At 67.4% G+C, this 110,743-nt stretch carries 109 protein-coding genes and 3 pseudogenes (2 of these 112 only partly in view); 52 read left to right on the top strand and 60 right to left on the bottom strand.

Annotation, left to right across the window (positions count from 1 at the left end):
- A protein-coding gene (locus tag ACTRWB_RS31905; protein WP_446904202.1) for a DUF4410 domain-containing protein crosses the window boundary here: on the top strand, positions 1–556 show its 3' portion. Its footprint begins 212 nt before the window's first position; the window shows 556 of its 768 coding nt (coding positions 213–768); its start codon lies beyond the left edge, outside the window; its stop codon occupies positions 554–556.
- Between the two features lie 156 nt (positions 557–712).
- Entirely contained in the window at positions 713–1,435 is a 723-nt protein-coding gene (locus ACTRWB_RS31900) for a dihydrodipicolinate reductase (RefSeq protein WP_446904201.1), read from the top strand.
- Positions 1,436–1,538: 103 nt separating this feature from the next.
- Here the strand turns inward: ACTRWB_RS31900 and ACTRWB_RS31895 are convergent, their stop codons facing one another.
- Positions 1,539–2,348 (bottom strand): SDR family oxidoreductase, encoded by an 810-nt coding sequence (locus ACTRWB_RS31895; protein ID WP_446904200.1) that lies wholly within the window; start codon positions 2,346–2,348, stop codon positions 1,539–1,541.
- A complete protein-coding gene (locus tag ACTRWB_RS31890) occupies positions 2,345–3,178 on the bottom strand; it encodes a molybdenum cofactor biosynthesis F family protein (RefSeq protein ID WP_446904255.1) in 834 nt (277 codons plus the stop codon). Before ACTRWB_RS31890 ends, ACTRWB_RS31895 begins: the two co-directional genes overlap by 4 nt.
- 170 nt (positions 3,179–3,348) lie before the next feature.
- Here ACTRWB_RS31890 and ACTRWB_RS31885 point away from each other — a divergent pair, with 170 nt between their 5' ends.
- The 3 genes from ACTRWB_RS31885 to ACTRWB_RS31875 all read left to right on the top strand — a co-directional run bounded on the left by ACTRWB_RS31885 (position 3,349) and on the right by ACTRWB_RS31875 (position 6,058).
- Positions 3,349–4,143 (top strand): AraC family transcriptional regulator, encoded by a 795-nt coding sequence (locus ACTRWB_RS31885; protein ID WP_446904199.1) that lies wholly within the window; start codon positions 3,349–3,351, stop codon positions 4,141–4,143.
- Between the two features lie 191 nt (positions 4,144–4,334).
- Positions 4,335–5,294 carry a DMT family transporter gene (locus tag ACTRWB_RS31880; protein ID WP_446904198.1) on the top strand — a complete coding sequence of 320 codons (960 nt, stop codon included), beginning with the start codon at positions 4,335–4,337 and terminating at the stop codon, positions 5,292–5,294.
- 203 nt (positions 5,295–5,497) lie between these two features.
- Positions 5,498–6,058, top strand: coding sequence for a permease (locus ACTRWB_RS31875; protein ID WP_446904197.1), 561 nt, complete (start codon positions 5,498–5,500; stop codon positions 6,056–6,058).
- A 97-nt stretch (positions 6,059–6,155) separates the two neighbouring features.
- Here ACTRWB_RS31875 and ACTRWB_RS31870 read toward each other — a convergent pair whose 3' ends face one another.
- Positions 6,156–6,290: an entericidin A/B family lipoprotein gene (locus ACTRWB_RS31870; RefSeq protein ID WP_009688930.1), complete on the bottom strand. Its 135-nt coding sequence runs from the start codon at positions 6,288–6,290 to the stop codon at positions 6,156–6,158.
- Between the two features lie 234 nt (positions 6,291–6,524).
- On the opposite strand from ACTRWB_RS31870, the gene ACTRWB_RS31865 reads away from it, so the two are divergent.
- Entirely contained in the window at positions 6,525–7,820 is a 1,296-nt protein-coding gene (locus ACTRWB_RS31865) for an aspartate carbamoyltransferase (protein ID WP_412024160.1), read from the top strand.
- A gap of 132 nt (positions 7,821–7,952) precedes the next feature.
- Here the strand turns inward: ACTRWB_RS31865 and ACTRWB_RS31860 are convergent.
- Positions 7,953–8,108 (bottom strand): annotated as a pseudogene (locus ACTRWB_RS31860) (VapC toxin family PIN domain ribonuclease); the annotation flags it as partial.
- A gap of 344 nt (positions 8,109–8,452) precedes the next feature.
- Between ACTRWB_RS31860 and ACTRWB_RS31855 the strand changes: the two are divergent.
- Genes ACTRWB_RS31855 through ACTRWB_RS31845 form a run of 3 tightly spaced genes read left to right on the top strand, consistent with a single transcriptional unit; the run spans position 8,453 to position 12,135 of the window.
- Positions 8,453–10,696: a TonB-dependent receptor gene (locus ACTRWB_RS31855; protein WP_446904196.1), complete on the top strand. Its 2,244-nt coding sequence runs from the start codon at positions 8,453–8,455 to the stop codon at positions 10,694–10,696.
- A 3-nt stretch (positions 10,697–10,699) separates the two neighbouring features.
- On the top strand, positions 10,700–11,455 hold the full coding sequence (locus ACTRWB_RS31850; protein ID WP_446904195.1) for a tetratricopeptide repeat protein: 756 nt from the start codon (positions 10,700–10,702) through the stop codon (positions 11,453–11,455).
- A complete protein-coding gene (locus tag ACTRWB_RS31845; protein ID WP_446904194.1) occupies positions 11,452–12,135 on the top strand; it encodes a Fe2+-dependent dioxygenase in 684 nt (227 codons plus the stop codon). Before ACTRWB_RS31850 ends, ACTRWB_RS31845 begins: the two co-directional genes overlap by 4 nt.
- An 81-nt stretch (positions 12,136–12,216) precedes the next feature.
- On the opposite strand, the gene ACTRWB_RS31840 is transcribed toward ACTRWB_RS31845, so the two are convergent.
- Positions 12,217–12,639 carry an amino acid-binding protein gene (locus ACTRWB_RS31840; protein ID WP_446904193.1) on the bottom strand — a complete coding sequence of 141 codons (423 nt, stop codon included), beginning with the start codon at positions 12,637–12,639 and terminating at the stop codon, positions 12,217–12,219.
- A gap of 206 nt (positions 12,640–12,845) precedes the next feature.
- Here ACTRWB_RS31840 and ACTRWB_RS31835 point away from each other — a divergent pair, with 206 nt between their 5' ends.
- From ACTRWB_RS31835 to ACTRWB_RS31815, 5 genes are all read left to right on the top strand, one after another.
- Complete coding sequence (locus tag ACTRWB_RS31835) at positions 12,846–13,085, top strand: type II toxin-antitoxin system Phd/YefM family antitoxin (RefSeq protein ID WP_048245635.1); 240 nt, start codon at positions 12,846–12,848, stop codon at positions 13,083–13,085.
- Positions 13,082–13,477, top strand: a complete 396-nt coding sequence (locus tag ACTRWB_RS31830; RefSeq protein WP_412024156.1) for a type II toxin-antitoxin system VapC family toxin — start codon at positions 13,082–13,084, stop codon at positions 13,475–13,477. The genes ACTRWB_RS31835 and ACTRWB_RS31830 overlap by 4 nt, the downstream gene beginning before the upstream one ends.
- A gap of 204 nt (positions 13,478–13,681) precedes the next feature.
- On the top strand, positions 13,682–14,320 hold the full coding sequence (locus tag ACTRWB_RS31825) for a M15 family metallopeptidase (protein WP_446904192.1): 639 nt from the start codon (positions 13,682–13,684) through the stop codon (positions 14,318–14,320).
- Positions 14,321–14,422: 102 nt separating this feature from the next.
- The gene (locus tag ACTRWB_RS31820; RefSeq protein WP_193100125.1) at positions 14,423–15,007 is read left to right on the top strand and encodes a nucleotidyltransferase family protein; all 585 of its coding nucleotides are present in this window, start codon (positions 14,423–14,425) and stop codon (positions 15,005–15,007) included.
- A 161-nt stretch (positions 15,008–15,168) separates the two neighbouring features.
- Positions 15,169–15,312 carry a hypothetical protein gene (locus ACTRWB_RS31815; RefSeq protein ID WP_165948077.1) on the top strand — a complete coding sequence of 48 codons (144 nt, stop codon included), beginning with the start codon at positions 15,169–15,171 and terminating at the stop codon, positions 15,310–15,312.
- 95 nt (positions 15,313–15,407) lie between these two features.
- Here the strand turns inward: ACTRWB_RS31815 and ACTRWB_RS31810 are convergent, their stop codons facing one another.
- The 8 genes from ACTRWB_RS31810 to panE form a co-directional block, all read right to left on the bottom strand.
- Positions 15,408–16,166 (bottom strand): SDR family oxidoreductase, encoded by a 759-nt coding sequence (locus ACTRWB_RS31810; protein ID WP_446904191.1) that lies wholly within the window; start codon positions 16,164–16,166, stop codon positions 15,408–15,410.
- Positions 16,163–17,710, bottom strand: a complete 1,548-nt coding sequence (locus tag ACTRWB_RS31805) for an FGGY-family carbohydrate kinase (RefSeq protein WP_446904190.1) — start codon at positions 17,708–17,710, stop codon at positions 16,163–16,165. The genes ACTRWB_RS31810 and ACTRWB_RS31805 overlap by 4 nt, the downstream gene beginning before the upstream one ends.
- Positions 17,711–17,739: 29 nt before the next feature.
- Complete coding sequence (locus ACTRWB_RS31800; RefSeq protein ID WP_446904189.1) at positions 17,740–18,828, bottom strand: alcohol dehydrogenase catalytic domain-containing protein; 1,089 nt, start codon at positions 18,826–18,828, stop codon at positions 17,740–17,742.
- 46 nt (positions 18,829–18,874) lie between these two features.
- Positions 18,875–19,813 carry an ABC transporter permease gene (locus tag ACTRWB_RS31795; protein ID WP_446904188.1) on the bottom strand — a complete coding sequence of 313 codons (939 nt, stop codon included), beginning with the start codon at positions 19,811–19,813 and terminating at the stop codon, positions 18,875–18,877.
- Positions 19,800–21,464 carry a sugar ABC transporter ATP-binding protein gene (locus ACTRWB_RS31790; RefSeq protein WP_446904187.1) on the bottom strand — a complete coding sequence of 555 codons (1,665 nt, stop codon included), beginning with the start codon at positions 21,462–21,464 and terminating at the stop codon, positions 19,800–19,802. Before ACTRWB_RS31790 ends, ACTRWB_RS31795 begins: the two co-directional genes overlap by 14 nt.
- Complete coding sequence (locus ACTRWB_RS31785) at positions 21,383–22,324, bottom strand: substrate-binding domain-containing protein (protein WP_446904186.1); 942 nt, start codon at positions 22,322–22,324, stop codon at positions 21,383–21,385. The genes ACTRWB_RS31790 and ACTRWB_RS31785 overlap by 82 nt, the downstream gene beginning before the upstream one ends.
- A gap of 118 nt (positions 22,325–22,442) precedes the next feature.
- A complete protein-coding gene (locus ACTRWB_RS31780; protein ID WP_446904185.1) occupies positions 22,443–23,402 on the bottom strand; it encodes an AraC family transcriptional regulator in 960 nt (319 codons plus the stop codon).
- 241 nt (positions 23,403–23,643) lie between these two features.
- Positions 23,644–24,591 carry a 2-dehydropantoate 2-reductase gene (panE, locus tag ACTRWB_RS31775; RefSeq protein ID WP_446904184.1) on the bottom strand — a complete coding sequence of 316 codons (948 nt, stop codon included), beginning with the start codon at positions 24,589–24,591 and terminating at the stop codon, positions 23,644–23,646.
- Positions 24,592–24,843: 252 nt separating this feature from the next.
- Between panE and ACTRWB_RS31770 the strand changes: the two genes are divergently transcribed.
- Positions 24,844–26,397, top strand: a complete 1,554-nt coding sequence (locus ACTRWB_RS31770; RefSeq protein WP_129515376.1) for a methyl-accepting chemotaxis protein — start codon at positions 24,844–24,846, stop codon at positions 26,395–26,397.
- Positions 26,398–26,422: 25 nt separating this feature from the next.
- Here the strand turns inward: ACTRWB_RS31770 and ACTRWB_RS31765 are convergent, their stop codons facing one another.
- Positions 26,423–27,100: a response regulator transcription factor gene (locus tag ACTRWB_RS31765; RefSeq protein WP_343493961.1), complete on the bottom strand. Its 678-nt coding sequence runs from the start codon at positions 27,098–27,100 to the stop codon at positions 26,423–26,425.
- A 386-nt stretch (positions 27,101–27,486) separates the two neighbouring features.
- Here ACTRWB_RS31765 and ACTRWB_RS31760 point away from each other — a divergent pair, with 386 nt between their 5' ends.
- On the top strand, positions 27,487–27,978 hold the full coding sequence (locus ACTRWB_RS31760; protein WP_446904183.1) for a hypothetical protein: 492 nt from the start codon (positions 27,487–27,489) through the stop codon (positions 27,976–27,978).
- 27 nt (positions 27,979–28,005) lie between these two features.
- Here ACTRWB_RS31760 and ACTRWB_RS31755 read toward each other — a convergent pair whose 3' ends face one another.
- The 7 genes from ACTRWB_RS31755 to ACTRWB_RS31725 all read right to left on the bottom strand — a co-directional run bounded on the left by ACTRWB_RS31755 (position 28,006) and on the right by ACTRWB_RS31725 (position 34,095).
- The gene (locus ACTRWB_RS31755) at positions 28,006–28,512 is read right to left on the bottom strand and encodes a hypothetical protein (protein WP_446904182.1); all 507 of its coding nucleotides are present in this window, start codon (positions 28,510–28,512) and stop codon (positions 28,006–28,008) included.
- Positions 28,513–28,643: 131 nt separating this feature from the next.
- The gene (locus ACTRWB_RS31750; protein WP_412024141.1) at positions 28,644–30,065 is read right to left on the bottom strand and encodes a sigma-54 dependent transcriptional regulator; all 1,422 of its coding nucleotides are present in this window, start codon (positions 30,063–30,065) and stop codon (positions 28,644–28,646) included.
- A 57-nt stretch (positions 30,066–30,122) separates the two neighbouring features.
- Complete coding sequence (locus ACTRWB_RS31745) at positions 30,123–30,707, bottom strand: hypothetical protein (RefSeq protein WP_446904181.1); 585 nt, start codon at positions 30,705–30,707, stop codon at positions 30,123–30,125.
- Positions 30,708–30,862: 155 nt separating this feature from the next.
- Entirely contained in the window at positions 30,863–32,671 is a 1,809-nt protein-coding gene (locus ACTRWB_RS31740; RefSeq protein ID WP_446904180.1) for a chemotaxis protein CheA, read from the bottom strand.
- 44 nt (positions 32,672–32,715) lie between these two features.
- A complete protein-coding gene (locus ACTRWB_RS31735) occupies positions 32,716–32,997 on the bottom strand; it encodes a hypothetical protein (RefSeq protein WP_048245616.1) in 282 nt (93 codons plus the stop codon).
- 72 nt (positions 32,998–33,069) lie between these two features.
- Positions 33,070–33,660: a hypothetical protein gene (locus tag ACTRWB_RS31730; protein WP_412024138.1), complete on the bottom strand. Its 591-nt coding sequence runs from the start codon at positions 33,658–33,660 to the stop codon at positions 33,070–33,072.
- A gap of 111 nt (positions 33,661–33,771) precedes the next feature.
- On the bottom strand, positions 33,772–34,095 hold the full coding sequence (locus tag ACTRWB_RS31725) for a hypothetical protein (RefSeq protein ID WP_193100112.1): 324 nt from the start codon (positions 34,093–34,095) through the stop codon (positions 33,772–33,774).
- Between the two features lie 1,729 nt (positions 34,096–35,824).
- Here ACTRWB_RS31725 and ACTRWB_RS31720 point away from each other — a divergent pair.
- The 5 genes from ACTRWB_RS31720 to ACTRWB_RS31700 are packed head-to-tail and all read left to right on the top strand — an operon-like array spanning position 35,825 to position 42,351.
- The gene (locus tag ACTRWB_RS31720; protein ID WP_446904179.1) at positions 35,825–36,226 is read left to right on the top strand and encodes a hypothetical protein; all 402 of its coding nucleotides are present in this window, start codon (positions 35,825–35,827) and stop codon (positions 36,224–36,226) included.
- Entirely contained in the window at positions 36,219–37,226 is a 1,008-nt protein-coding gene (locus tag ACTRWB_RS31715; RefSeq protein ID WP_446904178.1) for a UDP-glucuronic acid decarboxylase family protein, read from the top strand. The genes ACTRWB_RS31720 and ACTRWB_RS31715 overlap by 8 nt, the downstream gene beginning before the upstream one ends.
- Entirely contained in the window at positions 37,223–38,212 is a 990-nt protein-coding gene (galE, locus tag ACTRWB_RS31710) for a UDP-glucose 4-epimerase GalE (protein WP_446904177.1), read from the top strand. The genes ACTRWB_RS31715 and galE overlap by 4 nt, the downstream gene beginning before the upstream one ends.
- Before the next feature lie 39 nt (positions 38,213–38,251).
- A complete protein-coding gene (locus ACTRWB_RS31705; protein WP_446904176.1) occupies positions 38,252–39,655 on the top strand; it encodes a UDP-glucose dehydrogenase family protein in 1,404 nt (467 codons plus the stop codon).
- Between the two features lie 26 nt (positions 39,656–39,681).
- Positions 39,682–42,351 carry a glycosyltransferase gene (locus tag ACTRWB_RS31700; RefSeq protein WP_446904175.1) on the top strand — a complete coding sequence of 890 codons (2,670 nt, stop codon included), beginning with the start codon at positions 39,682–39,684 and terminating at the stop codon, positions 42,349–42,351.
- 82 nt (positions 42,352–42,433) lie between these two features.
- Here ACTRWB_RS31700 and ACTRWB_RS31695 read toward each other — a convergent pair whose 3' ends face one another.
- Together ACTRWB_RS31695 and ACTRWB_RS31690 are read right to left on the bottom strand one after the other, a co-directional pair.
- Positions 42,434–43,444 (bottom strand): fimbrial protein, encoded by a 1,011-nt coding sequence (locus ACTRWB_RS31695; RefSeq protein WP_446904174.1) that lies wholly within the window; start codon positions 43,442–43,444, stop codon positions 42,434–42,436.
- Between the two features lie 237 nt (positions 43,445–43,681).
- A complete protein-coding gene (locus ACTRWB_RS31690; RefSeq protein ID WP_446904173.1) occupies positions 43,682–44,605 on the bottom strand; it encodes an AraC family transcriptional regulator N-terminal domain-containing protein in 924 nt (307 codons plus the stop codon).
- Between the two features lie 181 nt (positions 44,606–44,786).
- Here ACTRWB_RS31690 and ACTRWB_RS31685 point away from each other — a divergent pair, with 181 nt between their 5' ends.
- The 7 genes from ACTRWB_RS31685 (at position 44,787) to ACTRWB_RS31655 (ending at position 51,424) form a co-directional block, all read left to right on the top strand.
- Complete coding sequence (locus tag ACTRWB_RS31685) at positions 44,787–45,248, top strand: (2Fe-2S)-binding protein (protein ID WP_048245609.1); 462 nt, start codon at positions 44,787–44,789, stop codon at positions 45,246–45,248.
- 2 nt (positions 45,249–45,250) lie between these two features.
- Positions 45,251–47,461: a xanthine dehydrogenase family protein molybdopterin-binding subunit gene (locus ACTRWB_RS31680; RefSeq protein WP_419689025.1), complete on the top strand. Its 2,211-nt coding sequence runs from the start codon at positions 45,251–45,253 to the stop codon at positions 47,459–47,461.
- A 309-nt stretch (positions 47,462–47,770) separates the two neighbouring features.
- Positions 47,771–48,169: a winged helix-turn-helix domain-containing protein gene (locus tag ACTRWB_RS31675; protein WP_446904172.1), complete on the top strand. Its 399-nt coding sequence runs from the start codon at positions 47,771–47,773 to the stop codon at positions 48,167–48,169.
- Positions 48,170–48,554: 385 nt separating this feature from the next.
- Entirely contained in the window at positions 48,555–49,709 is a 1,155-nt protein-coding gene (sctQ, locus tag ACTRWB_RS31670) for a type III secretion system cytoplasmic ring protein SctQ (protein ID WP_446904171.1), read from the top strand.
- Between the two features lie 3 nt (positions 49,710–49,712).
- Positions 49,713–50,387: a type III secretion system export apparatus subunit SctR gene (sctR, locus tag ACTRWB_RS31665; protein WP_129515392.1), complete on the top strand. Its 675-nt coding sequence runs from the start codon at positions 49,713–49,715 to the stop codon at positions 50,385–50,387.
- Positions 50,384–51,175 carry a lytic transglycosylase domain-containing protein gene (locus ACTRWB_RS31660; RefSeq protein WP_193100104.1) on the top strand — a complete coding sequence of 264 codons (792 nt, stop codon included), beginning with the start codon at positions 50,384–50,386 and terminating at the stop codon, positions 51,173–51,175. Before sctR ends, ACTRWB_RS31660 begins: the two co-directional genes overlap by 4 nt.
- A 111-nt stretch (positions 51,176–51,286) precedes the next feature.
- Positions 51,287–51,424, top strand: a complete 138-nt coding sequence (locus tag ACTRWB_RS31655) for a hypothetical protein (RefSeq protein WP_446904170.1) — start codon at positions 51,287–51,289, stop codon at positions 51,422–51,424.
- Positions 51,425–51,482: 58 nt separating this feature from the next.
- On the opposite strand, the gene asnB is transcribed toward ACTRWB_RS31655, so the two are convergent.
- The 15 genes from asnB to ACTRWB_RS31580 form a co-directional block, all read right to left on the bottom strand.
- The gene (gene asnB, locus ACTRWB_RS31650) at positions 51,483–53,450 is read right to left on the bottom strand and encodes an asparagine synthase (glutamine-hydrolyzing) (protein ID WP_446904169.1); all 1,968 of its coding nucleotides are present in this window, start codon (positions 53,448–53,450) and stop codon (positions 51,483–51,485) included.
- 235 nt (positions 53,451–53,685) lie between these two features.
- Complete coding sequence (locus ACTRWB_RS31645) at positions 53,686–54,717, bottom strand: EscU/YscU/HrcU family type III secretion system export apparatus switch protein (RefSeq protein WP_446904168.1); 1,032 nt, start codon at positions 54,715–54,717, stop codon at positions 53,686–53,688.
- An 18-nt stretch (positions 54,718–54,735) separates the two neighbouring features.
- Complete coding sequence (gene sctT / locus ACTRWB_RS31640; protein ID WP_193100101.1) at positions 54,736–55,545, bottom strand: type III secretion system export apparatus subunit SctT; 810 nt, start codon at positions 55,543–55,545, stop codon at positions 54,736–54,738.
- A complete protein-coding gene (locus ACTRWB_RS31635; RefSeq protein ID WP_446904167.1) occupies positions 55,539–56,234 on the bottom strand; it encodes a hypothetical protein in 696 nt (231 codons plus the stop codon). The genes sctT and ACTRWB_RS31635 overlap by 7 nt, the downstream gene beginning before the upstream one ends.
- Positions 56,227–57,606 carry a type III secretion system ATPase SctN gene (gene sctN / locus ACTRWB_RS31630; protein WP_446904166.1) on the bottom strand — a complete coding sequence of 460 codons (1,380 nt, stop codon included), beginning with the start codon at positions 57,604–57,606 and terminating at the stop codon, positions 56,227–56,229. Before sctN ends, ACTRWB_RS31635 begins: the two co-directional genes overlap by 8 nt.
- Positions 57,603–58,232 (bottom strand): type III secretion system stator protein SctL, encoded by a 630-nt coding sequence (gene sctL, locus ACTRWB_RS31625; RefSeq protein ID WP_048245598.1) that lies wholly within the window; start codon positions 58,230–58,232, stop codon positions 57,603–57,605. The genes sctN and sctL overlap by 4 nt, the downstream gene beginning before the upstream one ends.
- The gene (locus tag ACTRWB_RS31620) at positions 58,214–58,963 is read right to left on the bottom strand and encodes a SctK family type III secretion system sorting platform protein (protein WP_446904165.1); all 750 of its coding nucleotides are present in this window, start codon (positions 58,961–58,963) and stop codon (positions 58,214–58,216) included. Before ACTRWB_RS31620 ends, sctL begins: the two co-directional genes overlap by 19 nt.
- Positions 58,960–59,847: a type III secretion system inner membrane ring lipoprotein SctJ gene (sctJ, locus tag ACTRWB_RS31615; protein ID WP_129515399.1), complete on the bottom strand. Its 888-nt coding sequence runs from the start codon at positions 59,845–59,847 to the stop codon at positions 58,960–58,962. The genes ACTRWB_RS31620 and sctJ overlap by 4 nt, the downstream gene beginning before the upstream one ends.
- A 52-nt stretch (positions 59,848–59,899) precedes the next feature.
- Positions 59,900–60,376 carry a hypothetical protein gene (locus ACTRWB_RS31610; protein WP_193100097.1) on the bottom strand — a complete coding sequence of 159 codons (477 nt, stop codon included), beginning with the start codon at positions 60,374–60,376 and terminating at the stop codon, positions 59,900–59,902.
- A gap of 148 nt (positions 60,377–60,524) precedes the next feature.
- Entirely contained in the window at positions 60,525–60,740 is a 216-nt protein-coding gene (locus ACTRWB_RS31605; protein WP_048245594.1) for a hypothetical protein, read from the bottom strand.
- Between the two features lie 141 nt (positions 60,741–60,881).
- Positions 60,882–62,228, bottom strand: coding sequence for a type III secretion system inner membrane ring subunit SctD (sctD, locus tag ACTRWB_RS31600; protein WP_446904164.1), 1,347 nt, complete (start codon positions 62,226–62,228; stop codon positions 60,882–60,884).
- Complete coding sequence (gene sctC / locus ACTRWB_RS31595; RefSeq protein ID WP_446904163.1) at positions 62,209–64,248, bottom strand: type III secretion system outer membrane ring subunit SctC; 2,040 nt, start codon at positions 64,246–64,248, stop codon at positions 62,209–62,211. The genes sctD and sctC overlap by 20 nt, the downstream gene beginning before the upstream one ends.
- A complete protein-coding gene (gene sctS / locus ACTRWB_RS31590) occupies positions 64,248–64,526 on the bottom strand; it encodes a type III secretion system export apparatus subunit SctS (RefSeq protein ID WP_152856901.1) in 279 nt (92 codons plus the stop codon). The genes sctC and sctS overlap by 1 nt, the downstream gene beginning before the upstream one ends.
- Positions 64,523–66,730 (bottom strand): type III secretion system export apparatus subunit SctV, encoded by a 2,208-nt coding sequence (sctV, locus tag ACTRWB_RS31585; protein ID WP_446904162.1) that lies wholly within the window; start codon positions 66,728–66,730, stop codon positions 64,523–64,525. Before sctV ends, sctS begins: the two co-directional genes overlap by 4 nt.
- 241 nt (positions 66,731–66,971) lie before the next feature.
- Complete coding sequence (locus ACTRWB_RS31580; RefSeq protein ID WP_419689010.1) at positions 66,972–67,805, bottom strand: helix-turn-helix transcriptional regulator; 834 nt, start codon at positions 67,803–67,805, stop codon at positions 66,972–66,974.
- 282 nt (positions 67,806–68,087) lie between these two features.
- Here ACTRWB_RS31580 and ACTRWB_RS31575 point away from each other — a divergent pair, with 282 nt between their 5' ends.
- Entirely contained in the window at positions 68,088–68,993 is a 906-nt protein-coding gene (locus ACTRWB_RS31575) for a helix-turn-helix transcriptional regulator (RefSeq protein ID WP_129515407.1), read from the top strand.
- A 119-nt stretch (positions 68,994–69,112) separates the two neighbouring features.
- On the opposite strand, the gene ACTRWB_RS31570 is transcribed toward ACTRWB_RS31575, so the two are convergent.
- Both ACTRWB_RS31570 and ACTRWB_RS31565 read right to left on the bottom strand, forming a co-directional pair.
- The gene (locus ACTRWB_RS31570) at positions 69,113–70,759 is read right to left on the bottom strand and encodes an NRAMP family divalent metal transporter (protein WP_129515408.1); all 1,647 of its coding nucleotides are present in this window, start codon (positions 70,757–70,759) and stop codon (positions 69,113–69,115) included.
- A 116-nt stretch (positions 70,760–70,875) separates the two neighbouring features.
- Positions 70,876–71,013 (bottom strand): hypothetical protein, encoded by a 138-nt coding sequence (locus tag ACTRWB_RS31565; RefSeq protein WP_164992047.1) that lies wholly within the window; start codon positions 71,011–71,013, stop codon positions 70,876–70,878.
- Between the two features lie 1,070 nt (positions 71,014–72,083).
- On the opposite strand from ACTRWB_RS31565, the gene ACTRWB_RS31560 reads away from it, so the two are divergent.
- Both ACTRWB_RS31560 and ACTRWB_RS31555 read left to right on the top strand, forming a co-directional pair.
- The gene (locus ACTRWB_RS31560; protein WP_446904161.1) at positions 72,084–72,353 is read left to right on the top strand and encodes a hypothetical protein; all 270 of its coding nucleotides are present in this window, start codon (positions 72,084–72,086) and stop codon (positions 72,351–72,353) included.
- Positions 72,354–72,461: 108 nt separating this feature from the next.
- Entirely contained in the window at positions 72,462–73,949 is a 1,488-nt protein-coding gene (locus ACTRWB_RS31555) for a carbohydrate porin (RefSeq protein ID WP_446904160.1), read from the top strand.
- A 90-nt stretch (positions 73,950–74,039) separates the two neighbouring features.
- Here ACTRWB_RS31555 and treA read toward each other — a convergent pair whose 3' ends face one another.
- Positions 74,040–75,755 carry an alpha,alpha-trehalase TreA gene (gene treA / locus ACTRWB_RS31550; RefSeq protein WP_446904159.1) on the bottom strand — a complete coding sequence of 572 codons (1,716 nt, stop codon included), beginning with the start codon at positions 75,753–75,755 and terminating at the stop codon, positions 74,040–74,042.
- Between the two features lie 321 nt (positions 75,756–76,076).
- On the opposite strand from treA, the gene ACTRWB_RS31545 reads away from it, so the two are divergent.
- Both ACTRWB_RS31545 and ACTRWB_RS31540 read left to right on the top strand, forming a co-directional pair.
- Positions 76,077–77,465 carry an MFS transporter gene (locus ACTRWB_RS31545; RefSeq protein ID WP_048245585.1) on the top strand — a complete coding sequence of 463 codons (1,389 nt, stop codon included), beginning with the start codon at positions 76,077–76,079 and terminating at the stop codon, positions 77,463–77,465.
- 396 nt (positions 77,466–77,861) lie between these two features.
- The gene (locus ACTRWB_RS31540) at positions 77,862–79,073 is read left to right on the top strand and encodes a winged helix-turn-helix domain-containing protein (protein WP_446904158.1); all 1,212 of its coding nucleotides are present in this window, start codon (positions 77,862–77,864) and stop codon (positions 79,071–79,073) included.
- 20 nt (positions 79,074–79,093) lie between these two features.
- On the opposite strand, the pseudogene ACTRWB_RS31535 reads toward ACTRWB_RS31540, so the two are convergent.
- From ACTRWB_RS31535 to ACTRWB_RS31510, 6 genes and pseudogenes are all read right to left on the bottom strand, one after another.
- Positions 79,094–79,441 (bottom strand): annotated as a pseudogene (locus ACTRWB_RS31535) (SDR family oxidoreductase); the annotation flags it as partial.
- Between the two features lie 37 nt (positions 79,442–79,478).
- Entirely contained in the window at positions 79,479–80,696 is a 1,218-nt protein-coding gene (locus tag ACTRWB_RS31530) for an RNA-guided endonuclease InsQ/TnpB family protein (RefSeq protein ID WP_446904157.1), read from the bottom strand.
- Between the two features lie 95 nt (positions 80,697–80,791).
- Positions 80,792–81,211: pseudogene (locus ACTRWB_RS31525) on the bottom strand (SDR family oxidoreductase); the annotation flags it as partial.
- 317 nt (positions 81,212–81,528) lie between these two features.
- Positions 81,529–82,650: an alpha/beta fold hydrolase gene (locus tag ACTRWB_RS31520; RefSeq protein ID WP_446904156.1), complete on the bottom strand. Its 1,122-nt coding sequence runs from the start codon at positions 82,648–82,650 to the stop codon at positions 81,529–81,531.
- Positions 82,651–82,658: 8 nt separating this feature from the next.
- Entirely contained in the window at positions 82,659–83,867 is a 1,209-nt protein-coding gene (locus tag ACTRWB_RS31515; protein ID WP_446904155.1) for an acetate/propionate family kinase, read from the bottom strand.
- An 11-nt stretch (positions 83,868–83,878) separates the two neighbouring features.
- Positions 83,879–84,850 carry a phosphate acetyltransferase gene (locus tag ACTRWB_RS31510; RefSeq protein WP_446904154.1) on the bottom strand — a complete coding sequence of 324 codons (972 nt, stop codon included), beginning with the start codon at positions 84,848–84,850 and terminating at the stop codon, positions 83,879–83,881.
- A gap of 147 nt (positions 84,851–84,997) precedes the next feature.
- On the opposite strand from ACTRWB_RS31510, the gene atpG reads away from it, so the two are divergent.
- Both atpG and atpC read left to right on the top strand, forming a co-directional pair.
- Complete coding sequence (gene atpG, locus ACTRWB_RS31505; RefSeq protein ID WP_446904153.1) at positions 84,998–85,867, top strand: ATP synthase F1 subunit gamma; 870 nt, start codon at positions 84,998–85,000, stop codon at positions 85,865–85,867.
- A gap of 10 nt (positions 85,868–85,877) precedes the next feature.
- Positions 85,878–86,336, top strand: coding sequence for an ATP synthase F1 subunit epsilon (gene atpC / locus ACTRWB_RS31500; RefSeq protein ID WP_193100082.1), 459 nt, complete (start codon positions 85,878–85,880; stop codon positions 86,334–86,336).
- Between the two features lie 21 nt (positions 86,337–86,357).
- Here the strand turns inward: atpC and ACTRWB_RS31495 are convergent, their stop codons facing one another.
- A complete protein-coding gene (locus ACTRWB_RS31495) occupies positions 86,358–86,576 on the bottom strand; it encodes a DUF1653 domain-containing protein (RefSeq protein WP_006480837.1) in 219 nt (72 codons plus the stop codon).
- Positions 86,577–86,638: 62 nt separating this feature from the next.
- Entirely contained in the window at positions 86,639–87,082 is a 444-nt protein-coding gene (locus tag ACTRWB_RS31490) for a GNAT family N-acetyltransferase (RefSeq protein ID WP_412024109.1), read from the bottom strand.
- 221 nt (positions 87,083–87,303) lie between these two features.
- Here ACTRWB_RS31490 and ACTRWB_RS31485 point away from each other — a divergent pair, with 221 nt between their 5' ends.
- From ACTRWB_RS31485 to ACTRWB_RS31465, 5 genes are all read left to right on the top strand, one after another.
- Entirely contained in the window at positions 87,304–87,564 is a 261-nt protein-coding gene (locus tag ACTRWB_RS31485; protein ID WP_011547275.1) for a type II toxin-antitoxin system Phd/YefM family antitoxin, read from the top strand.
- Positions 87,561–87,827: a Txe/YoeB family addiction module toxin gene (locus tag ACTRWB_RS31480; RefSeq protein WP_011354451.1), complete on the top strand. Its 267-nt coding sequence runs from the start codon at positions 87,561–87,563 to the stop codon at positions 87,825–87,827. The genes ACTRWB_RS31485 and ACTRWB_RS31480 overlap by 4 nt, the downstream gene beginning before the upstream one ends.
- Before the next feature lie 135 nt (positions 87,828–87,962).
- Positions 87,963–88,793, top strand: coding sequence for a substrate-binding domain-containing protein (locus tag ACTRWB_RS31475; protein ID WP_446904152.1), 831 nt, complete (start codon positions 87,963–87,965; stop codon positions 88,791–88,793).
- A 17-nt stretch (positions 88,794–88,810) separates the two neighbouring features.
- Positions 88,811–89,434, top strand: coding sequence for an HAD hydrolase-like protein (locus ACTRWB_RS31470; RefSeq protein WP_446904151.1), 624 nt, complete (start codon positions 88,811–88,813; stop codon positions 89,432–89,434).
- 384 nt (positions 89,435–89,818) lie between these two features.
- Positions 89,819–90,388 (top strand): DUF4142 domain-containing protein, encoded by a 570-nt coding sequence (locus ACTRWB_RS31465; protein ID WP_048245574.1) that lies wholly within the window; start codon positions 89,819–89,821, stop codon positions 90,386–90,388.
- Positions 90,389–90,534: 146 nt separating this feature from the next.
- Here the strand turns inward: ACTRWB_RS31465 and ACTRWB_RS31460 are convergent, their stop codons facing one another.
- Together ACTRWB_RS31460 and ACTRWB_RS31455 are read right to left on the bottom strand one after the other, a co-directional pair.
- Positions 90,535–91,134, bottom strand: a complete 600-nt coding sequence (locus ACTRWB_RS31460; RefSeq protein ID WP_446904150.1) for a GNAT family N-acetyltransferase — start codon at positions 91,132–91,134, stop codon at positions 90,535–90,537.
- 56 nt (positions 91,135–91,190) lie between these two features.
- Complete coding sequence (locus tag ACTRWB_RS31455) at positions 91,191–92,105, bottom strand: LysR family transcriptional regulator (protein WP_193100078.1); 915 nt, start codon at positions 92,103–92,105, stop codon at positions 91,191–91,193.
- A gap of 109 nt (positions 92,106–92,214) precedes the next feature.
- On the opposite strand from ACTRWB_RS31455, the gene lysA reads away from it, so the two are divergent.
- The 6 genes from lysA to ACTRWB_RS31425 all read left to right on the top strand — a co-directional run bounded on the left by lysA (position 92,215) and on the right by ACTRWB_RS31425 (position 98,041).
- Positions 92,215–93,453 carry a diaminopimelate decarboxylase gene (gene lysA / locus ACTRWB_RS31450; protein ID WP_419688991.1) on the top strand — a complete coding sequence of 413 codons (1,239 nt, stop codon included), beginning with the start codon at positions 92,215–92,217 and terminating at the stop codon, positions 93,451–93,453.
- Between the two features lie 637 nt (positions 93,454–94,090).
- Positions 94,091–94,891, top strand: coding sequence for a transporter substrate-binding domain-containing protein (locus ACTRWB_RS31445; RefSeq protein WP_446904149.1), 801 nt, complete (start codon positions 94,091–94,093; stop codon positions 94,889–94,891).
- Positions 94,892–94,958: 67 nt separating this feature from the next.
- A complete protein-coding gene (locus ACTRWB_RS31440; RefSeq protein WP_048245569.1) occupies positions 94,959–95,618 on the top strand; it encodes an amino acid ABC transporter permease in 660 nt (219 codons plus the stop codon).
- Positions 95,619–95,661: 43 nt separating this feature from the next.
- Positions 95,662–96,387, top strand: a complete 726-nt coding sequence (locus tag ACTRWB_RS31435) for an amino acid ABC transporter ATP-binding protein (protein WP_129515427.1) — start codon at positions 95,662–95,664, stop codon at positions 96,385–96,387.
- A gap of 51 nt (positions 96,388–96,438) precedes the next feature.
- The gene (gene metC, locus ACTRWB_RS31430; RefSeq protein ID WP_446904148.1) at positions 96,439–97,620 is read left to right on the top strand and encodes a cystathionine beta-lyase; all 1,182 of its coding nucleotides are present in this window, start codon (positions 96,439–96,441) and stop codon (positions 97,618–97,620) included.
- Between the two features lie 76 nt (positions 97,621–97,696).
- Positions 97,697–98,041, top strand: coding sequence for a DUF3088 domain-containing protein (locus ACTRWB_RS31425; RefSeq protein ID WP_446904147.1), 345 nt, complete (start codon positions 97,697–97,699; stop codon positions 98,039–98,041).
- A 33-nt stretch (positions 98,042–98,074) separates the two neighbouring features.
- Here ACTRWB_RS31425 and ACTRWB_RS31420 read toward each other — a convergent pair whose 3' ends face one another.
- Positions 98,075–98,776, bottom strand: coding sequence for a helix-turn-helix transcriptional regulator (locus tag ACTRWB_RS31420; protein ID WP_193100071.1), 702 nt, complete (start codon positions 98,774–98,776; stop codon positions 98,075–98,077).
- 77 nt (positions 98,777–98,853) lie between these two features.
- Here ACTRWB_RS31420 and ACTRWB_RS31415 point away from each other — a divergent pair, with 77 nt between their 5' ends.
- Entirely contained in the window at positions 98,854–99,222 is a 369-nt protein-coding gene (locus ACTRWB_RS31415; RefSeq protein ID WP_446904146.1) for a VOC family protein, read from the top strand.
- Positions 99,223–99,277: 55 nt separating this feature from the next.
- On the opposite strand, the gene ACTRWB_RS31410 is transcribed toward ACTRWB_RS31415, so the two are convergent.
- On the bottom strand, positions 99,278–100,165 hold the full coding sequence (locus ACTRWB_RS31410) for a DMT family transporter (RefSeq protein ID WP_446904145.1): 888 nt from the start codon (positions 100,163–100,165) through the stop codon (positions 99,278–99,280).
- Between the two features lie 126 nt (positions 100,166–100,291).
- Here ACTRWB_RS31410 and ACTRWB_RS31405 point away from each other — a divergent pair, with 126 nt between their 5' ends.
- Positions 100,292–101,770 carry an aminotransferase-like domain-containing protein gene (locus ACTRWB_RS31405; RefSeq protein WP_446904144.1) on the top strand — a complete coding sequence of 493 codons (1,479 nt, stop codon included), beginning with the start codon at positions 100,292–100,294 and terminating at the stop codon, positions 101,768–101,770.
- A 15-nt stretch (positions 101,771–101,785) separates the two neighbouring features.
- On the opposite strand, the gene ACTRWB_RS31400 is transcribed toward ACTRWB_RS31405, so the two are convergent.
- Positions 101,786–102,694 (bottom strand): LysR family transcriptional regulator, encoded by a 909-nt coding sequence (locus tag ACTRWB_RS31400; protein WP_446904254.1) that lies wholly within the window; start codon positions 102,692–102,694, stop codon positions 101,786–101,788.
- Between the two features lie 197 nt (positions 102,695–102,891).
- On the opposite strand from ACTRWB_RS31400, the gene ACTRWB_RS31395 reads away from it, so the two are divergent.
- Positions 102,892–103,758 carry an NmrA family NAD(P)-binding protein gene (locus tag ACTRWB_RS31395; RefSeq protein ID WP_446904143.1) on the top strand — a complete coding sequence of 289 codons (867 nt, stop codon included), beginning with the start codon at positions 102,892–102,894 and terminating at the stop codon, positions 103,756–103,758.
- A gap of 56 nt (positions 103,759–103,814) precedes the next feature.
- Here the strand turns inward: ACTRWB_RS31395 and ACTRWB_RS31390 are convergent, their stop codons facing one another.
- On the bottom strand, positions 103,815–105,248 hold the full coding sequence (locus tag ACTRWB_RS31390; RefSeq protein ID WP_446904142.1) for a nicotinate phosphoribosyltransferase: 1,434 nt from the start codon (positions 105,246–105,248) through the stop codon (positions 103,815–103,817).
- Positions 105,249–105,322: 74 nt separating this feature from the next.
- Positions 105,323–106,363, bottom strand: a complete 1,041-nt coding sequence (locus ACTRWB_RS31385) for a bifunctional nicotinamide-nucleotide adenylyltransferase/Nudix hydroxylase (RefSeq protein ID WP_446904141.1) — start codon at positions 106,361–106,363, stop codon at positions 105,323–105,325.
- Between the two features lie 180 nt (positions 106,364–106,543).
- Between ACTRWB_RS31385 and ACTRWB_RS31380 the strand changes: the two genes are divergently transcribed.
- The 3 genes from ACTRWB_RS31380 (at position 106,544) to ACTRWB_RS31370 (ending at position 108,995) form a co-directional block, all read left to right on the top strand.
- On the top strand, positions 106,544–106,996 hold the full coding sequence (locus ACTRWB_RS31380) for a type II toxin-antitoxin system RatA family toxin (protein ID WP_343494008.1): 453 nt from the start codon (positions 106,544–106,546) through the stop codon (positions 106,994–106,996).
- Positions 106,997–107,208: 212 nt separating this feature from the next.
- A complete protein-coding gene (locus tag ACTRWB_RS31375) occupies positions 107,209–108,096 on the top strand; it encodes a DUF4261 domain-containing protein (protein ID WP_446904140.1) in 888 nt (295 codons plus the stop codon).
- 110 nt (positions 108,097–108,206) lie between these two features.
- On the top strand, positions 108,207–108,995 hold the full coding sequence (locus ACTRWB_RS31370) for a lysozyme inhibitor LprI family protein (protein ID WP_446904139.1): 789 nt from the start codon (positions 108,207–108,209) through the stop codon (positions 108,993–108,995).
- Between the two features lie 89 nt (positions 108,996–109,084).
- Here the strand turns inward: ACTRWB_RS31370 and ACTRWB_RS31365 are convergent, their stop codons facing one another.
- The 4 genes in view from ACTRWB_RS31365 to ACTRWB_RS31350 are tightly spaced (at most 26 nt apart) and all read right to left on the bottom strand, a layout consistent with a single transcriptional unit that may run on beyond the window.
- Positions 109,085–109,471 carry a hypothetical protein gene (locus tag ACTRWB_RS31365; RefSeq protein ID WP_446904138.1) on the bottom strand — a complete coding sequence of 129 codons (387 nt, stop codon included), beginning with the start codon at positions 109,469–109,471 and terminating at the stop codon, positions 109,085–109,087.
- A gap of 26 nt (positions 109,472–109,497) precedes the next feature.
- A complete protein-coding gene (gene speD, locus ACTRWB_RS31360; RefSeq protein ID WP_446904137.1) occupies positions 109,498–109,881 on the bottom strand; it encodes an adenosylmethionine decarboxylase in 384 nt (127 codons plus the stop codon).
- The gene (locus ACTRWB_RS31355; protein ID WP_155630549.1) at positions 109,878–110,027 is read right to left on the bottom strand and encodes a hypothetical protein; all 150 of its coding nucleotides are present in this window, start codon (positions 110,025–110,027) and stop codon (positions 109,878–109,880) included. Before ACTRWB_RS31355 ends, speD begins: the two co-directional genes overlap by 4 nt.
- Positions 110,024–110,743 carry the final stretch of a DUF4178 domain-containing protein gene (locus tag ACTRWB_RS31350; protein WP_446904136.1) on the bottom strand. The gene runs 792 nt beyond the window's last position, so 720 of the gene's 1,512 nt are visible here — the last part of the coding sequence; its start codon lies off the right edge, out of view; its stop codon occupies positions 110,024–110,026. The genes ACTRWB_RS31355 and ACTRWB_RS31350 overlap by 4 nt, the downstream gene beginning before the upstream one ends.

The raw sequence follows: 110,743 nt of genomic DNA, 5'->3' as shown, positions 1-110,743 counted from the left end.
CGGGATGATCAGCAAGCTCGCGACCCTCGCGAAGGGCTCGTCCGCCGACGCGCAGCGCCAGCAGAGCGCGCTGAAGACCCGCGAGCAACTCGCCGACGCGCTCGTGCGCGAACTCCGGTCGCAAGGCATTCCCGCGCTGCGCGGCCCGGTGCCCGACGGCCGTGACGCGCTGGTGGTCGAAGGCCGGTTCGAAACGATCGACGCCGGCAACCGCCGCCGCCGCATCCTGATCGGGCTCGGCGCGGGCAAAAGCGAAGTGGGCGCGTCGGTCACCGTGCTGTTCCAGCCGGCCCACGGCGCACTGCAGCCGCTCGACACGTTCTCCGTCAGCGCGAACAGCGGCCACCTGCCCGGCATGGTCGAAACCGCCGGGGTCGGCGCGGCGGCCGGCCGCCTCGCGACGTCGGCGGCGGTCGGCGCCGGCCTGCACGGCGCGTCGGAAGCCAAACACGACACGGTGGCGTCCGATACGGACCGCCTTGCGCGCTCGATTGCGAAGCAACTCGCCACGCAGAACACGGCGAACGCGTGGCTGCCGACGGTGTCGGCGAGCTGACGCGCCGCGGCTCCGCACGCGCGGCCCGGCAGGCGCGCTTGCGGGCGGCCGGGCATAATGCGCGAGGCTGGCCCGGCGCGCGCCACGGCCATGCAGGGCTACCCGACGGCCCGCGCCGTTCCCGTGTCGAATCCTGAACTTCAACCCGTCAATCTCATGCAAGTACTCGTCGTAGGAACCGGCAAGCTGGCCAACGAGCTGCTCGGCTCGCACCGGCTCGATCCGGCAACCTGTCGCGTGATGCCGTGGTCGGATCACGCGCGAAGCGATGCGCGACGTAGTGACGCCCAGCGTAGCGACGCCCGACGTAGTGACGCCCAATCGATCGTCGTGCATGCCGGTTCCGGCCGCGAACTCGCCGACGCGATCGCGTTCTGCCAGTCCACCGCGTCGCCGCTCGTCGAACTGTCCACCGGCTCCGACCTCGAAACCGGATCGCACGACTTCCCGATCGTGCTCTGTCCGAACACGAACATCCTGATGCTCAAGTTCATGAGCATGCTGGAAACCAGCGGCCACCTGTTTCGCGACTGCGAGATCAGCCTGTCGGAGTCGCATCAGGCAGGCAAGACGTCCGTCCCCGGCACGGCCGTCGGGATCGGCCAATCGCTCGGCGTACGGCCGAAGGACATCCGCTCCGTGCGCGACCCGGATGTGCAGCGCAACGAATTCGCGATCCCCGACGATCAGCTCGGCCGCCATGCGGTTCACCGGATCCGCATCGACGACGGCGCGTGCAGCCTGCAGTTCGAATCGCGCGTGTACGGCGCGACGCCCTACGCGGATGGCGTATCGCGGATCGTCGAAGCCGTCGGGCAGCACGATCTCGAGCCCCGCCGCTATTCGATCGTCGAGTTCATCCGCAACGGCTGGCTGTAGTCGCGACGATGCGCTGTGCGGCCGACGATAGCGCCGCAGCAAGCAGCTTGCCGGCCGTGACCTCGTCGCGGCCGGCGTTCTCGCAGTTCTCGCCGGTTCTCCGTTACCCGTCTCCCAACACCGCCCCGCTCTCCGGCAAGGTCGCGCCACCGTCGACGACGATCGTCTGTCCGGTGATGTACGCGGCGTCCGCCGAGGCGAGAAACAGCATCGCGTTCGCGATGTCCTCCGGCTCGCCCATCCGCGCAAGCGGAATGTCGCGCGCGATCTGCGCCGCGACCGACGCGTCGCCGAGATTGCCGGCCGCCGGCGTGCGGATCATCCCCGGCTCGACGCCGTTGACCGTCACGTTGCGGCGCGCGAGCTCCAGCGCCGCCGCGCGAATGAAGCCGTTCACGCCGGCCTTCGACGCCGCGTAATGCGCGAGCCCCGGATAGACGACACGCGGCCCTGTCACCGACGACGTGACGAGCAGCCGCCCGGCCCCCGCGCGCTCGAATGCCGGCAACGCGGCCTGCGCGAGCCAGAACAGCGCCGACAGGTTGACCGACAGCGTCCGTTCGAGCGTCGGCTCGTCGATTTGCGCGAACGGCGTCAGCGGAAAATACGCGGCATTGTGGACAACCACATCAAGCCGGCCGGCGTCGCGCTCGACCGCCGCGACCAGCGCGCCCAGTTCGTCCCGGCTGGCGGCGTCCACCCGATAGGCGCGTGCCTCGCCGCCCGCGCTGGCGAGCGTGTCGGCCTGCGCGGCGGCCGCCTCGCCGTTCAGGTCGGCGAGCGCGACAAACGCGTCGGATTCCGCGAAACGACGCGCGATCGCCGCGCCGATCCCCTGCGCGGCGCCCGTGACGAGCACGACGCGCCCGCTGAAATCCGCACGCAGGCGGCCGCTGCCCAGCACGGCATTCATCGCTGCGCCTCGCCGCCGAGCGGATGCACGGTTTCGTTCAGCACCTGTGCATGAGCGCCGATCGGGAAATTCGACAGCGTGCCGAAATCGCCGCCCTGGTAACCGAAGATCTTGCCGTCGGTCTTGCGCTGCGCGAGATCGATCAGTACGACGCCGAGCGTCGGCACCACCTTTTCGCGCCACACGAACAGATACAGCTCGTCGGCGATCCTGAAGTAATGGCAGCGGTCGACATCGGCCAACCCGCCTTCGACGCCCTGCAGGCACTGCCACGCGTAGAAGTTCTCGTTCAGGTAGATGTGCTCGTAGCATTCGGTCGGGCTGTAGCGGTACATCGTGCGCTTGCCGATCAGTTCGCGCGTCGGCCCGTGCAGCGGCCCCGGCTGCGCGTGGCCGCCGAGCGTGCCGTGCCGGAACTCCGCGTCGACACCCGTGAGCGGCAGCCCGCGCGCGACTCGCGTGAATGCGTCGATGCGCGTGTCGGCTTCGGTCGGCAGCACGCCGACGACCGACGTCCACACGCCGTTGTCGAAATCGATCACGAGACTCACCGACGTCGCGCGGGCGGCCGAATCGATGTAGTCGACGAAGTACAGCCCGTCGCGCAGCCGCGTCACGCGGCACGGCTCGCGGCCGCCCGTGTCGGTCGCCGCATCGCGCCACTGCAGCGCGCCCGGCTCGAACGTATAGACGCGCCACGCGCCCGACGCGTCGCCGAGCGCCACCGTGCGCCCGGCGAGCGCGTCGACGGGGGCGAGGATGTTCGCTTCCGGCGCGAAGCCGTCCGCAAGCGCGCCAACCTGAATGAATACCGGATCGTGTCGTTCCACCTGCCGTCTCCCGCGCAGCTTCAGGCCCGGCGGGCCGTGTACGCTGCTCATGTGCACATGGTGCGGGCTGCGCGCGCCGCGCGGTATCGGCCAAAAGGATGAAGGGCGCGCCGCGCCGGAACGCGCTAAAGTGCACGTCATCCGCGCCGCAACCGGCGCGAGGAGCGCACATGCACCGTGTCACCCACTACCGACGGACCGGCGAAGGCATCGAGGCGATCAGCCTCGAATCCGACCGCGCGTTTCCGCGCCACGCACACGACGAATTTGGGGTCGGCGTGATCGTGAGCGGCGCGCACCGGTCGTGGAGCGGCCGCGGGCAGGTCGACGCGCTGGCCGGCGACGCGATCATGGTCAACCCGGGCGAGATGCACGACGGCTCGCCGATCGATGCCGGCACGGGCCGGCGCTGGCGGATGCTGTACCTCGCGCCCGCGCTGGTCGCGGGCGTCGCGGCGGAGGAAGGCCTCGACGGCATCGAGCTTGCGCATCCGGCGGTGCGCGACACGCGGCTTGCCGCCGCCGTCGGCCAGCTGCATGCGCGCATCGTCGCAGGAGAAACCCAGCCGCTCGCCCGCGACGAAGCGCTCGTGATGCTGGTCGCCGGGTTGCTCGCCCGGCACGCGAACCGCACGCTGCCGGCGGCCGGCGTCGCGCCGGCGATCCGCGTCGCCCGGGAGCGGCTCGACGCGGCACCGGCCACCTCCGTTTCGCTCGCCGAACTGGCCGGCCTGAGCGGCGTAAGCCGCTTCCAGTTGCTGCGCGGGTTTGCGCGCGAGCTCGGCATCACGCCGCACGCCTACCTGATCCAGTCGCGCACGCGGCTGGCGCGCGCGCTGCTCGCCAGCGGCCTGCCGATCGCGGATGCCGCGGCCGAAGCCGGTTTTGCCGATCAGAGCCACCTGACGCGTGCATTCGCACGCCAGTTCGGGATCACGCCGGGGCGCTTCACGCAGGCCGTTTGACGCTGCCGTCATCCCGGCGTGAGGCCGCCGGGTGCACCGTGTGCGAAGGCGGTTGCCGCATCGACCGCAGCAGCCCCCCATGCCGCCGGTGCGGGCACGCAGCGCACCGCATTCGACACGCTCGCACGTCCACGCGCCCGCTGCAATTTCGTTCAAGACGCGCACTGCCGCCGTACGCGACGATGCGGCGCATGAAGACACGACTGATTGGCTATCTCTATCTCGCCGCCGCGATGGCGGGCGTCGGCAGTACCGTCATCGCGAGCCGTCTCGCGGCCGGCGGCCTGCCGCCGTTCGCGGCCACGGCGCTGCGCTTCCTGATCGCGACCCCGCTGCTGTTCGCGCTGATGCGCGCGCAGCGCATGCGCTGGCCGCGCATTTCCGCGCGCGACGGCGTGCTGCTCGTCATCCAGGCCGCGGCGGGCGGCGTCGGTTATACGGTGCTGCTGATCAGCGGCACGAAGCTGTCGTCGCCGCTCGATGCGGGCGTGATGCTCGGCACGCTGCCAGCGATGTCGACGCTGATCGCGGCCGTCGTGCTGCGCGAGCCGCAGACGCCACGCGACTGGCTGGCCGCCGCGCTCGCCACGGCCGGCGTCGTGTTCGTCACGTTCGCACCCGGCCAGGCGATGCCGTCGCTCCAGACCCTTGCCGGCGATGCACTGGTGCTGGCCGCCGTCGCGTGCGAAGCGGTCTTCATCCTGCTCAACCGGCGGCTTGCCGCGCCGTTGCCGCCGCTTGCGCTGTCCACCGCGATGTCGGGCCTCGGCTTCGTGCTCGCACTCGTGCCGGCCGCGTTCGAATGGCGCGCGGTGGCAAGCGGCTGGACCATCGGCGCCTTATCGGCGATCGCCTACTACGCGCTGGTGCCGACCGTGCTCGGCTACCTGTGCTGGTACGCGGGCTCCGCGCGCACGAGCGGCACCGAAGCCGCGCTGTTCACCGCCGTCGCGCCGGTCTCGGCCGTGCTGTTCGCGGTCGCGCTGTTCGGCGAGACGCTGAGCGGCACGCGTGTCGCCGGCATCGCACTCGTCGTCGCGGGCATGCTCGTCGGCGCGACGCGGCGGCGCGAACCGCCCGGTCAGGCACGTGAAATAAAGTCGGCACAGCCGGCCGGCCCCGCACCCTCCGCGCAAACCGCCGCCGACTGATCCGCGTTCATCGCGCTATGCCCGAAACGACGGTCGCGCCGTCCCGTCACACACGGCCTGTCGGCTCCCCACGTTCCCGCGATGCCGGCGGCAGTTGTAGGAATGTGTCCGCACACCGCAAAACCGTTGCGTGCCACCCCGCAAGATGCAATATTCGCGTGGCCGGGACCTTTGACAACCATCGAACAACAATCTGCCAAGCAATGAACAGGAAGGAAGCCAAAACAAGAATCGCGGTGCTGCTGTCCGCGGGAACGAGGAAGGCCGACACGCTGGCCGAACTGTCCGGACAGGGGCTCAAGGATCGCGTGCTCGCCGGCCTGATCGCGTCGCGCCCCGATCCCGAACGCTGCCGCAAGAACAAGGTGCACACCTGGATCCTGGTCGCGCTCGGCATCGCCCAGCTGGCGATCAGCCTGATGCTCGCGTATTACTTCTCCGCAGCCGCCGGCGACGCCGGCGCATCGGGCGGCTTCGTCGCGCTGTTCCTCCTGCTGACCGTGCCGCTGTCGTTACTGTTCATCTGGGGCTTCGCCACCCATCGCGTCGGCGCGTATCACGCGTTCATCCTGCTGTCGCTGCTGCAGCTGCCGAAGACCATCGCCGGTCTCGGACGCGATCCGTCGACCGCGCTGCCGGGCCTCGTGGTCACGCTCGTACTGGTGGGCTACGTCTGGTTCGTCCGCAACCGGATGTTCCCCGACTACGGCTGGTTCACGCCGCGCAAGGTCGAAGGCCGCTACGCATTCGTGGAACGCGCCTGACGCCGCCGGCGTTCACGCAGCCCGAATGCAGAAGGCGCCGGGCCGCCCCGCAATCGCGGGACGGCCCGGCGCCTTCTGCATTCGGGAACCAGTCGGCTTACTTGGCCTTTTCGGCCGTATCGCTGATCGCCTGGCCACCCTTCGAAATATCCTGGCCCATGCCGGCGACCGTATTGCAACCGGCGAGCGCGGCGGTCACCACCAGCAGCATTGCAGCAATCGTACGCGTCATTCTCATCCTCCTTCGAATCAACAAGCCCGACCGGGCGAATCGTCTGCGGCATGGTGCCCGGCAAGATGCGGGGCACGGGGCCTGACCTGATTATACGGAGACGGACGCCGCGCGCCAGTACGAACCCGCCGAGTGTCATGCGAGCCGCACAACCCGTTCGCGCAGATTTTCCTTGACTTCATTGCGCCAGGAACTAATATACGCACCGCGTATATTTTTCGTCAGGAGCCGCCGATGACCGTTCCCCAGCAAGCCTTCCTACGCGACGCGATGCGCCGCCTCAACATGACCCGCGAAGCGTTCGCCAATCGCATCGGCGTCAGCCGGCGCGCGCTGGATACGTGGTTGCTGCCCGACGACTCGCAGGAATCGCGCGGGATGCCCGAGATCGTCGAGCGCTTCGTGTCGGAAATCGTCGAGCGTTCGGCACCGGAAGGTGGCGGATATACGCAAAGCGTAGATAATCAAGGGCTCGCAAGGCAGTTCTTTTTCGAGGGCAAGCCGCAGCTGCTGTCGGTCGACCAGTTCTCGCGGGAATCGGTCGAGGCGCTGTTCCGCGTGGCCGACGTGATGCAGCCGATCGCGCGGCGCCACAAGATTTCGCGCGTGCTGGAAGGCGCCGTGCTCGGCAACCTGTTCTTCGAGGCCAGCACGCGCACGCGCGTGTCGTTCGGCGCGGCCTTCTGCCGGCTCGGCGGCTCGGTGTGCGACACGACGGGCTTCACGTTCTCGTCGATGGCCAAGGGCGAATCGATCTACGACACGAGCCGCGTGATGGCCGGCTACGTCGACGCGCTCGTGATCCGCCACCCGGAGAAAGGCTCGGTGGCCGAGTTCGCGCGCGCGACCAACCTGCCCGTGATCAACGGCGGCGACGGCCCCGGCGAGCACCCGAGCCAGGCGCTGCTCGATCTCTATACGATCCAGCGCGAGTTCTCACGGCTCGGCAAGATCGTCGACGGCGCGCACATCGCGCTGGTCGGTGACCTCAAGTACGGCCGCACCGTGCACTCGCTCGTCAAGCTGCTCGCGCTGTACCGCGGGCTCAAGTTCACGCTCGTGTCGCCGCCGATGCTCGAGATGCCGGCCTACATCATCGACCAGATCTCGACGAACGGCCATGTGATCGAACAGACGACCGACCTCGCGGCCGGGCTGCGCGGCGCGGACGTCGTCTACGCGACGCGGATCCAGAAGGAGCGCTTCACCGACGAGTCGTTCGAAGGCTACACGCCGGATTTCCAGATCAACCAGGCGCTCGTCGACTCGGTCTGCAAGCCCGACACGCTGATCATGCACCCGCTGCCGCGCGACAGCCGGCCGGGCGCGAACGACCTGTCGGTTGACCTGAACCGCGACCCGCGCCTCGCGATCTTCCGGCAGACCGACAACGGGATTCCGGTGCGGATGGCGATCTTCGCGGTGCTGCTCGGCGTCGAGAACCTCGTCCAACATTCGATGCGCGACGCGACGTGGCGCCCGCCGGCGTACCTCGGGCCGGAGGACGCGGTGTTTCACGGGGTTGATTGAGCCGCACCGAAGGTATCGCGCTCGCCTGCCATCGTTTCAGATTGGCGGGCGAGCTTGCCTGAAACAAAACGCGCCGCATCGCACGGCGCGTTTTTCAATTGCGGCGCAGCCGGTGGGGCCCGCAACCGGAAACTAACACGCCCACGGGTCGATCACGCGAACGCCCATCGCCTCGAACGGTGTGGCGTCGCGCGTGGCTACGATCAGGCCGCTTGACTCGGCCGTGGCAGCGATAAACCCGTCGGAAGGTGCGATCGCGGTACCGGCGGCACGAGCGCGCGCGAGAAGGCTCGAACGGTAATCACAGGCATGATGCATCCCTTCAAAATACTTTCAATACAGTCATCCTGGCATTTTGCAGTCACATGGATTGCCTCGCGACATAACCACTCTAACCCGCTCAAAGAGCCCGCCATACTCGGCCAATCGGCCATTTCCCATCCTCAAACCGCCCTCCAACCACCCCGCAACATTCGTCAACAATCCCCTTACAAATACAAACAAGAACGCTTCTCATTTAACGGAAAATTACATAGAATGCCGCCTGAAAACAAATCGTAATAATTCCCGGCGGCATGCACATTTCCGCAGCGCACCGCTCCCGGGGCCACATCGCGAGGTCGAAGCGCACCATGAAGTCCCGTCCCGACGAGTTGAAGCTCGGTAAATTCACCACCCTGTGCAGCGTGCTCGCCGCGAGCCCCGCTTTCGCCGACGGTACGCCGCCTTCGGCCCCGTCCAGCACCGAAGGCCATCTCGCGCCGATCGAGATCCAGGGCAAGACCGAGCACAGCTACAAGGCCGACTTTTCCGCTTCCGCGAAATTCACCGCGCCGCTCGTCGACACGCCGAAGTCCGTCACCGTGATCCCGCAGGAACTGATCCGGAACAGCGGCGCGTCGACGCTGACCGAAGCGCTGCGCACCGTGCCCGGCATCACGTTCGGCGCCGGCGAAGGCGGCAACCCGCTCGGCGACCGTCCGTTCATCCGCGGCTACGACACGCAGGGCAGCATGTTCGTCGACGGCATGCGCGACACGGGCGCCACGACGCGCGAGATCTTCAACACCGAGCGCATCGAGATCACCAAGGGTTCCGACGGCGCATACGGCGGCCGCGGCGGCGCGGGCGGCAGCATCAACCTGATCACGAAGGCCCCGCACCTCGGCACGTCGGCCAGCGCGAGCGCGGGCCTCGGCACCGACCGCTATCGCCGCTTCACGGCCGACGGCAACTGGCAGTTCGCCGATCACGCCGCGTTCCGCCTGAACCTGATGAGCCACAACAACGACGTCGCCGGCCGCGACGCCGTCAACAACGAGCGCTGGGGCGTCGCGCCGTCGATCGCATTCGGCCTCGGCACGTCGACGCGCGTGACCGCGAGCTACTACCACCTGTCGACGGACGACATGCCCGACGGCGGCATCCCGTACTTCTACACGACGTCGAACAAGCCCGCGAACGTCGGCACGATCTATCCGGCACCCGTCGATCGCCACAACTTCTACGGGCTGATCGACCGCGACTTCCGCAAGACCACGTCGGACATCAGCACGATCAAGATCGAACACGACATCACGTCGTCGCTGACGGTCCGCAACACCACGCGCTACACGGAATCGACGCAGGACTACATCTGGACGCAGCCGGACGACAGCCAGGGCAACGTGGTCAACGGCAAGGTCTGGCGCCGCAACAACAACCGCGACAGCTCGATCAACAGCATCGCGAACCTGACCGAACTGTTCGGCGAATTCCGCACCGGCCCGTTCAAGCACAGCTTCACGACCGGCATCGAGCTGACGCGCGAATGGGGCAAGCGCGATACGTACAACGTCGCCACGGATAACGGCAAGATCTGCCAGAAAGGCATCGGCGCGGCGTCGGGCTACAACTGCACGAGCCTGTGGTCGCCGAACCCGAACGATCCGTGGGCCGGTTCGATCACGCGCGCCAACGACTACGCGCATGCACGCACCACGACGAAATCGATCTACGGCTTCGACACGATCGAGATCACGCCGCGCTGGCAGGTCAATGCCGGCGTGCGCGTCGACGACTACTCGACCCGCTTCACCGACACCAAGGCGAACGGCGGCAAGACCTACACGCGCGACGACACGCTCGTGAACTGGCAGGCCGGCCTCGTGTTCAAGCCCGCGCAGAACGGCAGCATCTACGCGTCGTACGCAACGTCGTCGACGCCGGCCGGCATGATGCTCGGCGAAGGCAGCGAAACGCAGTCGCTCACGCCGGGCCGCGGCGGCGTCGGTCCGAACGCCGATCAGCTGTCGCCGGAGAAGAACCGCAGCATCGAGCTCGGCACGAAGTGGAACGTGCTGAACGACAAGCTGTCGCTGACCGCCGCGCTGTTCCAGATCGATACGACGAACGCGCGCGTGACGCTGCCGAACAACCAGTACGCGATGGTCGGCAACAAGCGCGTGCAGGGCCTCGAGCTCGGCGTCGCCGGCCAGATCACGAAGCAGTGGCAAGTGTTCGGCGGCTATACGTACATGAAGAGCGCGCTGCGCGACAACGGCAAGGACAGCGCGAACGACGGCAACCGCTTCCCGAACACGCCGAAGCACAGCCTCACGATGTGGTCGAACTACGACGTGACGCCGAAGTTCACGGTCGGCGGCGGCGCGTTCTACATGTCGGAAGTATTCGGCGATCCCGCGAACCTGCGCGCCGTGCCGTCGTACTGGCGCTTCGATGCGATGGCGCAGTACCGGATCAACAAGAAGCTCGACCTGCAACTGAACGTGAACAACCTGTTCAATCGCACGTACTTCGATCAGGCGTATCCGGCGCACTATGCGTCGATCGCACCGGGCCGCTCGGCGTTCGTCACGCTGAACGCGCGCTACTGATCGATGGAAGCCGTATCGCTGAAGGCGCTCGCGTCGGTGTCGCCGCGCGAGCTCGCCGACATCCTGGCCGGGCCGCCCGAGCGCGCCGCCGCGTGGGTCGCGGCGGCGGCCGATAACGGCATCGTCGATGCGCAGGCCGTCTACGGACAGTACCTGCTCGACGGGCATGGCGTGGCACGCGATCCGGCTGCCGCGTTCAACTGGTTCCGGCACGCCGCGCGGGCCGGCCATCCAATGGCGATGAACATGCTCGGCCGCTGCTACGAGTTCGGCTGGGGCACGGCCGCGTGCGCGCCGGTCGCCGTGTACTGGTACCGGCTCGCCGCGCAGGCGGGGCTCGACTGGGGCATGTACAACTACGCGACGGCACTCGCGCTCGGCAACGGCGTCGACGAGAACCGCACCGACGCGCTCGACTGGTTCCGCCGCGCGGCCGCGCTCGGCCATGCGAAATCGATCAACCTGATCGGCGGCTTCTACGAGGACGGCTGGGTTGTGTCGGTCGACACCGACGCCGCGTTCGACCACTATCGCCGCGCCGCCGTTGCCGGCGATTTCCGCGGCCAGTTCAACCTTGCGCGGCTGCTCGGCGAGCGCGGGCAGATCGACGAAGCGCTCACGTGGCTCGCGCGCGTGCCGGCCACCGCGACGCCCGCGTTCATCGCGAAGATGCGCGCGTATCTCGCGTCGTCGCCGCTCGACGCATTTCGTACGGCGGCGATGCAACTGGCGCCGCACGTTATGGAATCCGCAACATGATGCTTCATATCCCCGGCGTATTGACCAAGGCGCAGGTCGCGCAATGCCGCGACGTGCTCGATTCGGCCGAATGGGTCGACGGCAATGCAACGTCCGGCGCGCAGTCGGCGCTCGCGAAACGCAACCGGCAACTGCCAGAAGGCTCGCCGGCGGCGCGCGCGGTTGGCGACGCGATCCAGGATGCGCTCGCGCGCCATCCGCTGTTCTTCTCCGCGGCGCTGCCGCTCAAGGTGTTTCCGCCGCTGTTCAATCGCTATGAAGGCGGCGAGACGTTCGGCACGCACGTCGACAACGCGATCCGGCTGCTGCGCGGCACGGATTTCCGCGTGCGCAGCGATCTGTCGGCGACGCTGTTTCTCGAGGAACCCGATGCGTACGACGGCGGCGAGCTGTGTGTCGAGGATACGTACGGCGTGCATCGCGCGAAGCTGCCGGCCGGCGATCTCGTGCTGTATCCGGCGTCGAGCCTGCATCACGTGACGCCCGTGACGCGCGGCGAGCGCGTCGCTTCGTTCTTCTGGATTCAGAGCATGGTGCGCGACGATGCCGATCGCACGCTGTTGTTCCAGCTCGATACGCAGATTCAGCAGCTTTCCGCGGACAAAGGTGGGCACGACCCGGGCGTGATCGCGCTCACCGGGATCTATCACAACCTGCTGAGACGGTGGGCGGATACCTGAGCCATGTGGGGGGACCGCGCAACGTCCTGAAACGCGAGCCCCCTTCCGGCCACGGCCAGTCCACCGTCCAACGCAGCCGCCTTATGCCCGCTGCAGGATATCGATCGCCTTGTCCGCATCGTCCACCGAATCGACCGCGAAATAGGCAATGAACTGGGAACCCAGCACGGCGGCCGAAACGCCACGAAGATTGATCGCGCCGTCCGCGAGCATCTGGGTCAGTTGCCCGATGATGCCCATTTGATCCAGACCCATTACGCGGACGGAGTGAACGCTCGGGGTGACGCTGAACCCCACCTGCGTGGCCGTGCGAATCACCGCGTCTCCCTGCAGTGGTGCGACAAACACGACGCCCTTGCCCGGCGCCTCCGATGTGCGGCGTGCGACGATGAACTGCAAGTCTGCGCCGGCAGTCCGCAGAGCGCCTAATACGGCCGCGAGGCCGCCCGGCTTGTCCTCGATGGTCGCCGCCCACACATCGACACGTTCTACGCTCAGTTCCATGGCAATCCCTCCCGCCTGAGAACCCCGATAGAAAAAATCTAGATCACGGCAAGCACGCGAGCAAGGCGGACAGCGTCTTCCGGCCCCTGGGCATCAACGCACCCTGTCGCGTTTTGCATGCATCTGGCGACGCGTGACCTTCGCGACTTGCCTCGCTCCGCCGCACTGCCTTAAAATGACCATCGTCACATGACCAGGTCCATATCATGATGCCGCACGCTCCCGTTTCGAAATCCGAGTTCAAGGCTCGCGCACTCGAATACTTCCGGCTCGTCGAGTCGTCAGGCGAAAGCCTGATCGTCACCGATCACGGCAAGCCAACGCTCGAGATCCGGCCGTATCACGCACGCGAAGCTCAGCCGTTGGACATATTGCGCGGCTCGGTCATGCGCTACGACAATCCTCTCGATCCGATTGCGGAAGATGATTGGGAGGCGTCGCGGTGATCGTGCTGGATACGCATGCATTGGTGTGGTGGGTGGCGGGCGATCCTTCGCTCAGCAAGAAAGCGCGAACCGCGATCGATCGCGCGCGCGGCGAAGGCGCGCTCGCCGCATCCGCGATCTCGGCGTGGGAAATTGCGATGCTGGTGCGCAACGATCGCCTCGCGCTGTCGATGGACGTCGACGCATGGCTCGCCACGGTCGCGCAGATCGACGGCATGCGCTTCGTGCCCGTCGACGCCGACATCGCCGCGAAATCCACCGCCCTGCCCGGCGCGTTCCACAAGGATCCGGCCGATCGCATGATCGTCGCCACCGCGCGGCGGCTCGGCGCGCCGCTCATCACCCGCGACGAAAAAATCCGCGCTTACGCGCACGTGAAGACGCTCTGGTAGGCGTCGGTCGCGCGCAGGCCAAACCACGGCACCTTCTCCGCCGAACTCTGGCATATTGGCGATTCGTCTGACCAAAATGCCTCCGGCCGGCCAAGCACCGCGCAACACCCCGCCCGCCGGCTCGTGACCCGCAACCGTCATCGCGCCACCTCACCCGCTATCGTGATATCGCTCTCCGATCCCGTTGTCCGGTCGATCGCCCTGATGGAGTCGCACGAAGGGTTTGTCGATCTCGCTACCTTCGACGAACGCATCGCCGTCGACCTCTCGCGCAGCGTCGTTTCGAACCCGAGCCCGCATTTCCTGAAGGTACGCCGCGGTATCGCCGAACGGCTGGTCGTCGCCGCGCACGCGCTGCCCGCCGGGCTGCGCCTTTACGTCAAGGAAGGCTATCGTCCGCTCGGACTCCAGCGGGAATATTTCGCCGACCATCTCGCCGAACTGCGTGGGACACTGAATCCGCTGCCGTCCGACGAAACGCTGTACGAACTCGCGAGCCACCATGTCGCGCCCCCCGAAGTCGCCGCGCATCCGACCGGCGCTGCCGTCGACCTCACGCTGATATCGGCGGACGGCATCGAAGCCGACATGGGCAGCATCATGAACGCCACCGACCACGAATCGTCCGGCGCGTGCTACACGCACAACGCATTCATCAGCCGCGCGGCCGCACATAACCGCCAGGTGCTGATCGCCGCGCTGACGGGCGCCGGCTTCACGAATTACCCGTCGGAATGGTGGCATTGGTCGTTCGGCGACCGCTATTGGGCCGTCATGCAGCGTGAATCCCACGCGATTTATGGCCCCGTCGAGGAAAGCATGCTCGACGAAGCGTCGCGATGACGGTATTTCCGATCTGACGGGCGCGACTCGGTAACATCCTCACTTGCCGATCCCCGCCCGGTCCCGCACAATCGCAGCACCTGTCTCACTCCCCCCGCGCCGATGCCCTATGCGTCACTCGCCACCGGCGTCCTGCTCGCCGGCGGCCTTGGTCAACGCTTCGACCCGAGCGGCCTGCACAGCAAGTTGCTCGCACTGCTGCCAGACGGCACACCGGTTGCGGTCGCGGCCGCCCGCCATCTCGCGGCGGCCACGGCCGACGTGATCGCCATCGTGCGTCCCGGCGCCGAAAAACTCGCGATTCTGCTGAACGAAGCCGGCTGCCAGGTCGTCTACGCATCCGACACCGAGCGCGGCATGGGCGCGACCCTCGCGGCCGGCGTGCGCGCGACCCCCGACGCGACCGGCTGGCTCGTCGCGCTCGGCGACATGCCGTGGATCGCGGCTTCGACCTACGAAGCGGTGACGCGCGCGCTCGATACGGACGGTGCATCGATCATCGCGCCCGCCCATCGCGGCGTGCGCGGCCATCCGGTCGGTTTCGCCGCGCACCACTACGAGGCACTGGCCGCGCTCGACGGCGATACCGGCGCCCGCACGCTGTTCGCGAGCGCGCCCGTGCAACTGCTGGACGTCGACGATCCCGGCATCCTGCGCGACGTCGATACGCCGGCGGATCTGCGCTGACCGCGATCGCGCGGGCCACACGACGCATTGCGGCAGACGAACCCGTTCGACGATCGACACCCCGCCGCAAGAATCCCGCTGCAAACGCACGTTCGATTGCCTATAACGGAGACGAGGCGCACCTGCCGCGCCGCCGCCGTCACGCACTGCGCGAGTTCTCCATGACCGATCACACGACCCCGACGCCCGAGCCACCGGCCGACCCGAACCGCGATCCGGAAGACGACCCGCTGTCGTCGCCGCCGGGTCATCACCACGACAACCCGCAACAACCGGACGGACCGCCGAGCAAAGACCCGGTCTAGCCGCGCGTCGGCCGCTCCGCACATTCGCCCCTATTTCCCGTCATGCGCGGCTGGCGGCCGCCGGCCGCCCGTCGCCCGTCACCGCATCGCGTGGCCTATCGCGCCGTATACCCGCCGTCGATCGGCAGCGACACGCCGCTGATCATCGACGCCGCATCGCTCAGCAAAAACAGGATCGGTTCGACCACCTCATCCGGCTCGGCAAAGCGCCCGAGCGGAATCGCCGCCAGCATCGGCGCGCGCTTCTCCGGTTCGCTCCACGCGAATTGCGCCATCGGCGTGAGCGTGACGGTCGGGTTCACGCTGTTCACGCGAATGCCGTGCGGGCCGAGTTCGATGCACAGCACGCGCGTGATCGCGTCCATCGCCGCCTTCGACGCGCAATAGCTCAGATGCGCGGGCAGCCCGACGAGCGCGGCCTGGCTCGATACGTTGACGATGCTGCCCCGCGCACGTTCGGCGCCCCGTCCGTCGCATTCGATCATCTTGCGCGCGACGGCCCGCGCGACGAGCGCCGCACCGCGCGCATTGACCGCCATCACGCGATCGAAATGCGCGGCGCCGACATCGAGCGCCGCTTCGAGCGACGCGATTCCCGCACAATTGACGAGGCCATCGAACGCCTCGTGCGCGGCGAGCGCCGCGTCGATCGCGTGTTCGTCGCCGCCGACATCGATACGCAACGTATCGCATGCCGTCTCGCCGGCCAGCGCATCGAGCGCGGCCATGTCGCGCCCCGCCGCGACGACCCGCGCACCCGCCTGCGCCAGCGCGACCGCGCACGCTCGCCCGATTCCGCTCGATGCGCCCGTGACGAGCACCCGCGAGCCGCTGAAATTGAATCGTGTCTTCATGATGGCGTGCTCAAGCGGTGCATGATCGGTTTGAGTGCCGGGTACAGCGCCGTGTAGAGCGCGAAACGCGCCGCATACGCTTGCGCACGTTCGGCATCGGGCCGCGCACGCTCGACGAGCGTGACCCAGCCACCCTGCGCGTCGTCGTGCGACACGAGCCCTGCCCCGACACCCGCGAGCAGTGCCGCCCCCATCGCGGCTTCGACGTCCTGCTCGATCGTCCATACCGGAAAGCCGGTCACATCGGCAATGATCTGCATCCAGAGCGCCGAATGCGCGGCACCGCCGACGACGATCAGCCGATCGTCCAGCGCCGCCGCCCCTCGGCGGCCAGCCTCGATGTTGTGCCGCAACGCGAACGCGACGCCTTCGAGCACCGCGCGATACAGGTGCGCTCGCGTATGCGCGAGACTCAGCCCGACGAACGCGCCGCTCGCCTTCGCATCCCACACGGGGCTGCGCTCGCCCATCAGGTACGGCAGGAACAGCACGCCGTCGGCACCGGCCGGCACGCTTTCGGCCGCTTCCTCGAGCAGCACGTGCGGATCGCCATGCGGCAGCAGGCGCGCCGCATCGAGTTCCGCATGACAGAACTGGTCGCGAAACCACGCGACCGACGCACCGGCCGTGATCGCGCCACCGAATACGTACAGGTCGCGCTGCCCGTTGAACACGTGCGGCATGCTGACGAGCCCGTGCCGCGCATCGACATGCCGGTTCACGTAGCCCCAGCACATGCTGGTGCCGATCATCGCGACGTGCTGCCCGGTGCGCGTCGCGCCGGCCGCGAAGGTCGCGACGGCCGCATCGACGCCGCCCGCGACGACGGGTGTGCCGGCCGGCAACCCGAGCTGTTCGGTCCATTGCGACAGCAGCACGCCGACAACGTCCGTCGAATCGACGAGCCGCTCGGGCATCATCGTCGCCGGAATACCGAGCATGTCGAGCGCATCGTCGGACCACTCGCGGCGCGCGACGTCGTACACGCCGCCGATATTGCCGGCCGAACTGTGATCGACCGCGACTTCCCCGGTCAGCAGGTAGATCACATACGCGTTCGGCGGCAGGAAATAGCGCACGTTCGCCCACACGTCCGGCCGCTGGTCGCGCAGCCACAGCATCTTCGTGAAGCCGTAGTAGCTGTCGACGCCATTGCCCGTGATCACGCGCAACCGCTCGACGTTGACGTGTTCGTCGACCCAATCGACCTGCGCGGTCGCGCGCCGGTCCATCCAGATCAGGCACGGATGAAGCGGCCGCATGTCGCTGTCGACCGGGATGCCCGAGCCGCCGTACAGGCTGCTCACGCACACCGCGCGGATCGCGTCGGCCGGCACGCCCTGCGCGCGCGCATCGCTCACGCAGCCCGCGATGCATCCGAGCACGGCATCGAACCACACCTGCGGCCATTGCTCGGCCCACAGCGGGCGCGGCGTGTCGGGCTGGTAACCGGACGAGCGCCGCGCGACGATCGTGCCGTGCCGGTCGACGAGCAGCGCCTTGGTGCTCTGCGTGCCGATATCGACGCCTATGACGTATTCCATGATGTCTCCGGTGAGGCGCACGCCGGCCGTCAGCGGGCCGGCTTCAGCAGCACCTTGATCGATTCGGGCGATTTCGCGACGCGAATCGCGTCGTCCCAATCTTCGAGCGCGAAACCGTGCGTGACGATGCCTTTCGACGTGACGAGCCCGCGCGCCAGCAGGTCGATCGCGATCGGATAGCAGTATGGCCCAAGGTGCGCGCCGCGCACGTCGAGTTCCTTGCGGTCGCCGATGATCGACCAGTCGACGGTCGCATCCTCGCCGAACACGCTGAATTCGACGAAACGGCCGAGCTTGCGGATCAGGTCGAGCCCCTGGTTCACGCCGACCGGCGCGCCGGTCGTTTCGATATAGACGTCGCAGCCGTAGCCGTCGGTCAGCGCGCGGATGATCTCGCGCGCATCGTCGCGCTTCGGGTTGATCGTCACGTCGGCGCCGTACTGCCGCGCGAGGTCGAGGCGCTCGTCGATCAGGTCGATCACGACGAGTTTCTTCGGCGTCTTCAGGTGCGCGACCTGCGTCATCATCAGCCCGAGAGGGCCCGCGCCCGCGATCACGACGACGTCGTCGAGCTGGAGGTCGCCGCGGTTCACGGTATGGATCGCGCACGACAGCGGCTCGATGATCGCGGCATCCTCGAGCGACACGCTGGGCGGGATCTTGTGGACGAGCGCGGTCGGCGGAATGCGCATGTATTCGGCCATGCCGCCGTCGGCGACGTCGCGCTGGAAGCCGAAGATGTTGTGCACTTCGCACATCCAGTACTGACCGGACCTGCAATAACGACACTTGCCGCACGGCACGATCTGCTCGGCGATCACGCGGTCGCCCAGTGTCACGCCGAAATGTTCGGCCGCGCCGTCGCCGAGCGCTTCGACATGGCCGAAGAATTCATGGCCGGGAATCACGGGTGCCTTCACCCACGGACTCGGGCCGCCCCAGAACATCTTCGCGCCCGTATAGCACTTGCAGTCGCTCGCGCAGATCCCGCACGCGGCGATGCGGATCACGAGCTCGTTCGCGCCGGGGCGCGGCTTCGCGACCTGTTCGACGCGATAGTCCTCGGGGCCGTGGCAGACGACCGCGGTCATCCGCGGCTGGGCTTCAGGTGTCGTCATGAGTTGTCTCTTTCGTTGATGATTCGGATATCTATTCGATTACGCGTTACCGCGATCGTTCGCGGCTGATGTAGATCGCGAGCAGGATGATTCCGCCCTTGATCACGTTCTGCACATACGGGTTCACGCCGATCATGTTCAGGCCATTGTTGAGCACGCCGAGCAGCAGCGCGCCGACCAGCGTGCCGAGGATCGCGCCGCGCCCGCCGGAGATCGACGTGCCGCCCATCACGACGGCCGCGATCGCGTCGAGTTCGAAGCCCACGCCCGCGTTCGGCTGCCCGCTCATCAGCCGCCCGGTCAGCACGATCGCGGCAAGCGCCGACGTGAGCCCGGCCAGCGTGTAGACGATCAGCTTCACGCGCGCGACGCGCACGCCGGTGAGCCGCGTCGCCTGCTCGTTGCCGCCGATCGCATACACATAGCGGCCGAACGGCATGCGATCGAGCAGCAGCCACGCGATCGCATAGACCACCAGCATGATCAGCACGGGCGCCTGAATGCCGAGCACCTTGCCGCTGCCGAAGAACGCGACCCAGTCGGGCAGGCCGTCTATCGGATAGCCGCCCGTGTAGATCAGCGCGAGGCCGCGCGCGATGCCCATCGTCGCGAGCGTGACGATGATCGGCGGCATCCCCGCGAACGCGACGAACACGCCGTTCAGGAAGCCGAAACCGAGGCCGACCGCGATGCCGATCGCGAGCGCGGCGACCGCGTTGACGCCCGCGACCATCAGCCCGGCCGCGATGATCGCGTTGATCGACACCTGGCGCAGCACGTTTTCCAGGTTCGCGGCGGACAGGAAGCTCGGGCTTGCGATCATCATCGCGATGCACACGACGATGAGGCCGACGAGCGGATAAAACAGCGTCGAGCGCCGCAACCGCGCCCAGATCGCGCGTGGCGGCGACGCATCGCCGGCGGCAGCCGCCGCGAGCGTCGTGGAAGGCGTGGAAGGCGTGGAAGAAGAATCAGGCAGGTTCATGGGTCGCTCCTCGCGTGCCGGCCGTGGCATGGGTCATGACCGTGTCGGGATCGATCTCGTCGCCGTCGAGCGTCGCCTCGATGCGCCCTTGCCGGAACACGGCGACGCGATCGCACATGCCGACGATCTCCGGCAGTTCGGACGAGATCATGATGATGGCGTAGCCGCGCGCGGTAAGTTCGCGCATCAGCCCGTAGATTTCGGCTTTCGCGCCGACGTCGATGCCGCGGGTCGGCTCGTCGAAGATCAGCACCGACGTGTGATGGTTCAACCAGCGCGCGATCACGACCTTCTGCTGGTTGCCGCCGGACAGCGTCGCGACCTCGGTGTGGATCGACGGCGCCTTCACGCCGACGCGCCGCATCACGTCGTGCGTCGCGCGCGCCTCGCCGCGCCGGTCGATCAGCCAGCGCATCGACCGGTACTTGCCGAGGTTGTTCAACGAGATGTTGTCGCGAATCGAAAACGACGTGACGAGCCCTTCCGTCTTGCGGCTTTCCGGCAGGATGCCGATGCCCGCCCGCAACGCGTCGGCCGGATCGGCAAGCTTCGCCGCCGCGCCGCGCACACGCACTTCCTTGCGGTGCGCGCGCGTCGCGCCGATCACCGCGAGCGCCGTTTCCGTGCGGCCCGAGCCGACCAGCCCGGCGAAGCCGAGGATCTCGCCCGCCCGCAGCGCGAAGCGGTTCACCGGGCCGCCTCGCTCGAGCTGCAGCGCGTCGACTTCGAGCACGGCCGGCGCGTCGGCCGGCAGCACGGGCTTCGGCGGGAAGCTGCTTTCGATCCGGCGGCCGACCATCATCCGCACGAGCTGCTCGACGTCCGTGCGCGCGACGTCGGTCGTCGCGACGTACTGGCCGTCGCGCAGCACGGTGATGCGGTCGCACACCGCGAAGATCTCGTCGAGGTGATGCGAGATGAAGATCATCGCGACGCCCTGCCGCTTCAGCTCGCGCATGATCGCGAACAGGTGTTCGGCCTCGGCCGGCGTAAGCGTGGCGGTCGGTTCGTCGAGGATCAGGATGCGCGCGTCGAGCGACAGCGCCTTGCCGATCTCGACGAATTGCTGCTGCGCGACCGACAGCGCACGGATCGGCGCATCGAGATCGATCGACACGCCGAGCCGCGCGAAGATGCCGGCCGCCGCGCGGCGCATCCGCGTGCGGTCGCGCGCGCCCCAGCGGTTGCGCAGCTCGCGGCCGAGGAACAGGTTGTCGACGGCGTCCAGGTGCGGGATCAGGCTGAACTCCTGGAACACGATGCCGACGCCCGCCGCAACCGCCTCGTGATAGTTCGCGAAACGGCGCGCGGCGCCGTCGATCTCGATCGTGCCGGCATCCGGTTGATGAATGCCGCACAGGATCTTCATCAGCGTCGACTTGCCCGCGCCGTTCTCGCCGAGCAGCGCGTGGATCTCGCCGCGCGTAATCTCCAGATGAATGTCGGACAGCGCCTTCACGCCCGGAAAGCTTTTCGTGATGTGGCTGAGCCTGAGTATCGTCTCCATCGGCCTCTCCGTGCGAAGGGCGTCGGCCGTGCCGCCGCCCTTCGCGTCGCGTCGCACGTCGTTCACCAGCTGAAGCCCTTCGCGTTGCCGCGATCGACGACCTTCACGTCGACCGGGATCGCCTTCGGCACCGTCGCGCCCCACTTGCGCGCAATCGCGATGCCGAGCGCGATGCGCACCTGGTCGGCCGGGAACTGCGCGGTCGTCTCGATGAACTTCGAGTTCGGCTTCTGGATCGCGGCGATTGCCTCGGGCGCGCCGTCGACGCTCGTCAGCTTGATGTCCTTGCCGGAACCCTCGATCGCGGCGAGCGCGCCCATCGAGCCGCCGTCGTTCACGCTGAAGAGGCCCTTCAGGTTCGGATGCGCGGAGATCATGTTTTCCGTCACCGACAGTGCGGTCGCGCGCTCCTGCTTGCCGTTCTGCGTGTCGACGAGCTTCACGTTCGGAAATTTCGCGAGCCCGGCCTTGCAACCGCGCACGCGTTCGAGAATCGGCACGACCGGAATGCCGTCGAGGATCGCGACCTCGCCGCTGCCGCCGATCGCCTTCGCGAGGTATTCGCACGACATCACGCCCGCGTCGTAATTCTTCGAGCCGACGAACGAATCGACCGGCCCGTTCGCGTTCGCATCGACGGCCACGACCACCGCGCCGGCCTTCTTCGCCTGCGTGATCGCCGACTGGATGCCGGTCGAATCGGTCGGGTTCACGAGCAGGATGTCGATCTTCTTCTGCAGCATGTCCTCGACGTCGCTCACCTGCTTGCTGACGTCGTGATGCGCGTCGGTGACGACGACCTGCGCGCCGATCGTTGCGGCCGCATCGGTAAGCGCCTTCTGCATCGTCACGAAATACGGGTTGTTCAGTTCCTGGAACGTCATGCCGATCCGCAGCGGCGCGGCATGCGCGGCGGCGGGCAGCAGGGCCGCGACGGCGAGCGCGGCAAGGGCCGCCATGCGGACGGCGCGGCGGGGGGATGAAGCGGGCGATGCATGCGTCATGACGGTGTCTCCGGTTGTATAAGGCTTTTTCGTGGGTGAGCAAGCCCCTCGCGACGTGGGCGGCGCGATCGGCTGGGTACAACGGCGTGGAAAACTCAGGCGGGCGGCGGCCCGGCGATCATCCCGGCTGCGGCGCGAGTTCGGGCACGCCGGGTGTCAGTACGCGCGGCGGCATCGGGTTGCCGGTGGGTGCCGCATGCAATGCGAGTTCGCGACTGCGCGCGTTCAGGCGCTGCAGCGCGCGAAATTCGGACGGCGCCATCCCCTTCACCGCGCGGAACTGGCGATTGAAGTTCGATACGTTGTTGAAGCCGGCCTGGAAGCAGATATCGGTGATGCTCGTATCGTCGGCGAGCAGCATCTGACACGCGGATTCGATCCGCAGACGGTTCACGTACTGCACGAACGGCATGCCCGTCTGGCGATGGAACGCACGCGAGAACGCGCTGACGCTCTGCCCCGTCAGTTGCGCGAGATCGGATTCGCGCAGCTCGGACGCGAGGTTCTTGCCGATATACGACAGCGCATGGCTGAGCCGCGTGGGCGTGACGTCGGCCTGGTCGTACGCGGGGCTCGCGAGCAGCGTGCGCTCGTCGGCGCCGCACAGCCGTTCGAGGATCGTCATGAACAGCGCGATGCGGCGCATGCCGCGCGCCGCCAGCAGTTCGTCGAACAGCGGCGCGATCGCGGCGCTGGTCGCGGCGTCGAAACCGACACCGCGCCGTGCATCGTCGAGCAGCGCCTGCGCATCGCGGCATTCGGGAAACGCGTCCATGCAGCGGCGCACGAACACCGGGTCGAACTGGATCACGAGATTGCGGCGCTCGACGGTTTCGCCTTCGGCCATGTCGCTGACCCAGTTGTGCGGCAGGTTCGGGCCGAGCAGCACGAGATGGCCGGGGCCGAACGAGCCGATGTGATCGCCGACGAAATACTTGCCGCGCGTCGCGACGATCAGGTGCAGTTCGAATTCGGGATGGAAGTGCCAGCGGATCGTGCGATACGGATAGCCGTGCGACCAGACCTTGAACGACTCGTCGCGTCGCACTTCGACCACTTCGAGATCGGGGTGCATCATCTTGGCGTCTCCATTCCCATGTATCGCTGGCCGGCCTGTTCGGCTGTTCGCGCGTGCGCCGCGTGTTTCGCGCGGCGACGCGACCGGTCGCATGGGAAGCAATGTAGGTCGATCGAGCGCGCGGCTCCACCAACTTTACGCCTGATTTTCGATACTTTTTTGCGCTTTCCGGCCGTAAACGGCGCCAGATGACAAATTTGTGCAGCGCGGAACGTGTCGGGGCGACCGCCCGCGCCGGTGTTTATGCGTCGGCGTGCTCGCGCGCCGTGCGCACCTCGTACGTCTTCAGGTGGTTGTACGCGATCCGCAGCAACGACAGCGCATCGGCCACCTGCGGGTCGCGGCGCGCGAGCAGATCGCCGATCACATGATCGGCTTCGACGCGCGCATGATTCTCGACGTCGCGCAGCATCGATGCGGTCAGCGGCGACGGCGTCAGCACCATCTGCTGCATCCGCTCGATCGCCACGGGGTCGGGCCGCTTGCCGTTGTATTCGGCGATCGCGCTGCATTCGCCGAGCATCGTCTCGAGCAGGCGGAGGCCGTCCGGCGCGGTGAGAATGTCGCCGACCGAGCCGCGGAACAGCGACGTGCTCGCGGCGAGCGTCGCGAGGAATACCCACTTCTCCCACATCCGCGCCGCGATGTCGTCGCTGAGCGTCGCGTCGAAACCCGCGCCATCGAACACGTCGGCCACCGCGCGCACGCGCGGCGATTCGCCGCCGGCGAGCTCGCCGAACGACAGCCCGGCCGTGTCGTTCAGGTGCACGATGCGCTGCTCGCGATCGAGCGTCGCCGCGATCACGCACAGCCCGCCGAGCACCTGCGCGGCGCCGAACCGGTCGCGCAGCACGTCGAGGTGGCGCATCCCGTTGAGCATCGGCAGGATCAGCGTCTGCGGCCCGACGAACGGCGCGAACGAGAGAATCGCGTCGTCGAGGCTGTAGGCCTTGCAGCTCAGCAGCACGAGGTCGAACGGCGCGACCCCGGCGCCCGCATCGCCCGCACGCACGGTCTGCACGTTCGCGAGCGTCAGGTCGCCGCGCGGGCTGCGGATCAGCAGCCCGTCGCGCGCCAGCGCGGCCGCGCGGCCGTCGCGCACCAGGAACGTCACGTCGCGCCCCGCCGCGGCCAGCCGTCCTCCGAAATATCCGCCGACCGCGCCGGCCCCTACCACCAGAATTCGCATCGTTGCCTCCTTTCGGTTTCATTCAGCGCCGCGCTGCCGCCGCCCCGGGGCGCCACGCGCGCGCAATCGCCCCGACAGTATAGCGACGCCCGTTATGCATATGCATAGATACCCGTGCCGACGTCGCAGGCATGGGCAGTCGCGCCGCGTCTAAGGGATTACCCGTCTACGGCGATGCGCCGCGCGCGCCGTCAAGACACTTATCCCGTCACGCCGCTTTGGCGAGCATCCTCGACTGACCGACCACACACCATGCGCAACCTTTCCCTGAATCAGAAACTCGCCTCGATGATCGTCATCCTGTGGCTCGGCCTGCTCGTGATCGCCGGGCTCGGCGCGTGGCAGACGCGCGCATCGATGATCACGGACCGCCGCGACCAGCTCGCGTCGCTGGTCGCGCAAGCCGCCAGCGTGACCGACCATTACTACAAGCTGTCGCAGCAGAACGCGATGCCGGAAGCCGACGCGAAGCAGAAGGCGCTCGAAGCGATCGCCGCGATGCGCTACGGCGCCGACGGCTACATCTCCGTCAACGACTCGAAGCCCGTGATCGTGATGCACCCGATCAAGACGGACCTCAACGGCAAGGACGTGTCGAATTTCACCGATCCGAACGGCAAGCACCTGTTCGTCGAGATCGTGAAGGCCGGCAACATGGAAGGCGGCAAGGGTTTCGTCGAGTATCTGTGGCCGAAGCCGGGCGCCGACAAGCCGCAGGAGAAAACCAGCGCCGTGCAGCGCTTCGCGCCGTGGGACTGGTATCTCGTGACGGGCATGTACATGAACGACGTGCGCACGGCCGTGCTCGAGAGCATCGGCCGCTGGCTTGCGATGACGGCCGTGCTCGGCGCGCTCGCGACCGCCGTCATGGTGCTGGTGCTGAAAAGCGTGCGCGCGAGCCTCGGCGGCGAACTCGAGGACGCGCTCGACGCCGCGCAGCGCATCGCGCAGGGCGACCTGACCGCGCGCGTCACCGTGAAGCACGACGATCGCGGCAGCCTGCTGCATGCGCTGCACACGATGCAGGGCGGGCTGATCGACATGGTGTCGCGCGTGCGGATGGGCACCGAGAACATCAACGTCGGCGCGAGCGAGATCGCGTCCGGCAACACGGACCTGTCGCAGCGCACCGAGGAACAGGCGGCCGCGCTCGTGCAGACCGCGTCGAGCATGGACCAGATGACCGCGAACGTGAAGCAGAACGCGGACAGCGCCGCGCAGGCCGCGTCGCTCGCCGGCGAGGCCGCGCAGGTTGCGACACGCGGCAGCACGGTGGTCAACGATGTCGTGCGCACGATGAACGAGATCACCGACCGTTCGCACAAGATCGGCGACATCATCGGCGTGATCGACGGGATCGCGTTCCAGACCAACATCCTCGCGCTGAACGCGGCGGTCGAAGCTGCGCGCGCGGGCGAACAGGGCCGCGGCTTCGCGGTGGTCGCGGCCGAAGTGCGCTCGCTCGCGCAACGCTCGGCGACGGCCGCGAAGGAGATCAAGTCGCTGATCGTGTCGTCGAACGAGACCGTCGAGCACGGCGCGACGCTCGTCACGCACGCGGGCGAGACGATGGCCGAACTCGTGCAGTCGGTGCGGCGCGTGAACGAGATCCTCGACGAAATCAGCCACGCGTCGCGCGAGCAGAGCGCGGGGATCGAGCAGGTCAATCGCGCGGTGGGCGAGATGGACCAGGTCACGCAGCAGAACGCGGCGCTCGTCGAAGAGGCCGCGGCCGCCGCGCACTCGCTGCGCGATCAGGCCGAAGCGCTGCGCGACGCCGTCACGCGGTTCGCGTTGCCGGCCTGACGGCGCGGGCCCGGTGCGCGCGTGCTTACGCCGCGCCGCCGGGCCGCGGCGCGGCCGCGCCGGTACCGAGCCCCAGCCCGGCCGCCCGCTGGATCAACTCGACATCGTTGTTCGCGCCGAGCTTCTTCATCGCGCTGATCTTCTGCGCACTGACCGTCTGCTTGCCCTTGCTCAGGCGCTGCGCGATCGTCTTGATCGGCACGCCCGACAGATACAGGCGAATCACCTCGATCTCGCGCACCGACAGCTTCACGGGCGCCTCGCCGCCCTCGTCGAGCGCGTCGACCGCACGCCTGACGAACGGCGACAGGTAGCATCCGCCGCTGTAGCTCGCATGGATCGCCGTGACGATATGGCCGACGTCGTCGAGCTTGCTGACGACGCTCACGCCGCCGATCGCGAGGATCGACCGGAAGATCAGCGGGTTCTCGTTCGCGACCAGCGCGACGATCCCGGCGTTCGGGCGCGTGCGCCGCAGCCAGTCCAGCAGCGCGAGGCCGTCCATCCGCTCGTCGCCGCGGATCGCATAGTCGACCAGCACGATATCGCAGTCGACGCCGCCGAGCGACGCCACCAGTTCGGCCGCACTCCGGTAGACCGCGACGAGCTCGATCGCGCAGCCGCTGCCGGCGACCTGCTCGATGCCGGCCAGCGTCAGCGGCCAGTCGTACGCGAAGACGATGCGAACATTGAATTTCCTCATACGCGGTTCCTGGTTGTTCACCGGCCGCGCAATGCGGAACGCACGCGACCGGTTCGACGTTGAAAGGACGTTCGGGCTATTTTTATCCCGAACGTCGATTCTATGGAGCCGGGCGCGGGCGGGATATCGGACGGCATATGGATCGGCCGCCGGGGACGTAATACGAGTTTGATATTTGCGCGGGTTCGAACGGCCGGCGGCCGGTGCCCAACGGCCACGGGCATCGGCCAAACGGCCGGTGTTGCGCGCCGCGCGGGCCATGCGGCCGGTCAACAGGTAAAATTGCGGCCTTTGCTGCCATTCCGGGCCACCGGCGGCGAGCGCTGCGCCGATGCCGGCCGCGCGCCACCGCCCTGTTGCCGGCGGCCCGACTTTCCGCGCTCCTCATGACCGAATCCGATCTGCAATCCGACGACACCTCCATCCACGAAAACGGCCTCTGGCGCGACAACGGCTGGACGGCCCGCGTCATCAAGAACGAAGACGACGACGGCTGGGCCGTCGAGATGATCAAGGACGGCGAGTCCGAGCCCGCGCTCGTCGGGCCGTGGACCATGGGCCGCGACAAGAAGAACCCGAAGCCGATGGACGCGAACGCGTTCCGCACGCTCGTGAAGACCGCGACCGAGGTGCTGATGCGGCACGAGCAGCAGCGGCGCGCGATGCTGCACAAGGAAGTGGCGATTCAGGGCGACGACGGGCAGGACGTGTCGGTGACGCTCGACATCGTGCCGGACGAATTCGAGCCGTACGCGCAGCTCAAGGCATTCGATCCGTATGGCGACCTGCTGGCCGAAGCGAAGGTGTCGGCCGGCTTCAAGCTCAACAAGGCCAGCGCCGAGCGCTGGGTCGCCTCGGGCTTCGAGCGACCGGCCTGAGCGAACGCGGCACGGTCAGGCGCGCGATCAGGCGCCGGCGCCCTGCCGCTCGCGCTGCAGCCGGCGCGCCGCCAGCTTGCGCCGCACGAGCTGCTCGAACTGCTGCGTCGCGACCTCCGGATCGCGCGCGGCCAGCCCGAGCGCGTTGCGCACGAGCTGGATCGGCGTCAGCACGATGCCCCACGGCAGCCCCCACCAGCCGAGCGTGACCGATGCGAGCAGCGCGGCCGCCTGCTTCTTGCGGCCGCAGCGGCGGCAGCACACGTGACGACGCGTCGCCCAGCGCGTGACGAACACCAGCGACACGACACGATGCGACGCGTGGACATCGACCGGATTTCCCTCGCGCAGGCAGATCGGGCATGGCCCGTATCGCCAGTCGTCGACATACAGCCGGACCTTCTCGTCGGGCACCCGTTCGGCCTCGACGACGATCGGATGCGCTTGCGCGCACGCCGAACTGCAATAGCGGTGGCCGTCGATCGACCGCCCGCCGACCAGGAACGTCCTGCCGCAGTGACTGCACTCTGACACGATAACCTCGGATAAGCGTGATGCGCCGCGTGCGGCCGCGCGCGCGTCGATGCGCGGGCGGTCCGGACGGGCTGTTTCCTGTCTTAACGGCCGCCGCCGCACGGTCTTGAGCGGATGCGCGCCAACGCGCGTCAGCCGTGCAGCCCGTGCGCGGTCATCAGGCGGTACAGCGTCGCGCGCGAAATGCCCAGCTCGGCCGCGACGTCCGCATGCTGGTGGCGGTGGCGCAGCAACGTTTCCTCGATCGCGTGCCGCTCGGCCTGCCGGCGCACTTCCGCCAGCGTCGGCGGCTGCCGCGACGTGTACTGGTGCAGCTCGAGATCGGCGGCGGAGATCATCGGGCCGTTCGTCATCACGACCGCGAACCGGATCCGGTTGATCAGCTCGCGCACATTGCCGGGCCACGGATAGTTGTGGATCGCCTCGACCGCGCAAGGCATGAAACCGCGAATCCGGTGCGAACAGTCGTCGCGATAGCGCCGCAGTACGTAATCGGCGAGCAGCATGATGTCGCGGCCGCGCACGCGCAGCGGCGGCTCGTCGATGCGCAGCACGCACAGGCGATAGAACAGGTCGGCGCGGAACCGCCCCGTCTGCATCGCGGCCTCGAGATCGACGTGGGTCGCCGACACGATCCGCACGTCCACCGGAATCGACGCGTGTCCGCCGAGCCGCTCGATCTTGCCCTCCTGCAGGAACCGCAGCAGGCTCGCCTGGCTCTCGAACGGCATGTCGCCGATTTCGTCGAGAAACAGCGTGCCGCCGTGCGCGGCCTCGATGCGGCCGATCTTGCGCTGGTGCGCGCCCGTGAACGCGCCGCGCTCATGGCCGAACAGTTCGGCCTGCAGCAGCGTCGCCGGGATGGCCGCGCAGTTCACGGCAACGAACGGCGCGTCGGCGCGCGACGACTGCTGGTGGATCGCCGCCGCCGTCAGTTCCTTGCCGGTGCCGGATTCACCGGCGATGAACACGGTGGCGTCCGTGTTCGCGACCTTGCGGATCGTCGCGAACAGCCGCCGCATCGCATCGCACGAGCCGATCATCGTGCCGCCGGCCGGCGCCGCGTCCGCGCCCGGGTCGCCGTCCGCGAGCTTCAGCATCCCGTACGCATGGCCGACGAGATAGCCGATCGTCGTGTACGCGGTCGCATTGCGCACGTAGTCGAAACAGCAATGGCGGATCAGGCGCGCGATGGTGATGTCGCGCAGCCGCTCGCCATCAGCGAGCGCGACCCAGCCGACGCGCGGGTCGCGCAGCAGCGCCTCGAACGACGCGACGTCGGGCGACGCGAAGCTGCCGAAATCAACGATGCCTGCATGCGGGCGGTTCGCCTTGACGAGATTCAGTGCGTCCGCAACGGTTTTCGCGCGCCACACGTCCCAGCCGCGCGCCGCGAGACAGTCGACGAGCGCCGCATCGTGATGCTGCGACAGGTACACGAGCGGCCGCGACGGCGCGACATGGTTGCGCCGGATGGCCAGGAACGGTGCAGTGCCCGTGTCCCGTTCGACGTCCTGCGGGTCTGACAGCCTGATCTGGCAGCAATAGTTCACGATGGCCTCGTCGTGTGGGGTTATAGGTCGGAACAGCCCGTGCCGGATTGACGTTTGTTATCGGCAGAAAACGACGCGCTGCGTGTAGATCTGCGGCTCGATGACCGGCTTCGTCGACCGGTTGATATCCTCGCGATACGCCCGGTAGGTCTTGCCGTTCACCGTCACATCCTCCGCGCGGGCCGTCTCGATCGTATTGAGCCCTTTGCGCTGCCAATCGCTCACCCGGTCGGCCGCCGACAGGCTCGATTCGCCGGCGATCTTCTGCGTGATCGCGCTGCCGTCGCTCCACGGCTGCGTCTGCATGTCCTCGGCATGCTGCATCGCCCCGATCGTCTTGCCGGTCGGCGCCGGCCCGTTCTGCGCTTCGAACGGCGTGCCGCGGCCGTACGCGGGCGATTGCCACGACGGCGCGTGACCCTCCTCCGGCATCATGTAAATCATCTGAGGGTCGCCGACCATCATCATCGGTGCGCATGCCGTGTTGTCGGCGCGGCCGAGCGTCGTCAGCGCCTGCTGGACGCTCACCGCGTTCGCGGCAGTCTGCTCGCTCAGGATCACGAACACCGCGGGATTCTGGAACACCGATTGCGCGGCGGCTTGCGCGCTGATCAGCAGCAGAGCGACCAAAAAGATCCTCATGATTGAGGCCTCCTTGTATCCTCGTCGGGCAAAAAGAGGTGTTGACCTCGGGGATGGGACCAACACCCGTCAAACAGGGACGTCCATCGTGCATCGGGTCCGAACGACTCCCGTGCGACCGGTGTTCCGGTTGCACGGAAGATGGACCCGCATGCTCACGACGACGTGCTCGTCGAGATGACTGCCGGAGCCGGCGTGGCCGGTGCAGCCGGTGCGGCCTGCTGGTCGGCCGGGGCCGGCGGCAGTCCTTGCGCCGGATCGGACAACGCCGGCATGTCGGCGGACGGCGCAGGTGCGGCTGCAGATTCGGCCGCGTCCGGCACCTTCGCGTCGGCAGCCGGCATGTCGGCTACCGCAGGCTGCGCGGCTTCCGGTGCGGGTGCAGGTGCGGGGGCTTCGACGACGGCCTGCGGAGCCGGTTCGACGGCCTTCGCATCGGCTGCCGGCGCGGGCATCGCAGCGTCCGCTGCCTGCGGCGCGGCGTCGGTGGCGGCCGGCGCGGCTGGCGCGCTGTCCGCCGCCTTCGCATCGGCCGCGGGCATCGCGACGACGGCAGCGGCCGGCGTCGGGTCGGCAGCCGGCGCGGCAGCGGCTTGCGCTGCGTTGTCGGTCGCGGCCGGCATCGGCTCCGGCGCCTTGTCGGCGACGGGCTGCACGGGTTCCGGTGCCTTGTCGGCGACGACCGGCGCGGGTTCCGGTGCCTTGTCGGCAACCGCCGGCGCGGGCTCCGGTGCCTTGTCGGCGACGGCCGGTGCGGCGATGACGGCTGCCGCCGGCACGGCTGCCACGGCGGCTGCCGGTACGAGCGACGCTGCGGGTGCGGCTGCGACTGCCGGTGCGGCAGCAACCGCGGGCACGGCAGCAGCGACCGGTGCAGCGGCTGCAACCGCAGGCGCTGCAACTGCCGGTGCTGCTGCTGCCACCGCCGGCGCCGCGACTGCCGGTGCGGCTGCGGCCCCCGCCGGCGCCGCGACTGCCGGTGCGGCTGCGGCCCCCGCCGGCGCCGCGACTGCCGGTGCGGCTGCGGCCCCCGCCGGCGCCGCGACTGCCGGTGCGGCTGCGGCCCCCGCCGGCGCCGCGACTGCCGGTGCTGCGGCAACCGGCGCCATCGTCGGCACGGGCACCGGGACCGGCACCGGGATGGGCGCCGCCAGCACCGCAGTCGTCGCCACCGGGCGCGTCTGCGCCGGCGCCGGCGCCGGCGCGGCTGCGTCGAGCGGCGGCAGGCCCATGCGGTTGCGCACGATCGGATCGTGATACTTCACGTCGTCGGCGACGGTCGCTTCGGCGCTGGGCGCGACGTTCGAACGCGCGAGCGGTGCGGTCGTGCCCGGGCACAGGTGCCCGGTCGCTTCCACCGCGCGCCGGTTCGCGTCGCTCTGGCAGAGCAGCGCGAGCGCCACGTCGGTCAGGCCCATCGCGCGGAATTCACGCGCATCGAGACGGCGGACGCAGGCCTGGTCGACCAGCGTCGTGCCACCCGTCGCGCCGAACCCCGGGAACGACACGCCGACGCTCACCGACCCCATGCAGGTGTCGGACAGCGTGGTCGTGAGGCCGGGCGCCTGGATGGCCGGGTTCGTCTTGATCGTCTGCGTACCCGAGTAGTTGACGTTTTCCGACGACTGGGTGTTGTACGGGTTGGTACCGGGCGAACCGGCTGTCTGGAGCGCGCTCGTGCTCTGCGGCGTCACGTTCGAGCCGCCGCTCGTGCTGGACGGCATCGTCACGTTCACGTTCACGCTCGAATTGCCGCTGCCGCGAACCCCGCTGCTGCTGGTGGCGTTGCCGCCGCGCGAGCTCGTGGTGTTCGTGTTCATGCTCGAGCCGCCGCCCTGGCTGACGGCCGTCGACGACGTCGAAGACTGTGCGCTCGAAGTCGAATCGGCGGTTTGCGCCTGGGCCCCGATCGTGGTCATCGCGAACATTGCCGCACATGCCACCTTGATCCTGTTGCTGTTCATTTCACTCTCCGGACGAGGTTTGACCTCCCACCCAGGCAACCGTACTAATTCCCCTGAATCCCTTCAGCTTTTCCTGCTTCCCCGAACTGCTTCCAGCCGCTGCCCAGCTGGGACCACGAGCCGGCCGACATTCCCTGCCACTGCTGGGAGTCCGGTCCGCCGATGGCGTTGCCCGACGAAAGCGTTTGTTGTTCTGACGGTTTGGTTGTCTGGTCAGGGTTGTTTGACGTCTGCATATTCGATTGCACGTCCTCGGCAGCACGGTCAGCGCCATATGCCGTCAGTGACGCAAGCATCAGAGCGGCGGCAATCACTTTCTGCTTCATGCCAACTCCTTACGTGACAACAATGCGGAAAAGAGACCAGCGTCGCTGAGAAACTGGTCCCCCCACACCTGACTAATGACTGCTCCCGGTCGCGCTCGAACTTGCCTGGCTTCCGCCTGATGCGGACGGAGAGCCGGCCGGCCCGGTACTCCAGACGGTCGACGAGTTGTAGTGATTCGAACCCGTGATCGCGCCAGAACCGCCGCTGCCCGTAAGCCCGGCGGCACCTGCGTTGGCATTTCCCTGGTCGTTCGCACTCGATGCGGTGTAGTGGTTCGCGCCCAGCACGATCGTGGCGGAAACCCCTCCCGAAAGCGCATTCGCGTTCTCGTTCGTGCTGCCGTTTCCACCGAACGAGCCTGCGGCACCGATACCGCCGCCTGCCGCGAACGCTCCCCCGTTCGTGCCCGAACCGCTGGCCGTCGACGTCGAGTTGTGAAAGGCCGATGCCGTACCAACGGAACCGGACGGTGTCACGGTACTTCCGGCGCTTGCGCCTGCTACCGAATTCGAATTGCTCGTATAGCTGCCGGAGCCGACCAATACCGAACCGGAAACGCCTGCTGCAACGGATTGCGTCTGGTTGGTCGTGAACGAACCGGCGGCCAGCACGGCCGACGATAGGACGGTGAGCGCTGTCGCTAAAATCACTTTGGCTTTCATAGCAATTCCTTGCTGTGAGGTGGTTCGGCAGTCCAGGAACCGAGCCCGCCCTTGCGGAACAAAACCCGGCCCCCGTACCGCCAGCCAATGACGAACGCTACGCGCCCCGGCTTAGTGGTGATACGTCCAGCCGATCGAACCGGCATTCGCGCCGCTCGTGCCACCGGCTTGCGAACCGCCGAAGCCGAAGCCACCGACCGTCGAGGTTTGCGTGTGGTTGGTGTACGAGATCGAGCCGCTGCCCGGGCCGCCGGCAACTGCACCGGCTGCGCCGAGTGCCGAGCCGGAATCGGTCGCGGAGAAATGACCGAACCCGGCCACACCGGCCATCGTCGAACCGCCACTCGTCGAGCTGCTGCTCGACACCGTGCCGCTACCTGCGAACGCTGCACCCGAAACCGCCAGAACTGCTGCTGCAATCAGAAGCTTCTTCATGGTCGACTCCATAACGGCGTGAACTGAATGAGCCAGGAAGATCGCACGCCATCAACCTTCCTGACTTGAGCAATCCTGAAAATAAGGATCACTATCTGATTACGAGAATCGTGTTGCTTTTGCGATTCATTTGTTTTTCGATTTTTGCCAGCCGAAGTTTAGTTTTGTGTTTTTAAGTTGTCCAAAATTTGTTAGTAGGTGTTTTCGATGAATCCTATGACCTTTTAATATTGTCCGAAAACACCGCTATTGAATTAACCGAAACGACGCGCACGCCTTTTCGGATCGCGATATTCGATACCCGCCGGACGGGATGCCGGAACGCGGCATCCCTTTCCGGGATCGAAAATTCGCGAATACATTTACCACCGCAAAATGCAGCGCCGCTCAAAATGCCCTTTTAGCCGAGCGATAACGGTCCTGCATCGCAGCCAGGTAACATGTCCTCTCCCTGAGCGATCAAAGAAAGGTCTTCCGGATAATCCGGTCGACAGGTATTCGATTTAATCCGGCCGGCGCCAGTATTGGCCTGGCGCGATCGAAACCACCCTGCACGGTCGAAGACGAATCGGCGTCACGCTGTCCGGCACGAACAGCCTGACCCATCCGGGTGAACTGAATGAAGGCGAGCGGCGCTGTCGCCCGATTGCCGCGCGGTGCGACAACCGCTCCAGCACGCGAAGCGTGCGGAGGCCGAGAAAGCGGCATGCAGAAACCCGCGAAGCTGGCACTGCGTCGCGAGCCACACCCCGATCTTTCCGACTACCCCACCGATGCGCAAAGTACGCGCCGATCAAGCTACTGCTTATAGTCTTCATCGCCGTTTCCCCGACTGGCTTATTGACGAGGTGGTCGCCCCACATCTTTGTTGCGTCATGTCGACCGCTCGCCGATGCGACCAATATCGCAAGCAGCGTGCCACGCGTTATTCCACCGTCCATTGCGCGCATCGGACGCCCGCCACGCGGGCACGAATCGGCGGGAACGTCATTTTTTGTTTCAGGAATGTATCGCGGCAACGGTCCGGCACACGCGGCGATCGTTGAACATCGCGAAGCAATGCCATGATTTGACGGACGAATCCGGCACGCCGGCCCTCGCCGAACGGTCATATGAACGATTGTTTCAAACTTGAGAAGCGCGCCGCCGCTCTGGTCGGGCGGTGCCGGTCTTTCCGCTTGCAAACCACGCGGTGTGGCGCGTGCGGCCGGCCTCCGATGCCCGAACAAACGGGGATCGAATCGTTCGGCGCCCGGTTCCGCCCATCCGGCACGACCGCTTCCGATACCTCGTCGACATGCATTCGCGTCGACAACCGGAACGATTTTGATTCATCCGTGAAAATACCGACACGATCACACGGCAATCGAAAGGTCGAAAAACAGTAAGAATGAAAATATATGTGTCGGCCGATGATGTTGCCATATCGCCCGTTTACCGGCGTAACAATTAAAACAAATGAAAACTTTCAATTGACCCGGAGCCGGCACATCGATTTTTTACATTCATGCCATCCACCTTTCACAAAACGGATCGCCTGATAGGCACGCCATTCAAAAAACGTTTTTAATCCTTTATCGACTCAATTCTCATCATTGAAACATGCTCAACCCACACACTTTTAAAGCCTCTCACCCGGCAAAATCCTGATCTATCGCGAGTTTCGTCGTATCGAACTACATCGATCTGGCAATCGTCCGAGTCGTTTTCCTGTCCCCACGATACACACATGAAACACAAATTCGCGTGCCGTGCGGCAATTGCACGACCACACGTGCGTACACCGGGACTGCGGCGTCCCTGGCATGCCGATTGCCTGATATCCGGCTCTCACCGAGAGGCACGCCACGGCACGAAGTACACGGATGGCGGCCCGCTCGTCAATCAGCTTGTCGGGGAAACGGCGATGAAGATCACCAGCGATCGATCGGCGCTTGCGTCGTTCAAGCATCAGCGGGGAAGTCAGCGAAACCGGAGTGCCTGTCGCGGCGCTTCGTCGACATCAGTCCATGCGAACCGTCGCTTGCCGAAACGCTGCCCGTGCAGCGGGATGGAACGTGTACGCGCCGCCGTCGAGCAAATCGACATGTGGTTCGACGAGCTGTACGACGAAGGAGAGAGCCATGAATGACCGGGTCGCGCTCGAGACGCGTGCCGGTCGGCGCGTCCTCGTGACGGGTGGCGCCGGTTTTCTCGGCAGCTACGTGTGCGAGCGCCTGGTCATGGAAGGTGCATCCGTCACGTGCATCGACAGCCTGCTGACGGGGCGCAAGCTCAACGTCGCCGACCTGAAAGCGTCCGGCCGGTTCGAGTTCGTGAAGGGCGACGTGTCGCTCGGCCTGCCCGAGCTGCAGGTGGACGAGATCTGGAATCTCGCGTGCGCGGCCTCGCCGCCCACGTATCAGATCGATCCCGTCCACACGATGATGACGAACGTGCTCGGCATGAACCATTGCCTGGCGCTCGCGCGCAAGACCGGCGCACGTGTCTTCCAGGCGTCGACCAGCGAGATCTACGGCGATCCGGGCGTGCATCCGCAGATGGAAACCTATCGCGGCAACGTGAACACGATCGGCCCGCGCGCGTGCTACGACGAAGGCAAGCGCGCCGCCGAGGCGCTGTGTTACGACTACTACCGCGCGCACGGCATCGACGTGCGCGTCGCGCGCATCTTCAACACCTACGGCCCGCGGATGTCGCCGCGCGACGGCCGCGTCGTGTCCAACTTCATCGTCGGCGCGCTCAACGGCGTGCCGCTCGAGATCTACGGCGACGGCAAGCAGACGCGCTCGTTCTGCTTCGCCAGCGACCTGATCGACGGCTTCTTCTGCCTGATGGGCACCGAGCGCAACGTCGGCACGCCGGTCAACATCGGCAACCCCGGCGAATTCACGATGATCGAGCTCGCGGAGAAAGTGCTTGCGATGACGGGCTCGAAATCGGAGATCGTGTTCCGGCCGCTGCCGATCGACGATCCGCACCAGCGCAAGCCCGACATCTCGGTCGCCGCGACCGAGCTCGGCTGGCGGCCGGCGATCGACCTCGACGAAGGGCTGCGCCGGACGGTCGACTATTTCGCCCGTGAACTGTGGCTCGAGCCGGTGCTGCGCATGACCGGAGCGACCGCATGAAAGTGCTCGTGACCGGCGGAGCGGGTTATATCGGCAGCCATACGTGCAAGGCGCTCGCTCAAGCGGGACACGAGCCGGTCGCCTACGACAATCTGTCGACCGGCCATCGCGACGCGGTTCAATGGGGGCCACTCGTCGCGGCCGACATTCTCGATCGCGACGCACTGTCGAAGGCACTCGCCGCGCACCGGCCCGACGTCGTGATCCATTTCGCCGCGCTCGCCTATGTCGGCGAATCGGTGCTCGTCCCCGAGCGTTACTACACGGTCAACGTGACGGGCACCTGCACGCTGCTGAGCGCGATGCGGGAGGCCGGTGTCGGCCGGATCGTGATGTCGTCGTCGTGCGCGACGTACGGCGTTCCGGACGTGCTGCCGATCTCGGAGCGCACGCCGCAGCAGCCGATCAACCCGTACGGCTTCACCAAATACGCGATGGAGCGGATGGCCGCCGATTTCGAGCGCGCGTACGGGTTGAAGTGGGTCGCGCTGCGCTACTTCAACGCGGCGGGCGCGGACCCCGATGGCGCGATCGGCGAATGCCACGAACCGGAAACGCACGCGCTGCCGCTCGCGATTCGCGCGGCGCTCGGCACGGGCGGCGCGTTCAAGGTGATGGGCACCGATTACCCGACGCCCGACGGCTCGGCGATTCGCGACTACGTGCACGTGAGCGACCTCGCCGACGCGCACCTGAAGGCGACCGTCTATCTGTGCGGCGGCGGCCACAGCGTCGCGCTGAATCTCGGCACCGGCCAGGGAACCTCGGTGCTCGACGCGCTGCGCACCGTCGAAGCCGTGACGGGGCGCAGCGTGCCGACGGTGATGGCCGCGCGCCGGCCGGGCGATCCGCCCGCGCTGTACGCCGACGCGACGAAGGCCGCACTGGTGCTCGGCTGGCGGCCGCGCTTCACCACGATCGAACCGATGGTCGAACACGCCGTGGCGTGGTTTCAGAAGGAACTGCAATTCGAATCGAACAAGTAGTCGCGCAAGTTTCACGGAAAGGCACCCAGGGGAACAACCATGAATGTGCGGATCGCCATCGTCGGCACGGGCTACGTCGGGCTGGTGAGCGGCGCGTGCTTTGCGGATCTCGGGCATGACGTCGTATGCATCGACAACAATCGCGGCAAGATCGACGCACTGAACGAAGGCCTCATGCCGATCTACGAGCCGGGCCTCGACGCCGTCGTCGCTCGCAACGTCGAACGCGGCACGTTGCGCTTCAGCAGCGACCTGGCGGCGAGCGTGCGCGATCGCGACGCGGTGTTCATCGCGGTCGGCACGCCGACGCTGCCGGGCACCGATCGCGCGGACCTGCAGTACGTCGAAGCGGCCGCGCGGGAGATCGCATCGAACCTGACCGGTTTCGCGGTCGTCGTCACCAAGTCGACGGTGCCGGTCGGCACGAACCGGATCGTCAAGCAAATCGTCGAGCGCTGTGCGCCGGACGGCGTCGACGCGGCGATCGCATCGAATCCGGAGTTTCTGCGCGAAGGGTCGGCGATCGACGATTTCATGCATCCGGATCGCGTCGTGTTCGGCGCCGAGCATCCGCGCGCGATCGAGATCATGAAAGCGATCTACGCGCCGCTCGAAGCGACGGGACATCTCGTGCTCGCCACCGAGATCGAGACGGCCGAACTCGTGAAATACGCGGCGAACGCGTTCCTCGCGGTGAAGATCAGCTACATCAACGAGATCTCGGACCTGTGCGAAGCGGTCGGCGCCGATGTCGAACTGGTCGCGAACGGGATGGGCCTCGACCGCCGCATCGGCGCATCGTTCCTGAAGGCCGGCCCCGGCTGGGGCGGCTCGTGCTTCCCGAAGGACACGCGCGCGCTGAAGGCGACGGCCTCCGAACATGCGGTGCCGCTGCGCATCGTCAGCGCGGCGATCGAATCGAACGCACTGCGCAAGGAACAGATCCTGCACCGCATCGAGAAAGCCTGCGGCGGCTCGATCAAGGGCAAGCGCATCGCCGTGCTCGGCCTCACGTTCAAAGGCCAGACCGACGACGTGCGCGAAAGCCCGAGCATCGACGTGATCCAGTTGCTGGTCGGTGCGGGCGCGCATATCCGCGCGTACGACCCAGCGCGCCCGCACGAGGCGTCGCGGCTGCTGCCGCAGGTGTTCATGGAAGGCTCCGCGGTCGACGCGGTGCGCAGCGCGGACGCCGTCGTCGTGATGACCGAATGGAAAGCGTTCGAGGCACTCGATCTTGCCGACCTTGCGGACCACATGGCCGATCCCGTGATGCTCGACATGCGCAACCTGTTCAGCGAACGGCTGGCGGTCGACGGCGGCTTTCGCCGCTACGAACGCGTGGGCCGCTCGTGCGGCGAACGCACGCCGGCGGACCCGACATCGGAACAACCGCAAGACAGCGAGGACACCCGGCTGCAACGCGGCCTGCTTCACAACTGATGGTCTGACCTTGACGGGAGAACACCATGAAGAAGCTGGTCGCGTCGCTTGCCGGTGGCCTCGCCCCGGACACCACCGACACCACCGAAACCGATACCGACAACAAAGCCGAAGCCGATCGCACCGACTCGCTGCAAGCAGACGTCCCGCTCCTCGTCCCGCTGATGGACAGCGGGACCAAATTCATCTTCCAGATCCTCGCGCTGTGCTGGTTCGTCGCATTGGGCATCTTCTGGCGCTGGTGGCTGCGCGACGAGCACTACGTCGACGCATTCCGTTTCGGCGTCAACTGCTTCGTGCTGTTCTGGACCACCTTCATTCCCGGCTATTTCATCTTCATCATCCGCTCGGCGGTCGTTCCGAACCCCGCGCTGCCCGTGCCGCGCGACTGGCGTGTCGCGATGGTCGTCACCAAGGCGCCGTCCGAGCCGTTCGACATCGTCCGCACGACGCTGCTCGCGATGCTCGACCAGACCTACCCGCACGACACCTGGCTCGCCGATGAAGACCCGACGCCCGAGACGCTCGACTGGTGCCGCGAGCACGGCGTCTTCGTGTCGACGCGGCGTGGTGTTGCCGCGTACCACCGGACGAGCTGGCCGCGCCGCACCCAATGCAAGGAAGGCAACCTCGCGTACTTCTACGACATGGTCGGCTACGACAACTACGATTTCGTGTCGCAGCTCGACGCCGATCACGTACCGACCCGCACCTATCTCGAGGAGATGCTGCGGCCGTTCGTCGATCCGAAAGTGGGCTACGTGTCGGCGCCCAGCATTTGCGACAGCAACGCCGCCGAGAGCTGGAGCGCGCGCGGCCGCGTGAACGTCGAGGGGCCGCTGCACGGCACGATGCAGGCCGGTTATGCGGGCGGCCTCGCGCCGCTGTGCATCGGCTCGCACTACGCGGTGCGCTGCCGCGCGCTGCGCGAGATCGGCGGGCTCGGGCCCGAGCTTGCCGAGGATCACTCGACCACGATGATCTTCAATTCGAAGGGCTGGCGCGGCATGCACGCGCTGAATGCGATCGCGAACGGCGAAGGGCCGCGCACGTTCGCCGACCTGGCGATGCAGGAATTCCAGTGGTCCAAGAGCGTGATGATCATCATGCTGCGCTATACGCGCCACTACTTCCCGGGCCTGCCGCTGAAGCTGAAGGCGCAATTCCTGTTCTGCCAGCTGTGGTACCCGCTGTGCGCGGTCGCGATGGCCGGCGGCGTCGTGATTCCGGTCGTCGCGCTGCTCACCGGCCGCGTCTGGGCGCACGTCGACTACCTCACGTACCTCACCTACGCGCTGCCGCTCGCGGCGCTGCTCCTGTGCGTCGTGACCTGGGCCACGCGTTCGACCCAGTCGTGCCGCCCGCTGAATACGAAGCTGCTGTCGTGGGAAGGGCTGTCGTTCGTGTTCGCGCGCTGGCCGTGGGTCGTGCTCGGCTGCGCGTCGGCGCTGTTCGATTTCATGCGCGGCAAGGAATATGCGTTCAAGGTCACGCCGAAGGGTGGCACGATCGAACAGGACGCGCCGCTGCGCGTGGTCGCGCCGTACCTGCTGATCTCGCTGTTCTGCAGCCTGCCCGTCGTGATGGTCGAGAACCCGCGCAACGCCGCCGGCTTCTATCTGTTCTCGACGCTGACGAGCATCCTGTATCTCGTGATCGCAGCCGTCGTCACGGTGAATCACGGCCGGGAGCAAGGGCTCGACGCGTCGACGTTCAGGCAGATGTTCTTCAGCCGCCTGCCGATGCGCAACGCGCTGTTCATCTACGCGCTCGCGATGCTGTTGATGGGCATCGGGCTGCGCGCGCCGAAAGGCTGGCAGGCGATGATGTGGCGCTCCGGGTTGCCGGTCGTGGTCGCGCCCGCGCCGGGCGAACTGGTGAAGCAGCCCAAACTCGGCGCATACGATCCCGACAAGACGCTCGCGACCGATCCGGGCCTCGCGTTCGACCACGTGTTCGTGTCGTGGAACGCGCCCGACATCGGCACGGAAATCGGCGCGGCATACCAGAGCGCGCAGGCCCGGAACCGCTCGCTGATGCTGACCGTCGAGCCGTGGGCGGCCGACGGCACGCGGCAAGGCGCGCTGCTCGAGGACATCGCGCACGGACGCTACGACACGCGGATCGCGGCCACCTGCTCGGCGCTCGCGGCACTGAAAGCGCCAGTGTTCGTGCGCTGGGGCCACGAGATGGAAACGGACACCGGACGTTATCCGTGGGCCACCGGCGACGCATCGGGCTACATCGACGCGTACCGGCGGGTCGTGACCGCCTGCCGCGCGATGACCGACCAGATCCGCTTCGTGTGGTCGCCGGCCGGCAACCGCAACCTCGACGACTATTTCCCGGGCCGCGGCTATGTGGACGAGGTCGGCCTGTCGGTATTCGACTGTCCGCGCTGCGCGAGCTGGCCGGCCGGCGGCCATTTCTCCGCGGCGAGCATCCTGCGGACCAAATACGAACGGGTGAACGACTACGGGCTGCCGGTGATGGTCACGGAGCTTGGCGTCGACGGGTCGACTGCGCGCAAGCGCGAGGAACTCGACGAATTCCAGCGGTCGCTGTGGCGCTATCCGCTGCTGAAGGCGGTGATCTATTTCAACGCGGTCGACACGCCCGGCGCGTGGCCCGCGCACTATGTGCCGGACTGGCGGATCGCGCCGGCGTCGCTGCAGACGGCGGTCATCGCGAAATGACCGGCCGCCCGGGGAGCGGCCGTGATCGGCAGTCGGGCGCGGGCCGCATCGCGGCAGCCCGACGATGCGCAATCGACGCGGGTTACTGGTAATCGAGTAAAACCGTCATCGCCCCGGATACCGTTCCCGGCGTAATCGCCGCGGCCGTCTGGATATATGACGCCTGCATCGGTATCGCATACGACCCGCCCGTGGCCTTGTCATAGGCGTCAACCCTGATCGACGTGTCGAAGGTTGCCGCTACGCCCTTGTCGTCCTCGACGCGAATCCGCACGCCCTTCGCGCTCGAACCGGCGCCGAGCGGCAGCACGCCGGGTGAGCCCACGATGGCGCCCCCGACCGGATTGAGCAGATACCCGATCCGGTTGTATCCCCGCGGACAGTTGTCGACCCGGAGCTGAAAACTCTTCGCGCCGGCGGTCGAACCGATACCGCTGAATTGAGAGGGCCTCGCACTCGGCAACGTCACGGTCTGGTTCGGCGCCGAGCAGGTGCCCACGATCGCCGTCACTTTTCCGTTCGGCGACAAAAAGATGCGCGCTCCGTCGGGAACCTCCGCCGTGAAAACCGTGAAGTACCACGTTCCTCCGAACGAACCGGACTGGATAGACTGACCATTGCTCAGCAGTTGCACTTCAATCGAACTGCTGAACTGTTCAGACGGGTAGTTCCCCGTCTTGTATCCCTTTCCATTGATCAGCAATTGGGCCGACACACCCGTGACAGTCGTTGAAATGATCGGCCCTGCCCCGCTGCTGCCTCCGCCAGCCGGATAATTACTGATCCCCCTGAACGTGCACGTCGCCTTTCCACACGCCTGCATCGGCGTAATGTAATAACGGGATATCACGCTGCCGCTCGGCAAATGCTGGGGAACGGAGATGTCTTGCCCGAACGCATGAACCGTGATGAAGGCCGCCCATGCTACCGGCGATGCCGCCATGACGATCCCGGCAACTGCGAGCTTGACGACGGCCGTCACGCTCCTGCCGCCCCACATTCTTTTAGCAATACTGATTATTTTTCCAATTTTTGCCGTCCCGATGAAACCATTCCCGAGCACAAGAAATCCCTCCACCCAGTTGAATGCCATCTGCACGTCGGGTGCCTGTACCTCGGGGGCTGTCCGGCTCCCCGAATTTGGCGGACAACGCACAGCGACATTTATCTCAAAGAGGCGATTGTAGAATTTGTCACGTCCGAAAAATATATGACAATGATCAATCTATTGGCAAAAACAGGTAGTACAAGTCCTATATTCAACCGTTTTTTGGGCTCGTCCTATTTTTGTTTCTGACGTGGACGATGCCCGAACCTGACGGACCGCTCATCATCCCAAAAGCTCCTTCCGCCTCAGATGCACGACATCGCGCATTGGCGGCGCGCCGAACAGCCGGCTGTATTCGCGGCTGAACTGCGACGCGCTTTCGTAGCCGACGACGGCGGCCACCGACCCGACGTCGCCGCCTTGCCTCAACAACAGCCGCCGCGCCTCGTGCAGCCGCAGTTGCTTCTGGTATTGCAGCGGGCTCAGCGTCGTCACGTGCTTGAAATGATGGTGCAGCGACGACACGCTCATGTTGACCGCCTGCGCGAGCGACTCGACGCGCATCGGCTCCGCGAAGTGATCGCGGATCCATTCGATCGCGCGCGCGATCCGGTGCGTCTGGCTGCCCGCGATGGCCATGTGCCGCAACCGCGTGCCCTGCCCGCTCGTCATCAGCCGGTACAGCAGTTCCTTTTCGATCAGCGGCGCGACGACCGGAATGTCGGCCGGCGTATCGAGCAGCCGCAACAGCCGCAGCGCGGCATCGAGCAGCGGCGGCGTCAGCTCGGCGAGCGCGATCCCCTCGCCTTCGGGGCCCGCGTCGGGCTCGGGCAGCCGCATCTCGGCCGCGAGCTCGACGATGCGCTGCGGATCGAGCGTCAGCGACAGGCACAGGTAGGGGGCTTCCGGCGACGCGCGCGTCACGCGCGACAGGATCGGCAAGTCGATCGACGTAATCAGGCAATTGTGCGTGTCGTATTCGTAGGCCTGGCCGGCCACGATCACGCGCTTCGCGCCCTGCGCGGCGATTACGAGCGCGGCACGCGACACGCCGCAGCCGAGATCGACCGGACGCGTGTGCCGATGCAGCATCAGGCCCGACACGGCCGTCGAATGCGAGCCGTCCGCCGGCGCGAAGCGGCCGATCAGCGTCGCCAGTTCGCGCCGCCCGGATTCGCGCGACGCCACGATATCGGTCATGTCCATGACGCTTCCTCGATTGATTTCCCCGTGTCGCGGGAGCATAGCGAAACGGCCCGCGGCGTGCCCGGGATTTGCAGGATTGTTCAATAAATTTGCAGGATTGGGTAGACGCAAAAACCGGCTGCTCGCGCACACTGCCCGCTAACCGGGCGCATGCCGGGTTTTCCCCATGGAGACATACACAATGCCAACCTCCTTTGTCCTGAACGGCAAGAACGTCACGCTCGACGCCGATCCGTCGATGCCCGTCCTCTGGGCGATTCGCGAACACGCGGGACTGACCGGCACGAAGTTCGGCTGCGGCATGGCGCAGTGCGGCGCGTGCACGGTGCATCTCGAAGGCCAGGCCGTCCGCTCGTGCGTGCTGCCGCTCGCCGGCATCGCGGGCAAGCACATCACGACGATCGAAGGCCTGCAGAGCAAACCCGCGCAGGCCGTGCAGGCCGCGTGGGTCAAGCTGCAGGTTCCGCAATGCGGCTATTGCCAGTCCGGCCAGATCATGTCGGCCACCGCGCTGCTCGAACAGAACCCGAAGCCGACCGACGCGGACATCGACGCCGCGATGAACGGCAACCTGTGCCGCTGTGCGACCTACGCCCGCATCCGGGCCGCGATCCACGACGCGGCCACGACGCTGGGAGCCTGACCATGACGATCGAACTCGACAACACCGGCTCGGTACGGCCGTCGCGCCGCACGTTCCTGAAGGCCGCGGGCGCCGCGGCCGCCGTCAGCCTGACCATCGGCTTCGAATGGGCCGGCCTCGGCCGCCGCGCGCTGGCCGCCACCGCGCCCGCCGCCGATTTCGCGCCGAACGCGTTCCTGCGCATCACGCCCGACGGCGCCGTCACGGTCATCGCGAAGCACGTCGAACTGGGCCAGGGCGCGTATACGGGCATCGCGACGATCGTCGCCGAGGAGCTCGACGCCAACTGGTCGAACGTGCGCGTCGAAAGCGCGCCGGCCGATGCGAAACGCTATGCGAACCTCGCGTTCGGCACGATGCAGGGCACGGGCGGCAGCTCGGCCATGGCGAACTCGTGGCAGCAGTTGCGCGAAGCGGGCGGCAAGGCCCGCGCGATGCTCGTGTCGGCCGCGGCGGCCCGCTGGAAGGTGCCGGCCGGCGAGCTGACGACGGCGGATGGCGTCGTCACGCACGCGAAGAGCGGCAAGACGGCCGCGTACGGCACGCTCGTCGCCGATGCGTCGAAGCTGCCCGTGCCGGACAAGGTCGTGCTGAAGCAGCCGGCCGATTTCAAGCTGATCGGTCAGCGGATTCCGCGTGTCGACGCCTCGGCGAAATCGAACGGCACCGCGCATTTCACGCTCGACACGACCTTCCCCGGCATGCGCGTCGCGTTGCTGCAGCGGCCGCCGCGCTTCGGCGCGACGGTGAAGTCGTTCGACGCGACCGCCGCGAAGGCCGTGCCGGGCGTCGTGTCGGTCGTGCAGGTGCCGGGCGGCGTCGCGGTCGTCGCGACGGGCTTCTGGGCCGCGAAACAGGGCCGCGACGCGCTGAAGGTCGAATGGGACGAGGCGAACGCCGAAAAGCGCGGCTCGGACGAGATCATGCGCGAATACCGGCAGCTCGCCGACAAGCCGGGCACGTCGGCGCGCAAGGACGGCGATGCCGACGCGGCGATCGCCGGCGCGGCGCGCAAGCTCAGCGCGACGTACGAATTCCCGTATCTCGCGCACGCGCCGATGGAGCCGCTCGACGCGGTCATCAAGCTGACGGCCGACAGCTGCGAAATCTGGGCCGGCGACCAGTTCCAGACGGTCGACCAGGCCAACGCGGCCCGGGTCGCGGGCCTGAAGCCCGAGCAGGTGCAGATCCACACGCTGTACGCGGGCGGCAGCTTCGGCCGGCGCGCGAACGCGTGGTCGGACTACGTGGTCGAGGCCGTGTCGATCGCGAAGGCGCTCGGCGCGGACGGCAAGCCCGTCAAGCTGCAGTGGACGCGCGAGGACGACATCCAGGGCGGCTTCTACCGACCGATGTACTTCCACAAGCTCGACGCGGGCCTGACCGCGGACGGCCGGCTGGTCGGCTGGCGGCACCGGATCGTCGGCCAGTCGATCCTCGCCGGCACGCCGTTCGAAGCGTTCATGGTCAAGAACGGCGTCGACGCGACGTCGGTCGAGGGCGCGGCGAACCTGCCGTACGCGGTGCCGAACGTGTCGGTCGAACTCGCCACCGTGAAGACGGGCGTGCCCGTGCTGTGGTGGCGCGTGGTCGGCAGCTCGCACACGGCTTATGCGGTCGAGGCGTTCATCGACGAAGCCGCGCACACGGCCGGCAAGGATCCGTATGCGTTCCGCCGCGATCTGCTCGCGAAGGAGCCGCGCATGCGCGCGGTGCTGGACCTGGCCGCGCAGAAGGCCGGCTGGGATCCGGCCAAGCCGCTGCCGAAGGGCCGCGGGCGCGGGATCGCGGTGGCCGAGGCGTTCAAGAGCTACGTCGCGCAGGTGGCCGAGGTGTCGGTCGACGCGGACGGCAAGGTGAAGGTCGAGCGTGTGGTGTGCGCGGTCGACTGCGGGATCGCGATCAATCCCGACATCGTCGCCGCGCAGATGGAAGGCGGCATCGGCTTCGGGCTCGGCGCGGTGATGCACAGCGCGATCACGCTGAAGGACGGTCACGTCGAGCAGCGCAACTTCGACGGCTACCACGTGCTGCGCATGGCCGAGATGCCGAAGGTCGAGGTGTATATCGTGCCGTCGGCCGAAGCGCCGACCGGGGTCGGCGAGCCGGGCGTCGCGCCGGTCGGGCCGGCGGTCGCGAACGCGATCTTCGCGGCGACCGGCAAGCGGCATTACGTGCTGCCGTTCGATTCGGCGGATAGCGCGAAGGCTTGATCGGACGGAACGCCGGCCGCGGGAGGGAGACGTCTCGCGGCCGGCCCCCGAATCCCGCCGCCCCCGCACGTTACGTCAAACGTAACGCCCGTAACGTCGCCTGCCGATGCTACGTAACAATCCTTCAATATTGCTCCGACCCTTTCTGTATCCGCGCCACGCCGCTCGTTAAAAATTCTTTTAAATTCAAGGCCACCGAGCCGCCTGCCGCAGTGCGATCCGCTGTCGATTCGTGACAATCCTCCACCTGGCCCGGAAGTTGCAGCATAAGGCGGGCAAACACTCCTTTATGGACATGCGAGGGCCACCATGGATTGCAAATATCTGTACATCGACAACATAAAAATCAACTTCGTGCGCCGCACGATCGAAATCGACAACACAATCATTGACGTCACGCCGCGCGAATTCGACGTCGTCGAATTCCTGCTCGACAACATGAACAAGATCGTGCCGCGGCAGGCAATCCAGGAAGCCGTGTGGGGCCGCGAGCTGGGCGTATCGTCGCGCACGCTCGACACCCATATCTCGCGTATCCGTTCGAAACTGCAACTCGATCACGACAAGAACCTGCGGATCATCCCGATCTACGCGGTCGGCTATCGCCTCGTGCTGTTCGGTGCGGCGATGACGCACGTCGAGCGCCACGACGCGGCGCCGGTCCTGCGCGCGGCGCCGCAAGCCGTGATGGCCGCCGACTACGCCTGACGCTTTACCCCGCGCGACGCCTGCCCGCGGCGCGCCTGCAACGCTCCCCCCACCGCGCTGCGTCGTTGCGCAGCGCCTCGCGGCCCGCCAGCCGGGCGCGGCCTGCATGCCGCCCGGCCCGCCAGCCAGTCGCGACCCGACCGCCGCCTCCGGGCGGCGGTCGCTTTTGGTCGCTCGCTCTTGCGTATCCCTCTGCCCATCCCGCTGCATCGCGCTTCGTAGCACCCCGCTCCCCGTTCCGTCGCGTGATGCGCACGACTACGGATTCCGGCGCGGCACGCAGCCATTGCCGTCCCTACAATCGACGCAGCAGCCGCGTGCCCCTCCGCGCCACCGGCCCCAGAACAACCCGTCGAACCAACGCCGAATTCGCCCCGATCCCGCCGTGCCTGCGCTGTTCCTGACGAATGCCGACGCCGGCGATGCCGCGAACCGGGCCATGCCCGCTGCTTCCGCGCCGCCCGCCGCTGCGCCGGCCGCGGTCGCGCTCGACGCGTCGCCCCACTTGCCGCGCCTGTCCGCCGCCACCGCGCGCGGGCTGTCGCACGCGTACGGCGCGACCGGCGCCGTGCCGGTCACGCTCGGCGAGCACGCGTATGAAGTGCGCTGGCGCGTCGACGCCGAGCCGGCCGCCGATGCGCACGCGTACCGCTTCGTCGTCGGCCCGGCCGCCGGCACACTGTGGATCGACCCGCTCGCGGAAATCGAATGGCTGGGCGACGCGGCCGATCCGGCCGTGCCCGCGGTAATCCGCGCGGCGCTGCTCGCCGACCTGTGCGCACCGCTCGCGGGCGTGCTGCAGGCCGCGACGCGGCAGCGCGTGGAATTGCTGCCGCCGCCCGAGCACGCGCCCGCGTGGCGCGTTTTGCCGGCCGCGCTGCGTTTCGAATTGCGGCGCGCCGACGGCGCATGGCGTTGCCACGGCGCGCTGCTGTTCGATGCGCCGGATGCGCTGGCCGTGTTCTTCGCGGCGGCGCCGGCCGCGCTTGCCGACGCGCGCGCGGCCTACGCGAACCTGCCCGTGCCGCTCGTGTTCGAGATCGGCCGCACCGAGCTGACGACGGCCGAGCTGGCCGACGTCGTCGGCGGCGACATCATCGCGATCGAGCGCTGGCTGGCGCAAGAGCAGAACCTGCTGTGCGTCGCGCGGCTGCCGGCCGCGCCCGCATGGGAGATCACCGGGCGGCCGTCGGGTAACCGGCTGACCGTCGAACGAATCAGGGAGATGCCTTTGGAACCGACCCGCACCGACACCGCGCCCGCGACGACGCACGACGCGCCGCCCGCCGATGCGCCACGCACGCTCGACGGCCTCGCGGTCGATCTGCGCTTCGAGCTGCCGCCCACGTCGATGCCGCTCGGCGAGCTGAGCGCGCTGCAGCCGGGCGCCGTGATCGAACTGCAGCAAGGGATCAACCAGAGCGTGATCCATCTCGTCGCGAACGGGATGCTGATCGGTACCGGCCACCTGATCGCGGTCGGCCAGAAGCTCGGCGTGCGTGTCGTCACGCTGACGCAACCCGCGCCGCGCGAGCGCTGAGCGATGGGCAACCTGCCGAATCCGGTCGCGCTGATCGCGGTGATCGCCGCGCTCGGCGTCGCGCCGTTCGCGGCGCTGATGGTGACGAGCTACACGAAGCTCGTGGTCGTGCTGGGCCTCCTGCGCTCCGCGCTCGGGATCCAGCAGGTGCCGCCGAACCTCGTGCTGAACGGCATCGCGCTGATCCTGTCGCTGTTCATCATGGCGCCCGTCGGGATGTCGATCCGCGACGCGCTGCAGGCCCGTCATTTCGACGCATCGGGGCAACTGTCGACCGCCGACATCGGCGCGCTCGCCGATGCCGCGTTGCCGCCGATCAAGGATTTCCTCGTGTCGCACACGCGACAGCGCGACCGCGAATTCTTCGTGCGCACCGCGACGTCGGTCTGGCCGAAAAACCGCGCGGACGGCATCAAGGACGACGACCTGCTCGTGCTAGTGCCGAGCTTCACGCTCGCCGAGCTGACGAAGGCGTTCCAGATCGGCTTCGTGATCTATATCGTGTTCATCGTCGTCGACCTGCTGGTCGCGAACATCCTGCTCGCGCTCGGGATGCAGATGATCTCGCCGACGACGATCTCCGTGCCGTTCAAGCTGCTGCTGTTCGTCGCACTCGACGGCTGGTCGCTGCTCGTGCACGGGCTCGTGATGTCCTACCGCGTGGCGGGCGCGGGATGAACGCGCGCGGCCTGCGCACCGCCGCCGCATGCCTGTGCGCGCTGGCCGGGCTCGCGCTCGCATTCGCCGGCATGCAGCCGCGCATCGCGCAGGCGGCCAGCGGCGCGGGTTTCGCGCAACTCGCACGTGCGTGCGCGCCGAACGTCGATCCCGACACGCTCGCCGCGCTCGTGCGCACCGAATCGGGCTTCAATCCCTATGCGATCGGCGTAGTCGGCGGGCACCTGACGCGCCAGCCCGCATCGCTCGACGAGGCCCGCGCGACCGCGCGCGAACTCACGTCGCGCGGCTTCAGCTACAGCGTCGGCCTCGCGCAGGTGAACGAACGCAATTTCTCGAAATACGGGCTCGACGAAGCGACGATGTTCGAGCCGTGCCGCAACCTGCAGGCCGGCGGCGCGATCCTGACCGAATGCTTCGCGCGCTCGTCGGGCACCGGCCGCGCCACGCAGGCCGCGTTGCGCGCGGCGCTGTCGTGCTACTACAGCGGCAACTTCACGACGGGTTTCTCGAGCGGCTACGTGAGCCGCGTCGTCGCAAGCGCGCAGCGCAACGCGCGCGAAGGCGGCATCGAACCGATTCCCGTCGTGAGCGACACGCCGCCGCCCGAGCGCCGGCGGCGCATGGAAGCCGCCGCCACCACGCCGCCCGAACGCGCGCGCCGGCTGGCATCGCCCGCGGCATCCGCCGATGCGCCGTCGTGCCATGCACGCCCGGTGATGATGATGTGCCACGGGCTGCCGGCAAACCAGGCGAAGCGGCTGTGTGTGCGATGTCTCGATCAGTGAACAGGTACAGCGCGGGCAAGCACACGCACCGTCGCCATCGTCATCGCCATCGTCAGCAGTTCGAAGTTTCGATCCAGATCGCGCCGCACGTCACGTAGCGGGGCCACCCGAATGTCGCACGCCGCCCCTCGCGCGATGACGCGCGGCGAGCAGGATGCGCATGCGTCGAGCGGGATCCTGCAGCGCGATCCGCCGGCCGGCGGCGATCCCGGCGATTTGACGATCGGCACGCCGCCCAACGTCGGCTGAATGCCGGCTGAATTTCAACCGGATGGCCGGAAACCCCGACCACCCGCAGCGCGCCACCTCACCCCGCGCGCTGCGCCTCCAGCCACGACTGGAACATCAGCACCGTCCACAACTGGTGCTGCCAGTTCATCCGGCCGGTCTGGTGCTGCCGCCACAGACGCTCGACCGCGGCCGCGTCGAAGAAGCCTTCTTCACGCAACCGCGACGGCCGCAGCAACGCCTCGGCCCAGTCGCGCAGCGCGCCGCGCAGCCAGTGATCGACGGGCGCGCAAAAGCCCTGCTTCGGCCGGTCGATCAGCGCGGACGGCACGTAGCGGTCGAGCAGCCGGCGCAGCAGCGCCTTCGACTGCCCTTCCGGCAAGCGCACCGACGCCGGCACGCGCCACGCGAATTCGACGACGTGATGGTCGAGGAACGGCATGCGCGTCTCAAGGCTCACGGCCATCGCCGCGCGATCGACCTTCGCGAGAATGTCGGTCGGCAAGTACGTGAGCGTGTCGATCGCCATCGCCTGCTCGGCGAAGCTCAGGTGCGCGGGCCACGCGGATACCGTGTCGAGCGGCGTCGGCGGCTCCTGCCCCGACAGCGCGAGACGCTCGGGATGATGCACCGACGACATCAGCAGCCGGTACAGGCCGATCCGGCTCTCGGCCGTCATCACGTGACCAAGCTTGTGCAGGCGATCGCCGATGCGGGTCGCCGATTCACGTGCCTCCACGCCGCCCCATGCACCCTGCGCGACGGCCGCGAGCTGGTCCGCATGATCGGGCCGCAGCGCATGCAGCGCGGCGGCGATCCGCGCGCGCACGGCCGCCGGCACGCGATGCAGCTTGCGCCACAGACGCGGCGTCAGGAAGTAGCGCGTATAACCGCCGAACAGCTCGTCGCCGCCGTCGCCGGACAGGCTCACCTTCACGTGCCGGCGCGTCATCTCCGACACGAGAAAGGTCGGGATCTGCGACGCATCGGAGAACGGTTCGTCGTAGATCGACGGCAGCTTCGGCACGACGTCGAGCGCATGGTCGGCGGTCACGTAGAGTTCGGTATGGCGCGTGCCGAGATGGCGCGCGACGGCCTTCGCATAACCGGCCTCGTCGTAGCCGGCTTCGTGGAAGCCGATCGTGAACGTGTCGACCGGCGTCGCCGATTGCGCCTGCATCAGCGCGACGATCGCGGACGAATCGACGCCACCCGACAGGAACGCACCGAGCGGCACGTCGGCTTCCATCTGCCGCGCAACGGCCTGGCGCAGGACCGCGTCGAGCTGGCCGACGGCGTCCTCGGCATTGCCCTCGAACGGCTGCGCGCGGCCGCTCTCGATTGCCTGTTCGAGCGTCCAGTACGCGCGCAGGCGCGGCGTGTCGCGCGCATGCTCGAACTGGATGAACGTGCCGGGCGGCAGCTTGCGAATGCCGCGATAGATCGTGTACGGCGCCGGCACGCTCGACTGGCGCAGGTACAGGCACAGCGCGTCGCGATCGATCGTGCCGTCGAAGCCCGGATAACCGCGCAGCGCCTTCAACTCGGACGCGAACACGAGCGCGTCGCCGATCCGGCCGTAATAGAGCGGCTTCTCGCCGATCCGGTCGCGCGCGAGCGTCAGCACCCGCGATGCGCGATTCCACAGCGCGAACGCGAACATGCCGGTCGCGCGCCGCAGCGCCGCCTCGACGCCCCACGCGACGATCGCCGCGATCAGCACCTCGCTGTCGGAGTGGCCGCGCCACGCCGGTGCGCGACCCGCGCGCTCCAGCTCCGCGCGCAGCTCGCGATGGTTGTAGATTTCGCCATTGAAGACCATGACATAACGACCGCACGCGGACGCCATCGGCTGCCGGCCGTGGGCCGACAGGTCGACGATCGCAAGCCGCCGGTGGCCGAGCGCGATGCCGGCCTCCGGGTCGACCCAGATCCCCTGCCCGTCCGGCCCGCGATGCGCCAGGCTCGCCGTCATGCGCGCGAGCGTACCGCGCGCTGTCTCCTCATCGAAGGCGACGCTATTCAAGAAGCCGTCGATTCCGCACATTTGATTTGTTCGCCCCTGTTGACCTGTTCCGTCACGCATGGCGCAACCTCGCGGCCCGCCGTCCGGCGTGACGATCGAGCCATATTACGAAGAAATAATTCAGCAATAATTCACCGGTGAATCCAGGTGAACGCCGAAAAATAAATCACGTCAAGCGCCGCGCGCACGGTCATGCAAAGGGGCCATATCGAATGGGAACAGCGAAGGCAGGCCCACGGGCACGGCGCGGTGCGCGTCAACCCGCGCCGGTCGCCCATTTCAGCAACTGCGCGACCTCGCGGAAATGCTGCTGCTGGATCGTGCCGTTTTCGGGCGTCGATTCGTACAGCGCCTGCGCGAGCCCGACGTTCGCGAGCGTCGGGCGCAGCGCGTCGCGCGCGGCACGCACGATCCGCTCGGCCGCCTCGCCTTCGCCGCGCGCGAGCACCCACGGCAGCGTGCCGATCCCGCCGTAATAGAGCGCGACCGCGACGCGCGGCGAATAGACGACCACCGACGCGAAGCCGATCCGGTCCGGCAGCGACGCGAACTGCGCTTCGCGCGCGAGCTGCCGGCGCTTCGACTCGATATGCGGATCGCCTTCGTCTTCCTTGTGCTCGCGCCGCACTTCGTCGATCGACATCTTCATCTTCTGGTTGAACTCGTGCCGCTGGTGCACGATGTCGATCAGCGCCATCACGATATAGATCAGCCCGGCCCAGCCGAACAGCATCATCAGCAGCTTCACGATCAGCGCGAGGATCGAGATCGGCCGCGTGAAACCGGACTGCACGGAAGGGTCGAGCGACTCGACGATCAGCCAGCCGAGCGTCGCGACGAGCAGCACCGTCTTCAGCAGCATCTTCACGAGGTTGACGAGGTTGCGCATCGACCACAGGTTCTTCATCCCCTCGGCCGGATTGAGCCGCGACAACTGCGGCACGAGGCGGCTCCACGCCATCACGCCGCCGACCTGCACGAAACCCGCGAGCAGGCCCGCCAGCAGCCCGGCCGCGACGATCTGCGCGGACAGCGTCGCCCAGTCGCGCGCGGCGCCGTCGATCAGCACCGCGATGCGCGCGGACGGGTCGGCCGCGCCGGTCGCATCGAACACGAGCCGGAACAGCGCCTGCAGCCGCGCGAATAGCGAACCGATTCCAACCGCGAGCGCGACGCACACGCCGACGAAAAACGCCGACGAAATCGTTTCCGCGCTCTTCGGCACATCGCCCTTCTCGCGCGCCTCGCGCAGGCGCTTCTCGGTCGGCTTCTGGTCCTTTTCGGCCATGTCGGCTCCGTCGTGCGCTCAGCCGCCGCCGTGCGCGGCGAACAGCGCGTGCAAGAGCGCCATCAGCCCGCTGTCGGGGCTCAGCAGCGAATGCAGCGACGCGTACACCACCGGCAGGAACAGCATCATCATCAGCAGCGCGAGCGCGCTCTTCAGCGGCTGCGAGAACACGAAGATGTTGAGCTGCGGCACCGCGCGCCCGACGAGGCCGATGCCGAGTTCGACGAGCACCAGCACGATCGTCACCGGCGCGGCGAGCTTCACCATCCATTCGAAGATCGTGTCGGTCTGCCGCACGATGAAGGTCTGCAGCATCGACGAGAAATCGGGGCCGAGCGAGCCGATCGGCCACCACGCGTACGACTGCGCGAACAGCTGCACGAGCACCTGCAGCCCGCCCGCGGTGACGAACAGCGCGATCGCGACGAAATTGAGGAAGCCCGACGTCGGGCCGCCCTCGTGCCCGCCCATCGGATCGAAGAACGCGGCGCTGCCGCTGCCGGTCTGGAAGTCGATCAGGTAACCGACGCCCTGGATCGCGAACAGCACCGCGCTGAACGCGCCCGCGAGCAGCATGCCGACCACCGCTTCCTTCGCGACGAGCAGGCACCACATCAGGAACGGCAGCGCGGCCACCTGCGCGGCGTCGATCGCCGGCGCGACGAACGCGGCGATCACGACGGCGATCCCGTTGCGCACGAGGCCCGTGATGATCTGCTCGTTGAACACCGGCACGACGAACATGATCGGCAACAGGCGCGGCATCACGTAGAGCAGCGGCCGCAGCATGCCCGCGACATCGTTGAAACCCGCAGCCTGGTCTAGCATCGACGCTCCGCGGCAGCGGATGCAGCATCGTCGGCCGCATCGGTTGGGTCGACTGCATCGGCTGCGTCGGCTGCATCGGTCATGCCGGCCGCGGCGGTTTCCGCATCGGCCGGCGGCGCGGCCATCTCGGCGTCGAACGCGGCGGCCACGTCCGGTGGCGCAGCGTGCCCGGACGCGTCGCTCGCCCCGGCCGCCCATGCGCCGGGCGTCGCGAAGCGCCGCACCGCGTACCCGTCCGCCACTTCGTCGGCATCGCGCTCGACCCGCGCGGCGCGCGCGTGCTGCGCCTTCTCGCCGGCCTTGTCGAGCTTGTCCTCGGCGGCCTTCGCCTTGCGTGCGGCGCGCTGCAGGTCGGCGAGCGTCGCCTCGTGGCCGCGATGCACGTGCGCGGCCTCGCTCACCGACGCGTTCGCGGTGCCGATATGCCGGTCGAACGTGCGCGTGTCGGCGGCCGCGTTCTGCAGCGCGCGCGCCTCGCGCAGGTCGTCGACGAGCCGCGTCTGGATCGCGGCCTTCGCGGCGACCTGCGTGGCGAGCTGCGCGTGCGCGGCCTCGAGCGTGCGGCGGCTTTGCGCGGCGATGCCCTGCTGGCGCGCGGCCGCGACGCGCGCGATCTGGCTGCGCATCTCGCGCACGCGCTTCAGGCGCGCGAGCGTCGCGAGCACGAGGCGGTCGTCGGCTTCAGACATGATCGTCCGCCAGCTTCGTCAGCTTCGCGAGCAGCGCGTCGAAGCGCACGTCCTCGTCCGACGCCTGCGTGCAGAACGCGCCGATCGCGTCGCGCGCGCGCAGCGCGAGATCGCCGAGCCGGTCGCTGCCCTCGCGATACTCGCCGATCTGCACGAGCAGCTCGATCTCCTGGTACTTCGCGATCAGCTCGCGCACGCGTGCGGCCGCATGCTGGTGCGCGCGGCTCGCGACGAGCGGCATCACGCGCGACAGGCTCGCGAGCACGTCGATCGCCGGATAGCGGTTCGCGAGCGCGATCTTGCGCGACAGCACGATATGGCCGTCGAGGATCGAGCGCACTTCCTCGGCGATCGGGTCCGATTCCTCGTCGCCTTCGACGAGCACCGTGTAAAGCGCGGTGATCGACCCGTTCGCGCCCTGCCCCGCGCGTTCGAGCAGGCGCGGCAGCACCGCGAACGTCGACGGCGGGAAACTGCGGCGCGTCGGCGGCTCGCCGCTCGCAAGGCCGACCTCGCGCTGCGCGCGCGCGAAACGCGTCAGCGAATCGACGAGCAGCAGCACGCGCTTGCCCGCATCGCGGAAATGCTCGGCAATCGCGGTCGCGACGAGCGCGGATTTCACGCGCTCCATCGCGGGGCGATCGGAGGTCGACACGACGACGATCGAACGCGCACGCACCTCGGGCGACAGGCTGTGCTCGATGAATTCGCGCACCTCGCGGCCGCGTTCGCCGACGAGCGCGATCACGTTCACGTCGGCCTGCGCGCCGCGCGCGATCATCCCGAGCAGCGTGCTCTTGCCCACGCCGGACGGCGCGAAGATGCCGACGCGCTGGCCGATGCCGAGCGTCATCAGCCCGTCGATCACGCGCACGCCGGTGGGAAACGGCGTGTCGATCATCTTGCGCGCGAGCGGGTTCGGCGGGTCCTGCTGCGTCGACACCCATGCGGCGCCCGTCACCGGCCCGCGATCGTCGAGCGGCCGGCCGAGCCCGTCGAGCACGCGGCCGAACAGCCCTTCACCTACGGGAAACACATGCTCGCGCCCGGACGGCACGACGGTCGTCTCGGGCGACAGCCCGGCCACGTCGCCCAGCGGCGTGAGCAGCGTCGTCTGCCGCGAAAACCCGACTACCTCGGCGAGCAGCGTCGGCTGGTTCGGCGTGCGCAGCTCGCAGATCTCGCCGAGCCGCGCGCGGATGCCCGTCGCGTTCAGGATCTGCCCGACCGCGTGATTGACGCGGCCCTGCACCGACACCGGCGAGAAGAACGCGAGCCCCGCGTCGAGTTCGCCGACGAGGCGGCCGCGATCGAACGGCGCGCCGTCGTCGTCACCGCCGAACGGCTGCGGATCGTCGAGCGGCGCGTTCATCGCGCGGCACCCTTCAGCGCATCGCGGCGGATCGCCTGACGCAACGCGTCGATCTGCAGGTCGAGGCTCGCATCGATGCGCCCGGACGGCGTCTCGACCGTGCACGCATGGCGTTCGAGCTGCGCATCCTCGACGATGCGGATCTTCTGCCGGTTCGACTGCCCCGCGAACGCGCCGTCGAGCGCATCGCGCATCTCGTCCTTCCGGCCGGGCGCGATCCGCACGATCAGGAACGCCTCGTCGCGCACGAGCGGCGCGATCCGCGCCAGTGCGGCCTCGTACAGCGTCTGCGTGCTCATCTCGCCGACGATCGCGCGCACGGCCTTCACGACGATGTCGGCCATCGCATCCTTCATCGTCTCCATCGTGCGCGTGGCGGCGAGCGCTTGCGTGTACGCCTGCGCGGCCTGCTCGCGCTGCGCGCGGCGCATCCCTTCGTCGTAGCCGGCCGCCTGCCGCTTGTCGAATTCGCGCTGCGCGTCGGCGACGATGCGCGCGGCTTCGTCGTGCGCGGTCGCGATCACCGCGGACGCGTCGAGCAGCGCCGCGTACTCGCGCTCCTTGAGCACCTTGCGCTCCGACAGCAGCTGCAGGTTGTCGCTCGTGATCAGAAAAGCCAATCCCATGACGCTAGCCTCTCGGGAATCAGAAACAGGAACAGCAGTTCGCCGAACTGGTCGCGCTGCGCGCGGTTCAGCCAGTAAGGCGCCTCGTCGTCGATCGCGCGGTTGAATTTCAGGCGCACGCGCCGCGCAACCGCATCGCCCGCCACGCCGATGAAATCCGCGAGCAGCCGCCCACCGCGCGCGCGGATCACCCCGGGCAGCGCCGCGGGATCGGCGCGCCACGGCTCGAGCGTTTCGGCGAGCGCGCCGAACTCTGGCGCGCGGTCGAGCGCGAGTTCCAGTGCGTCACCGCCGAGCCTCGCCGCGATTTCCGCGCGGATGCGCCGCGCGGCCAGCGCGTCGCGCAGCCAGTGGCGATGCAGCAGCAGCCCCGCATACGCGGCCAGCTGCTCGAGCGCCGCGCCCGGCAGCAGCGCGAGCCGCGCGCACGGGTTCGCGACGTCGAAGTCGTGCCGGCCCGCCACGCCGTTCAGGTCGAGCAGGTGCCGCGCCAGCAGCTTGCGGCCGGCCGCGCCGAACGCGTCCGGCGAACGGTAGCGTGCGGGCCAGTCGGCCGGCACGCGCGTCACGTGCAGATAACGATCGGGCCGCAGGTTGAAATCGCAGACGAGCGCATGAAACGCCGCGCGCCGCGCGACGGGCGGCGGCGCAAGCGGCTGCAGCCAGGGCAGCGGCGCCGCGTCGGGTTGAGCCGAAACGTCGCCCGACGGCAGCGCGTGCGGATCGCTCATGCGCCGTCGCGCGCGCCGTCCGGCGTGCGCAGCCCGCCGCCGGCCTGCTGCGCCGACGCGCCGCCGACGCCGTTCGACCCGCGCGGCGCACCGAGCAATCCGGCAAGCCGCGCGCCGAACATCCCGCGCCGCGCAGCCGACAGCACGATCACCGCGCCGGTCAGCAGGATCAGCGCGAACACGAGCCAGCCGAGCGGCGAGCGCAGCCGCACGATGTCCGACACCGCGCTGCCGATTCCGTCCACGCGCGTCGCGCGCGCGGCGGCCGGCTGCAGGAACAGCGACACGTTGTCGTACTGCAGCCCTTCGATGCTGTGCGCGACGAGATCCTTGACCATCGGCGCCATCGCGCGCAGGTCGACGCCGGGCCGGTAGCGGATATACACGGCCGCCGACGACGGCTTGATCTTGTCCGCGAGCGGATCGTTCTCCGGAATCACGACCTGCACGCGCGCGACCACCACGCCCTCGATGTCCTGCAGCGTGCGCGACAGGTCCTGCGATACGCCGTACAGGTAGCGCACGCGCTCCTCGGCCGGCGTCGACACGAGGCCCTGCTTCTGGAACAGCTCGCCGAGGCTCGCATAACTCGGCTTCGGCAGCCCGTTCGCCTGCAGCACGGTGAGCGCCGACTGCATGTCGCCGTCCGCGACGCTCACCAGCCACGCGTTGCGGTCCGACGTGTCGCGCGCGTCGTTGTCCTTCGACGCGCTGATGCCCGCGTCGCCGAGCACCGCGACCATCTGGTTCGCGTCGCGCTCCGACAGGCCCGAGTACAGCTCCTTCTGGCACCCGGCCAACAGCACGAGCAGCCCCGCGAGCAGCGCACGCGCCGCCCGGCTGCGCCACGCATGCGCGCGTGGCGTCGAATCGATCGTCGTCATCGTTTGTCCGCTTCATGGCGCGTGAGGCCGGTTCCGGCCCGCACGCGCCCTGTCACTCCTGCGTCTTCAGCACCGTGTGCGTGAAGCCGTTCGCCGCCTGCGCGACCGACAGGCTCAATTGGTATTCCGAAATGGTGGTGGTCGCCGTCCACTGGAAGTCCATCGCCTTCACCATCGTCATCAACGGATCGCTGCGGCTGTCCGCCATCGACGTCAGCATCTCGCCGCGATGCTTGTCGATGTTCGCGTACCGCGTGTCGAGATCGTTGCCGTAAGTGCGCAACCGCTCGACCAGCGACGACTGGTTCGCCTGCGCGGGCGTCATCTGCACGGCCGGCGCCGCATCCGCCGGCGCGCGCGACATCGCGACGCCCGACGAAGACGGCGGCGCGGCCGGCGATGCGCCCGGCTGCATCAGCGCATCGAACTGGCGCACCTGCGCCGGATCGGACGCCGAGCCCGTCTGCTGCGCGGCGCTCGCGAGCGCGGCCGCGCCCGGGGGCGCCGCGCCTACGCCTGTCACTGACATGATCTATGCCCTCCTTGGCTGGCAGGCGCCGGACCGGATCGGTCGGGCCCGCCCGGAACAGGCCGGCCGGCACGCGCGCATCCGCCCCGGGTGCCCTTCGCGGGCAGACCCGGCGCACGGCGACGCGCGGCGCGGCCGGCGACCGGCGTCATGCGCGGCCGGCGGAACTCAGGTGTTGCGCAACCTGGGCGTTCGCCGTCCCTTCCTGCGCTGTCACTGCGTTGCTGGTTTCGAACGTCGCGGTCGACTGCTGGACCTGGAAGTTGATCTTCGTCAGTTCGAGCTGCGTCTTGGTCAGGTCGTCCGCCTGCTGCTGGACCTGGTTCGTGTTGGTTGCGCTGGTGCTGCTGGTCGGGCCTGGCATGATTCGCTCCTTTACGTGATGTCCATCCATCTTCCGGCGGCGGCCCCATGCCCCGCCGGCGACGTGAGCCGCCGCACGCGTGCGGCGTCCCGCGTAATGCGCGCACCGCCGGTTACGCGATGCGCATGACCTGTCGCGGCGCTAGTGCGCCGCCTCCTTCGAGGCCCCGGTCGCCGCCGCGTCCTGCAGCAGCGTCGGCCCCGGCACCGGTTGCGCGACCCCGGCCGCCGCGCCGCTCGCGAACGGCGGCACGGGCGGCGCCGGCGCCTGCTCGGGCGCGTTCGCCGACGGGCCGCCGAGCGGCATCGTGATGCGCTGGCCGTTGCGCTCGAACACGACTGCGTCCGGACCGATCGACGCGACGACCGCGCCCTCCTTCAGCCGCGCGCCTTCGAAATAGCGGCTGCCGTCGGCCGTCTCGATATAGCGCTGGTCGCCGTCGCCCGCGAACACGGTCGTGATCTCCGGAATGCCGGCCATCCCGCCCAGCGTCGTCGCCGTGTGCGGCGCGGCCGGATCGGCATCGGCATCGCGCACGCGATCGACCACTTCGAGCGCCGGGCGCGCGTCCTTCATGTAGTTGCGGATGCGCGGCTCGATCTGCGCGCGTGCGGCCGCACCCGTCAGCTCGATCCGGCCGCGGCCGAGATAGGCGACCGTCAGCGCGGTATCGCTGAAATAGGTCTGCGCGGTCGCGACGAGATCGCTGACCACATAGATGTTGCCGAGCGCCGCGTTGTCCACGCCCGCGACGATCTGCGCGACGCGTTCGCGCGCGGCCGGGTCGCTCACGTAGCCCGACACGATCACGCCGTCGTCGCGCGGTGCGACGGCCAGCTCCGGATACGCGTGCAGCAGTTGCTGCAGCCGGTGCGTGCGCGCGAGCACCGATTCGTGCTGCCACGGCAGGCGCCCCGACCACGTGACGAAGCCGTAGCCGAGCGCGCCGAGCAGCACGCCGATCCACAGCGCGACCAGCGCGATCACGAGCCGCCGGCTGCCGAGGCGGCGCAGGCCGCCCGTGAGCCAGCCGAGCCACGCGGCCTCGCGCGCGGCATCCGGCGCGTCGGCTTCGTCGGGTAGCGCGACGCTCGCCTGCGCGTGCCGCGCGATGCCGAGCCGGATCGAGCCGACCGTCACCACGTCGTGCGGCGTCATCGAGCGGCGACCCGCGCCGAGCGGTTCGTCGTTGAACAGCACCGGCGCGCCGGCCTCGCCGCCGTGGTTCTGCACGGTCACCGCGAGCGCGCCGACCTGCAGGCACACCTGTTTCGCGCCGATCTCGCGATCGGGCAGGATCACTTCGCAATCGGCCGCGGTGCCGACCCAGTTCGCGCCGCGCGCGAGCGACATCGTGCGGCCGTACATCGGCCCGCTCAGGAAGCACAGGTTCCACGGCGACGCGAGCGCGGCCGGCCCTGCCGCCGCGCCTCCCGCGCCGCCGGGCAATGCGCCGTCGCCGTGCGGGTCAATGATGGTCGTCGACATGGGTGGAGGCTCCTGCGGTCGTCGTCGCCGGCTGCGCCACCACGTCCTTCGGCGGCGGCAATGCGGGCGGACCGAACTTCGTGCCGGGCAGCGGCTTCGGCGTCAGCGGCACCACGACGTCGTTGTCCGGCGGGCGATACATCGACACGCCTTCCGGATTGGCCGGCCCGTCCACGCCCGGGTTCACGGGCGAGCCGTCCGGCGCGTACATCGACGCGCTCGTCACCACGCGCGGCGTCAGCAGGTAGAACCGCTCCATGTGGTTGCCCGACTTGTCGGTGTACTTGAACAGGTTGCCGATCAGCGGAATGTCGGACAGCCAGGGCACGCCGCTCTTGTTCAGCTTCACCTCGTCGTCGTTGAACCCCGCAATCAGCAGGCTCTTGCCCTCGTCGATCATCGACTTGGTGACGATGTTGCGCTGCTGGATCACCGGGATGTTCGACACGGCCTGCCCCTGCACGACGTTGCCGTCCTGGATGTCGATCGACATCATCACGCTCTGCGGATTGCCGGATACGGCGGCCGCGTTGCGGATCGCCTCGTCGACGATCATCGGCGTCACCTTGATGCTCGTGCCGGTCGTCACGCTGTACAGCGACGAATCCTGGTAACCCTGCACCTGCACGTAGAACTGCGTGAGGTTCTCGAGGATCGCCTCGGTGTTGTCGAGCGCGAGCACCTTCGGTTTCGAACGCAACTGCGCCTGCCCCTTCTGCGCGAGTGCGTTCACGCGCGTGAGCAGGTAGTTGCGCAGCGAGCCGCCGATCGAGGCGGTCAGCGCGATGCCGGTCGGCAGGAAGGTGCCCGTCTGCCCGGTTTCCGACGTGCCGACGCCGAACGTCAGCGGCGGATTGCCCGAGCCGTTGTACTGCGTGTTGCCGTTCAGCGGATTCGCGCCGTTGCCGATCTGCACGTCGCCGTGCGTCGTGTGCAGGCGCCAGTCGATCCCGAGGCTGTCGAGCGAATCCTCGTTGATGTCGATGATCGTCACGTTGATCTCGACGATGCGCGGCCGCTCATCGAGCTGGTTGATCAGCGACTGGTAGCGATACATGTTCTCCGGCAGGTCGCGCACGATCACCGCGTTGATCGCCGGATCGGCGACGATCTGCGGCAGCGCGTCGCCGCCGCCGGCGTTCGCGAACGGCGAGAACCCGCCGACCGCGCTGCTGTCGCCGCTATAACCGCCCGCACGCGGGCCGCTGGAGATGTCGGGGAAGTCGAGGCGCGGCACCGCGATCGTCAGCCCCGAGCCCAGCTTCACCTGGCGCGCGGCCTGCCCGAGCGGCGTGCTCGACGGCAGCGCGCTCGTGCCGCCGCCCTTGCCGAACAGCCGGCTCAGGATCGTCGCGACGCCCGGCACCGTCACTTCCTTGCCCGAGCGGTTGATCGTGAAATCCGACGCCCAGCCGTACCTCAGCCGGAACGCGCGGATGTCCGCGTGCGCGCCGTTCGCCGACGGATCGCCGACCGAGCCGACCGCCTGCCGCACGAGTTCGACGTAGCGGCGCGGGCCGGCCACGTACACGCTGTTCGAACGATCGTTGATCACGAGCGTGTAGCGCTTGTCCGGAATCTGCATCGCCTGCAGCGCGCGGCCGATTTCGCCGGCCGCATTCGGCGGGATCGGGATCATCTGCGTCTGCGACTGGTCGGCCGGATCGACGTAGAGGAACGAGCCGTCGTAGTACCACGTGAGTCCGTAGGTCGAGCAGATCGTTTCGAGCGTCTCCTGCGGCGTGCCCGAGAAGCGGCCGCTGATTACGCCGTCGACCTTCGGGTCGACCACCGCCGTCACGCCCTGCGACGACGCGAGCTCGCGGATGAAGTCGCCGATCTTCTTGCCGTTCGCGACGATCGTGAACGGCTTGTTGCGCCAGCGCAGGTCCGCGGCGCGGGCCGTGTGCGCGGGCACCATGCACAGCGACACCGTGAGCAACGCGGTCGCGCACATGGCGAGCGCGGCCCGTTGCAGGCTGCGCGGTTGAAACCGGATCGGGGCGACGCTTCGATGCATCAAAGAACTCCAGTGGAAGAAACGAACATGCGTTCCAGCGCCTGCTGCGCGAAGCGCAGCACTTCGCCGCCGAGCCAGCCCGACAGCAGCACGAGTGCGACCATCACGGCGATCAACCGCACCGCGATGCCGATGTTGGCGTCCTGCACCTGCGTGACGGCCTGCAGGATTGCGACGATGAGGCCCGTGACGGTGGCGATCAGCACGATCGGCAGCGACAGCAGCAGCACGAGCATCAGCGCCTGGCGCGTCAGGTCGAGGATCGTCGAGCTCGTCATTGCACCGCTCCCGGCGCGCGCACGCCGGCGCCCGCGCCGACCGAGCCGTCGTCCGGCGGGTTCTTCACCCAGCCGACCGTGTGCAGCTGCACGTCCTCCTCGACTTCCTGGTACGACAGCACCGCGAGTTCGGGCAGCACCGGCTGCAGGATCGTCTTCACATAGCGGCGCGCGCCGAGCGCGACCATCACCGCGAGCCGCGCGGCGCCGTGCGTATTGCCGTGGCCGCCGGGGGCGGCCGCCTGCGCGGCCTGCACGATCGCGCGCACCTGATCGCCGATGTCCTGCTTGACCGCGCTCGACAGCGCGAGGAAATTGCCCTGCTTGGTGCGCATCACCGCGCTCTCGATCCGCTCCTGCAGGTTCTGCTCGAACAGCACGACCCGCAGCTGGCGCGTCGTGCCCGCATGGCGATCGGTGATCATCCGGCGCAGGTCGACGCGCACGAGCTCGACCAGCGCGATCACGTCGTCGGGTTCGTTCGGCGCCCATGTGATCAGGCTCTCGAAAATCACGCGCAGGTTGCGGATCGGCACCTGTTCGGCCAGCAGCCGGCGCAGCACCTCGGTCACGCGCTGCAGCGGCACGAGGCGCGTCAGCTCGCCCACGAGTTCCGGGTGCTCGCGGCGCACCAGATGCACGAGTGCCTGTGTCTCCTGGATGCCCAGCAGCTCGTCCGCGTGCTGGCGCACGATTTGCTCGACGTGCGCGGCGAGCGCGCTTTCGCTCGACAGCCACTTGCCGTCCGGCGCGGCGCCGTCGGGCTTGATCCACAGCGCGGTCGCGAACGGGCCGAACGCTTCGGCCGGCTGGCGCTCCGCGCGTTCGGGCAGCGGCGCGACGCCGTCCCACAGCAGCCAGCCCGGCTTCAGCGCGCCGTGCGCGGCGAGCACGTCCTGCAGGTAGATCCGGTACGTGCCGGCCGTAGCACCTTCGTCGTCGTTCAATGTGATGCGCGGAAACACCGTGCCGATATCCGCGTCGACGCGCGCTTTCGCGCTCGACAGCGCGGCCTGCAGTTGCGCGAGGTTCAGGCTCGTGCGCAGGTCGTCGGACAGCGACACCGCGATCAGCGACGTGACGCCCGCCGCGTGCGACACCTTCGCGGGCTGGCCGTCGTCGGCCGAGCCGACACGCCCCGCGACATGAATCAGGTTGAAGATCGGCGCCGTCGTCTTGCGCTTGAGCTGCGAGAACGCGAACGCGCCGAGGCCGAACGCGATCAGCGCGAACGACCATTTCGGAAAGCCGGGCACGACGAGAAAACCGGTCAGCACGAACGCCGCGATCAGCAGCGCGCGCGGATGCGCACCCAGTTGCTCGCCGAGCTGCTCGCCGAGCTGGCGCTGCCGCGCATCGCGCGTCGCGACGCGCGTCGTCACGATGCCGGCCGCGATCGACACGAGCAGCGACGGAATCTGCGACGCCATCCCGTCGCCGACCGTCAGGATCGCGTAACGCTGCAGCGCCTCGCCGATATCCATCCCGTGCATCAGCGTGCCGACCGCGATCCCCGCGACGATGTTGATGAACGCGATCACGAGCCCCGCAATTGCGTCGCCCTTCACGAACTTCATCGCGCCGTCCATCGCGCCGTGCATCTGCGATTCCTGTTCGAGCTTCTCGCGGCGCTCGCGCGCTTCGTCGGCGTTGATGATGCCCGCGCGCAGGTCCGCGTCGATGCTCATCTGCTTGCCCGGCATCGCGTCGAGCGAGAAGCGCGCGCCGACTTCGGCCACCCGCTCCGACCCCTTCGCGATCACGATGAACTGCACGACGGCGATCACGAGGAACACCACGCCGCCCACCACGACGTTGTTGCCGACGACGAGCCGCCCGAACGCGTCGATCACGTGGCCCGCGTTCGCGTGCAGCAGGATCAGCTTGCACGACGCGATGTTCAGCGCGAGCCGGAACAGCGTCGTGAACAGCAGCAGCGCGGGAAACGACGAGAAGCTGACCGCCGACGGCACGTAGGTCGACACCGTCAGCAGCACCACGCTCACGGCAAGATTCAGCGAAATCATCCCGTCGAGCGCGGCCTGCGGCAACGGCAGGATGAACAGCGCGACGACCGCGACGATGAACGTCGCGAGGAACAGGTCGGCGCGCGGCGATGCGCCCCCGAGACGCCGTCCGGACACGCCGCGGCCAGCGGAAAACAACCGCTGCCAGTCGCGGGGGAGCGCCTTCGGTTCTGCCATCGTGCCGTTGTCCTGTCGTTATTACCGGCTGGCACGGGCAATCCTCCCCCATGCTGCGCGGACCGTTGAATGGGACGAGTGTAGCGACGCGGGTCGATGGAAAAAGGAGTGCGCCTCGTAGCGTGAAAGCGCGTTTCCCGGCGGTGCTCGGATCGGACTACGAAACCCGGCGGCGCTTGCGGGCACGCGCCGCCGGAACCGCTTCCATCCTGCTGCGGTCCCTGCCGGCGCGCGCGTCAGGTCAGGGCTGCAGGCGCCGCGCGGCGAGGTACGCGAGCTGCGCGCGGTTCTGCACGTTGAAGAGTTTTTCGAGCGAGCGGATGTGGTGGCCGACCTTGTGCAGCGACGTGCGCAGCGCACTCGCGATCTCCTGGTCGGACAGCCCGTGCACGAGCCGGTCGAGCACCTGCTGCTGCTCGTCGCCGAGCGCGAAGCCGCGCATGCGCGCGATGCGCGCCTCGAGGAACGGCAGCGCGACGCGATGCACGGCGAGGCTCACCGACAGCGCCCCGCCGATCACGCGATCGTCGATCCAGTCGGTGCCGTGCGTCTCCGACGTCACGTTCACCGCGACGCGCAGGTCGAGGCGCGGCGCCGACAGGCTGAAGAGCACGCCGCTGTTCATCGCATGCGCGCGCAGATGGCCGGCAAGCGCCAGCACCTTGCGGTCGCCGTTGCCCTGCGCGGCCGACTCGATTTCGTCGAGCCGCCACGCGACCGGAAAGCCGCTCTGCCGCACCTGCGCGAAACGCGGGTCGCTTTCGTAGAGCATGCCTTCGATAAACGGCTGCATGAACGTCGCCGGCGCGAGGTCGCGCAGCAGATGCGCGCACAGGATGCGCCGCCCGATCATTTCGTACGCACCGTAACTGAGCGTACTGAAACCGATTTGCCGCAATCGCGCATGGCATTGCACGAAATCGACCGGCGCGAAGTCGGTTTTACCGGGTGCAATTTGAATTCCGGTAAAAACGTCACGCTCGATTGCCTGATATTCACTCGAATAAGCGGCTGCGGCCGTTATATCGGCTTGCGAAAACCATTCGACGCGTGGTGCGCCGTCAGCATGTGTCATGAGGAGCCCGCCCTTTCCCAATATGTGAACTGCGCCCCGTCACGATCTGGTCTTTTCTTTATGATTTTCTGGCCGTCGTTATATGCGTGCGAATATGAAACTTTCGCCGCAATTAGTATTACGGCATATTACGCGTACACGGGCATTTTTGTACAATGCCCCCGCGTTTCGTCAGGGATGACGATCGGCGCAAATCAAAACGATGCTCGATCGCACCGCCGCGAATGCCGCATACGATACGGCCGCCGCCAGGCGATGCGCGTCGATTCCGAGGGATGGCTCATGTCCGATATTGCATTGCATGAAGAAGCGGTCGCCCCAGTTTTTCCCCGCCCGCCGCGCGGGTTGAACACATGCGCGGACGCGCTGCGGGAGCGTAGCGTGCAGGTCGTCTGGTGCGACGACGTGAAGCGCGGCGATATCGCGCAACCGCACGCGCCGAAGCTCGGCGTCGCCGATACGCTCGCGCTCGCGCAGAGCACGGCCGAGCGCAACCGGATCGTCACGAGCCTGCTGCATCTGACAGGCTTTTCGACGTTCGCGTATTTCGCGCTCGAATTCGCGCGCGAGCGGGTCGAGAGTCTCTACCTGCACGAAGCGTTCACGCCGGCCACCTATCGCGGCGACTACGTGCGCCACAACCATCACGACGTCGATCCGCGCACGCTCGGCGCACGCGTATGCAACATGCCGATCGTGTGGGACCTGCAGCAGCTGCGCCGCGAGCATCGCGAGCGCGACGACGCCCCGCGCGTGACGCCGGCCGCGCTCGAGGGTTTCCTGCAGACGATGCAGGACGACGGGATGTGCAGCGGCATCATGTATTCGATGGCCGTGCCCGGCACGCGGCTGCACGCGTTCATGAGCTTCACCGCGCCGCGCCGCACGCGCGAATGGATCACGCCGGCGACGATCGAGCAGGCGTTGTCGATCGGGTTGTCGGTGCACAAGTTCGCGTCGCCGCAACTGATCTCGACGTCGCGCGAGCGCGCGGTCAACGGGCTCACGCCGTTCGAGCAGGAACTGCTGCTCGGCATCGCCGAAGGCGCGTCCGACAAGGAAATCGGCCGGCGCCTCGACACCAGCGCGCACAACGTCGACTATCACCTGCGCAAGCTGCGCAAACGCTTCGGCGTCGCGAACCGGATCCAGCTCACGTACCTGACGTCGAAGCTCGAACTGATCTGACCGCCGCGCGGCGCTTGCGGAAAGCGCACGCGTAAACGCACATGCCGGCCTCACGGCCGGCATGTGCGGGTTGCGGCGCGGTGCCGGGTCCGGCGCCGCTTCCGGGACAACGTCCTGCGTTACTTCATCAGCGTCATCTGCACGACCTTCACGATCACGAGACCGACCGCGATCACGAGATAACCGCGCAGCACGGTCATCCACACGCGCGTCGTCAGCGTCATCTTCTGCGGCTCGAGCGTCTCGAGCGGCGGCATGCGCCACGTGTCGCGCTGCGAGCGATCCACGCCCGGTTCGACAACGCGCTTGTAGCGGCGGATCAGTACCGACACGAGATAACCGACGATCGCGAACACGCTGCCGCCCACCAGCACGTCGAGGATGGCCTCGCCGCTGATGTCCGGATACATCACCGACGCGGTCAGGATGATCGACAGCATCACGAGCACCCAGATCACCGCGCCCGTGAACACGTTGAGCTTCGTCGAGTTGATCCACGGGCCGAGCACCTGCCGGTCGTTGCAGAGCAGCAGCAGGAACACGGTCGCGCTCGGCAGCAGCACGCCCGCGAGCGTCTGCACGGCTTCCGTCAGCAGGCCGAGCGGGCTGCCCGGGATCAGCACCAGCGCCGCGGCGGCCGCGACGATGCCGAAGTAGACGAGATAGAAGCCCTTCGCATCCGACACGTTACGGTGCAGCGAGTGACGGATCTTGAACACGTCGCCGATCGCATAGGCGGTCGACAGCGACACGGCCGCGGCACCGATGATGCACGCGTCGAGCAGCGCCACCGCGAACAGCGTCGCGCTCGTGCGGCCCGCATATTTCTCGAGCCCTGCGATCACGCCGCCGGCGTCGGTGAAGTTGCCGAATTCCGGATGACCCGCGAACAGCTGGGCCGAGAACGCGATCATCGCAACGGCGCCCACCAGCACGAAGGCGATACCGATCCACAGGTCGGCCTTTTCATACTTCATGAAGCGCGGCGTGATGCGCTTGTCGATCACGTAGCTCTGCTGGAAGAACAGCTGCCATGGCGCAACCGTCGTGCCGACGATGCCGATCACGAGCAGCATCACGTCCGACAGCTTGGCGTGCGCGGGCCAGTTCGGCACGAAGAAGTCGCGCGTCATCTGTGCGACCGGCGGATGGATCGACACGAGCACCGGCACGAGCAGCAGGCTCAGCAGGCACAGCCCGATCGCGAACCGCTCGAATCGCCTGAAATCCCCGGTACTCACCGCGGCCATCGTCAGCGCGGCGGCCACGCACACGCCGGCCACCTTCGGCAACCCGAAGAAATCCAGCACGAACGTGATGCCGATGAACTCGGTGACGATGGTCAGCGCATTGAGCAGGAACAGGTCGATCACGCTGAACGCACCCCAGAACTTGCCGAAGCGCTCGAAGATCAGGCGTGCATGGCCGACGCCCGTGACCGCGCCGAGGCGCAGCACCATTTCCTGGTTCACATACAGCACGGGCACGAGCAGCAGCAGCGTCCACAGCAGCGTCGTACCGTAGTTCTGGCCGGCCTGCGTATAGGTGCCGAATGCGCCGGCGTCGTTATCGCCGACCATCACGATCAGGCCGGGGCCGATGATCGCGAGCAGCGTGCGCAGGCGCGCCCACCACGTGCCGCGTGCACCGGTGTCGTGACGTGCGATCGTACCGAGCGCACCGCGGATGTCGCCCAGGTGGGCTTCGTCGAGAACGGCGCTGCGTTCGGCGGCGATCGGTGGAGAAACGTTGGATGGCGTGGACATGATTTATTCCGTACGGCTAATGGTTATCTGATGAGCGTGTGACCTTGGAATGCGCGCGGGGCGGCCGCTCGATGGCGGCCGCGCGTGCGCATGCCGAGGCGCGCTCGGCGCTTCTTTCAGTGGAACAACGATTTCAGCTGGTTCAGCAGGCGGGAGAACACCCGCGGACGGGCGTCGAGCGTCAGCATCCCGTCGTAGTGGGGACGCGATTCCGTGACGTGCGGAAGGTTCGACAGCAGAAGGCCGAAGTTCATGGTCTGGCTCCGTGCGGCGACGGCAGGCGTGCCGGCCGCGTGGTGGGTGCGGGGCCAGTCCGGGGCCTGAACGATGGGTCAGGCTAGTCGGCCGGATTGTCCCTGCGACCCGGGTTCAAAAGGGTCTGTGCGTGTAACGGGCATAAGGGACAACTGTCACTGTCGTTCATGGCGGCTCCTGTGCGGTGTTCCGGAGAACACGGTTGACCGCCGACCGGTTTGGCGGCCAGCATTCGCGAACCCGGAAAAGGCGTGCGCGAACGCGGCCGCCTGCCAGGCGGCGGAGAAACCGGACGGCGCATGCGAAAACGCATCACGCTAACCGGCGCGAATCAGGGTGCACGTAGGGAGTGACTGCGGAATACTGCTGCGCGCACCGTTTGCCTGGGGGACAAACGGCGGCTTCGATGAGGCGCGGACGTCGGTCGCTCAGGCGGAAATTTCGGTCGAAGATCGACTACTGCAGGCGTCCAAGGCGGCGGCCCCAAGAGTGAAGATGCCGGATTCTATGGATCGCCCGAAAGTGAAGTCAACCCCTCGAAACCCCATTTCTCGAAATAAATTTCCCGTTTCGGGACACTGAAAGATTTGCCCTTGCAACCACGTGCCGAAACCTTTCAGCCCGTCATGAAACGGTCATCCGTCGATGCGCGCGAACAACGACGCGACGTCCGTCGTCGTCCTGAACCTCGCCGGTCCCGCGCCGGAACGGACCACCGCGGCGCTCGCACAACGCGCGTCGCTTTTTATGCGTTTTTTACTTGCACCGCAGCAAAAGTCACGACTACAATCCGCCCCAATTCATCAAGGGAGTCCCTCCGTGGACACATGTTCTAGTTGCAGTTGGATGCCGGTCCAGGCCGGCCAAGCCATCGCGAGATAGCAGCCAGACGCATGTCTTTCGCCGCTAACTCGCATTCATCGGGTTAGCGCGCTTCCCCCCGAGCCGGCCATCGCCGGTTCGTCCGTTGCACGCTCCATTACGTTCCACCCTCCGACCGCAGGCCGCGTCACGCGCCCGCGCTCGAACACGTCGTCCGGCATCCGCCGGACCGGACGGAGGCAGCGTCATGTTTTTTCAATCGTTCGCGGTCAGACTCAAGCGCATCGTGCACGTCGCGTGCGACCGCTCGTTCGTTTCCGGCCTCTCGCCGCTCGCCCACGCATTCAGCAACTGGCGCGGCACGGCGCTCGCCCATGTGCCGGCCGTGCCCCGCCCGCTCGACTGCGCACTGGTCGCCGCGATGGCGGCCTCGATCGCGCTCGTCGCGCTGCTGTGCTCGGCCGCGTCGCGCCTCGGCTTCGCACAGGTGTGGCGCGTCGGCGGCTGGTTGCCGTAAGCCCCGCACCGCGCGGCGGTGCGTTGTGCCACATACCGCCGCGCCACGCTTTCAGTACGACGTTTTCATTTCTTCAGCCCAACTAATCAAACCACCGACGGAACCCACATGAAGAACTACCTCGAACCTGTCCCGCGCAAGCCGCATCTCAATGCGCTCGCCGCGCTGCTGCTGTCGCTCGCCGCCGCGCCCGCGTTCGCGCAATCGTCGCAGCCGGCCGCGGCCGAACCGGCGGCCGGCGCCAGCGATGCCGCCGCGCCCGCACAACAGGCCGCCGATGCTGCCGCGCCCGCCCCTACCGGCTTCTGGGAGCGCTCGAACCTGCTCGGCAACATGGGCGGCCTGCGTGACCTGCTCGGCGATCACGGCGTCACGCTGAGCCTGCAGGAAACCAGCGAATACCTGTACAACACGTCCGGCGGCACGAACCGCGGCGGCGCGTACCAGGGGCTCACGCAATTCGGTTTCAACGTCGACACGGGCAAGGCGATCGGCCTGCCGGGCGGCACGTTCAACGTGTCCGGGCTGCAGATCCACGGCACCAACCTCACGCAGCGCTACCTGCAGACGCTGCAGACCGCGACCGGCATCGAAGCGAATTCGACCACGCGCCTGTGGGAGCTCTGGTACCAGCAAGCATTCCTCGACGGCAAGGCCGACGTGAAGATCGGCCAGCAGAGCGTCGACCAGGAATTCATGGTGAGCCAGAACGCGGCGACGTTCATGAACGCCACGTTCGGCTGGCCCGTGCTGCCGTCGACCGACCTGCCGGCCGGCGGCCCCGCGTATCCGCTGTCGTCGCTCGGCGTACGGCTGCGCGTGAAGCCGGCCGACGCGTGGACCGCGATGATCGGCGTGTTCGACGGCAACCCGGCCGGCCGCACCGACGGCGACGCGCAGGTACTGAACGCGCACGGCACCAACTTCAACCTGCGCAGCGGCGCGTTCGTGATCGGCGAAGTGCAGTACGCGCTGAACGCACCGCCGGCCGATCCGAAGGCGCCGCAACCGGCCGGCCTGCCCGGTACCTACAAGCTCGGCTTCTGGTATCAGTCGCAGCACACGAACGACCCGCGCTACGGCACCGACGGCCTGTCGCTCGCGAATCCGGCGAGCAACGGCATTCCGGCGACGCATCGCGGCAACTACAGTTTCTATGCGGTCGCGGACCAGATGGTATGGCGGCCGTCGGCGGACAGCCCGCGCTCGGTCGGCGTGTTCGCACGCGTGATGGGCGCGCCGGGCGATCGCAATACCGTCGATTTCGCCGCCAATGCAGGCGTGACGCTGAAGGCACCGTTCAAGGGACGCGACAACGACGTCGCGGGTCTCGCGGTCGGCTACACGAAGATCGGCTCGCATGCGCGCGGCCTTGACGGCGACACCGGCGTCTACACGACGCCCGGCTATCCGGTGCGCCGCGCGGAGACGGTGGTCGAGGCGACCTATCAGTACCAGGTCACGCCGTGGTGGCAACTGCAGGCCGACCTGCAGCACTTCTTCCGTCCCGGCGGCGGCATCCCGAACCCGAACGCGGCCGGCGCGCGCATCGGCGACGAAACGGTGGTCGGCGTGCGCACGACGATCACGTTCTGACGCGTCCTGTATGCGGACACGGGCCGGACGGCCGCTTGCGCGACAGTCCGACCCGTGCATTTTCCTGCAACGCGCGGCACACGCCGCGCATCACTCGCCGTACAGCCCCTGCAGTTTCAGCGTGACGCCGTTGGTCCAGCCGAAGCCGTCCTGCAGCGGATATTCGCCGCCCCCGCCGCCACCCGTGCCGGCACCTTCGACCACGTACTTCTCGACGAGCTTGCCTTCGGTTGCATACACATGCTTCACGTCGGACAGGAAGCGCGTGCCGATGTCCTTCGCGAGCGCCGGTTCGCCGTAACGGCGCAGCCCTTCGATCGCGATCCACTGCAGCGGCGCCCAGCCGTTCGGCGCGTCCCATTGCTGGCCGGTGTTCGCGGTCGTGGTCGCAAGGCCGCCCGGCTGCAGCAGCGTGTTGCGTACCTCGCGCGCGGTCGCCTTCGCGCGCTCGGGCCACGCGACACCCGCGAACAGCGGATACAGCGCAGCCGCCGTCACGCCATCGCGTGGCTTGCGCAACTGCCAGTCGTAGTCGCCGTAATAGCCGTGGCGGTTCCACAGATAGTGGTTGATCGCGGCAGCGCGCCGTGCCGCCCGCCCTGAAAAATCGCTCACGCATGCGACGTCGCGCGTGACGGTACAGCCCTTCACGATCGTCGTCTCGAGATGGAACATCAGGCTGTTCAGGTCGACCGGCACGATCGACGTCGTGCGGATCGTCGCGAGCGTCTTGCCGTCGCCGAACCAGCGCGAGCTGTAGTCCCAGCCGCTTTCGGCGCCCGCGCGCAAGTCGCGGTACACGTCGTTCGCCGGACGGCCGGGCGCCGACTTCGCGGTCGTCACGTCCTCGAGATACGACTCGTCGCGCGGCGTGTCGCTCGCATCCCAGTAGCGGTTCAGCACCGCGCCGTCGGGCATCGCGACCACGTTGCGGGTGGCCTGCCCACGCGGCGTCGTGGTTTCGCCCTGCATCCAGTACGCATGTTCCTTGCGCAGTTGCGGCAGGTATTTCTGGTAGACCTTGTCGCCTTCGGCCTGCGCGGCGAGCGTGACCATGTACGCAAAAAACGGCGGCTGCGAGCGGCTCACGTAGTACGTGCGGTTGCCGTTCGGGATGTGCCCGATCGTGTCGATCAGATGGGCGAAGTTGTCGAGCATGTCGTCGACGAGATCCTCGCGCCCCGACACCTGCAGCCCGAGCATCGTGAAATAGGTATCCCAGTAGTAGCCTTCGCGGAACCGGCCGCCCGGCACGACGTACGGCTTCGGCATCGGAATCAGCGAACTGTAGGGCGGCACCGTCGTGCTCGTGCGTGTGAGTTGCGGCCACAACCAGTCGATGTGCTGGCGCAGCGTCTGGCCGGGCGGCGGCGTCACGCCGCCTTCCGGGGGCGGCGTGAAGTGCTGGCCGACGAACGCCTTCAGCGAGAAGCCCGGTTGCGATTTCTGTTGCTGATACAACTGCATGATCGTCGCGGGATCGGTATCGGGCGTCGCGTCGACGAAGGTCTTCTGGTCGGGATAGATCTGCGCGGTCTGCACCGCGACGAACAGGTCGCCGTAGAGCTGGCTCGGCGGCGGCAGCACCGCGCCGGACGCGGGGCCCGCGGCCGGCACGGCGGACTGGCTGGCCGCTTGCGTGGCGGCCTGGTTCGCATTGTCGGCCTGCGCGGCACAGCCGGCGACGGCGAGATACGCGACGGCCAGTGCAGCCGCCCAGCGCAGACGCGGCGCGGGTGGAGCAGAACCGGATGAGAGACTGGATGACAAGCGGGATGCAATCGATGCGGCACGACGTGACGTCATGACGTGTCCCCTCCTTTCGATGGTGAGTGGATCGGCACGAGGTCTCGTTCGCGCGCGCTCGTCTCGATGGCCCTCGATCGATGCGCGTCGTTGTATCCGGAATGCGAGTGAGGTCGACTGTCGCATGAAACGCGCACCGCACGCAAGTTTCGCGGTCGCGACTGCGAGCCGATGTCATGTGTCATGTCACGCGCCGCAGTCGTCTCTTCTTTCACAAGCGGTAACAGGAACGACTGTTGCAACATGCGGAACAACCGGTGTCGCACGTGACGCAACGACCACATTGTGGGCATAATGGCGTCTTTACCGCGCGCCCAGCCCATGTCGCCCGTCTTTCTAGCACCGCTCATCGTTGCCTGTGCGTTGTTCATGGAAAGCGTCGACGCGAACATCATCGTCACCGCGCTGCCTGCGATGGCGAGGGACTTCGGGCACAGCCCCGTCACACTGAACATCGCGATCACGGCCTACGTGGTCGGCCTCGGCGTGTTCATCCCGATCTGCGGCTGGCTCGCCGACCGCTTCAGCGCACGCTCCGTGTTCCGCACCGCGATCGGCATCTTCGTCGTCGGCTCGCTGATGTGCGCAGCCTCCAATTCCCTCGGCGTACTCACGTTCGCGCGCTTCATACAAGGTGTCGGCGGCGCGATGATGGTGCCGGTCGGCCGCATCATCATCTTCCGCGCCGTGCCGCGCTCCGATCTCGTGCGCGCGATGAACTACCTCGCGATTCCCGCGCTGTTCGGGCCCACGGTCGGGCCGCTCGTCGGCGGCTTCATCACGACCTACCTGCACTGGCGGATGATCTTCTTCATCAACGTGCCGATCGGCATCTACGGGATCTATCTCGCGAGCAAGCACATCGCGAACACGCACGAGCCCGATCCGGGCCCGCTCGACTGGTTCGGCTTCCTGCTGTCGGCCAGCGGCGCCGCGCTGCTGCTGATGGGCCTCACGCTGATCGACGGCTCGCTCACGTCACGCTCGAACGCCGTCGCGATGTGCGTGGCCGGCACCGTGATGCTCGCGCTCTACGTGCCGTACGCGCGCCGCAAGGAGCGCCCGGTGCTCGACCTCAGTTTCCTGAAGATCCCGACCTACCACGCGAGCGTCGTCGGCGGGTCGCTGTTCCGCATCGGGCTCGGCGCGGTGCCGTTCCTGCTGCCGCTCGCGCTGCAGGAAGGGCTCGGCATGACCGCGTTCCATTCGGGGCTCATCACGTGCGCGTCCGCGCTCGGCGGCGCGGTGAGCCGCTCGACGGCCACGCATACGCTGCGCCGCTTCGGCTTTCGCACGGTGCTGATCTACAACGCGGCATTCGCGGGCCTCGCGATCGCCGCCTATGGCGTGTTCCATCCCGGCATGGCGACCTGGGCGATCTGGCTGATCGTGCTCGTCGGTGGCATCTTCCCCGCGCTGCAGTTCACGAGCCTGAACTCGATGATCTACGCGGACATCTCGCCGCGCGACGCGGGCCGCGCGACGAGCCTCGGCAGCGTCGTGCAGCAGATGTCGCTCGGCCTCGGCGTGACGGTGGCCGGCCTCGTGCTGCATGTGTCGCACTGGCTGCAGGGTCATCAGACGATGGTGTGGTCGGATTTCTGGCCCGCGTTCGTCGTGGTCGGGCTGTGCTCGTTCGCGTCGATTCCGATCACGCGGCGGCTGCCGCCCGGCGCCGGCGACGAAGTCGCGCGCGGCAAGCGGCAATAAGTGGCGGGGATGTCGGGGCGTCGCATGACGGCCCGGAGAAACGCGTGCCGCGGCATGACACGTCGGCACGGCAGTCCGAGAAAAACCGGAAAGACAAAAAAAATCAGCGGACATCCACACGGGGCCGGTGCACAGCCGCATGGATGTCCGCTCAGGGCTCCGGGTCTCCCGATGGGGGTTGAGAATCCCGGCTTCGCTTCCTGCGTGCCATTGACGTATGTGCGTCGGAAGCGGAATCGTTGCGCACGCTTAGCGTTGCGCCATGAACTGCACTATAGGGAAACTCGCGCAACGCGTCTGTCAAGCATTGTCAGACGCGCCGCAGCGGCACGCCGCACGTGTGCGCCGCATTCGCGCTAAAGTGGTGCCCGACCTCCACCCTCAGCCGCCATTCCGATGCTTACGCTCTCGCCCGCCGCCGCCCGCGCGCTGCATCTCGCCGCGCAGGGCCTGCTGACGCCGCCCCGCCGCAAGGCGACCAAGTCCGACGTGCTCGACACGATCCGCCGGATGGCGCAGTTGCAGATCGACACCATCCACGTCGTCGCGCGCAGCCCGTATCTCGTGCTGTTCAGCCGGCTCGGCGATTTCGCGCCGCAGTGGCTCGACGAACATCTCGCCGAGGCGCGCCTGTTCGAATACTGGTCGCACGAAGCGTGTTTCCTGCCCGTCGAGCAATTCGGCCTGATGCGCTACAAGATGCTCGATCCGTCGGGGATGGGCTGGAAATACGCGGCCGACTGGCATGAGCAGCATCGTCCCGACATCGAGCGGCTGCTCGCGCGGATTCGCGACGAAGGCCCCGTGCGGTCGGCCGATTTCGTTCGCGAGGATGGCGTGAAGGGCAACGGATGGTGGGATCGCAAGCCCGAGAAGCGTCACCTGGAGGTGCTGTTCACGACGGGCGACCTGATGGTGTCGGAGCGCCGCAATTTCCAGCGCGTGTACGACCTGCGCGAGCGCGTGCTGCCCGATTGGGACGACACGCGCGACCTGCCGCCGCGCGACGCCGTGCTGCCCGCGCTGCTCGACTACACGTGCCGCGCGCTCGGCGTCGTGCGCGCCGACTGGGTGGCCGACTACTATCGGCTGCCGCGCCGTTCGTACCGCGCGGAGCTCGAGCGGCTCGCGGACGCGGGCGACCTGATTCCGGTGGAGATCGGCGACTGGAAGGAACCGGCCTACGTGCATCGTTCGCTCGACGCGTTGCTGCCGGCCGCCGCGGCCGACACGCTGCGCTCGACGGTCACGACGCTGCTGTCGCCGTTCGATCCGGTCGTATGGGATCGGCGGCGCGCCTCGACGCTGTTCGATTTCGACTACACGATCGAGTGTTATACGCCCGGGCACAAGCGGCGCTACGGCTATTTCTGCCTGCCCGTGCTGCATCGCGGCCGGCTGGTCGGCCGCGTCGATGCAAAAGCGCATCGCACGCTCGGCACGTTCGAACTGAAGGCCGTGCACGTCGAGCCGGGCGTGCGATTCGGCACGGGGCTCGCGGCCGACGTCGCGAAGGCCGTGAAGAAACTCGCGGCGTGGCACGGCACGCCGGAGGTGACGGTCGCGCATGCGCCGCCGGCCCTCGTGCAGGCACTCGCGCGCACCTGACGCCGCGTGCCGCCGGCACGCTAACCGAGCATGTGGATGCCGGCGTCGATATAGTGCGTGCCGCCGGTGATCGCCCGCGCACCGTCGCTCGCCAGGAACGCGCAGAACGCGCCGACGTCGTCGATATCCAGCGCGTGATGCAGCGGCGCCCGGCGCGCGGTGTCGTCGAGCAGCCGGTCGAAGTCCGGCAGGCCCGACGCTGCACGCGTCGGCAGTGCGCCCGGCGAAATCGCGTTGACGCGAATGCCCGTGCCGCCGAGTTCGGCCGCCAGGTACCGCACGCTCGCTTCGAGCGCGGCCTTGACCGGCCCCATCACTCTGCAGTTCGCGACGACCTGCTCTGCGCCAAGATAGCTCATCGCCTTGACATCCTCCCCTGCCTGAAGGCAGGGGATTCCTACGGCGCTACGCGGTGATCTGCGCAGTCGCTTCGGCGGGTTCCTGCTTCACGGAGCGGCCCGACTGCACCGGCTCTCCACAGGCTGCAACGCGGTGTCCCCGCGCCAAAACATTGATCGCGCCGACCACATCGGCGTTTTCCTCGAAACCGCATTCAATGCACGTGAACTTCGTCTGCGTGAGCCGGTTCTCCGCGCTGACGCAGGCGCACGCCGGACACGTCCGGCTCGTGTTCTGCGGCGGCACGGCGATGAGCCAACCGCCATTCCACGCCAGCTTGTATTCCAGTTGGCGACGGAACTCGAACCAGCCCTGATCGAGGATGGCCTTGTTCAAGCGAGACTTGGCCCGAACTTGCTTTCCCGGCTGCTCGACATTTCCCGCCGCCGACTTGGACATGCTCCTCACCTGCAAGTCCTCGATGCACACCATCGCGTGGTTTTTGCTGATCGTGGTCGTGGCCTTGTGCAGGTAGTCGCGGCGGGCGTTGCCGATGCGCGAATGGATACGCTGGACGCGGGCCTTGGCCTTCTTCCAGTTGCTGCTGAACTTCGTCTTGCGGCTCATCGCCCGCTGGTAGCCGCGCAAACGGGCTTCGTGCTTCTTGAAGCTATTGAGCGCAGCGAGGTGCGTGCCATCGCTGAACGTGGCGAACCGGGTGATGCCCATGTCGATGCCGATTGCACTGGTGGCTTGCGGCACCGGCGGCTCAACCTCTCGCTCGGTCTGGATGCTGACGAACCACTTGCCGCCCGACAGGCTCACCGTGGCATTGCGCAGCACGCCCGGCACTGGGCGCGACAACCGCAACCGCATCCAGCCCAGCTTGGGCAGAAAAATCCGACCATTGGCCTGATCGAGCTTGAATTGCTTCGAATCGGGGTAACGAAAGCTGTCGCGCTGGCCGCGCTTGGCAAACTTCGGGAACGCCGCACGCTTGGCGAAGAAATTCCTGTATGCCCGCTCCAGATTCTTCAGGGAATGTTGCAGCGGATGAACCGGAGCGTCCTTGAGCCAAGGTGTTTCCGAACCATTTCGCCACCCGGTCAGCCGCTTCGCCATCGCCACGTAGCCAATGAACTTACCGCCAGCTTCATAATTCTGCTTCTGCAACGCCAGCGCCTTGTTATAGACGAACCGGCACGCCCCGGCGAAGCGGCGCATGTCATACTGCTGTTCGCCGTTCGGCCTGAGTTCGAATTTGTAGGCTTGAAGTCGTTGCATGAGTTAATCGTATCAGGCCTTGACCTCAGGAGAGGACGCCTACGGCGTCCGCGCTATCCGTCCCCGTCCTGAAGGACGGGGTTTGCCGCGCATCCGATCAGGCTCCCGCCTCGCGTCATCAGCGGCTCGGCGAGCCTCGCCATCCGGATGAACGAATGGCACGAGGTATCCATCGCCAGCGAGAAACCTTCCGGCGAACTGTCGACCACGCGGCCGTGCAGATCGGCCTTCGGTGCATACGCCACCGAATGCAGCACGAAGTCGATCGCACCCCATTGCGCCGCGATCGCGTCGAACACCGCCGCCATCTGGTCGGGCCGCCCGACGTCGAGCGGCATCCGGATCGGCGCGTCGAGTTGCGCGAACAGCGGCTCGACGTGCGGCAAGGTCTTCTCCGACTGCCAGGTCACCGCGAGCGTGGCGCCCGCCCGGCAAAACGCACGCGCGCATCCCCACGCGATGCTCTGCTCGTTCGCGATGCCGACGACGAGCCCCCGCTTGTGTCGCAACGTCATGCCGCCCTCCGTGTCGATCCGTGCCGGCCTAGGGCCTGTTCCCGCTCATAACGGGCTTGCGAACGTGCCTTGCCGGTCGTAGTGCAAGGAGTGAGGAGCGCCGTTTGGCCGCGCCAAACAAGCGACGATCGACGCCGCAACACGGCCGGCAAGACACGTTCCCCTGTTTGGAAAAATTCATTCGTGGGGCTGGCCCCCAGAAGGGCCGATCGCCGCGTCATGCTCCTCGCGAATACGTCGAGTATTCGCTTCGTCGCAATCCTTGCGCTCGGCCCTTCTGGGGGCCAGCGCAAGCCCGTTATGAGCGGGAACAGGCCCTAGCGTTGCGCCGCGATCCATCGCGCGATGTCCGGCCACACCGTCGTCAGCGTGCGCGACCCCATGAACAGGCCGATATGGCCGCCCGGCACGAGCCGGCTCTCGATCCGCGACGCGGGCGTCCCGAGACGGTCGCGCGCCCCGAACACCTGCTCCGGTGTCGTGATGTCGTCGGCCTCGCCGGCGAGCAGATAGGCCGGGCACACGACGTCCTTCAGGTCAAGCGTGCGCCCGAGCGCGACGAACGTGCCGTTCGCGAGCCGGTTCTCCTTGAAGATCTGCACGATCGCCTGCAGGTACCAGCGCCCCGGCAGGTCGATCGGGCTTTCATACCAGCTCGCGAACACCTCGCGCTTGCGCAGGTATTCGGGATCGTCGAGATGTTCGTACAGGTCGACGTGCTCGGTCAGATAGTGCTGGTCGGGATGCATGTTCTTCCAGCCGCGCAACATGAAGCGCCCGCGCATCAGCCCGCCGCCCATTGCAACGAGTTCCTCGTAGAACGACGTCGGATACGTGTGCACCATCCGCTTGATCGGGCCGTCGCCCGCGTCGGTGTCGATCGGCGAGCCCGCCAGCACGAGGCTCGCGACCTTGTGCGGGAAGCGCGCGGCATACATCGCGGACATCCAGCCGCCCTGACACAGCCCGACGAGATTCACGCGGCCGCCGAGTTCGTCGACGCACACGTTCAGCTCGGCCAGATACTGGTCGATCTCGAGGTCCTTCATGTCCTCGGTGGCCGAGCGCCAGTCGGTCAGGTACAGACGCGTCACGCCGTGCTCGCGCAGCGTCTGCATCAGGCTCTGCCCCGGCTGGTAGTCGGCGATCATCGCGCCGTGCCCCGCATACGGCGCATCGACGATCGTCGGCAACCCGTGCGCCGGCGCGACCGAATAATCGCGAAACGTCATCGTCCGCAACTCCAGCAACGGCCGGTTCGTCGACGCCAGCGCCGGATGCGTGTCGAAGTGGAGCTTCTCCTCTTCCGCGAGGAAGCGGAGATTGCGCGCGGCGATCTCGGAGCCGGCCGCAAATATCGCGGTGGCAGCGGCCATCGGCCAGAAAATCGGCAGCGCGGGGGCGCTGACGGCAGGGGAAGAGGTGTCGCGTGCTGTCATCGAAGGTCTCACCGGGTCGGATACCGCGTGGAAGGGATCGCGTCGTCCAGCACGCGGCGCGTGTGCCGCGCGATCATCAGATTTTCGTCGGTCGGGATCACGCGCACCGTCACGCGCGACGCGTCGCTCGAAATCACCGGCAGGCCGGCGGCGTTCGCCGCGTCGTCGAGCACGATGCCGAGCCACGCCGCGCGGCTGCAGATCCGTTCACGCACGTGCGGCGCGTGCTCGCCGATGCCCGCCGTGAACACGAACGTGTCGAGACCGCCGAGCACGCCGGCCAACGCGGCGAGTTCGCGGGCCGCGCGGTACGCGAACAACTCGACCGCGTGCGCGGCCGACGGTGCGTCGCTCGCGAGCAGCGTGCGCATGTCGCTCGACACGCCAGACACGCCGAGCAGCCCCGACTCCGCATAGATCAGATGCTCGACCTCGTCGAGCGACCGGCCCGCGTGACGCTGCAGGTACAGGATCACGCCCGGGTCCAGCGCGCCCGTGCGCGTGCCCATCGGCAGCCCGTCAACGGCCGTGAACCCCATCGTCGTCGCGACGCTGCGGCCGTTCGCGAGCGCACACAGGCTCGCGCCGTTGCCGAGGTGCGCGACCACCGTCCGGCGTTGTACCCACGACGGATCGAGCGCCGCAAGCGCCGTCGCGATGTACTCGTACGACAGCCCGTGGAAACCGTAGCGCACGATCCCCTGCTCGGTCAGCGCGCGCGGCAGCGCGAACTCCCGTTCCAGCGCCGGCATCGTCGCATGGAACGCGGTGTCGAAACACGCGACCTGCGGCAGGTTCGGCGCAACCGCGGCAACCGCGCGGATCGCGTCGACGTGGTGCGGCTGGTGCAGCGGCGCGAGCGGCGAAAGCGACGCTATCGCATCGAGCACGCGCGCGTCGATCCGCACGGGTGCGGTGAAATACGGGCCGCCGTGCACGACCCGGTGCCCGACGCCGTCGAACGCCGCCTCCCGCCCGACATGAGCCGCGAACCACGCGTGCAGCGCTTCGATCGCGCCTTGATGCCCCGTTCGCGCGACGGGGCCGTCAGCGAGCGTTGCACCGTGCGCATCGGCCACGAACAGATGCGGCGCGTCATGCAGGTTCTCGACCTGCCCGTGCAGGCCCGCATCGAGCGAGCGATCCTCGCGCGTGTCGTAGACCGAGAACTTGAGGCTCGACGAGCCGGCATTGAGCACCAGTACGGGATGTCGCATCGCCGCCCCCGTCAGTGCGCGTCGGCCGCAACCGCCGGCGCGGCCACGGGCACCGCCTTGGCGCGCGCCGCCGCCGCGACGAGCGCCGCGACCGCGCAGCTCGCCAGACGCGTGCGTTCGCTGTCGGCGCGACTCGTCAGGATCACCGGCACGCGCGCGCCGAGCACGATGCCGGCCGCATCGGCATTCGCCAGGAACGTCAGCTCCTTCGCGAGCATGTTGCCAGCCTCGAGGTCGGGCGCGAGCAGGATGTCCGCATCGCCCGCGACCGCGGAACCGAGATGCTTGAGCCGCGCGGCTTCGGGGCTGATCGCGTTGTCGAGCGCGAGCGGCCCGTCGAGCAGTGCACCGGTGATCTGGCCGCGTTCGGCCATCTTGCACAGCGCAGCCGCGTCGAGCGTCGACGGCAGCTTCGAGCTGACCGTCTCGACCGCCGACAGGATCGCCACCTTCGGCCGGGCAATGCCGAGCGCGTGCGCGAGATCGATCGCGTTCTGCGCGATGTCGGCCTTCTGCTCGAGCGTCGGACGGATATTGACGGCCGCGTCGGTGATGAACAGCGGCTTGTGGTAAGTCGGCACGTCCATGATGAACACGTGGCTCAGGCGCCGTCCGGTGCGCAACCCCGTATCGGCGCGCACCACTTCCTCAAGCAACTCGTCGGTATGCAGGCTGCCTTTCATCAGCGCCTGCGCGTCGCCCGCGCGCACCAGCTCGACGGCGCGCGCGGCCGACGCGTGACTGTGCGGCGCATCGACGAGCCGATAGCCGGACAGGTCGACGCCGAGCGTCGCGGCGAGCGCCGTGATCCGCGCCACCGGCCCGACCAGGACGGGCACCACGATACCGGCACGGGCGGCGGAGACGGCCCCGTGCAACGATACCTCGTCGCAAGGATGGGCGACCGCGACCGTCACCGGACCCAATGCACGGCAACGCTCGACCAGCGCTTCGTATTTCTGATGCGTGCGGAAATCGGTCATCGACTACCCCCTTCGCAATGATCACGTGAACGGATTCTGGTGCGGGACCGGGCGAAATCGTTTGATTCTCGTCAATCGTTTCAGGTGAAGTCCCGATAGCATGAAGCCGCACGATGACATCCGGATGGCCGCGACGCCGCCCCTGACATGCACATACGCGAAATCCGCTCGAAGATCGCCAGTACCTCGTCCACGCGCAAGATCACCAAGGCGATGGAAATGATGGCGCGCACCAAGATGGCGAGCGCGCAGCGACGCGCGCGCGAGTTCCGCCCGTACGCGGCGCGCATCGGCGCGATGGCCGAACGCGTGCTGCGCGATCGGCCCGACCACGTATCGGCGCTGATGGCGCGACGCGATACCGTGCGCCGCGTCGGGCTGATCGTCGTCAGCACCGATCGCGGGCTGTGCGGCCCGCTCAATGCGCGGCTGCTCGTCGAATGCGTGGATGCGCTCGAACGCTGGGACCGGGCCGGCATCACATGCGAACTGAGCGTGATCGGCGCGCGCGGTATCGCGCCGCTACTGCGCCATGGCGCGACCATCGCCGCGCGTGCGAGCGGCCTGGCCGCCGAGCCGCACTTCGAGCAGTTGCTCGGCGCGCTGCTCGTGCCGCTGACCGCGTTCGTCAACGGCGAGCTCGACGAAGTGCATGTTGCGTACAACCGGCTGACGAGCCCGCTCGCGTACGAGCCACGCATCGATGCGATGCTGCCGATCGCGGGGCTCGACACCGGCGCACCGGTCAACGGCGCGGCGGCGGCCGATTATCTCTACGAGCCCGCGCCCAAACCGGTCGTGGACACGTTGCTGCTGCGCTACGTCGAGGCGACGCTCTATCAGGCCGTCGTCGAAAACTACGCATGCGAGCAATGCGCGCGGATGTTCAGCATGCAGACCGCGACGGACAATGCCGACCGCGTGTTGCGCGAACTGCGGCACCTGTACCAGAAGACGCGACAGGCGCAGATCACCACCGAGCTGTGCGAAATCGTCGCCGGCGCGGCGGCAGTCTGAAGGAGTGCATATGAAGACGTCGATGAGGCTCGACATCGTGAGCGTGGAAGCGGTGCTGTATGCGGGCGACGCGCATTTCGTCGTCGCCCCGGGGGAAAGCGGGGAACTGGGGATCTACCCGCACCACGCGCCACTCCTCACGCGGCTCCGGCCGGGCGTCGTGATGCTCGTCGATGCGCCGACCGGCGAGCGTCGTCGCCTCCTCGTCGCGGGCGGCGTGCTGGAGGTCAGCCGCGACGGCGTGACGCTGATCGCCGATCACGCGCTGCGCACGCCCGAACTCGACGATCTGCGTGCGCGCGAAGCGCGGCACGCGGCCGACGACTGGCGCCGGCGCTACGCGCAAGAAAACCGGCGCGCGTTCGATTTCGCGTCGGCTCGTGCGGAACTGACGGAAGAAATCCGGCGCTTCTTCACGATGGCGCTGCGACAACAGGCGTCGTACGACAAACCGGGCAGCGCCGGCTAGACACCGGCTCCGGTGCGTCGCTCAGTCGCGCAGCTTGCGAAAGCGCGGCGTGCCGTCTTCGAGGTTCCCGTTGAACATCGCTTCCGGCCGCACCCACAGCCCGCGCGCATGCGGCCACAGATGCTCGTACACGACCACCGATTCCTCGGTTTCGGAATGGCGGGCAACGCCGATATAGCGATACAGTCCGCCCTTGTAGTGGCGATGCGTCGCGAGCTGCTCGGCTTCCTGTTCGGTCATGGTGTGCGTCTCTTCGGCAAAAACGGAAAGCGCGTATTGTATGCGCTGCGCTGCGCCGCGCGTCAGCGTTTCGCGTAGATGTCCGGGCGGCGGATTTCCATCAGCCGCTCGGGATGCGCGGACGGTCCGAAGCCGACCGGCCGGTACAGTTCGTGCGCGTCGGTCGTCACGAGCATGATGCGGCGCAGGCGCTGCACCATCTCCTGCGCGAACACGTGGTCGATCAATGCGCGGCCGTAGCCGTTGCCGCGTTCGGCCGGCAGCACGAACACGTCGCACAGGTACGCGAACGTCGCGTGATCGGTGACGAGTCGCGCGAACCCGACGAGCCGGTCGCCGACGTACGCGCCGAAGCACAGCGAACCCTCGATCGCGCGCTCGACCACATCGCGCGGAATGCCCTGCGACCAGTACGCGTCGCGATGCAGGAAGTCGAAGATCGCGTCGATGTCGAGTTCGCGCTTGTCGGTGGAAAATCTCAGCGTGGCGGGGGTGGCAGCGGGCACGTCTGTTCTCCGGTCGGGGGAAGGGGAAACATCGACGATACCGCGCTGTGCGGTGGGCTACAAGCGGGACGACCAACCCGCCGCGGCCCGACGGATGCGCATCCTCACGCCGGACGGTGGCAAGCAGCCCAATACTGTCACCCGGCAACCTGTACGGTAACCCGTACATATTTCATCGCCGTGCTATACTTGTACAATCATATGTACAAGTGAGGCAGATCATGCGCACGATTCATTTTTCGGATGCCCGCGGCAATCTGAAGACGGTCATCGACCAGGTCGTCGACGATGCGGACGTGACGCTCATCACGCGCCGCGATGCGCCGAACGCCGTCATCATGTCGCAGGACTACTACGACAGCCTGATGGAGACGGTTCACTTGCTGCGCTCGCCTGCCAACGTCGCCCATCTCGAACGTTCGATCGCGCAACTGCGCAAGGGCAAGGCGAAAGAACACAAGCTCGCCGAGGATGATGAATGAGCGTACGCCGCGTGCTCTTTACTTCCGACGCGTGGGACGACTATGTCTATTGGCAGGGGCAGGATCGCAAGACGCTCAAGCGCATCAACCAGCTCATTCGCGAAGCCCAGCGAACGCCGTTCGAAGGCATCGGCAAACCCGAACCGTTGAAGGCCAATCTGTCCGGCTTCTGGTCACGCCGTATCGACGACACGAACCGGCTGGTCTATGAGGCGGACGATCTTCAGATCAGCATCGTGTCCTGTCGCTACCACTACGAGTAGCCACGCGCCACCCTGTCACACGCGTCGCGCTTGCCCGCTTACCCGCGCACGCATTTCGGTGGATCATGTAGCCCGTGCCGGCCTGTCGCAACCGACCGCGCACGCCGACAACAACCGACCGGAAGGAGACACCCGATGCACGACCGCGCCGCACTCACCGCCTCTGCCCCCCGCCGTGCCCTCGCGCGCCGCTCGGCATGCTGGCTCGCCATCCTCGCCCTTGCGTCCGCGGCGCTGCCGGCCGAAGCGGCCGAACTGCGCGTGATGATCTCCGGCGGCTTCACCGCTGCGTACCGACAACTGGGCCCCGGCTTCACGGCCGCATCCGGCGACACGCTCGACACGATCTCCGGCCCGTCGATGGGTCAATCCATGGAAGCGATTCCGAACCGCCTCGCTCACGGCGAGAAAGCCGACGTGCTGATCATGGTCGGCTACGCACTCGACCAGCTGATCAAGGAAGGCAAGGTGCTCCCCGCATCGCGCGTCGAACTCGCCGATTCGCGGATCGGCATGGTCGTACGCGCCGGCGCGCCGAAGCCCGACATCGGTACCGTCGAACAATTGAAGGACGTGCTGCTGCGCGCGAAATCGGTTGCGTATTCGGACAGTGCGAGCGGCGTCTACGTCGAGAAGGAAATGTTCCGGAAACTCGGCATCGAGGATCAGGTGAAGCCGAAGGCGACGATGGTGCCGCGCATCCCGGTGGCATCCGTCGTCGCGAACGGCGACTACGAAATCGGCTTCCAGCAGGTCAGCGAACTGCTGCCCGTGCCGGGCGTCACGTATGCGGGCAAGGTGCCCGAATCCGTGCAGTCGGTCACACGCTTCGCGGGCGGCATTCCGGTCGGCGCCGATCATCCGGACGACGCGAAGAAGCTGCTCGACTATCTCGCGTCGCCGCAGGCGCAGCCGGTCGTGCGGGCAACGGGCCTCGATTCGGTGACAATGTCGCCCGCTCAATGAACCTGCCACGCCGCTTCATGCCCTACCGCCTCATTGCATTCGACTTCGACGGCACGCTCGCCGATTCGCTCGACAGCTTTCTCGCGGCGCTGTCGGAAGCAGCGCGCCTGCACAGCTTTCGCGACGCCACGCCCGAACTGCGCCCGGCGCTGCGCGGCATGTCGGCGCGCGACATCATCCGTGCGCTCGACGTGCCGATGTGGAAGGTGCCGCGCGTGACGATCGACATGCGCCGCCTGATGCAGCCGCGCGTCGCGCACGTGATGCTGTTCCCCGGCGTCGACGCAACCTTCGATGCGCTCGCCGCGCGCGGCATCCGCATCGCGATCGCCACGTCGAATACCGAGGCAATCGTGCGCGACCGGCTCGGCCCGCGCGCCTGCGGCCGCGTCGATCATTTCGCGTGCGGCATCTCGCTGTTCGGCAAGGCGCGTCGCCTGCGCGCGCTCGTTCGCGAAGCCGGCGTGCGCGCCGACGAAGTGCTGTACGTCGGCGACGAAATCCGCGACGCCGACGCGGCACGACGCGCGCACATCGCATTCCAGGGCGTCGCGTGGGGCTACACCGCACCCGACGCGTTGCAGGCGCATTGCGCGACGCCGTTGCTGCCCCGCCTCGACGCGTTGCTCGATCGCGTGTGACGCGTTCGAGCGCATCGCATGCGCGACTCGACACGTCGCTCGACCTGCACGACACGGCGGCAACACGATGAAATGCGGATGACATGTTCGTGCATCCCGCAAGCCGCAGGCGCGCAAAAATTGCCGCCGCGGCACGCGCAGCAGGTACGCAATACCGGTCCGCGCACTCGCGCATCGATTCGTCTTACCAACCGTTACACAAGCCACAGCACGGTTGCACCTGCTACCCAACCACCCTCCTAGAATCAGTCGGGCCGGGAAACACTTCGACCGGCGCCGCGGCAGAGCGGCGGTCGAATCCGGCCCGGGCGCGCCCGGTCTCTCGCACAGCTACGGATCATGTCATCCGTCTTTTAACCAGAGCCCCGATCGAAAGGAGGTCCCATGAACCGCTTTCCCCACATCTCGCGCCTTGCTTTGTCTGCCGCTGGCCTGCTTCTCGTCGCCGTGACGGCGACCGCGCAAACCGCGCAACCGGCACCGTCCGCGCCGGCCGCTGCCGCGACGCGCATCCACGAAGCCGACCAGGCCTTCATCACCGACGGCACGAAAACCGTGTCGACGCAGCACGACGCGGCGCGCATCGCCGATTCGCGCACGTCGGACAGCCAGGTGAAAGCCTTCGCGCAACGCGTGTCGACCGACGATGAAAAGATCATCCAGGCGATGCGCGCGGCGAGCCCGCGCGGCGTCGACGTGCCGGCCAACGACCCCGACACGGCCGCACTGGACAGCATCAAGAACCTGCGCGGCGCCGAGTTCGACAAGGCGTACATCGAGCAGGTGGCGCTCGCCGGCCAGCAGAAGGCGATCTCGGCATTCCAGGCCGAAATCGCATCGGGCCGCGACACGAAGCTGAAGGAAGTCGCACGCCAGTCGCTGCCGATCCTGCAGAAGCATTACGCAGACGCGCAGAAACTCGCCGAGCGTCATCACCTCGCATCGGCGCAGTAATCGGCGCGGTATTACGATGCAGCGCCGCGCACCGTGCGCGGCGCACCGCTTCCCCCGTCATCGCGCCGCCCGGTTCCGGCGGCGCGATGCACATCTGACTGCATGACCTAGCGCTCAAACGCGCGCTGTACGTCATGCGTTACACGTTACTTCGCGAGCTTCGCCGCGAGCCGCGCACTCACCTCCGGCCATTCGTCGTCGATGATGCTGAAGCGCACCGAATTACGCTTGCGGCCGTCCGGCATGATCCGTTCATGACGCACGATCCCTTCCTGCTTCGCGCCGAGCCGCAGAATCGCCGCGCGCGATTTCTCGTTCAGCTCGTCGGTCGTGAACTGCACGCGCACGCAATGCAGCGTGTCGAACGCATAGGTCAGCAGCAGCCACTTCGCTTCGGTATTCGCGCGTGTACGCTGCGCCGATTCGCTCAGCCACGTATGGCCGATCTCGAGCTTGCGATGCGTGCGATCGATTTTCCAGAAGCGCGTACTGCCGATCACGCGGCCCGATGTGCGATCGACGATCGTGAACGGCATTACGGTGCCGGCCGCACGCCCCTTCAATGCAGTATCGATATAAGCATCGACCGTCTCCGCGCTCGGCACGGCCGTAACCTTCAGGTTCCACAACTGGCCGTCCGCCGCGGCATCCAGCAGCGCCTGCCGGTCGGATGCTTCAAGCGGCCGCAGTTCGATACGCTCGCCGGTGAGCGTCGGTTGTTCGAGGGAAGATGAAGCGTCGGTCATGACGAGGTTCCGGAAAGTGAGGACGATGGCGACGAAACGCCCATCATACGGCCGCGTTAACCGAGGTGCGCGGCCAGCCGGCGACGGATCGCCTTCGCCTCCGCGCGCAGCGCAGCGCCGAACGCATCGACGAGCAGGTTCTTCGGCCGATGCTCGGGCACGATCATGCTGACCCGGTACGGAAACGAGCGCGTGAGCGGCCGCACGTGCAGGTCGCGCCCGACGAAATCGAGCGCGGTCAGCGGATTGACGATCGCCGCGCCGAGCCCCTGCCGCACGAACGCGCACACCGACACGGCCGACGGCGTTTCGACGACCGAGCGCGGCGCGACGCCGAGCTGCGCAAACGCCTCGTCGATCAGGATGCGGTACGGATCGTTCAGCGACAGGCTCACGAACGGCCGATCGGCGAGATCCAGCAGATCGATCGCGTCCTGCGCGAGCAGCGGATGGCCGTCGGGCAGCACGCATACTTCGTCGACTTCGAGCAGCGGCGTGAGCACGGTGCCGGCCGGCGCGACGTCGTGCTCGGTCAGCCCGAGGTCGTAACGCTGCGCGGTCAGCCACTCCTCGAGCACCGGCGACTCCTGCGTCGCGACCGACACGCTGACGCCCGCGTGCGCGCCGTGAAACCGCCGGCACGCGCCGGGCAGGATCGCGTGCGAGAACGCCGGCAGCGCGATCACCGACAACTGCCCGTCGCGAAACTCGCGCAGGCGCGCGGCCGTCGCCGCGACGCGCTCGAGCCCCACATACGCGAGCCGCACGTCGTCGAACAGCGTGAGCGCGGCCATCGTCGGCCGCAGCCGGCCGTGCGCGCGCTCGAACAGCGCGAAACCGACGACCTGCTCCATCCGCGCGAGCTCGCGGCTGATCGTCGGCTGCGACGTGTAGAGCATTTCGGCCGCGCGCGTCGTGCTGCCGGTGACCATCAGCGCGCGAAAGACCTCGATATGGCGGTGCGTGAGCATGATCGTCTATATCAGATATGAATCAAATGTCGATAAACAGGCATTTTACTGTATAGCTGAACAGGTGCATCATCGACGCTATCCGTTCATTCGATCCGATTCATCCGCCATGTCCCTCGATTCCCGCCAGCTCGCGACGCTCGCGCAACAATACGGCACCCCGCTGTGGGTGTACGACGCCGACGTCATCCGCGACCGCATCGCCCAACTGCGCCAGTTCGACGTGATCCGTTACGCGCAGAAGGCCAACTCGAACGTCCATATCCTGAAGCTGATGCGCGAAGAAGGCGCATGCGTCGACGCCGTGTCGCTCGGCGAGATCGAACGCAGCCTCGCGGCCGGGTTCAGTCCCGCCGGCGAGCCGGAAGGCGTCGTGTTCACGGCCGACCTGATCGACCGCCCGACGCTCGCGGCCGTGCTGAAGCACGGCGTGACCGTGAACGCGGGTTCGCTCGACATGCTCGCGCGGATCGGCGAACACGCGCCGGGCCATCGCGTGTGGCTGCGCGTCAACCCCGGCTTCGGCCACGGCCACAGCAACAAGACCAACACCGGCGGCCCGCAGAGCAAGCACGGCATCTGGATCGACGACGTGCCGCGCGCGATCGAGATCGTGCGCCAGTACGGGCTGAAGCTCGTCGGCATCCACATGCACATCGGTTCGGGCGTCGACTACGGCCACCTGTCGCAGGTGTGCGATGCGATGGTCGATCTCGTCACGTCGCTCGGTCACGACATCGACGCGATCTCGGCCGGCGGCGGCCTGTCGATTCCGTATCGCGACGGCGAGCCGCGCGTCGACGTCGGTCACTACTTCAGCCAGTGGGACGCCGCGCGCAAGCGGATCGAACGGCATCTCGGCCATCCGGTGCGCATCGAGATCGAACCGGGCCGCTTCCTCGTCGCCGAAGCCGGCACGCTCGTCACCGAAGTGCAGGCCGTCAACCGCCGGCCGAAGCACGATTTCGTGCTGATCGACGCGGGCTTCAACGACCTGATGCGCCCCTCGATGTACGGCAGCTACCACGCCGTGTCCGTGCACGCGCACGACGGCGCGCTGCCCGCGGGCCGGCCGCTCGTCGACCTCGCGATCGCGGGGCCGCTGTGCGAATCGGGCGACGTGTTCACGCAGGACGCGGGCGGCGTGGTCACGCACCGCACGCTGCCGCAGCCGCAGATCGGCGACCTGCTGTTCCTGCACGACGCGGGCGCGTATGGCGCATCGATGTCCTCGAACTACAACAGCCGGCCGCTCGCGCCGGAAGTGCTCGTCGATCGCGGCACGCCGCGGCTGATCCGCCGCCGGCAGACGATCGACGAATTGCTCGCGCTCGAGACGTTCGCGTAACGCGCTTTCGTCGACACGAAGGCCAACGGCCAGGCTTGCCGCTACCGGCAAGCCTGGCCGTTTTGCTTTTCGGTGTGCCACCGGTTCACCCGCTCGCGATGCGGAGCAACCGCGCGGTCGCACCGTAGCACCTGATGCTTCGCATCATGCGCAACCGCAGCAGATCGCTTGCGCCACCTTCCGCACGCAGAGAAAAACATTCCACGGCGCGCAGAAAGTGCATGCATCTTTGGAAACACATTCCTTTTTGATGAACCTAAGATTGCCCTCAGTCGCTCAGCATTCGTGTCACCGGATGCGCATCGACGAAGCACCCGGTCCACCCTCTCGCAAAGCCGTACGGGCAATCATGAACACCATGCTTGAACTCTTCGCCGCGCACCGGAACACGTTCGACACGCATGCCGCACGGTCGGCTCATGCGTCACGCGGCGACCACTCGCACTGCTCACGTATTCATCCGCACGCGCGCCACACCACCGTCGCGCGCGAACGCATGCCGTAACGCACGGCATCACGCACGGCTGCGCACGACACGCGCCGCCACCCGCCGCACCGACTTCCCGCCCACGGCGACGCCGCCCGTCGCCGCGGCTTCGCACACCCTGAATTTTCGACAACAACCACGGAGACGACCATGAAGCACTTCACCCCGACGCTCAAGCAAGGCATCGCCGCCGCACTCCTCTGCATGGCGGCCGCCACGTCGCACGCGGCGGACCTGCTCGACACCGTCAAACAGGCCGGCGTGCTGAAGATCGCACTGGAAGGCACCTATCCGCCGTTCGACTACCGCAATGCCGACGGCCAGCTCGAAGGCTTCGATGTCGACGTCGCGAAAGCGGTCGCCGCACGACTCGGCGTGAAGCCGCAGTTCGTCACGACCGAATGGAGCGGGATCCTCGCCGGCCTGCAGGCCGGCAAATTCGACGTGATCGTCAACCAGGTCGCGATTACGCCGTCGCGCCAGCAAGCGCTCGACTTCAGCGCACCCTACGTGTATTCGTCGGCGCAGCTGCTGCAGCGTCAGAACGACGCGCGCGCATTCAAGTCGCTCGACGAACTGAAGGGCAAGAAGGTCGGCGTAACGATGGGCAGCAACTACGTCGATCTCGTCAAGACAGTGCCCGCCATCGATCTGCAGGTCTACCCGGGCACACCGGAAAACCTGCGCGACCTCGCGGCGGGCCGTATCGATGCGGCGGTCAACGATCGCCTGATGCTCAGCTACCTGATCAAGAACTCGCACCTGCCGCTGCGCCCGGGTTCCGTGCTGGCGGGCGGCGAGGACCGGATGGGCATCCCGTTCCGCAAGGGCAATCCGAAATTCGCGAAGGCGATCGACGATGCGGTCGCGTCGCTGCAGCAGGACGGCACGCTGAAGAAGATCTCGATGCAGTGGTTCGGCGCCGATACGACCAAGCCGGTGACGCAATAACACAGCCCGCCCCGCGCCCGCGCGCACGAACGCGCGGGCCGTCCGGCACACAATCAGGAGACACGTGATGGAAGCACTCGAACTGGTCGTTCATACCCTGCCCGTGATGGTCAAGGGCGCGGTGCTCACGCTGAAATTCGCGGTGGCGTCGATGGCGCTCGGCCTCGTCGTCGGGCTCGTGATCGCGATCATGCGCATTGGCAGCAACCGGCTCGCCGCAGGGCTGGCGCAGGGCTACGTCAGCCTGATGCGCGGCACGCCGCTGCTCGTGCAGATGTTCGTCGTCTATTACGGGCTGCCCGATCTCGGCATCACGCTCGATCCGACGACGGCCGGCATCTTCACGCTGACGCTCAACGCAGGCGCCTATCTGTCGGAAAGCATGCGCGGTGCGATCCTCGGCATCGGCCGCGGGCAATGGGCGGCCGCGCACAGCCTCGGTCTCACGCATGTGCAGACGCTGCGCTATATCGTCTGCCCGCAAGCGCTGCGCCTCGCGGTGCCGAGCCTCGGCAACACGCTGATCAGCCTGATCAAGGACACGTCGCTGGTCTCGGTGATCACCGTCACTGAATTGCTGCGCTCGACGCAGGAAGTGATCGCCGCGACGTTCCAGCCGCTGCCGCTCTATCTCGCGGCCGCCGCGATCTACTGGGTGCTGAGCACGCTGCTCACGCGGCTTCAGGGCCGCGTCGAAACGCGCCTCGCGCTGCCGTCCACGCATTGAACGCGTGCCGCCCATTCAACCCGACCTCAACGACGGACAGAACATGATTACGCTCGACAATGTTTCGAAATGGTATGGCAAGCATCAGGTCCTCTCGGCATGCAGTGCGGCGGTCTCGAAAGGCGAAGTGGTCGTCGTGTGCGGGCCGTCGGGCTCCGGCAAGTCGACGCTGATCAAGACGATCAACGGTCTCGAGCCGTTCCAGAAAGGCAGCATCACCGTCGACGGCATGCGGCTCGGCGACCCGGCCGCGAAGCTTGCGCAATTGCGCGCTCGCGTCGGCATGGTGTTCCAGCACTTCGAGCTGTTTCCGCACCTGTCGATCACCGAGAACCTGACGCTCGCGCAGGTCAAGGTGCTCGGCCGCCGCAAAGACGAGGCCGTCGAGAACGCCATGAAGCTGCTTGATCGTGTCGGCCTGAAGGCCCATGCGCACAAGTATCCGGGGCAGTTGTCCGGCGGCCAGCAGCAGCGCGTCGCGATCGCGCGCGCGCTGTCGATGAACCCGGTCGCGATGCTGTTCGACGAGCCGACCTCCGCGCTCGATCCCGAGATGATCAACGAAGTGCTCGACGTGATGGTCGAGCTCGCGCGCGACGGCATGACGATGGTCTGCGTCACGCATGAAATGGGCTTCGCGCGGAAAGTCGCGCATCGCGTGATTTTCATGGACCAGGGCGCGGTGGTGGAGGACGCGGCCAGCGACAGGTTCTTCGCCGCGCCGCGTTCCGAGCGCGCCCGCGACTTCCTCGACAAGATCCTGCACTGACCGCGCAGCGGCGGCCTTGCTTCGATTGATTGACCCTCAAAGGACGACACCTTGAACCCATCGCATTCGACCGACACCGTACTCGCCCACGAAGGCCGTTCGCACGGCCAACCCGGTTCGCCCGTGAACCCGCCCGTGTATCGCCAGTCGACCCTGCTCTTTCACGGCACCGATGCCCTCGACGCGGTGCGCGGCACCCCGCTCGCGTATGGGCGCCACGGCAGCCCGACCACACGCGCGCTCGAGAAAGCGCTCGCGCGCCTCGAAGGCGCGCACGCCGCGCTGCTGACGCCGAGCGGCCTCAGCGCGATCACGACCGCGCTGCTCGCGGTGCTGAATCCCGGCGACCATCTGCTGATGGCCGATTCCGTGTACGACCCGACCCGCTCGTTCTGCGATGAAACGCTCGCGCGCCTCGGCATCGAGACGACCTACTACGATCCGTCGATCGGCGCGGGCATCGCTTCGCTGATGCGGCCGAACACGCGTGCGGTATTCGCCGAATCGCCGGGCTCGCTGACCTTCGAGGTGCAGGATATTCCGGCCATCAGCCGCGTCGCGCACCGGCACGGCGCCGTCGTGCTGCTCGACAACACGTGGGGCACGCCGCTGAACTTCCGGTCGTTTTCGCATGGCGTCGACGTGTCGATTCATGCCGCGACCAAGTACATCGCCGGACACTCCGACGTGCTGATGGGCGCGATCCTGACGACCGAAGCGCTCGCCCAGAAAGTCACGCGCTTCTACCGGCAACTCGGGATGACGGTCAGCGGCGACGACGCGTATCTCGCGCTGCGCGGCCTGCGTACGCTATCGGTCCGGCTCGAGCGGCACCAACGCAACGCACACGTGCTGACCGAATGGCTCGCTGCACAACCGGAAGTTGCGCGGATCCTGTATCCGGCGCGGCCCGGCGACCCCGGCCATGCGCTATGGCAGCGCGATTTCACCGGCGCATGCGGGCTGTTCGGCGTGGTGCTGCATCCGCAGCCCGACGAGGCGGTGCGCGCGCTGCTCGACGGGATGACGTGCTTCGGCATGGGGTATAGCTGGGGCGGCTTCGAAAGCCTGATCATCCCGTCCAATCCGTCGCGCAACCGTACCGCCACGCAATGGGCAACGGCAGGCCCGCTGCTGCGGATTCACGCGGGGCTCGAGCATCCCGACGACATGATCGCCGACCTCGCCGCCGGTTTCGCCAGAATGCGCGCCGCCGCGCTCGCGGAAGCGTGAAGTCCGGCGACGTAGTACAGGCCACCCCGCATCACGTTTTCTTCAACGTTCGCCCCACCCTCATAGCGAGATCATCATGAAAGACACGCTGTTCATTCTTCGCCCCGGTTTTTTCAAGGACTCCGAAGGTCCGTTCTACTGCGGCGACTCCGTTTCCGTCGAAGGGCTGCTGAGCTTCTACCCGCAGCTGCGCGACGCCGTCGACGTCGAATACATCGACGCGCCGCGGCCGCGCCAGCCGATCGTCGCGCTGATCGGCGCGGACAACCAGTCCGCGCCCGTGCTCGTGCTCGGCGACGGACACGCGCCGAAAGACGATGCACTCGCGATTCGCGAGCACGACGGCCGGCGCTTCATCGACTCGCCGGCCGATATTCGACGGTATCTGTCGACGCAATACGGCGTAGCGCACGTCGCATAAGCGCACCGGCGCGTGCGGCCGAGCGGCCGCACGCTACCTCACCGCCACACGCACGTCGGCGCCCGCCGCACGCCACGCCTTCAGCAGCACCGCTCGCCGCCTCGGATAACGCACATCCAGCCGTTCCAGCTCGACGATGCGATCGGTCCGGAAATGCCGGAAGTCGTTCCGCCCTTCGCACCACGCCGCCAGAATCCGCGCATCATTGAAATAGCCGAGCGCGAATGGCCACACGATCCGTTCGTCGATCGCTCTCCGGCCTTCGCCCGAATATCGAATCCTGATCTTGCTTTCGGTACGAATCGCCGTGCGCACGGCACCCATGTCGACGATCTCCCGATCCTCGACCGTACGCGGGCCGACGAGCAGTGTCGTGCATTCCATCTCGCGGCGCAGGTCGACCGGCAGCACGGCGGATATTTTCGCGAGCGCATCGGATGCGGCCGTCGTGAGCTGTGCATCGGCGAACTTCCCGACCCAGCGAAAGCCGAGCATCAGCGCTTCGAGTTCCGATTGCGAAAACATCAATGGCGGCAGCATGAAACCGGCACGCAGCACGTAGCCGACACCCGGCTCGCCTTCGATGTCCGCACCCTGCGCCTGCAACGACGCAATGTCGCGATAGACCGTGCGTAGGCTGATGCCTAGTTCTTCAGCCAGCACGCGACCGCTCACCGGGTGGCGGTGGCGTCGCAACAGCTGCAATAGCGAGAGCAGTCGTTCAGCACGCGTCATCGTTCAATGCTGCCATTTTCTGACAGCATTCATTCATAGAATGGGACGCATCTTAATCGATATCAGGACGGCTCCGCATGACTTCCCCGAATCTCGTTCTTCTGTATGTCGAGGACCCGACGCGCAGCGCGCAGTTCTACGAGCGCCTGTTCGAGCGCCGGCCTGTCGCCGCGTTTCCGACCTACACGGCCTTCACGCTCGACAACGGGCTGCATCTGGGCCTGTGGTCGACCCATGCGAATGACTTCGTGTCAGGCGGCACCGGCCATCGATCGGAGCTGGCATTCATGGTCGACGACGAGCGCGAAGTCGAGCGCCTGTACGACGCATGGAAGGCGCTCGGCGTACCGTTCGAACAACCGCCGATGACGGCCGTGTTCGGTCTGACGTTCCTCGCGCTTGACCCGGACGGCCACCGGTTGCGCGTGTGCATGCCCGACAAATGAGCGCAAGCGTGCGGGCCGTCAACCGGTCGCGCCCGCACCTTCGTTCAGGCGCGCGTCACCCCGCGCGCTGCACGGGCGCCATTTTCGAGAAGTACTTCGCGCCCGCCACGCAGCCGACCACGACGACCGTCACGACGACCATCGACGGCGGCACCGTCTCGTGCAGCAGCCCGGCCGCCAGCAGGAAGCCGAAGAACGGCTGCAGCAGCTGCAACTGGCCGACGCCCGCGATCCCCCCGAGCGCAAGCCCGCGATACCAGAACACGAAACCGATCAGCATGCTGAACAGCGACACGTACGCGAGCCCCCACAGCGCGGCGGCATCGACGCCGTCGAACGACGCCGGCCACGTGAGCCACGTAAGCGGCAGCATCAGCGGCAACGACAGCACGAGCGCCCACGAGATCACCTGCCAGCCGCCAAGCTGCCGCGACAGGCGCGCGCCTTCCGCGTAGCCGAGCCCGCACGCGACGATCGCGGCCAGCATCAGCGCATCGCCGACCACCGACGCCTGGCCGCCGTTGCGCAGCGCAAACGCGGCCACCGCGCCGCTGCCGACGATCGAGAAGATCCAGAACGGCAGCCGCGGCCGTTCGCCGCCGCGCCACACGCCGAACAACGCGGTCGCGAGCGGCAGCAGCCCGACGAACACGATCGCGTGCGCGGACGTCACATGCTTCAGCGCAAGCGCCGTCAGCAACGGGAAGCCGACCACGACCCCGAGCGCGACGATGGCCAGCGACACGGCCTCGGTACGCGTCGGCCGCCTCTGCTTCAGCACGACGAGCAGCAGCAGGCCGAGCGCGCCGGCGATCGTCGCGCGCGCGAACGTGAGGAACAGCGGGTCGAGCCCCTGTACCGCGACACGCGTCGCAGGCAGCGAGCCACTGAAGATGATTACGCCCAGCAAGCCGCTGAGCCATCCGTCGGTCGTCTTTTGCACGGGAAATCCTGAACGGGGAAAGTGGATGACCGATGATCCGCCGCCCGCGAAAAGCGCGTAAGCTACAGACCAATACAATTCGGACAAACTGTACTGGACAACTGGCCGTACAGTTCATTCTTCGCCATGAGCCATGCCGCCCCGATTCCCGTTCCGCCCGCCCCGTCGCGCACGCGCGTGGAAACCGTGATGGATACCTTGCGCGCGCGGATCGCGAGCCGCGCGCTGATGCCCGGTGCGCGCGTGCCGTCGATCCGGATGATGGCCGACGGCTTGGGCGTGTCGAAATCGACGGTCGTCGATGCGTACGAGCGGCTCGCGAGCGAAGGCGTGCTCGTCGCGCGGCGCGGCTCGGGCTTCTATGTGTCGGGGCACGCGCCGCCGCTCGCGCTCGCCGATCTCGGCCCACGCCTCGATCGCGAGCTCGATCCGCTGTGGCTGTCGCGCCAGTCGCTCGAAGCGGCGCCGACGTCCGTGAAGCCCGGCTGCGGATGGCTGCCGTCGTCGTGGCTGCCCGATGAAAGCCTGCGCCGCGCGCTGCGCGCCGTGTCGCGCGACGAATCCGACGCGCTGACCGACTATGCGACGCCGCTCGGCCTGCCCGCGCTGCGCCAGCAGCTTGCCTGGCGGCTCGCGCAGCACGGCGTTCACGCGGAACCCACGCAGATCTTGCTGACCGACGGCGGCACGCACGCGCTCGACCTTGTGTGCCGGCTGCTGCTGGAGCCGGGCGACACGGTCGTGCTCGACGATCCGTGCTACTTCAACTTCCAGGCGCTGCTGCGCGCACACCGCGCGCGGATCGTCAGCGTCCCGTTCACGCCGAATGGCCCCGATCTGGCACGCTTCGAGCAGGTGCTCGCCGAGCACCGGCCGCGCCTGTACATCACCAACGCGGCGCTGCACAACCCGACCGGCGCGACACTCGCGCCGCCCGTCGCGCACCGGCTGCTGACGCTCGCGGCCGAGCACGGGCTGCTGATCGTCGAGGACGACATCTTCGCGGATTTCGAGAGCACGCCCGCACCGCGCCTCGCGGCGTTCGACGGGTTGTCGCGCGTCGTGTCGATCGGCAGCTTCTCGAAGACGCTGTCGGCCGCGATCCGCTGCGGTTATATCGCCGCGCGCCCGGAATGGATCGAGGCGCTGGTCGACCTGAAGCTCGCGACGTCGTTCGGCAACGCGCAGATCGGCGCGAACGTCGTGCACCGGCTGCTGATCGACGGCACGTACCGGCGTCACCTCGACGGCCTGCGTGCGCGTCTTGCCGATGCGATGGGCGAGACGATCCGGCGCCTCGCGCGCGCCGGGCTCGGGATCTGGACGGAGCCGCGCGGCGGGCTGTTCGTATGGGCGCAACTGCCCGACGGGCTCGACGCGGCGCGCGTCGCGCGCCACGCGCTGGATCACGACGTCGTGCTCGCGCCCGGCAATGTGTTCAGCCCCTCGCACAGCGCGACGTCGTACCTGCGCTTCAACGTGTCGCGCTGCAAGGGGCCCGCGGTGTTCGATGCGCTTGCGCGGGCGATGGAGGCGGCACGCGCGGCGGAACACGGCGGCATGCAGGCCAATGTCGAACGGCGCGCGCTCGCAGGCGAACCGTGATCGCGGGCGATCGCGCTATCCGCCGATCGCCACGATCTCGGCCACGAAATCGACGAACGCGCGCACCTTCGCGGGCGGCAGGTGGCGCGACGGATAGTACGCAAACAGCGGGAACGCCTCGCCGCGCCAATCCGCGAGCAGCTCGACGAGCCGCCCCTGCTCGATCAGCTCCGCTACGCCGCTCGCCTTGAAGCGGGCGATGCCCGCGCCGGCCAGGCACGCGCCGAGCATCGTGCCGGCGTCGTTGACGAGCAGCCTGCCCGTCGTCTTCACCGGCACGCGCTTGCGGCCAAGCTGATAGACCCATTCGAGCGGCTGGCCGGTCAGCGTGTTACGCATCTGGATGCACGCGTGGCCGACCAGATCGGCAGGCGCCTCGGGACGCCCGTGCCGCTTCACGTACGCGGGCGCGGCGACCGTCACCGCGCGCGTCTCCAGCAGCTTGCGCGCCACCAGCGACGATGACGGCGGCTCACCAAACCGCACCGCGATGTCGAAACCTTCGGCGACCAGATCGCCGAGTTGCTCGCGTGCCGCCAGTTCCAGCGACAGATCGGGATGGCGCGCAAGAAACGCCGGGAGATGCGGTGCCAGCACCCGCCGCGAGAAATAGGCGTCGACGTTCACGCGCAACCTGCCACGGACGGCGGCGACCGAACCGGCCGCCAGCGTAACCGCGTCGCCGATCCCGGCGAGCAGCGGACCGATATCTTCGTACAGGCGCCGCCCTTCGTCCGTCAGCGTCACCGACCGCGTCGTGCGATCGAGCAGCCGCACGCCGACGCGCGCCTCGAGCCGGCCCACGGCCCGGCTGACGCCGGACGGCGACAGGCCGAGCGCATCGGCCGCGCGCGCGAAGCTGCCGCTTTCGACGATCGCGGCCAGCACGCCCACGTTCGCCAGAATCCGCCCGTCGATGCCCATGATTTCGCTCATGACAAAAAATCACCAATCAAATGACATGGATTCGATTCCATCAGGAATCGCCGTTCCCTATCATGCAACCCGATGCATCGCGACGGCAAGCCCCCCCCGGCGGCCTACCCGAACGCGGCAGGCAGACCCGCCGCGCGGCCGCTCCAGCGCGGGACCCTTCCCTTTTTCGATGAGGATTTCGAACCATGTACGCCATTACCGGCATCACCGGACAGGTCGGCGGCGCGCTAGCCCGAACGCTGCTCGCATCCGGCCAGCACGTGCGGGCCGTCGCGCGCGACGCGGATCGCGCCGCGCCCTGGGCCGCACGCAACTGCGACGTCGCACTCGCGGACATGACCGACCCCGCCGCACTGACGAAGGCTTTCTCGAACGCGGCCGGCGTATTCGTGCTGCTGCCGCCGTGCTTCGATCCGTCCCCCGGATTCCCCGAAACGCGCGCCGTGATCGACGCGGTCGGCGCGGCATTGCGCGCCGCGCGGCCGCGCAAGGTCGTCTGTCTGTCGACGATCGGCGCCCAGGCCACGCCGATGAACCTGTTGTCGCAATTGACGATGATCGAGCAGGCGTTCGCCGATCTGCCGATGCCCGTCGCGTTCCTGCGCCCCGCGTGGTTCCTGGAAAACGCCGTATGGGACGTCACGACGGCACGTGACGACGGTGTGATCCACAGCTTTCTGCAACCGCTCGACAAACCGGTGCCGATGGTCGCCACCGAAGACGTCGGCCGCGCGGCGGCCGCCCTGCTTCAGGATGATTGGACCGGCGCACGCATCGTCGAGCTCGAAGGGCCGCGACGAGTCAGCCCGAACGACCTGGCGGCCGCATTCACCCGCGTGCTCGGGCGCACGGTACACGCCGAAGCCGTCCCGCGCGACACGTGGGCAGCGCTGTTCGATGCGCAGCGGATGCATCACCCTGAACCGCGCATGCGCATGCTCGACGGCTTCAACGAAGGCTGGATCGATTTCGCGTCGGCACGCGCGGACATTCTGAAAGGAGACATCGACGCGGACGCCGTCCTGCGCACGCTCGTCGCCCGCACCGCGTGAGCCGGAACGGGGCGACGGCATCGCACACCGTCGCCCCGTTCCCGCCTGTCACCGCGTCACGCTTCCCCCGCGTGCGCCCTTGCCCGCACCTCGGCAAACGACGCATCGACGAGCAGGCGCCCCGTATCGAACACCGTTTCGAGCGCCTCGTCCCATTCGCCTTCCAGCGTACGATCGTCCCACGCCACGGGCAGCGTCGTGGTCCGATACTCGCCGGTGCGGCGGTTGCGCAGCAGCGTGAGCCGCCCCTTCTTCGAACGCTTGCCCTGATCGGTGACCGGATCCTTGCGGACGTCGTGCCACACGCCGCCGCGCCGGATCGCCGAGCACTTCATCGCGAAGCGCTGCGTGTCGCGGTTCAGTTGCTGCAACAGCGCGCCGCCCATGCCGAACACGACGTTGCCGGCCGCGTAACCCGCGTCGTCGAGTGCCGAAAGAATCGCGTCGATCGACTGCTCGTCGACACCATCGCCCTGGATCACGCGCACGCGGTTCAGCACGCGCCGCCCCTTGCCATTCACGGTCGAACCGAACGACGCGTCGAGCGCGCGCACGGTCTGCAGCACGATCGCCATCGGGTCGCCCGAATCGGGACGCACGACGAGCGTCGCACCCGAATCGAGCACGGCCTGCCGAAGCTCGCCGCCCCACAGGTCGAGCGCGGCGAACAGATCGTAGGAGTCCGACACGACCGACACGATCGCGCCGGGCAGGCCGAAGCGGCGGATCATGTTCCGGTACGCATCGGCCTCGCCTTCGCGCCCCCACGACGTGATCGTGCTGTGTTCGGCCGCCGGCACCGAGTACGCCGCCATCGGCTCGCGATAGAAGCGGTTCGCGGCCAGCACGCCGAGCACCGTGTCCGAACCCATGAAGTTCACGAGGTGCGCCGCACCGCCGATCGCGGCCGATTCCGCGCTCGATACGCCGCGCGCGCCGAAATCGTGCAGCTTGAACGGCAGTTGCGCGAGATCGTCGTCGGTCTTTTCGAGGAAATGGCGGATCGTCTGCCGCAGGTGCCAGCTACGCGTCGCGACCGTCACCGGATACCAGATGCGCAACAGCATCGTCTCGAGATACGACGCGAGCCAGAACACCTGCGGATCGTCGCATTCGACGGTCATCAGCACGTTGTGTACCGGCACGACCGAACCCTCGGGCACCGCGCGGATCTTCACCGGCAGGTAACCGTCGTAGCGTTCGACGATATAACGCCACCCGGCTTCGTTGAACGGCTCGCCGTGCACCGTGAAGAAATCGCGCGCTTCGTCGATCATCGCGTGCGTGACCGGCGTGCACAGATACTCCTTCAGCAGCATCTGCAGCCCGAAGAACAGCGTGCGGTCATAACGACCGCCACGCGATTCGACGTACGAGAACATCGCCGACGCGTCGGGCGGATATTGCAGGAAGTGGGAAGCCTTGTACGAATCCGTATTGAGGATCGGATTGGCGAGAACCGCGGCAAAGCCGCCGAGATCGTTTTGCATGGCTAGAGCTCCTCTAGGCCGTTGACGTGCCGCCGCGTCTGTCGCGGCGGACCGGAATGCGGGGAATCAGCGGATCACAGCTTCCCCAGGAAGTGATACGCGATGTCGAAGTGATCCTCGAACATCACGTTGCGCATCTGCGCGAATTCGTTGAGCGGCACCCAGCGCGCCTTGTCGGCGTCGTCGCTGCCCTTCACGCGCGGCAGTTCGCCGGTCGGGAAGTTGAACAGGCATGCGTGCGTGATCGTGCGGCCGCGCAGCGAACGGGTCGGGTGATCGAACACCTGGCGATCCTTGATCGAGCCGCGCAGCACGGGCTCCGGCAGTTTCAGCCCGGTCTCCTCGCGCAGCTCGCGGATGCAGGCCGCGTCGAGCCGTTCGTCCTGGTTCACGAATCCGCCCGGCAGCGCCCACAGGCCACGGCCCGGTTCGCTGCGGCGGCGCACGAGCAGGATATGGCCCGAGTGCACGACCACCGCGTCGACCGTCACGAACGTGACGGGATACGGCGCGGCCGCCCATGCCTTGCGATACGCGGCGATGAATTCGGCTTCCGACTTCAGTTGCGCGAATTCCGGTTGCGTGCGGAAACGCTCGAGCCAGCCGAACACGGGTTCCGGCACGGCCCACTGCACGAAGCTGTTGGTGCGTTCGGCGAAATACTGGTCACGGATCTCGGTGGCGGAAATGTCTTCCGTCGCGTCGACGTCGACGAGCTCCCATTGCGGGAACATCCGCAGGTAATACGATGTGGCGTCCTTCTCGTGACCGATCAGCCCGACCTTGCGCTGCGCGACGTCGCCGAGCGCGGACGCGACGGCGTCCTGCACCCAGCGCACCCAGTCGCCGTCGTTGTAAGTCGAGTCCTGCAGCGGCGCGACCGTCACGCGGTCGCGCTCGGACGCGTCGAGCAGCGAAACCAGCATCTGGCGGCGCTCGTCGAACGAGAACGGATCCTTGATGGTGCGGGGCTTGTCGGTCGACCCGATCAGCACGCACACGCGCTCGGCCCGGCTCAGTGCCGACTTCAGCACATTCAGGTGACCACGATGCGGAGGCTGGAAACGACCAATGAAAACGAGCGCGTCGAAGCGCCGGTTCTGTTGCGTACTCATGAGGCTCCCTCAAGAGATTGAAACGCTTCGGGTCTTTCCCGAAGGGTTGGATGAATCCTAGGGGAAATCCCGAGGTGCGTCAATCGAGCACATGCTCGACTTGACCAAGTCTGAAGAAATGCACGGCGCCGGCGGGTTACACTCGATTTCATCCCAATCCGCGCTGCGGCGCCCGCCATCATGAGGATCTCAGTCAGCCGAACCGTCGGTGTCGATCGCAGACGCCTCTTCACGTGGTCGCAGGATTACGCGCGACGGCTCGTGTGGGACAGCTTCCTCATCGACGCCTATCTGCTCGACAGCACGACGGCCGACGTCGGCGTCGACGCGTTCTGCCGCAGCCAGTCGGGCGCGACGATGGTGTCGCGCTACATCTCGTACCGTCCGCCGCAGGTCGCCGCCGTCGAAATGGTCGACGGGCCGAAGGTGCTCGAACGCTTCAGCGGCAGCTGGAACTTCACCGAACACACGCCGGGCACGACCGAGGTGAAATTCACGTACAACTTCCGCGTTCAGCCGGCCTGGCTGCGCTGGCTGCTCGAACCGTTGATCGGCGCGTTCTATCTCGTGCAGACGCGCCGGCGTCTCGATTCGTTCAAGCGCTGGGCCGAAGCCGAAGCGCTGCCGCACTGACCGGCGCTGCCGCGGGCCGTGCGCCCGCGTGATCCGGCGTGCCCGCGCCACCTCCCCCCGAATGCGTTCGAACGCGCCAGGGCCGCGCGACCGGGCATTTGCCAGATTCGCCGAACCCGGAGAAACTACGGGCGGCCGTCATTCCGACGGCAGGCCCTGACCGAGAGAACAGGGCTTTCCTCCCTGAAACGGCTTCGACACCAACAACATCCATGAGCCTGATATCCCGATTCTTTGGCCGCAAGGAAGAGCCCGAAAGCCCGGCCGCGCTGGTCGCCGCATCCGACACTGAAAATCCGCTGAGCGTGACGGTCGTCTTCGACGGTCCGCTGCAGGTCGATATCGCGTCGCTGACGGCCGCGCTGCGTGCGTACCATCCGAGCATGCAGCAGGCGCGCGTCGAAACCGAGCCAACGCTGGAGCAGGTATTCGGGCTCGCCGGCTGGGGCAAGCACGTCGTCCGGCTGGTCGGCTTCGATGCGCCCTATCCGTCCGACGCGCTGGAAGCGTGCGTCGCGCCCGCCCACTATGGGCAGGACCTGAAGCAGCAGGTGCGCGCGAGCCGCAGCCACGTGATCCTGTACTACGCCGGACACGAACCCGATCCGCTCGACCAGTACGTCGCGCTGGCGGCCGTCGCCGGCGCGCTGGCCGAACAGAACGGCCTCGCGGTGCTGAACGAGCACGCGCACACGTCGTTGCCGGCCGGTGTCTTCAATGCGAAGGAACTCGGCGAAGAAAGCCTCGAAGTGCTGCGCGCGATCCCGCTGAACCTGTTCTTCTGCGGCTTCGTGAAATACGAGGTCGAAGGCGTCGAGGGCGTGTGGATGCGCACCTATGGCGCCGACGTGTTCGGCCTGCCCGATTTCGCCGCGCTCGCGCAAGGCCATCACGAGGGCGAACGCTATTCCGGCATCTTCAACAACGTGATGCACTACCTGCTCGAAAGCGGCGCACGAATGCATGCGGGCGAAACGATGCAGGTCGGTTCGGAAACGTTCATGAGGCTGCGGGAACCGCTCGAGCACGAGTACTACCTGCAGGGGCCCGCGCAGGTGCTGGTGGCCGAGCTGATCTCGGCGGATGAAATCAATCGCTGATCGCACCGTGACGCACGGCGCGCGGGTTCGACGCTTCGCGAACCGCGTGCGCCGCGGCGTCACATGACGGCGGCGTGACAGCCGCCGCCCCGCCCGACGAGGAGACATCCGTGTTCCGCATACGCGTTGGTTTCGCGCTGGCCGCTCTCGGCCTCTCGTTGTCCGCCCACGCCGACAGCATCGACTGCACGCGGGCGAAGACGCGCACCGATCACCTGATTTGCGGCGACAAGGCACTGGTATCGGCGGACAGCACACTGTCGAGCGCGTACTACGACGCGATCGGCATCGCCGCCGACCAGCCGGCCGTGATCCGGTCGCAACGCGTGTGGCTTGCACAGCGCGATGCGTGCGCCGATGCCGCCTGCCTCGCCACCGCGTACCGCGACCGTACGGCTGCCCTGAAGCAGGTCACGCACGCGGGCTGGAAAACCTATCGCGACCCGGCGCTCGGCATCTCGTTCGAATACCTCGCGAACCGGCAGGTAAAGAAGCCGTGCCCGGCAATCGGTGGCGATCGCTGCGTCGCGATCGTCGGCCGCAACATGACCTACAGCAACTATTTCATCGCGTTCGAGATCGTCGACGGCGCATTGGAGCCGGTCGCGGAAAAGGAAGCGGGTTTCGAGAAGCAGGACGACGGCAAGTGGATGACGACTTACGGCCGCAGCGCTGCGCAGGAAGTCGAACGTTTCTCCGGACCCGGCTGGCGCGGCATGCGCGCGACGATCACGTGCGGCATCAGCGACCCGGAAACCGGCTTCCACGCGGCCGGCGGCGAATGCTACTGGGCCGTGCTGAGCAACGGCAAGCGTTCGGCCGTCGCGAATACGCAGGGCATCGTCGGCACCGACGATGCGACGCTGCACAGCGTGTCGACGTTCCGGTTCGAACGCTGACGGGCATCGCGAAACGCGCGTCAGTCCGGGTACGAATCGAGGAGGGTGCCCCGCCGCGATGAAGTCTCGCCGTTGGGACGGCCGGCACGCTAACGCGCTCCGTCCCTGCCCATCAGAAACGATTCCGTACCGGAAGCGCGGTGCAACGTGACTTCCGTACCGGTCAGCCATCCTGACGATTTCAGGATCGGGCGCGCCACCGCGTATAGCCGATCGGCGCTGGGGCCATACAGATACAGATAACCGTCGTTGCCGTCGCGATGCAGCTCGGTCTCGCCGAGTTCGCCCGCCCCTGCCTGCTTCGCTGCGCGATCGAGCCGGCGCTCCAGCGCATGAAGCCGCGTCAGATCCTTCTCGTCGTAGTCGAAGTGGACCATCACGACCGGCCCGGGCGGCTTCGTCGGCAATTCCGCGGCAACGTGGCCGGCGAACAGCGTGGAGCCGAGCAACGCGGCAAATCGTATTCTTTTATGCATGGGAATAACCGGTGCGTAACGCTCGCTCAGGTCAATGCGTCGCCGCGCGCGACCTGCTGCCGGGCCTGCGCCTGCGTGCCGAGCGCGGCGGCGATCGCATCGACCGCATCGGCGGCGCGCGCCGCGCCGCACATGAACGCGTCGACGGCCGCGAAGCGATGCTCGGGCCACGTATGGATCGTGATGTGCGATTCGGCGAGCAACACGACACCCGTCACGCCGTGTTCGCCGCCGAAATGATGGAAATGCGCGCCGATCACGCACGCGCCCGACTGTCGTGCCGCTTCGGTGAGGATCGTCTCGAGCCGCGCGGCGTCGCGCAGCAGCGCCGCGTCGATGCCGGCCAAGTCGGCCAGCACGTGCGAGCCGAGCGTCGCGCGCGGCGGCGCGATCCCGTCGAGCGCGGTCATTTGTGCGACCCGTACGACGAGTAGCCGCTGCGGGCCGACGAACTGCCCCAGCCACCGCCCCCCGAACCGCTGCCGCCGATCGACGCGCAGCTGAACAGCGTGACGACGATCAGGCCGTAGATGCCGTAGAGGATGTACCGGATCACGAGTTGCCCCCGTCCGACGCGAAACCCTTCCAAAGCCATTCAGGCAGCCACAGCACCAGCAGGCCGATCAGAACGAAGACGGAGCGGCCGCTGAACGCGAACAGCGACCCCATGTTGAAGATCACGAGCAACACGCTGAACACGAGCGGCAGCGGCGAGAAACTGTGCGGGTTTTTCCCGCCGAACAGGCCCTTCGTTTCCTTCTCGCCGGCCGCGGCTGCGGCCGTCGCGAGCGCCGGCGTGCCGAAGCGTTCGCCGAGCGCGCTGGCCGACAGCGGCCGCGCGCGCGACCAGACGATCTCCGCATCGCTGCGCTCGCGCGTCAGCTTGTCCTTCTGCCAGCCGTAATCGATGATCGACGTGCGATCGCCCACCTGCACGCGCCAGTTGAACGCACCGACCACGTAGACGACCTCCGAGTCGTACTCCTCGCGCAGGCGGTAGGTCTTGCCGCCGTCGGTCACGTCGGACTCGCTGCCGATCGTCGGCCATTGGTCGAGCACCTGCACGCGCTCCCAGCGCCCTTCGCTCTGCACGAGCCACAGGAAACCGCGCTTCGGGTTCAGCAGCAGGTATTCGTCCCACGTCTCGGCATCGCCCGGCACGCGACAACGCATCATGCCGATCACCGTGTATTTCACGCCATCGAACGTGCCGATCGCACCGAGCTCCAGCGCGCCCTTCACCGATTCGAGCTTGCGCTGCGCCGCGAACAC

The organism is Burkholderia sp. YIM B11467, from assembly GCF_052952715.1.
Note: the sequence above shows the minus strand (reverse complement) of the source record. Positions and strands in the feature narration are given on the sequence as shown.

Excerpts from the sequence above, each read along its gene's own strand:
- ACTRWB_RS31900 (WP_446904201.1), top strand. The coding sequence starts at position 713 with ATGCAAGTACTCGTCGTAGGAACCGGCAAGCTGGCCAACGAGCTGCTC.
- ACTRWB_RS31895 (WP_446904200.1), bottom strand. The coding sequence starts at position 2,348 with ATGAATGCCGTGCTGGGCAGCGGCCGCCTGCGTGCGGATTTCAGCGGG.
- ACTRWB_RS31885 (WP_446904199.1), top strand. The coding sequence starts at position 3,349 with ATGCACCGTGTCACCCACTACCGACGGACCGGCGAAGGCATCGAGGCG.
- ACTRWB_RS31880 (WP_446904198.1), top strand. The coding sequence starts at position 4,335 with ATGAAGACACGACTGATTGGCTATCTCTATCTCGCCGCCGCGATGGCG.
- ACTRWB_RS31875 (WP_446904197.1), top strand. The coding sequence starts at position 5,498 with ATGAACAGGAAGGAAGCCAAAACAAGAATCGCGGTGCTGCTGTCCGCG.
- ACTRWB_RS31870 (WP_009688930.1), bottom strand. The coding sequence starts at position 6,290 with ATGACGCGTACGATTGCTGCAATGCTGCTGGTGGTGACCGCCGCGCTC.
- ACTRWB_RS31865 (WP_412024160.1), top strand. The coding sequence starts at position 6,525 with ATGACCGTTCCCCAGCAAGCCTTCCTACGCGACGCGATGCGCCGCCTC.
- ACTRWB_RS31855 (WP_446904196.1), top strand. The coding sequence starts at position 8,453 with ATGAAGTCCCGTCCCGACGAGTTGAAGCTCGGTAAATTCACCACCCTG.
- ACTRWB_RS31850 (WP_446904195.1), top strand. The coding sequence starts at position 10,700 with ATGGAAGCCGTATCGCTGAAGGCGCTCGCGTCGGTGTCGCCGCGCGAG.
- ACTRWB_RS31845 (WP_446904194.1), top strand. The coding sequence starts at position 11,452 with ATGATGCTTCATATCCCCGGCGTATTGACCAAGGCGCAGGTCGCGCAA.
- ACTRWB_RS31840 (WP_446904193.1), bottom strand. The coding sequence starts at position 12,639 with ATGGAACTGAGCGTAGAACGTGTCGATGTGTGGGCGGCGACCATCGAG.
- ACTRWB_RS31835 (WP_048245635.1), top strand. The coding sequence starts at position 12,846 with ATGATGCCGCACGCTCCCGTTTCGAAATCCGAGTTCAAGGCTCGCGCA.
- ACTRWB_RS31825 (WP_446904192.1), top strand. The coding sequence starts at position 13,682 with ATGGAGTCGCACGAAGGGTTTGTCGATCTCGCTACCTTCGACGAACGC.
- ACTRWB_RS31820 (WP_193100125.1), top strand. The coding sequence starts at position 14,423 with ATGCCCTATGCGTCACTCGCCACCGGCGTCCTGCTCGCCGGCGGCCTT.
- ACTRWB_RS31815 (WP_165948077.1), top strand. The coding sequence starts at position 15,169 with ATGACCGATCACACGACCCCGACGCCCGAGCCACCGGCCGACCCGAAC.
- ACTRWB_RS31810 (WP_446904191.1), bottom strand. The coding sequence starts at position 16,166 with ATGAAGACACGATTCAATTTCAGCGGCTCGCGGGTGCTCGTCACGGGC.
- ACTRWB_RS31805 (WP_446904190.1), bottom strand. The coding sequence starts at position 17,710 with ATGGAATACGTCATAGGCGTCGATATCGGCACGCAGAGCACCAAGGCG.
- ACTRWB_RS31800 (WP_446904189.1), bottom strand. The coding sequence starts at position 18,828 with ATGACGACACCTGAAGCCCAGCCGCGGATGACCGCGGTCGTCTGCCAC.
- ACTRWB_RS31795 (WP_446904188.1), bottom strand. The coding sequence starts at position 19,813 with ATGAACCTGCCTGATTCTTCTTCCACGCCTTCCACGCCTTCCACGACG.
- ACTRWB_RS31785 (WP_446904186.1), bottom strand. The coding sequence starts at position 22,324 with ATGACGCATGCATCGCCCGCTTCATCCCCCCGCCGCGCCGTCCGCATG.
- ACTRWB_RS31780 (WP_446904185.1), bottom strand. The coding sequence starts at position 23,402 with ATGATGCACCCCGATCTCGAAGTGGTCGAAGTGCGACGCGACGAGTCG.
- panE (WP_446904184.1), bottom strand. The coding sequence starts at position 24,591 with ATGCGAATTCTGGTGGTAGGGGCCGGCGCGGTCGGCGGATATTTCGGA.
- ACTRWB_RS31770 (WP_129515376.1), top strand. The coding sequence starts at position 24,844 with ATGCGCAACCTTTCCCTGAATCAGAAACTCGCCTCGATGATCGTCATC.
- ACTRWB_RS31765 (WP_343493961.1), bottom strand. The coding sequence starts at position 27,100 with ATGAGGAAATTCAATGTTCGCATCGTCTTCGCGTACGACTGGCCGCTG.
- ACTRWB_RS31760 (WP_446904183.1), top strand. The coding sequence starts at position 27,487 with ATGACCGAATCCGATCTGCAATCCGACGACACCTCCATCCACGAAAAC.
- ACTRWB_RS31745 (WP_446904181.1), bottom strand. The coding sequence starts at position 30,707 with ATGAGGATCTTTTTGGTCGCTCTGCTGCTGATCAGCGCGCAAGCCGCC.
- ACTRWB_RS31740 (WP_446904180.1), bottom strand. The coding sequence starts at position 32,671 with ATGAACAGCAACAGGATCAAGGTGGCATGTGCGGCAATGTTCGCGATG.
- ACTRWB_RS31735 (WP_048245616.1), bottom strand. The coding sequence starts at position 32,997 with ATGAAGCAGAAAGTGATTGCCGCCGCTCTGATGCTTGCGTCACTGACG.
- ACTRWB_RS31730 (WP_412024138.1), bottom strand. The coding sequence starts at position 33,660 with ATGAAAGCCAAAGTGATTTTAGCGACAGCGCTCACCGTCCTATCGTCG.
- ACTRWB_RS31725 (WP_193100112.1), bottom strand. The coding sequence starts at position 34,095 with ATGAAGAAGCTTCTGATTGCAGCAGCAGTTCTGGCGGTTTCGGGTGCA.
- ACTRWB_RS31720 (WP_446904179.1), top strand. The coding sequence starts at position 35,825 with ATGAAACACAAATTCGCGTGCCGTGCGGCAATTGCACGACCACACGTG.
- ACTRWB_RS31715 (WP_446904178.1), top strand. The coding sequence starts at position 36,219 with ATGAATGACCGGGTCGCGCTCGAGACGCGTGCCGGTCGGCGCGTCCTC.
- galE (WP_446904177.1), top strand. The coding sequence starts at position 37,223 with ATGAAAGTGCTCGTGACCGGCGGAGCGGGTTATATCGGCAGCCATACG.
- ACTRWB_RS31705 (WP_446904176.1), top strand. The coding sequence starts at position 38,252 with ATGAATGTGCGGATCGCCATCGTCGGCACGGGCTACGTCGGGCTGGTG.
- ACTRWB_RS31700 (WP_446904175.1), top strand. The coding sequence starts at position 39,682 with ATGAAGAAGCTGGTCGCGTCGCTTGCCGGTGGCCTCGCCCCGGACACC.
- ACTRWB_RS31695 (WP_446904174.1), bottom strand. The coding sequence starts at position 43,444 with ATGGCATTCAACTGGGTGGAGGGATTTCTTGTGCTCGGGAATGGTTTC.
- ACTRWB_RS31690 (WP_446904173.1), bottom strand. The coding sequence starts at position 44,605 with ATGGACATGACCGATATCGTGGCGTCGCGCGAATCCGGGCGGCGCGAA.
- ACTRWB_RS31685 (WP_048245609.1), top strand. The coding sequence starts at position 44,787 with ATGCCAACCTCCTTTGTCCTGAACGGCAAGAACGTCACGCTCGACGCC.
- ACTRWB_RS31680 (WP_419689025.1), top strand. The coding sequence starts at position 45,251 with ATGACGATCGAACTCGACAACACCGGCTCGGTACGGCCGTCGCGCCGC.
- ACTRWB_RS31675 (WP_446904172.1), top strand. The coding sequence starts at position 47,771 with ATGGATTGCAAATATCTGTACATCGACAACATAAAAATCAACTTCGTG.
- sctR (WP_129515392.1), top strand. The coding sequence starts at position 49,713 with ATGGGCAACCTGCCGAATCCGGTCGCGCTGATCGCGGTGATCGCCGCG.
- ACTRWB_RS31660 (WP_193100104.1), top strand. The coding sequence starts at position 50,384 with ATGAACGCGCGCGGCCTGCGCACCGCCGCCGCATGCCTGTGCGCGCTG.
- ACTRWB_RS31655 (WP_446904170.1), top strand. The coding sequence starts at position 51,287 with ATGTCGCACGCCGCCCCTCGCGCGATGACGCGCGGCGAGCAGGATGCG.
- asnB (WP_446904169.1), bottom strand. The coding sequence starts at position 53,450 with ATGTGCGGAATCGACGGCTTCTTGAATAGCGTCGCCTTCGATGAGGAG.
- ACTRWB_RS31645 (WP_446904168.1), bottom strand. The coding sequence starts at position 54,717 with ATGGCCGAAAAGGACCAGAAGCCGACCGAGAAGCGCCTGCGCGAGGCG.
- sctT (WP_193100101.1), bottom strand. The coding sequence starts at position 55,545 with ATGCTAGACCAGGCTGCGGGTTTCAACGATGTCGCGGGCATGCTGCGG.
- ACTRWB_RS31635 (WP_446904167.1), bottom strand. The coding sequence starts at position 56,234 with ATGTCTGAAGCCGACGACCGCCTCGTGCTCGCGACGCTCGCGCGCCTG.
- sctN (WP_446904166.1), bottom strand. The coding sequence starts at position 57,606 with ATGAACGCGCCGCTCGACGATCCGCAGCCGTTCGGCGGTGACGACGAC.
- sctL (WP_048245598.1), bottom strand. The coding sequence starts at position 58,232 with ATGGGATTGGCTTTTCTGATCACGAGCGACAACCTGCAGCTGCTGTCG.
- ACTRWB_RS31620 (WP_446904165.1), bottom strand. The coding sequence starts at position 58,963 with ATGAGCGATCCGCACGCGCTGCCGTCGGGCGACGTTTCGGCTCAACCC.
- sctJ (WP_129515399.1), bottom strand. The coding sequence starts at position 59,847 with ATGACGACGATCGATTCGACGCCACGCGCGCATGCGTGGCGCAGCCGG.
- ACTRWB_RS31610 (WP_193100097.1), bottom strand. The coding sequence starts at position 60,376 with ATGTCAGTGACAGGCGTAGGCGCGGCGCCCCCGGGCGCGGCCGCGCTC.
- ACTRWB_RS31605 (WP_048245594.1), bottom strand. The coding sequence starts at position 60,740 with ATGCCAGGCCCGACCAGCAGCACCAGCGCAACCAACACGAACCAGGTC.
- sctD (WP_446904164.1), bottom strand. The coding sequence starts at position 62,228 with ATGTCGACGACCATCATTGACCCGCACGGCGACGGCGCATTGCCCGGC.
- sctC (WP_446904163.1), bottom strand. The coding sequence starts at position 64,248 with ATGCATCGAAGCGTCGCCCCGATCCGGTTTCAACCGCGCAGCCTGCAA.
- sctS (WP_152856901.1), bottom strand. The coding sequence starts at position 64,526 with ATGACGAGCTCGACGATCCTCGACCTGACGCGCCAGGCGCTGATGCTC.
- sctV (WP_446904162.1), bottom strand. The coding sequence starts at position 66,730 with ATGGCAGAACCGAAGGCGCTCCCCCGCGACTGGCAGCGGTTGTTTTCC.
- ACTRWB_RS31580 (WP_419689010.1), bottom strand. The coding sequence starts at position 67,805 with ATGACACATGCTGACGGCGCACCACGCGTCGAATGGTTTTCGCAAGCC.
- ACTRWB_RS31575 (WP_129515407.1), top strand. The coding sequence starts at position 68,088 with ATGTCCGATATTGCATTGCATGAAGAAGCGGTCGCCCCAGTTTTTCCC.
- ACTRWB_RS31570 (WP_129515408.1), bottom strand. The coding sequence starts at position 70,759 with ATGTCCACGCCATCCAACGTTTCTCCACCGATCGCCGCCGAACGCAGC.
- ACTRWB_RS31565 (WP_164992047.1), bottom strand. The coding sequence starts at position 71,013 with ATGAACTTCGGCCTTCTGCTGTCGAACCTTCCGCACGTCACGGAATCG.
- ACTRWB_RS31560 (WP_446904161.1), top strand. The coding sequence starts at position 72,084 with ATGTTTTTTCAATCGTTCGCGGTCAGACTCAAGCGCATCGTGCACGTC.
- ACTRWB_RS31555 (WP_446904160.1), top strand. The coding sequence starts at position 72,462 with ATGAAGAACTACCTCGAACCTGTCCCGCGCAAGCCGCATCTCAATGCG.
- treA (WP_446904159.1), bottom strand. The coding sequence starts at position 75,755 with ATGACGTCACGTCGTGCCGCATCGATTGCATCCCGCTTGTCATCCAGT.
- ACTRWB_RS31545 (WP_048245585.1), top strand. The coding sequence starts at position 76,077 with ATGTCGCCCGTCTTTCTAGCACCGCTCATCGTTGCCTGTGCGTTGTTC.
- ACTRWB_RS31540 (WP_446904158.1), top strand. The coding sequence starts at position 77,862 with ATGCTTACGCTCTCGCCCGCCGCCGCCCGCGCGCTGCATCTCGCCGCG.
- ACTRWB_RS31530 (WP_446904157.1), bottom strand. The coding sequence starts at position 80,696 with ATGCAACGACTTCAAGCCTACAAATTCGAACTCAGGCCGAACGGCGAA.
- ACTRWB_RS31520 (WP_446904156.1), bottom strand. The coding sequence starts at position 82,650 with ATGACAGCACGCGACACCTCTTCCCCTGCCGTCAGCGCCCCCGCGCTG.
- ACTRWB_RS31515 (WP_446904155.1), bottom strand. The coding sequence starts at position 83,867 with ATGCGACATCCCGTACTGGTGCTCAATGCCGGCTCGTCGAGCCTCAAG.
- ACTRWB_RS31510 (WP_446904154.1), bottom strand. The coding sequence starts at position 84,850 with ATGACCGATTTCCGCACGCATCAGAAATACGAAGCGCTGGTCGAGCGT.
- atpG (WP_446904153.1), top strand. The coding sequence starts at position 84,998 with ATGCACATACGCGAAATCCGCTCGAAGATCGCCAGTACCTCGTCCACG.
- atpC (WP_193100082.1), top strand. The coding sequence starts at position 85,878 with ATGAAGACGTCGATGAGGCTCGACATCGTGAGCGTGGAAGCGGTGCTG.
- ACTRWB_RS31495 (WP_006480837.1), bottom strand. The coding sequence starts at position 86,576 with ATGACCGAACAGGAAGCCGAGCAGCTCGCGACGCATCGCCACTACAAG.
- ACTRWB_RS31485 (WP_011547275.1), top strand. The coding sequence starts at position 87,304 with ATGCGCACGATTCATTTTTCGGATGCCCGCGGCAATCTGAAGACGGTC.
- ACTRWB_RS31480 (WP_011354451.1), top strand. The coding sequence starts at position 87,561 with ATGAGCGTACGCCGCGTGCTCTTTACTTCCGACGCGTGGGACGACTAT.
- ACTRWB_RS31475 (WP_446904152.1), top strand. The coding sequence starts at position 87,963 with ATGCACGACCGCGCCGCACTCACCGCCTCTGCCCCCCGCCGTGCCCTC.
- ACTRWB_RS31470 (WP_446904151.1), top strand. The coding sequence starts at position 88,811 with ATGCCCTACCGCCTCATTGCATTCGACTTCGACGGCACGCTCGCCGAT.
- ACTRWB_RS31465 (WP_048245574.1), top strand. The coding sequence starts at position 89,819 with ATGAACCGCTTTCCCCACATCTCGCGCCTTGCTTTGTCTGCCGCTGGC.
- ACTRWB_RS31460 (WP_446904150.1), bottom strand. The coding sequence starts at position 91,134 with ATGACCGACGCTTCATCTTCCCTCGAACAACCGACGCTCACCGGCGAG.
- ACTRWB_RS31455 (WP_193100078.1), bottom strand. The coding sequence starts at position 92,105 with ATGCTCACGCACCGCCATATCGAGGTCTTTCGCGCGCTGATGGTCACC.
- lysA (WP_419688991.1), top strand. The coding sequence starts at position 92,215 with ATGTCCCTCGATTCCCGCCAGCTCGCGACGCTCGCGCAACAATACGGC.
- ACTRWB_RS31445 (WP_446904149.1), top strand. The coding sequence starts at position 94,091 with ATGAAGCACTTCACCCCGACGCTCAAGCAAGGCATCGCCGCCGCACTC.
- ACTRWB_RS31440 (WP_048245569.1), top strand. The coding sequence starts at position 94,959 with ATGGAAGCACTCGAACTGGTCGTTCATACCCTGCCCGTGATGGTCAAG.
- ACTRWB_RS31435 (WP_129515427.1), top strand. The coding sequence starts at position 95,662 with ATGATTACGCTCGACAATGTTTCGAAATGGTATGGCAAGCATCAGGTC.
- ACTRWB_RS31425 (WP_446904147.1), top strand. The coding sequence starts at position 97,697 with ATGAAAGACACGCTGTTCATTCTTCGCCCCGGTTTTTTCAAGGACTCC.
- ACTRWB_RS31420 (WP_193100071.1), bottom strand. The coding sequence starts at position 98,776 with ATGACGCGTGCTGAACGACTGCTCTCGCTATTGCAGCTGTTGCGACGC.
- ACTRWB_RS31415 (WP_446904146.1), top strand. The coding sequence starts at position 98,854 with ATGACTTCCCCGAATCTCGTTCTTCTGTATGTCGAGGACCCGACGCGC.
- ACTRWB_RS31405 (WP_446904144.1), top strand. The coding sequence starts at position 100,292 with ATGAGCCATGCCGCCCCGATTCCCGTTCCGCCCGCCCCGTCGCGCACG.
- ACTRWB_RS31400 (WP_446904254.1), bottom strand. The coding sequence starts at position 102,694 with ATGGGCATCGACGGGCGGATTCTGGCGAACGTGGGCGTGCTGGCCGCG.
- ACTRWB_RS31395 (WP_446904143.1), top strand. The coding sequence starts at position 102,892 with ATGTACGCCATTACCGGCATCACCGGACAGGTCGGCGGCGCGCTAGCC.
- ACTRWB_RS31390 (WP_446904142.1), bottom strand. The coding sequence starts at position 105,248 with ATGCAAAACGATCTCGGCGGCTTTGCCGCGGTTCTCGCCAATCCGATC.
- ACTRWB_RS31385 (WP_446904141.1), bottom strand. The coding sequence starts at position 106,363 with ATGAGTACGCAACAGAACCGGCGCTTCGACGCGCTCGTTTTCATTGGT.
- ACTRWB_RS31380 (WP_343494008.1), top strand. The coding sequence starts at position 106,544 with ATGAGGATCTCAGTCAGCCGAACCGTCGGTGTCGATCGCAGACGCCTC.
- ACTRWB_RS31375 (WP_446904140.1), top strand. The coding sequence starts at position 107,209 with ATGAGCCTGATATCCCGATTCTTTGGCCGCAAGGAAGAGCCCGAAAGC.
- ACTRWB_RS31365 (WP_446904138.1), bottom strand. The coding sequence starts at position 109,471 with ATGCATAAAAGAATACGATTTGCCGCGTTGCTCGGCTCCACGCTGTTC.
- speD (WP_446904137.1), bottom strand. The coding sequence starts at position 109,881 with ATGACCGCGCTCGACGGGATCGCGCCGCCGCGCGCGACGCTCGGCTCG.